This is a genomic window from Paenibacillus suaedae (assembly GCF_032337355.1).
Taxonomy (GTDB): domain Bacteria; phylum Bacillota; class Bacilli; order Paenibacillales; family Paenibacillaceae; genus Paenibacillus_B; species Paenibacillus_B suaedae.
In genome coordinates, this window is the sequence record NZ_JAVYAA010000004.1 from 288,357 (window position 1) to 403,699 (window position 115,343).

At 48.5% G+C, this 115,343-nt stretch carries 103 protein-coding genes (1 of these 103 only partly in view); 79 read left to right on the forward strand and 24 right to left on the reverse strand.

Features of this window, described 5'->3' with window-relative positions; genetic code table 11:
* The first annotated feature begins 13 nt into the window (after window positions 1-13).
* Window positions 14-796, forward strand: coding sequence for a sporulation protein (locus RQP50_RS18280; protein WP_072731023.1), 783 nt, complete (start codon window positions 14-16; stop codon window positions 794-796).
* 146 nt (window positions 797-942) lie between these two features.
* Here the strand turns inward: RQP50_RS18280 and RQP50_RS18285 are convergent, their stop codons facing one another.
* The 4 genes from RQP50_RS18285 to RQP50_RS18300 all read right to left on the reverse strand — a co-directional run bounded on the left by RQP50_RS18285 (window position 943) and on the right by RQP50_RS18300 (window position 4,489).
* A complete protein-coding gene (locus RQP50_RS18285) occupies window positions 943-1,227 on the reverse strand; it encodes a hypothetical protein (protein ID WP_021256227.1) in 285 nt (94 codons plus the stop codon).
* 191 nt (window positions 1,228-1,418) lie between these two features.
* On the reverse strand, window positions 1,419-2,024 hold the full coding sequence (locus RQP50_RS18290) for a TVP38/TMEM64 family protein (protein WP_315746295.1): 606 nt from the start codon (window positions 2,022-2,024) through the stop codon (window positions 1,419-1,421).
* A gap of 182 nt (window positions 2,025-2,206) precedes the next feature.
* Window positions 2,207-3,382: an MFS transporter gene (locus tag RQP50_RS18295; RefSeq protein ID WP_083545309.1), complete on the reverse strand. Its 1,176-nt coding sequence runs from the start codon at window positions 3,380-3,382 to the stop codon at window positions 2,207-2,209.
* A 78-nt stretch (window positions 3,383-3,460) separates the two neighbouring features.
* Window positions 3,461-4,489: a serine hydrolase domain-containing protein gene (locus RQP50_RS18300; RefSeq protein WP_072731024.1), complete on the reverse strand. Its 1,029-nt coding sequence runs from the start codon at window positions 4,487-4,489 to the stop codon at window positions 3,461-3,463.
* Between the two features lie 257 nt (window positions 4,490-4,746).
* On the opposite strand from RQP50_RS18300, the gene RQP50_RS18305 reads away from it, so the two are divergent.
* Together RQP50_RS18305 and map are read left to right on the forward strand one after the other, a co-directional pair.
* On the forward strand, window positions 4,747-4,935 hold the full coding sequence (locus tag RQP50_RS18305) for a hypothetical protein (protein ID WP_021256223.1): 189 nt from the start codon (window positions 4,747-4,749) through the stop codon (window positions 4,933-4,935).
* A 219-nt stretch (window positions 4,936-5,154) separates the two neighbouring features.
* Entirely contained in the window at window positions 5,155-5,949 is a 795-nt protein-coding gene (gene map / locus RQP50_RS18310; protein ID WP_315746296.1) for a type I methionyl aminopeptidase, read from the forward strand.
* A 138-nt stretch (window positions 5,950-6,087) separates the two neighbouring features.
* On the opposite strand, the gene RQP50_RS18315 is transcribed toward map, so the two are convergent.
* Window positions 6,088-6,846, reverse strand: a complete 759-nt coding sequence (locus RQP50_RS18315; protein WP_072731026.1) for a hypothetical protein — start codon at window positions 6,844-6,846, stop codon at window positions 6,088-6,090.
* 546 nt (window positions 6,847-7,392) lie between these two features.
* Between RQP50_RS18315 and coxB the strand changes: the two genes are divergently transcribed.
* From coxB to treC, 21 genes are all read left to right on the forward strand, one after another.
* Entirely contained in the window at window positions 7,393-8,466 is a 1,074-nt protein-coding gene (gene coxB, locus RQP50_RS18320; RefSeq protein ID WP_072731027.1) for a cytochrome c oxidase subunit II, read from the forward strand.
* Between the two features lie 64 nt (window positions 8,467-8,530).
* The gene (ctaD, locus tag RQP50_RS18325) at window positions 8,531-10,381 is read left to right on the forward strand and encodes a cytochrome c oxidase subunit I (RefSeq protein ID WP_268626619.1); all 1,851 of its coding nucleotides are present in this window, start codon (window positions 8,531-8,533) and stop codon (window positions 10,379-10,381) included.
* Window positions 10,378-10,998 (forward strand): cytochrome (ubi)quinol oxidase subunit III, encoded by a 621-nt coding sequence (locus RQP50_RS18330; protein ID WP_021256218.1) that lies wholly within the window; start codon window positions 10,378-10,380, stop codon window positions 10,996-10,998. The genes ctaD and RQP50_RS18330 overlap by 4 nt, the downstream gene beginning before the upstream one ends.
* A 4-nt stretch (window positions 10,999-11,002) precedes the next feature.
* The gene (locus tag RQP50_RS18335) at window positions 11,003-11,323 is read left to right on the forward strand and encodes a cytochrome C oxidase subunit IV family protein (RefSeq protein WP_021256217.1); all 321 of its coding nucleotides are present in this window, start codon (window positions 11,003-11,005) and stop codon (window positions 11,321-11,323) included.
* 117 nt (window positions 11,324-11,440) lie between these two features.
* Window positions 11,441-12,349, forward strand: coding sequence for a cytochrome c oxidase assembly factor CtaG (gene ctaG / locus RQP50_RS18340; RefSeq protein ID WP_315746297.1), 909 nt, complete (start codon window positions 11,441-11,443; stop codon window positions 12,347-12,349).
* An 87-nt stretch (window positions 12,350-12,436) separates the two neighbouring features.
* Window positions 12,437-12,901, forward strand: a complete 465-nt coding sequence (locus RQP50_RS18345) for a DUF420 domain-containing protein (protein ID WP_021256215.1) — start codon at window positions 12,437-12,439, stop codon at window positions 12,899-12,901.
* Window positions 12,902-13,249: 348 nt separating this feature from the next.
* On the forward strand, window positions 13,250-13,975 hold the full coding sequence (locus tag RQP50_RS18350) for a hypothetical protein (RefSeq protein ID WP_315746298.1): 726 nt from the start codon (window positions 13,250-13,252) through the stop codon (window positions 13,973-13,975).
* Between the two features lie 36 nt (window positions 13,976-14,011).
* Window positions 14,012-14,404, forward strand: coding sequence for a GntR family transcriptional regulator (locus RQP50_RS18355; RefSeq protein WP_315746299.1), 393 nt, complete (start codon window positions 14,012-14,014; stop codon window positions 14,402-14,404).
* 30 nt (window positions 14,405-14,434) lie between these two features.
* On the forward strand, window positions 14,435-15,340 hold the full coding sequence (locus RQP50_RS18360; protein WP_315746300.1) for an ABC transporter ATP-binding protein: 906 nt from the start codon (window positions 14,435-14,437) through the stop codon (window positions 15,338-15,340).
* The gene (locus tag RQP50_RS18365) at window positions 15,337-16,242 is read left to right on the forward strand and encodes an ABC transporter ATP-binding protein (protein ID WP_315746301.1); all 906 of its coding nucleotides are present in this window, start codon (window positions 15,337-15,339) and stop codon (window positions 16,240-16,242) included. The genes RQP50_RS18360 and RQP50_RS18365 overlap by 4 nt, the downstream gene beginning before the upstream one ends.
* Window positions 16,235-17,521, forward strand: coding sequence for an ABC transporter permease (locus RQP50_RS18370; RefSeq protein WP_315746302.1), 1,287 nt, complete (start codon window positions 16,235-16,237; stop codon window positions 17,519-17,521). Before RQP50_RS18365 ends, RQP50_RS18370 begins: the two co-directional genes overlap by 8 nt.
* A 260-nt stretch (window positions 17,522-17,781) precedes the next feature.
* The gene (locus RQP50_RS18375; protein WP_072731030.1) at window positions 17,782-18,084 is read left to right on the forward strand and encodes an urease subunit gamma; all 303 of its coding nucleotides are present in this window, start codon (window positions 17,782-17,784) and stop codon (window positions 18,082-18,084) included.
* A 25-nt stretch (window positions 18,085-18,109) separates the two neighbouring features.
* Window positions 18,110-18,433, forward strand: coding sequence for an urease subunit beta (locus RQP50_RS18380; protein WP_315746303.1), 324 nt, complete (start codon window positions 18,110-18,112; stop codon window positions 18,431-18,433).
* Window positions 18,430-20,142 carry an urease subunit alpha gene (ureC, locus tag RQP50_RS18385; protein ID WP_072731032.1) on the forward strand — a complete coding sequence of 571 codons (1,713 nt, stop codon included), beginning with the start codon at window positions 18,430-18,432 and terminating at the stop codon, window positions 20,140-20,142. The genes RQP50_RS18380 and ureC overlap by 4 nt, the downstream gene beginning before the upstream one ends.
* Before the next feature lie 46 nt (window positions 20,143-20,188).
* Entirely contained in the window at window positions 20,189-20,608 is a 420-nt protein-coding gene (ureE, locus tag RQP50_RS18390; protein WP_370510453.1) for an urease accessory protein UreE, read from the forward strand.
* The gene (locus RQP50_RS18395) at window positions 20,601-21,287 is read left to right on the forward strand and encodes an urease accessory protein UreF (RefSeq protein ID WP_072731034.1); all 687 of its coding nucleotides are present in this window, start codon (window positions 20,601-20,603) and stop codon (window positions 21,285-21,287) included. Before ureE ends, RQP50_RS18395 begins: the two co-directional genes overlap by 8 nt.
* A gap of 34 nt (window positions 21,288-21,321) precedes the next feature.
* On the forward strand, window positions 21,322-21,933 hold the full coding sequence (ureG, locus tag RQP50_RS18400) for an urease accessory protein UreG (RefSeq protein ID WP_072731035.1): 612 nt from the start codon (window positions 21,322-21,324) through the stop codon (window positions 21,931-21,933).
* A complete protein-coding gene (locus tag RQP50_RS18405) occupies window positions 21,934-22,758 on the forward strand; it encodes an urease accessory protein UreD (protein WP_072731036.1) in 825 nt (274 codons plus the stop codon).
* A 225-nt stretch (window positions 22,759-22,983) separates the two neighbouring features.
* The gene (gene treR / locus RQP50_RS18410) at window positions 22,984-23,700 is read left to right on the forward strand and encodes a trehalose operon repressor (RefSeq protein WP_072731037.1); all 717 of its coding nucleotides are present in this window, start codon (window positions 22,984-22,986) and stop codon (window positions 23,698-23,700) included.
* Window positions 23,701-24,044: 344 nt separating this feature from the next.
* Window positions 24,045-25,457, forward strand: coding sequence for a PTS system trehalose-specific EIIBC component (gene treP, locus RQP50_RS18415; RefSeq protein WP_072731038.1), 1,413 nt, complete (start codon window positions 24,045-24,047; stop codon window positions 25,455-25,457).
* A 78-nt stretch (window positions 25,458-25,535) separates the two neighbouring features.
* Window positions 25,536-27,236 (forward strand): alpha,alpha-phosphotrehalase, encoded by a 1,701-nt coding sequence (gene treC / locus RQP50_RS18420; RefSeq protein WP_315746304.1) that lies wholly within the window; start codon window positions 25,536-25,538, stop codon window positions 27,234-27,236.
* Between the two features lie 173 nt (window positions 27,237-27,409).
* On the opposite strand, the gene RQP50_RS18425 is transcribed toward treC, so the two are convergent.
* Entirely contained in the window at window positions 27,410-27,769 is a 360-nt protein-coding gene (locus RQP50_RS18425; protein WP_021256206.1) for a hypothetical protein, read from the reverse strand.
* Window positions 27,770-27,937: 168 nt separating this feature from the next.
* Between RQP50_RS18425 and RQP50_RS18430 the strand changes: the two genes are divergently transcribed.
* Window positions 27,938-28,741 (forward strand): DUF2935 domain-containing protein, encoded by an 804-nt coding sequence (locus tag RQP50_RS18430; protein ID WP_072731039.1) that lies wholly within the window; start codon window positions 27,938-27,940, stop codon window positions 28,739-28,741.
* Between the two features lie 119 nt (window positions 28,742-28,860).
* Entirely contained in the window at window positions 28,861-30,048 is a 1,188-nt protein-coding gene (locus tag RQP50_RS18435; protein WP_315746306.1) for a stalk domain-containing protein, read from the forward strand.
* Window positions 30,049-30,103: 55 nt separating this feature from the next.
* On the opposite strand, the gene RQP50_RS18440 is transcribed toward RQP50_RS18435, so the two are convergent.
* The gene (locus RQP50_RS18440) at window positions 30,104-30,979 is read right to left on the reverse strand and encodes an AraC family transcriptional regulator (RefSeq protein WP_315746307.1); all 876 of its coding nucleotides are present in this window, start codon (window positions 30,977-30,979) and stop codon (window positions 30,104-30,106) included.
* Window positions 30,980-31,237: 258 nt separating this feature from the next.
* Window positions 31,238-31,822, reverse strand: a complete 585-nt coding sequence (locus RQP50_RS18445) for a DUF6609 family protein (RefSeq protein ID WP_315746309.1) — start codon at window positions 31,820-31,822, stop codon at window positions 31,238-31,240.
* Between the two features lie 251 nt (window positions 31,823-32,073).
* On the opposite strand from RQP50_RS18445, the gene RQP50_RS18450 reads away from it, so the two are divergent.
* The 10 genes from RQP50_RS18450 to RQP50_RS18495 all read left to right on the forward strand — a co-directional run bounded on the left by RQP50_RS18450 (window position 32,074) and on the right by RQP50_RS18495 (window position 47,312).
* Entirely contained in the window at window positions 32,074-33,711 is a 1,638-nt protein-coding gene (locus RQP50_RS18450; RefSeq protein ID WP_072731043.1) for a spore germination protein, read from the forward strand.
* 25 nt (window positions 33,712-33,736) lie between these two features.
* Window positions 33,737-34,852, forward strand: a complete 1,116-nt coding sequence (locus RQP50_RS18455) for a GerAB/ArcD/ProY family transporter (protein WP_315746310.1) — start codon at window positions 33,737-33,739, stop codon at window positions 34,850-34,852.
* Window positions 34,836-36,155, forward strand: coding sequence for a Ger(x)C family spore germination protein (locus RQP50_RS18460; RefSeq protein ID WP_315746311.1), 1,320 nt, complete (start codon window positions 34,836-34,838; stop codon window positions 36,153-36,155). Before RQP50_RS18455 ends, RQP50_RS18460 begins: the two co-directional genes overlap by 17 nt.
* A gap of 149 nt (window positions 36,156-36,304) precedes the next feature.
* A complete protein-coding gene (locus RQP50_RS18465; protein ID WP_315746312.1) occupies window positions 36,305-37,360 on the forward strand; it encodes a PTS sugar transporter subunit IIC in 1,056 nt (351 codons plus the stop codon).
* 246 nt (window positions 37,361-37,606) lie between these two features.
* Window positions 37,607-39,235 (forward strand): SWIM zinc finger family protein, encoded by a 1,629-nt coding sequence (locus RQP50_RS18470; protein ID WP_072731046.1) that lies wholly within the window; start codon window positions 37,607-37,609, stop codon window positions 39,233-39,235.
* On the forward strand, window positions 39,232-42,258 hold the full coding sequence (locus RQP50_RS18475) for a DEAD/DEAH box helicase (protein ID WP_315746314.1): 3,027 nt from the start codon (window positions 39,232-39,234) through the stop codon (window positions 42,256-42,258). The genes RQP50_RS18470 and RQP50_RS18475 overlap by 4 nt, the downstream gene beginning before the upstream one ends.
* Before the next feature lie 88 nt (window positions 42,259-42,346).
* On the forward strand, window positions 42,347-43,021 hold the full coding sequence (locus tag RQP50_RS18480; protein WP_072731048.1) for an SOS response-associated peptidase: 675 nt from the start codon (window positions 42,347-42,349) through the stop codon (window positions 43,019-43,021).
* 273 nt (window positions 43,022-43,294) lie between these two features.
* Complete coding sequence (locus tag RQP50_RS18485) at window positions 43,295-44,233, forward strand: PD-(D/E)XK nuclease family protein (protein WP_072731049.1); 939 nt, start codon at window positions 43,295-43,297, stop codon at window positions 44,231-44,233.
* A 345-nt stretch (window positions 44,234-44,578) separates the two neighbouring features.
* The gene (locus RQP50_RS18490; protein WP_036592279.1) at window positions 44,579-45,019 is read left to right on the forward strand and encodes an ArsR/SmtB family transcription factor; all 441 of its coding nucleotides are present in this window, start codon (window positions 44,579-44,581) and stop codon (window positions 45,017-45,019) included.
* Complete coding sequence (locus tag RQP50_RS18495; protein WP_315746315.1) at window positions 44,991-47,312, forward strand: heavy metal translocating P-type ATPase; 2,322 nt, start codon at window positions 44,991-44,993, stop codon at window positions 47,310-47,312. Before RQP50_RS18490 ends, RQP50_RS18495 begins: the two co-directional genes overlap by 29 nt.
* A gap of 125 nt (window positions 47,313-47,437) precedes the next feature.
* Here the strand turns inward: RQP50_RS18495 and RQP50_RS18500 are convergent, their stop codons facing one another.
* Window positions 47,438-47,986: a GNAT family N-acetyltransferase gene (locus RQP50_RS18500; protein ID WP_072731051.1), complete on the reverse strand. Its 549-nt coding sequence runs from the start codon at window positions 47,984-47,986 to the stop codon at window positions 47,438-47,440.
* Between the two features lie 205 nt (window positions 47,987-48,191).
* Between RQP50_RS18500 and RQP50_RS18505 the strand changes: the two genes are divergently transcribed.
* Window positions 48,192-49,514 carry a cell wall-binding repeat-containing protein gene (locus RQP50_RS18505; protein WP_072731052.1) on the forward strand — a complete coding sequence of 441 codons (1,323 nt, stop codon included), beginning with the start codon at window positions 48,192-48,194 and terminating at the stop codon, window positions 49,512-49,514.
* Between the two features lie 161 nt (window positions 49,515-49,675).
* Here the strand turns inward: RQP50_RS18505 and RQP50_RS18510 are convergent, their stop codons facing one another.
* The gene (locus tag RQP50_RS18510; protein WP_072731053.1) at window positions 49,676-50,464 is read right to left on the reverse strand and encodes a class I SAM-dependent methyltransferase; all 789 of its coding nucleotides are present in this window, start codon (window positions 50,462-50,464) and stop codon (window positions 49,676-49,678) included.
* 248 nt (window positions 50,465-50,712) lie between these two features.
* Here RQP50_RS18510 and RQP50_RS18515 point away from each other — a divergent pair, with 248 nt between their 5' ends.
* The 4 genes from RQP50_RS18515 (at window position 50,713) to RQP50_RS18530 (ending at window position 55,248) form a co-directional block, all read left to right on the forward strand.
* The gene (locus RQP50_RS18515) at window positions 50,713-51,513 is read left to right on the forward strand and encodes a DsbA family protein (RefSeq protein ID WP_315746317.1); all 801 of its coding nucleotides are present in this window, start codon (window positions 50,713-50,715) and stop codon (window positions 51,511-51,513) included.
* A 78-nt stretch (window positions 51,514-51,591) separates the two neighbouring features.
* Entirely contained in the window at window positions 51,592-52,008 is a 417-nt protein-coding gene (locus RQP50_RS18520) for a disulfide oxidoreductase (RefSeq protein WP_072731054.1), read from the forward strand.
* 35 nt (window positions 52,009-52,043) lie between these two features.
* Complete coding sequence (locus tag RQP50_RS18525; protein WP_083189017.1) at window positions 52,044-53,318, forward strand: methyl-accepting chemotaxis protein; 1,275 nt, start codon at window positions 52,044-52,046, stop codon at window positions 53,316-53,318.
* Window positions 53,319-53,505: 187 nt separating this feature from the next.
* Complete coding sequence (locus RQP50_RS18530; protein WP_315746318.1) at window positions 53,506-55,248, forward strand: glycoside hydrolase family 35 protein; 1,743 nt, start codon at window positions 53,506-53,508, stop codon at window positions 55,246-55,248.
* A gap of 110 nt (window positions 55,249-55,358) precedes the next feature.
* Here RQP50_RS18530 and RQP50_RS18535 read toward each other — a convergent pair whose 3' ends face one another.
* A complete protein-coding gene (locus RQP50_RS18535) occupies window positions 55,359-56,426 on the reverse strand; it encodes an alpha/beta hydrolase (protein ID WP_072731055.1) in 1,068 nt (355 codons plus the stop codon).
* Between the two features lie 586 nt (window positions 56,427-57,012).
* On the opposite strand from RQP50_RS18535, the gene asnB reads away from it, so the two are divergent.
* Window positions 57,013-58,863 carry an asparagine synthase (glutamine-hydrolyzing) gene (gene asnB, locus RQP50_RS18540; protein WP_021256184.1) on the forward strand — a complete coding sequence of 617 codons (1,851 nt, stop codon included), beginning with the start codon at window positions 57,013-57,015 and terminating at the stop codon, window positions 58,861-58,863.
* 282 nt (window positions 58,864-59,145) lie between these two features.
* Window positions 59,146-60,228, forward strand: a complete 1,083-nt coding sequence (locus RQP50_RS18545) for a cohesin domain-containing protein (protein ID WP_315746319.1) — start codon at window positions 59,146-59,148, stop codon at window positions 60,226-60,228.
* Window positions 60,229-60,343: 115 nt separating this feature from the next.
* Here RQP50_RS18545 and RQP50_RS18550 read toward each other — a convergent pair whose 3' ends face one another.
* On the reverse strand, window positions 60,344-61,966 hold the full coding sequence (locus RQP50_RS18550) for an MDR family MFS transporter (RefSeq protein ID WP_315746320.1): 1,623 nt from the start codon (window positions 61,964-61,966) through the stop codon (window positions 60,344-60,346).
* A 236-nt stretch (window positions 61,967-62,202) separates the two neighbouring features.
* Here RQP50_RS18550 and RQP50_RS18555 point away from each other — a divergent pair, with 236 nt between their 5' ends.
* The 7 genes from RQP50_RS18555 (at window position 62,203) to RQP50_RS18585 (ending at window position 72,245) form a co-directional block, all read left to right on the forward strand.
* Complete coding sequence (locus RQP50_RS18555) at window positions 62,203-63,129, forward strand: TetR/AcrR family transcriptional regulator (protein WP_021256182.1); 927 nt, start codon at window positions 62,203-62,205, stop codon at window positions 63,127-63,129.
* Window positions 63,114-63,851 carry an energy-coupling factor transporter transmembrane component T family protein gene (locus tag RQP50_RS18560; RefSeq protein WP_315746321.1) on the forward strand — a complete coding sequence of 246 codons (738 nt, stop codon included), beginning with the start codon at window positions 63,114-63,116 and terminating at the stop codon, window positions 63,849-63,851. Before RQP50_RS18555 ends, RQP50_RS18560 begins: the two co-directional genes overlap by 16 nt.
* 143 nt (window positions 63,852-63,994) lie before the next feature.
* A complete protein-coding gene (locus tag RQP50_RS18565) occupies window positions 63,995-64,615 on the forward strand; it encodes an ECF transporter S component (RefSeq protein ID WP_251485876.1) in 621 nt (206 codons plus the stop codon).
* A 22-nt stretch (window positions 64,616-64,637) separates the two neighbouring features.
* On the forward strand, window positions 64,638-66,329 hold the full coding sequence (locus RQP50_RS18570) for an ABC transporter ATP-binding protein (RefSeq protein WP_315746322.1): 1,692 nt from the start codon (window positions 64,638-64,640) through the stop codon (window positions 66,327-66,329).
* A 54-nt stretch (window positions 66,330-66,383) separates the two neighbouring features.
* On the forward strand, window positions 66,384-67,919 hold the full coding sequence (locus RQP50_RS18575) for an MDR family MFS transporter (protein WP_315746324.1): 1,536 nt from the start codon (window positions 66,384-66,386) through the stop codon (window positions 67,917-67,919).
* Between the two features lie 237 nt (window positions 67,920-68,156).
* Entirely contained in the window at window positions 68,157-70,898 is a 2,742-nt protein-coding gene (locus RQP50_RS18580) for a putative bifunctional diguanylate cyclase/phosphodiesterase (RefSeq protein ID WP_315746325.1), read from the forward strand.
* A gap of 3 nt (window positions 70,899-70,901) precedes the next feature.
* Entirely contained in the window at window positions 70,902-72,245 is a 1,344-nt protein-coding gene (locus RQP50_RS18585) for an ABC transporter substrate-binding protein (RefSeq protein WP_315746326.1), read from the forward strand.
* 92 nt (window positions 72,246-72,337) lie between these two features.
* Here the strand turns inward: RQP50_RS18585 and RQP50_RS18590 are convergent, their stop codons facing one another.
* Window positions 72,338-72,811, reverse strand: coding sequence for a MarR family winged helix-turn-helix transcriptional regulator (locus RQP50_RS18590; RefSeq protein WP_021256175.1), 474 nt, complete (start codon window positions 72,809-72,811; stop codon window positions 72,338-72,340).
* 278 nt (window positions 72,812-73,089) lie between these two features.
* Here RQP50_RS18590 and RQP50_RS18595 point away from each other — a divergent pair, with 278 nt between their 5' ends.
* From RQP50_RS18595 to RQP50_RS18605, 3 genes are all read left to right on the forward strand, one after another.
* The gene (locus tag RQP50_RS18595) at window positions 73,090-73,788 is read left to right on the forward strand and encodes an ABC transporter ATP-binding protein (protein WP_251485894.1); all 699 of its coding nucleotides are present in this window, start codon (window positions 73,090-73,092) and stop codon (window positions 73,786-73,788) included.
* Entirely contained in the window at window positions 73,788-75,116 is a 1,329-nt protein-coding gene (locus RQP50_RS18600) for an ABC transporter permease (RefSeq protein ID WP_315746327.1), read from the forward strand. Before RQP50_RS18595 ends, RQP50_RS18600 begins: the two co-directional genes overlap by 1 nt.
* 107 nt (window positions 75,117-75,223) lie before the next feature.
* A complete protein-coding gene (locus RQP50_RS18605; protein ID WP_021256172.1) occupies window positions 75,224-75,643 on the forward strand; it encodes a hypothetical protein in 420 nt (139 codons plus the stop codon).
* Between the two features lie 45 nt (window positions 75,644-75,688).
* Here RQP50_RS18605 and RQP50_RS18610 read toward each other — a convergent pair whose 3' ends face one another.
* Window positions 75,689-76,963 (reverse strand): BaiN/RdsA family NAD(P)/FAD-dependent oxidoreductase, encoded by a 1,275-nt coding sequence (locus RQP50_RS18610; RefSeq protein ID WP_072731064.1) that lies wholly within the window; start codon window positions 76,961-76,963, stop codon window positions 75,689-75,691.
* 186 nt (window positions 76,964-77,149) lie between these two features.
* Between RQP50_RS18610 and RQP50_RS18615 the strand changes: the two genes are divergently transcribed.
* From RQP50_RS18615 to nadE, 5 genes are all read left to right on the forward strand, one after another.
* Window positions 77,150-78,940, forward strand: a complete 1,791-nt coding sequence (locus tag RQP50_RS18615) for a two-component system sensor histidine kinase NtrB (protein ID WP_315746328.1) — start codon at window positions 77,150-77,152, stop codon at window positions 78,938-78,940.
* Between the two features lie 43 nt (window positions 78,941-78,983).
* Window positions 78,984-79,745, forward strand: coding sequence for a hypothetical protein (locus RQP50_RS18620; protein WP_315746437.1), 762 nt, complete (start codon window positions 78,984-78,986; stop codon window positions 79,743-79,745).
* Between the two features lie 55 nt (window positions 79,746-79,800).
* Complete coding sequence (locus RQP50_RS18625) at window positions 79,801-79,911, forward strand: hypothetical protein (RefSeq protein ID WP_005543361.1); 111 nt, start codon at window positions 79,801-79,803, stop codon at window positions 79,909-79,911.
* A 199-nt stretch (window positions 79,912-80,110) separates the two neighbouring features.
* Complete coding sequence (locus RQP50_RS18630; protein WP_021256168.1) at window positions 80,111-80,545, forward strand: BrxA/BrxB family bacilliredoxin; 435 nt, start codon at window positions 80,111-80,113, stop codon at window positions 80,543-80,545.
* Window positions 80,546-80,632: 87 nt separating this feature from the next.
* Window positions 80,633-81,442 carry an ammonia-dependent NAD(+) synthetase gene (gene nadE, locus RQP50_RS18635; RefSeq protein WP_315746329.1) on the forward strand — a complete coding sequence of 270 codons (810 nt, stop codon included), beginning with the start codon at window positions 80,633-80,635 and terminating at the stop codon, window positions 81,440-81,442.
* A gap of 151 nt (window positions 81,443-81,593) precedes the next feature.
* On the opposite strand, the gene RQP50_RS18640 is transcribed toward nadE, so the two are convergent.
* On the reverse strand, window positions 81,594-82,016 hold the full coding sequence (locus tag RQP50_RS18640) for a hypothetical protein (RefSeq protein ID WP_315746330.1): 423 nt from the start codon (window positions 82,014-82,016) through the stop codon (window positions 81,594-81,596).
* 263 nt (window positions 82,017-82,279) lie between these two features.
* Between RQP50_RS18640 and RQP50_RS18645 the strand changes: the two genes are divergently transcribed.
* On the forward strand, window positions 82,280-84,550 hold the full coding sequence (locus tag RQP50_RS18645) for a fibronectin type III domain-containing protein (protein ID WP_315746331.1): 2,271 nt from the start codon (window positions 82,280-82,282) through the stop codon (window positions 84,548-84,550).
* Window positions 84,551-84,778: 228 nt separating this feature from the next.
* Here the strand turns inward: RQP50_RS18645 and RQP50_RS18650 are convergent, their stop codons facing one another.
* Window positions 84,779-86,146, reverse strand: a complete 1,368-nt coding sequence (locus tag RQP50_RS18650) for a Na+/H+ antiporter NhaC family protein (protein ID WP_072731070.1) — start codon at window positions 86,144-86,146, stop codon at window positions 84,779-84,781.
* Between the two features lie 116 nt (window positions 86,147-86,262).
* Window positions 86,263-87,147, reverse strand: a complete 885-nt coding sequence (locus RQP50_RS18655; RefSeq protein WP_315746332.1) for an alpha/beta hydrolase family protein — start codon at window positions 87,145-87,147, stop codon at window positions 86,263-86,265.
* A gap of 195 nt (window positions 87,148-87,342) precedes the next feature.
* Here RQP50_RS18655 and RQP50_RS18660 point away from each other — a divergent pair, with 195 nt between their 5' ends.
* The 6 genes from RQP50_RS18660 (at window position 87,343) to murB (ending at window position 93,253) form a co-directional block, all read left to right on the forward strand.
* Complete coding sequence (locus RQP50_RS18660; protein WP_021256162.1) at window positions 87,343-87,729, forward strand: GntR family transcriptional regulator; 387 nt, start codon at window positions 87,343-87,345, stop codon at window positions 87,727-87,729.
* Entirely contained in the window at window positions 87,726-88,607 is an 882-nt protein-coding gene (locus RQP50_RS18665; RefSeq protein WP_072731072.1) for an ABC transporter ATP-binding protein, read from the forward strand. Before RQP50_RS18660 ends, RQP50_RS18665 begins: the two co-directional genes overlap by 4 nt.
* Window positions 88,594-89,610, forward strand: a complete 1,017-nt coding sequence (locus RQP50_RS18670; RefSeq protein ID WP_315746333.1) for an acetoin ABC transporter permease — start codon at window positions 88,594-88,596, stop codon at window positions 89,608-89,610. Before RQP50_RS18665 ends, RQP50_RS18670 begins: the two co-directional genes overlap by 14 nt.
* A 98-nt stretch (window positions 89,611-89,708) precedes the next feature.
* Complete coding sequence (locus tag RQP50_RS18675; protein WP_072731074.1) at window positions 89,709-90,635, forward strand: ABC transporter ATP-binding protein; 927 nt, start codon at window positions 89,709-89,711, stop codon at window positions 90,633-90,635.
* Window positions 90,628-91,584, forward strand: coding sequence for an ABC transporter permease (locus RQP50_RS18680; RefSeq protein ID WP_315746334.1), 957 nt, complete (start codon window positions 90,628-90,630; stop codon window positions 91,582-91,584). The genes RQP50_RS18675 and RQP50_RS18680 overlap by 8 nt, the downstream gene beginning before the upstream one ends.
* Window positions 91,585-92,335: 751 nt before the next feature.
* Window positions 92,336-93,253: a UDP-N-acetylmuramate dehydrogenase gene (murB, locus tag RQP50_RS18685; RefSeq protein ID WP_021256157.1), complete on the forward strand. Its 918-nt coding sequence runs from the start codon at window positions 92,336-92,338 to the stop codon at window positions 93,251-93,253.
* Window positions 93,254-94,153: 900 nt separating this feature from the next.
* On the opposite strand, the gene bioA is transcribed toward murB, so the two are convergent.
* Complete coding sequence (bioA, locus tag RQP50_RS18690; protein WP_315746335.1) at window positions 94,154-95,539, reverse strand: adenosylmethionine--8-amino-7-oxononanoate transaminase; 1,386 nt, start codon at window positions 95,537-95,539, stop codon at window positions 94,154-94,156.
* A 446-nt stretch (window positions 95,540-95,985) separates the two neighbouring features.
* Here bioA and RQP50_RS18695 point away from each other — a divergent pair, with 446 nt between their 5' ends.
* The 5 genes from RQP50_RS18695 (at window position 95,986) to RQP50_RS18715 (ending at window position 99,595) form a co-directional block, all read left to right on the forward strand.
* Window positions 95,986-96,939 (forward strand): ABC transporter ATP-binding protein, encoded by a 954-nt coding sequence (locus RQP50_RS18695; RefSeq protein WP_174808792.1) that lies wholly within the window; start codon window positions 95,986-95,988, stop codon window positions 96,937-96,939.
* Entirely contained in the window at window positions 96,936-97,766 is an 831-nt protein-coding gene (locus RQP50_RS18700) for an ABC transporter permease (RefSeq protein ID WP_083545264.1), read from the forward strand. Before RQP50_RS18695 ends, RQP50_RS18700 begins: the two co-directional genes overlap by 4 nt.
* A 155-nt stretch (window positions 97,767-97,921) precedes the next feature.
* On the forward strand, window positions 97,922-98,323 hold the full coding sequence (gene acpS, locus RQP50_RS18705; protein ID WP_028533600.1) for a holo-ACP synthase: 402 nt from the start codon (window positions 97,922-97,924) through the stop codon (window positions 98,321-98,323).
* Between the two features lie 20 nt (window positions 98,324-98,343).
* Window positions 98,344-99,288, forward strand: coding sequence for a phosphotransferase enzyme family protein (locus tag RQP50_RS18710; protein WP_315746336.1), 945 nt, complete (start codon window positions 98,344-98,346; stop codon window positions 99,286-99,288).
* A 31-nt stretch (window positions 99,289-99,319) separates the two neighbouring features.
* A complete protein-coding gene (locus tag RQP50_RS18715; protein WP_315746337.1) occupies window positions 99,320-99,595 on the forward strand; it encodes a hypothetical protein in 276 nt (91 codons plus the stop codon).
* A 94-nt stretch (window positions 99,596-99,689) separates the two neighbouring features.
* Here the strand turns inward: RQP50_RS18715 and RQP50_RS18720 are convergent, their stop codons facing one another.
* Together RQP50_RS18720 and RQP50_RS18725 are read right to left on the reverse strand one after the other, a co-directional pair.
* Entirely contained in the window at window positions 99,690-99,965 is a 276-nt protein-coding gene (locus RQP50_RS18720; RefSeq protein ID WP_315746338.1) for a hypothetical protein, read from the reverse strand.
* A gap of 173 nt (window positions 99,966-100,138) precedes the next feature.
* Window positions 100,139-100,516 (reverse strand): c-type cytochrome, encoded by a 378-nt coding sequence (locus tag RQP50_RS18725; RefSeq protein ID WP_083189203.1) that lies wholly within the window; start codon window positions 100,514-100,516, stop codon window positions 100,139-100,141.
* Window positions 100,517-100,718: 202 nt separating this feature from the next.
* Here RQP50_RS18725 and mutY point away from each other — a divergent pair, with 202 nt between their 5' ends.
* The 4 genes from mutY (at window position 100,719) to RQP50_RS18745 (ending at window position 106,466) form a co-directional block, all read left to right on the forward strand.
* Window positions 100,719-101,813 carry an A/G-specific adenine glycosylase gene (mutY, locus tag RQP50_RS18730; RefSeq protein WP_021256148.1) on the forward strand — a complete coding sequence of 365 codons (1,095 nt, stop codon included), beginning with the start codon at window positions 100,719-100,721 and terminating at the stop codon, window positions 101,811-101,813.
* Window positions 101,814-102,057: 244 nt separating this feature from the next.
* The gene (locus tag RQP50_RS18735; RefSeq protein WP_315746339.1) at window positions 102,058-104,835 is read left to right on the forward strand and encodes an endo-beta-N-acetylglucosaminidase; all 2,778 of its coding nucleotides are present in this window, start codon (window positions 102,058-102,060) and stop codon (window positions 104,833-104,835) included.
* A 410-nt stretch (window positions 104,836-105,245) separates the two neighbouring features.
* Complete coding sequence (gene def, locus RQP50_RS18740; protein ID WP_028533606.1) at window positions 105,246-105,770, forward strand: peptide deformylase; 525 nt, start codon at window positions 105,246-105,248, stop codon at window positions 105,768-105,770.
* A gap of 180 nt (window positions 105,771-105,950) precedes the next feature.
* Entirely contained in the window at window positions 105,951-106,466 is a 516-nt protein-coding gene (locus RQP50_RS18745; protein ID WP_315746340.1) for a hypothetical protein, read from the forward strand.
* 217 nt (window positions 106,467-106,683) lie between these two features.
* On the opposite strand, the gene RQP50_RS18750 is transcribed toward RQP50_RS18745, so the two are convergent.
* The 3 genes from RQP50_RS18750 to RQP50_RS18760 are packed head-to-tail and all read right to left on the reverse strand — an operon-like array spanning window position 106,684 to window position 109,165.
* Window positions 106,684-107,898 (reverse strand): ROK family protein, encoded by a 1,215-nt coding sequence (locus RQP50_RS18750; RefSeq protein ID WP_315746341.1) that lies wholly within the window; start codon window positions 107,896-107,898, stop codon window positions 106,684-106,686.
* Window positions 107,891-108,427, reverse strand: a complete 537-nt coding sequence (locus tag RQP50_RS18755) for a chromate transporter (protein WP_315746342.1) — start codon at window positions 108,425-108,427, stop codon at window positions 107,891-107,893. Before RQP50_RS18755 ends, RQP50_RS18750 begins: the two co-directional genes overlap by 8 nt.
* A 57-nt stretch (window positions 108,428-108,484) precedes the next feature.
* Window positions 108,485-109,165 carry a chromate transporter gene (locus RQP50_RS18760; RefSeq protein WP_268626363.1) on the reverse strand — a complete coding sequence of 227 codons (681 nt, stop codon included), beginning with the start codon at window positions 109,163-109,165 and terminating at the stop codon, window positions 108,485-108,487.
* 368 nt (window positions 109,166-109,533) lie between these two features.
* Between RQP50_RS18760 and RQP50_RS18765 the strand changes: the two genes are divergently transcribed.
* Window positions 109,534-110,211: a TVP38/TMEM64 family protein gene (locus RQP50_RS18765; protein WP_142545341.1), complete on the forward strand. Its 678-nt coding sequence runs from the start codon at window positions 109,534-109,536 to the stop codon at window positions 110,209-110,211.
* 46 nt (window positions 110,212-110,257) lie between these two features.
* Window positions 110,258-111,190 (forward strand): cysteine synthase A, encoded by a 933-nt coding sequence (cysK, locus tag RQP50_RS18770; RefSeq protein WP_268626365.1) that lies wholly within the window; start codon window positions 110,258-110,260, stop codon window positions 111,188-111,190.
* 228 nt (window positions 111,191-111,418) lie between these two features.
* On the opposite strand, the gene RQP50_RS18775 is transcribed toward cysK, so the two are convergent.
* Entirely contained in the window at window positions 111,419-112,036 is a 618-nt protein-coding gene (locus tag RQP50_RS18775; protein WP_021256139.1) for a superoxide dismutase, read from the reverse strand.
* Window positions 112,037-112,551: 515 nt separating this feature from the next.
* Here RQP50_RS18775 and RQP50_RS18780 point away from each other — a divergent pair.
* From RQP50_RS18780 to queG, 3 genes are all read left to right on the forward strand, one after another.
* Window positions 112,552-112,989: a GNAT family N-acetyltransferase gene (locus tag RQP50_RS18780; protein WP_021256138.1), complete on the forward strand. Its 438-nt coding sequence runs from the start codon at window positions 112,552-112,554 to the stop codon at window positions 112,987-112,989.
* Between the two features lie 190 nt (window positions 112,990-113,179).
* Entirely contained in the window at window positions 113,180-113,740 is a 561-nt protein-coding gene (locus tag RQP50_RS18785; protein ID WP_315746345.1) for a DUF402 domain-containing protein, read from the forward strand.
* 182 nt (window positions 113,741-113,922) lie between these two features.
* A protein-coding gene (queG, locus tag RQP50_RS18790) for a tRNA epoxyqueuosine(34) reductase QueG (protein ID WP_275936818.1) crosses the window boundary here: on the forward strand, window positions 113,923-115,343 show its 5' portion. It continues 334 nt past the right edge of the window; 1,421 of the gene's 1,755 nt are visible here — the first part of the coding sequence; the start codon lies at window positions 113,923-113,925; the stop codon falls past the right edge of the window.

Consider the following 115,343-nt stretch of genomic DNA (forward strand, 5'->3'; position numbering starts at 1 on the left):
GAGGGACAAGGTAATGTCCATGTTCAACCGTTTCCTAGGGAGCATTGGTCTTGGCACGGCCCAGATCGATACGCTTCTGGAACGTGGAAGATATGCACCGGGCGAGGAATTACGTGGAATTGTGAAGCTGCGGGGAGGCCATATCCCACAGTATGTCGAGCGCCTTGAGCTTGTATTAATGACGGAGTATGCGCGCCAATTGGATGGTCGAAGCGAGCGCAGTTATTGTGAGCTTGAGCGCTATACAATCCGTGAATCCTTCACGCTAAGTACGAGTGAGACGAAGGATGAGTCATTCTCCATTGTATTGCCGAATCGGGTTCCACTTACGATTGATAACACCCCTGTATGGCTGATGATAGAGCTAGGCGTAGACCGTACTCGTAACATCGAGCCAAATGACCACGATCGAATCGAAATTATCCCTACGGTTGAGCAGAGCATTGTAATTGACGGTGTGAACCGACTTGGCTTCCGACTGCGGACTGCGGACTGTATTCATGCCCCACGAATCGGCGGTAAATTCCCATTCGTACAGCAATTCGAATTCATTCCTACCTCTTATTTTCGCGGAGAAGTTGAAGAAATGGAGCTCATCTTTTTGGCGGCAGAACACCAGACAGAACTGCTCGTCTATCTCAATGGACGTGCGCGTAATGTGCGGGGGATACTTGTGGATACGGATACGACAGTTGATCATTTCCTTCGCTTTCCGCTTACGAACCTCGAATGGCGCAGCATGGGGGCTGAAGGCTTCGCGGGTGAACTGGCGGAAATGATCCGACAGCACTTGTAATTGTTCCAGATGTGCAAGGTAAAATTGCCTCACGCTTCATCGATTGGCTATATGAATCGAATATACATAACGAAGGGAGAGATTCGGGGCTGTAGGCAGCTTTGAATCTCTCCCTATCATTTTAAGGAAGCATGAACATATGCGGCTTATTTGTCGCCACGGTCGGTATGCTTGCGTGGACTCGTTTGCTTGGATTGCTTCTGCCTTGTCTCATCTGATTTGGCAATAAGCCGCTGATCCGTCTCACCCGTGTGGTGATTGTCGAACAAATATTGCTGGAGCTCCCACTCCGACGCACCAAGCTGAGGATCAGATGGGAAGGTCTGACCGCGGTGCAATACTTCCTCGCGTCCCCATTCATTGGCATAGATGCCGTCCACTTCAACATGCTCCCTCGATATCGGATTCATCTTATGGTCATTTTCAGTCATGCAGGTCATGAGCTCCTTTCGTTTGCTGCGTGCAAGCGGCAAGCTTCAGGTGATGGATCATCACCTCATTGAATGCTCTTATTAAGGTGCCCTGCCTACTTGAAAATATCCTGTGATGAATACAAAGGAAAAGAATCAGTTATTTCAAAGAATGAGCGATTCGATTCCTTAGTAAATGATGTCTACAGCTTCTAGAGTTGATAATGAGCTTCGAGCTTCTTCCCGCCGAGCCAGAGCAGGAACAGAACAGCAACCGCAACTAGAATGCGCCATGGCTGATGGATAAAACCCTGCCAGTCGTGGCCGATGAAGGCCATGATAAATATGACGACCGACTTCCCGGCAAATACGGCACAAATGAATGTACGAAACGGGATCGTGCTAATTCCTGCTGCGATATTGATTAGCGCTGATGGTGTGAATGGGAAACAATATAAGATGAACAACGGTGTGAATCCTTTGGTCTCCAGCCATGAGAAGAATCGCTGCGATGAAGGCATGTTCTTCTGCAGGTAAGCGCTGAACCGGCCGCCGAACTTACGAGCCAGCCAGAATACAAGGCAAGCCCCAAGGCTTGCGCCAATCCAGGAATAGAGGAAGCCAAGCCCTAAGCCGTAAGCTGCTGCATTTGACATAACAAATACGATAAGCGGTAAGAAAGGCAGGATGGCCTCCACGAGCGGGAGCAATATGCCAGGTAACGGCCCCAAGTTCGAATATTGCTGCATCCAATGCTCGACTTGATTGATATCCAAATGTTTAAGCCAACTGATGGTGTTATGTATCCACTCCCACAAAACAAGTTCCCCCCGATGTTGAAACTACAGTTCCTTACGCTGTTGCTTAGTACATGTAACGTATGAGCGTTCTAATAGTTTCATTGTCTTGAATCTACTGCGGTTCATGAATTAGATAAAATAGAAACCTCATTACAATTTCCGGAACTCACCGGAACTCGCTGCATAATGGTTCGTTGAAGCTATTGCTCTGCAAACCAGCGTGATGGAAATAGCAAATACACGATGGAGACGATGCCGAACAATGCTGCGCTAATCCATACGACCATGCTGGCAGACGTAGCGCTCGCAATAAAGCCCCCGAGAACGGGGCCAATGAGGACGCCAATGCCCTCCACAGTGGATAACAGACTCCATCCCAGTCCCTTCTGACCAGATGGGACATAGAGGGCGAGCAGTGCATTCCACGCAGGAAGCACTGCGGAATATGACAGGCCAAGAACCACGGCAAGTCCGTAAGCCACCAACTTCGACGGGTGCAGTGACAATGAGGCTAGCGTTAAGGCGAATATGCCGAATCCAATCACAAGGAATGGCTTGCGGCTGCTCTTATCTGACCATTTGCCCATCGGGACTAGCCCAAGTACTGTACAGCCGCCCCCGAGGAGCAGAAGAAGTGAGTATTCTCTGTGCTCGGTGAATGATAAAGACTCTGCAACAAATGTGGGCAGAATCGGCACGAGCATGCTTGCTCCGAGTGTTTGCAGAATCATGCCGGGCAGCAGCGGCTTGATCGCCTTCAGCTTCTCGCGCAGTGCCTCCCACTGCTCGCGAAATGGAACGGAAATACGTTCGGCTTGCTTGCCGCCTGCGACGAAAAAGCTAAGCAGCCAAGCGACAGTGGACAAGGCAACAAGCAGCCAATAAGAGATTGCAGGCTTATAGTCTAGGATGAGGTTCAACACGACAGGGCCGGCGCCCATCCCAACCAGCCATATCATATAGAGGAAGCCCATTTGGGCGGCTCGTTGATCTTCTTTTACCTTCGTTAAGCAGACAATCCATACGGGAGATATTCCAACGCCATATAAGGCAGCTGCCAAGATGAACACCCATGGAATATTTCCGTAATGGAACAGAGCAATCCCTGTCAGTGAAATAAGCAATCCTATATTAATAATCAATCTGGCGGGGAAACGATCCAGCAAATATCCGATAGCTGTCTTAAGCAGCGTATCCGTCAAGTAATGTGCGGTAGTCGCGGCCCCGATAATGGCAAGGCTAATGTACAGTATGTTCTGGCCATAGATAGGGATGAATGAAACGAGCGCTGCTCCTCGCACAAATTCAACGAAGAATAAGATGACGGCTAGCAGCACGATGTCCCTTCCCATGCCTAATGCACGAATTTTTTTCACATACAACGCCCCTTTCCTGATTGTACCATTATATCGTGCGGCACAAGCCCTCGCCAGCAGCGATAGTCGGATTGAATATTAAGAAAATGTAGCAGCAGACAACAGCTGCTCTTCCATCCAACGCTTCGGATGTCTCCACCGGCATACATGTGGATTGCCAGCGAACACGGCAGTAAGGGAGCGCGACGGCACTACATATATCACTTGTCCGCCATGACCAACTGCACAAGCTGCCTCCTCGCTGCCTAATTGGTGGAGCCACCATTGGTAGCCGTAGGCGCCAAAAGCAGGCATGCCAGGTGAATAGGGGCGATGCGATTCCGTAATCCATGTAGAGGGTATGACGTGAAAGCGCTCGTCTGATCCTTCATTACCAGCAGGTTGGATGGAACCACCGTCTAGTATGAGCTGGCCGAATCGAAGCATATCTGGTCCAGTCAGCCAGAGTCCAACATGGCCTGCTGCATGCCCGTCAGGGGATAAGTCCCAGCGGTAATGATCGATGCCTATTGGAGATAGGAGATGCGCTCTTGCATATTCATCTGCACGTATCCCGGTGCAGGAAGTGAGCAGGATCGATAACAGATGGGAATCAATGCTCCGATATTGAAATTGTCCGAACCGTTCGGGATGGACGGGCAGTCGCAGCGCATACTTTACCCAGCTGCTGCTGTTATGGAAGCTGCGTATCCAGCGCTCTCCGAGTCGATTGCCTGTCTCCCATAGCAAGCCCGATGTCATTGTAAGCAAATGCTTGAAGGTAATGCGGTGCCACCAAGTATCTTTCTGGCGTTTGCCCACGATGTCTTGCGGCAAATAGTCAGCGATTGGTTCATGCAGCGAAGGCATGTCCCCGCGATGAACGGCAATGCCCACGAGTGTTGAAATGAAGCTTTTGGTAGCGGAACGCAGATCATAGAATTGCCCAGGTCTTACTCCTTCGGCATACACCTCAGCGATTACTTGTCCATGACGCGCACACGCGAAGTAATACATACGGGGGAACAATTTAGGCAGCGTATCCAATGCCTGCTGCAATTTAATGTGGTCAAATCCAGTCTGTTCTGCTGCGTCAGCTTGAATCGGACTCGAGGAATGCTGATTCATTGAGATTGCTCCTGTTTATTGTAGTAGTAATGGAATTTCAGCCTTACGACAGCATGATTACGCGTTGTATGTTAACTCTAATGTTGTTACTAGCATACCCAATGGAGAAATGATTAAGATATGTTGGTGTGATTTTGCAGCTCGGCTGAATATGATATACTAGAACTAAAAGGTTGCAAATTCCAGTAAGTGAAGCGATAGTCCAATTGGTTCTCCGTTGCGGGGCATGATCTACAACGCTTTGGGAGGGAATTTTCATGGCAACAAAAGGTCACAACGAAGTGAAAGAAAGCTTGTTGGAGATGACACGTATTTTCCGTCCGAAGAATCCTCGGAAATTCGTGAAGGAGTACATCCGGAAGTACCGGATTATGGGCGGCTATGAAGATGAATTAACTCAGCTTGTAGAATTGGAAATGTGCAAAATGGATTCCAGTGTGTCGTAACGTCATAACCGTCTCCGATCAGACATTACGAGGAACTGAAGTGCTAACCTGCGAATGTAAGGAATAACTGAGAATATGTACAGAGTAGGCGCGCCGGTAATCGGGGCGCCTTGTTTGCGTATGGATGAGTGAAATGAAGGGGTTCCAATAGTGCTTCTATAATAGATGATCCCGTGCATATACTTATCATTGGGACATGTAACGCTGGAGGAGTATGCAATGGAGAATACAAAGACTGCTGCGCAGCTAGAGCTGATGCAGAAGGCAGGATACTTGGCAGCCCGCTGCCATCGTGAAGTGGCGTTAAGGCTCGCACCTGGCGTTACAACGGTGGAAATTGACCAGTTCGTAGAGAACTGGTTATTGCAGCAGGGAGCAACTGCTGAGCAGAAAGGGTATTATGGATATCCGTATGCAACATGCGCATCAGTGAATCAGGTTGTATGCCATGGATTCCCGTCTGCAAAACCTCTTAAATCAGGTGACCTCGTTACGATAGATTTTGTGGTGAATTACAAAGGATGGCTCGCAGATATGGCATGGACCTATGGAATTGGCCACATACAACCTGAGGCCAAGCGTCTTATGCAACAGACACTTCATGCATTACGATATGCAGCGAAGTTGGCGACCCCTGGAAGGCCGGTTGGAGATATAGCGGCTGCGATCGGACGCATGGGGCGTGATGCGGGCTATGGAGTCGTAACTGCGCTTGTGGGGCATGGTATCGGGCAGTCTATTCATGAACCTCCTGAAATTCCGAATGATGGATGGCCTGGACGCGGGCCTAATTTGGAAGAAGGGATGGTCATAACGCTTGAACCGATATTTACGCTAGGTACATCTGGTGATGTGATTCTGGGTGCAGATGGATGGTCTGTTGCTACATGTGACGGTTCCTGGGGAGCGCACTTCGAGCATACCGTAGCGGTGACTGCAGATGGACCGCGTATTTTGACTTGTCTTCCATTTACATTAGGGGGAAGGAATAATTCGTCAGGGACATTAGGATAGGGCTGAACAACTATTTACCATAATTATATAGGTAGAAATATGAGGGAGTGATGCGGCTGCATCTCTCCCTAAAACTAGGTGCAAGTAACATCCCTCATTCTCATCGTCAGTTAGATCTGTTCAACGTCTCATGAGTTGTTAGTGCATTGTGCGGTGTATAAGCTTCATAATATCCGCCTCTGCGAATTGCAGAGAATCTCCAGGATAAGCGTGCATGACATAAGGAGTTAATCCGTTGAATAAGTCCATATTGGCGCTAATTCGAACATGCTTCACTCCAGAGGTCTGACTCCGAACTGTCTTGTCGATGGTATGAAGGAGCTCATCTGATAATTTGTCGCTCTGCTTCACTGTACGTACCGGACTATCCGATGTAATGAAGCGCGGGGGCCAGCGACTCGCCTCGCGTTCCATATGTCCAGCTGTATTTGGGGCGCCGATTCGGGATTGCTCATGCTTGCCTCCGCTGCCGATTGTACCTAGGCCTGTGCCATCAAGCGTGAGTGCGACATAAGCGGCATCCTTATGCTGCAAGACATAGGCTACACTGATTCCATCCAGATGTCCGACAGCATCGCTGACAGATTGATTGATGAACAGGGGACGCGGATTAGACAATGCCTGCGGCTGAGATGTGGAATGGGACTGCTTTGTGTTCTGTTTCGTACGATGGTTGCTTTCGGTGCCCATTTGGGGCAACGGGGTTCCAGAAGGTGCTGATTGCTCCTTAACCTTCCGATCTGCATAGTTCGCCTTCGTGTTGCCTCCCGGCGACCTTGACTTCTCAGCCTCCATTCCAGCACAGCCGGAAGAGACCAGCATGACAGCGGCGATTATAAATGTGACAATCCAGTGAACGTGATTTGCGTTGTTGTGAACATCATTTGACAACTCCATTCAACCTCCTTATTTACTTCCATTAGTGTTCAAAAATCAACATGCGAGTATGCGGAATATAGATTTTTGTGATCAAAACAGGCAGGAAACTGCCAGAAATTGAGTGGTTTCGACAAAGGCAAGCAGTCTCATTTTGTATTTTGTAACCGTTTACAAATACTGATATAAAGCCGTTTTTCAGAGTATTTGAACACTTTGTGAACTGACCGGGAAACATTGACAAATAAATATATGGAAATTATATTTAGGTAAGTGATTGTAGTAATTGACAGGATTACGACATCCGTGTTTAAACCGGGGCCTGCCTGAAGGCATTCGAACATGAGAATGACTTCCGAAGAAGGATTCTTACCGGTCTGAATTCGAATATGCATGCGCCTTCATTGCGCAATGGATTCTCTGCGCGATGAATGATTGGTTAATATTGGCTTATCTGGATGGACGGCAGCTTGTACTCACTTCTAAGCCATAGGGGCACTTGCATTGAGATTTCGACACAGCATGCGATGGGGTAATCAGCGAAAACGTACAAAGTGGGGTTGATCAATGATGAATCGGTGGCACGCAGTGAAGCGACTACTTCCACTGTTCGCCGGACTCGTCCTGCTCCTAAGTGCTTGCGGTCGTGCTGATATATCGGCTCTCAATCCGCAGGGGCCCATTGCAGACAAGCAGTTCGGATTAATGCAGTTGGCGATTACGATTATGACGCTAGTCGTTATTGTCGTTTTCGGTATTTCCATTTATGTCGTCCTTCGCTATCGCAGACGACCGGGACAGAACGAGATTCCGAAGCAAGTCGAAGGGAACCACAAGCTTGAAGTGATTTGGACGGTCATTCCGATCATCCTCCTCATTATTTTGGCAGTTCCAACGGTGAAGTATGTATTTGCCTTCGCTGAGGACTATAGCCAAGACAAAGATGCAATTAAGGTTAAGGTAACAGGTCATCAATATTGGTGGGAATTCGAATATCCTGAGTACGGGATTACAACAGCACAAGACATGATTGTTCCGAACGGGAAGAAGATTGCGCTTGAGTTGAAGACAGCTGATGTCCTTCACTCCTTCTGGCTTCCATCCATTGCGGGCAAGATGGATACGAACCCATCCGGCAACGTCAACAAGATGTACATTGAGACGTATGTGGAAGGCGTGTATCGAGGGAAGTGCGCTGAGCTATGCGGATACTCCCACGCATTTATGGAATTTAAGGTAAAGGCAGTCAGTGAAGCTACATTCACGGCTTGGGTGAATGAGATGAAGGCCGAACCAAAACCGTTCGTAGGTGACACACAAGTTGCTGAGAGCTTCAAGCAGAACTGCTTGTCTTGCCACGCTATCGATAATAAGCCGTCCATGGGACCTAACCTGAAAGGGATAGGCAGTCGTGAGGCTATAGCCGGCATCATGCTGAACCGTGAAACCGCTGATGAGGTGCTGGATCAGAAGAAGATCGAGGATCATCTCCGTCAATGGATTCAGGATCCGGAGAAGGTGAAGCCTGGCAATAAGATGCCAGCATTCAAAGATAAGTTGTCTGAGCAAGAACTCGATGGCATCGTGAAATACTTGGCAGATTACAAGCTTGATTCCTTGAAAGCAATCAATAAGCAGTAGATTTCAGCATCTTCTAGGGGAGGTAACGACCTTGGCTCACACGGTGAAGCGACATCGCGGCTTGATGGATTGGCTGACGACGGTCGACCATAAGAAGATCGGCATTCTGTACCTTATCGCCGGAGCACTTTTCTTCGGTATTGGCGGTATTGAGGCCATCTTGATCCGGATACAATTAATTCAGCCTATGAATGATTTCGTAGACGCAAAAACTTTTAATGAATTGATTACCATGCACGGCACAACGATGATTTTCCTCGGCGTAATGCCGATTATCTTTGCACTAATGAATGCCATTATCCCGCTACAGATTGGGGCTCGTGACGTTGCGTTCCCGTTCTTGAACGCACTCGGCTTCTGGACATTCTTCTTCGGCGGCTTGCTGCTGAACTTGAGCTGGCTGATGGGCGGTGTGCCTGATGCAGGCTGGACATCTTACGTACCGTTATCAAATACGGATTATAGCCCAACGCACGGTGTGGATTTCTACACCATCGGCTTGCAGATTTCTGGTTTGGGTACACTCATCGGGGGCATTAACTTCTTGGCAACGATTATTAACATGCGCGCGCCGGGAATGTCCTTCATGCGCATGCCGATGTTTACATGGGCGTCCTTTATTACGTCTGCATTAATTCTGTTCGCTTTCCCTGCAGTAACGGTAGGATTGATCCTGCTCATGTTCGACCGCTTGTTTGGCGGGAACTTCTTCTATGTACCGAATGGAGGAAGTGTGGTGCTCTGGCAGCACATCTTCTGGATCTTCGGTCACCCGGAAGTGTACATTCTGATTTTACCGGCATTCGGTATTATCTCCGATGTCATCAGTACGTTCTCTCGCAAGCGCCTATTCGGGTACAGCTCTATGGTATTCGCAACGATCCTGATCGGGTTCTTGGGCTTCATGGTATGGGCTCACCATATGTTCGCAGTCGGTCTTGGGCCAGTAGCGAATGCGCTGTTCTCGATTGCAACGATGCTTATCGCAGTACCAACCGGTATTAAAATATTTAACTGGCTATTCACGATGTGGGGCGGTTCGATTAAGTTCACCGCGGCCAATCTGTACGCAGTAGGTTTCATTCCAACATTTGTTATGGGTGGGGTTACAGGCGTCATGCTGGCATCTGCGCCTGCTGACTTCCAGTTCCATGATACGTACTTCGTCGTAGCGCACTTCCACTACGTTATTGTTGGTGGTTTGGTGCTTGGCTTGTTCGCAGGGCTCCATTTCTGGTGGCCGAAGATGTTCGGACGCATGCTTCGTGAAGGACTAGGCAAAGCTACCTTCTGGATGTTCTGGATTGGATTCCAATTGACATTCTTCGTTCAGCATTTCCTTGGTTTGATTGGAATGCAGCGTCGGGTCTTTACGTACTTGCCGAATCAAGGCTTCGACCTCATGAACTTGGTAAGTACGATCGGGGCAATCATGATGGGTATCGGGGTTCTTATGTTCTTGTACAACATTGCAATTACATCAAGAGATCCGAAGAACCTGGGCAACGATCCTTGGGAAGATGGACGTACGCTGGAATGGACAATTCCATCTCCACCGCCAGAGTACAACTTCAAGCAAACTCCGCTTGTGCGCGGCTATGATGCTTGGTGGAAAGAAAAGATGGAGGGCAACACGGAAATGCCGGCTGCAGAGCCGATTGGTTCCATTCATATGCCATCGCCATCTATTCTCCCGTTCATGATGTCTGTTGGCTTGTTCGTGGCAGGCTTCGGCTTCATGTTCGCGAAGGATGATTTCAATAATGCACTGCTGAACGGTTTGTTCAACAATCATATCGTTGCAGGTTTCGGCCTGCTGATTACATTCGGCTGTATGTTCCTGCGTTCGATTAAGGACGACCATGGATATCATATCGAACCGGAAGAGTTGGAGCAGAAGGGGGTTAAAGCATGAGTGCACATGCACATCACGCAGAAGGCGAATGGCCACATGAGCCGGAAAAAGCAACCCTAGAAGGCCGCAATAAGGTCGTCGGCTTCTGGTTGTTCCTTGGCGGAGAGGCAGTATTGTTCGGTACGCTGTTCGCAACATTCCTTGCGCTACGCAACCAAATCGGTGATGGTCCTGCCGCTTCCGAGCTGTTCAAGCTTCCAATGATTGCGGCTGCTACAATGATCTTGCTGACCAGCTCCTTGACGAGCGTGTTCGCTATTCAAGCGATGCATCGCAAAGAAGTCAAAGCCATGCTCAGCTGGCTCGCAGTAACGGTTGCATTGGGACTAGGATTCTTATGTCTTGAAATATACGAGTTCGTAGAATATGTGCATGAAGGTCACACGTTTACGACGAGTGCGTTCAGTTCATCCTTCTACACCCTGGTCGGCTTCCATGGCGCGCACGTTGCCTTTGGTGTCGTATGGATCACACTTGTTATTTTGCAAACAATGAAGAAGGGCTTGAATTTGGTTACAGCACCGAAGATTTACGTCTCCGCACTGTACTGGCACTTTATCGACGTTGTGTGGGTATTCATCTTCACAGTTGTATACCTCATGGGAAAGGTGGGTTAACCAAGTGACAACACACCAAGTAACATCAGACAACTCGAAGCGTCGACATAAGCATGAGGGCAAGCAGAAGCATATTATTGCATTCATCTTCTCTATTGTGCTTACGTTGATCGCATTTGCTACGGTAGGTTCAGCGGGTGAAGTAAACCCAACGTTCACGGTTATCATCCTTCTCGTCATGGCAGTCTTGCAGGTTGTCATTCAGATGGGGTATTGGATGCATATGAAAGATAAAGGACATATGATTCCGATACTGTTCATGATAGGTGGAGCCGTCATTGCTTTCACGGCCATCATAATGGCTGTGTATTGGGTATGGTGGTAAAGTCGGATAAGTGAGAAGAGGGGACGCGAAGAGCGTCGCCTCTTTTTCCGTAATAGGGCTAAATGTGGCGAAATGGTGGCGCCTCGGGTGTTGCAGGATGAGGAGGGCTGAACATTTATGTTCGGATTGACAGAGTACTTTAGTTTCTATGATGTGTGGAGTCCGTTGTTTCTTACAGCAACGGTGCTTATCAATGTGTTATATTTCGGGCTGACAGGGCCTTTTCGCAATCGATTCTCATCTTCTGAGCCAGTGCCTGCGTCGAAGAAGCTAATGTTTGTAATTGGGACAGGCTTGCTCTACCTAGCTCAAGGCGGACCTATTAATATGATGAGTCATATGATGTTCACCTTCCATATGGCGATGATGGCATTATCATACATTATTGTACCGCCGCTTCTATTATTAGCTATTCCGTCCTGGTTATGGCGATATCTATTGGATCGCAAGCCGCTGAAGCGATTGAAGCTGTTAACGAATCCGATTCTTAGCGCTGTTCTATTCAATACCTTGTTCTCTTTCTATCATGTGCCGGCAGTGCATGATTACGTCATGACTCATTATACGGAACATATTATTTACTACATTGTATTGTTCATTGCTGCTATGCTGATGTGGTGGCCGATCGTCGTTCCGGTACCAGAGTGGAACTCGCTGACAGATGTGAAGAAGATGGGCTATGTTTTTTTGAATGGCGTTCTAATTACTCCTGCCTGTGCATTAATCATCTTTGCAAGCGAGCCTCTCTATGCTACGTATGTGGACAAGGAAGCCTGGGTGCAGGCAATGGGCTATTGCATATCCGGGGATCCTGTAAAGATGCTCGCCGCATTTGATGGGCCTGTCTTCTTTAATTGGTTCACTCCGATTGAAGATCAACAGCTCGGAGGCATTTTAATGAAGCTGATTCAAGAAACGATGTATGGCTGTATTCTCTTCTACGTATTCGTCCACTGGTTCAGACGTGAAAGTAAAGATGATGACGATTTTGTGGACACCGCAGCAGAAGGGCAGTTGAATTCGTAAAAATGCTCTATAATGGGTAGCGTAAGCAGAAGCAGATGAGGTACTGGCTGCTTTGTTGCCGATGCATATGAGGAGGGCGTTTCATTCGTGGATCTGTACTTTATTATGCCAACTATAAGCACGACGTTCATCGTCGTCAGCGCAATTCTGGTCGCTATTGGTTGGGCTCAAATTATTAAGGGTAAGCGGGAGCAGCATAAGAAGACGATGCTGGCAGCGGCCGTAGCTGCGACAATCTTCTTCATTATTTATGCGTCTCGCACGGTTTTCGTTGGCAATACCGCATGGGGCGGCCCGGATGACCTTAAGGTATATTATCTGGTCTTCCTGTTGTTCCATATTGTGCTTGCAGCTGTAGCAGCCGTGTTCGGCTTGACGACACTGTATACAGGGTATAAAGGGAGTTATGCGAAGCACCGCAAACTGGGCAAGTTCACCTCTGTCATCTGGTTCATCACTGCAATTACAGGGGCAACCGTATATCTTTTGCTGTATATTTTGTATCCAGGTGGTCATACAAAGCCAGTAATAGATGCTATATTTGGTCTGTAATCAATCAATAGACGGCGGTCTATGAAGAGGATTTCCACGGATAGCTGGCTTGTTCGTGAGTGTAATATTTTGTTTTAGAAAAAGCTCGTTCTTTCTGCATTTTAGTGCAGAAAGAACGAGCTTTTTTGCGTGCTTAGATTCTTCATCATAGTAGGCTTTTAACGGTGCAAATAAAGATGAGTCTGGATAGGGTAATGTTTATTTTTCCTAATGATGAATTGACAGGGAAGTAGTCACTCATTATACTGTGTATAAAGATATATACAGTAAGCACAGTGATGAGCGAGCAAGCACACTTGATTTACCGATCTATAGTGTGAATCAGTTTGATATAAAGGGGGTCTTGAAGTGCGTAGACCATATAGAGAAGCGTGGATGCTTGTAAAGAGCGATCTTGTTCGATTCAAATGGGGCTTGTTGATGACGGTAGCGTTCAGTGTTTATATGGCCACGATGAGCGGTCTGGTGTTGCGAGAGTTATTTCGTGGCGACGAGGTCTTGACGAGAGCTTTCAAGGGGGTTGCGGATTTTGTGTTTCTTTTTACGATCCCGAATCTTGGCTTCTTTATCTCACGAAGATCGATGCGATATATGAAGGATGACTCGTATACGAAATGGATGAGGAAGCTGCGCATACTCCCAATCGATGCGAGAACCATAGTGTATTCACGTACGATGCAGATGTGTGTGGCTCTGTTGATTAATATGAGCATTGTTATCGTGGGGCACTACTTACTCAGTGAGACACTGAGAAGTCTTGGCTGGATCAGCATCTTATCCTATGTATTCATGCTGGTAGCGTACGCTGTTGCTGTTAATTGGTTGTATATCTCGTGTGAGCTGAGCATGAGCGGACGACGATATATGAGGTATACATTTATTCTACTAGGCGTTATAACCATGGTGTCCGTCCTGATAGCGGTAGCGGACGGAAGTATTTTACAGACTGTGGTAGACGTAGCGCGATCGTACCCTTGGATGGGTATCGTGTTGTCCATTGTTATCATCGTCAATTCGATAGTGATCGGAATGAATCGATTGCATAAGATCGTTCTGAAGCGAGATTGGATGTGAATAAGCACAGAACGAGTCAGGAGGTGATGAGGAGCGGTGTTTATACCGATTCAAATTAATACGAACAGTTCTGAACCGTTGTACGCCCAGATTAAACATCAGCTTCGCGCACTTATCCTGAGCGGACAGGTCGAAGAGGGGATGCTGCTACCATCCATACGTGAATTCGCGAATCAGCTCCAATGCAGCGTCATCACGGTAAGAAGGGTGTATCAAGACTTGGAGAACGAAGGGCTGCTGCGGACGAAGCAGGGCACGGGGACGTTTGTGACACCGGTTCAAGCGGCAGAACGCGACAGGTATCGGAAGGAAGCAATCGAGCAGGCACTTGAGCAAGCCGTTGAAGCTGCAATGCATGTGGATGTATCCACTGATGAACTCATGCTGATGCTTCAGGAAGTCATCCAGCGCAAGCACAGCGGGAGCTAGCATTTGGTGCGTACTAGGGGGGGAGAAGCATTGGACAATCAACATGTAATTGAGATGAAACAGGTAGTGAAGCAGCGTGACAACTTCCGCATTGGCCCGTTAAATCTATGCATACCACAAGGCTGTGTCACCGCGATCATAGGTACAAATGGGTCAGGCAAGACGACGATGCTCGGAATGAGCCTGGGGCTTGTTCATCCTGATGAAGGGACGATAACCGTGCTGCAGGAGAAGACAGAGCCAGAGCTAAGTACACTTGTGAAGGCGCGTATTGGCTACGTAGCGGAGAACTCCGATTCGGAGGTGGACGATATGACAGCGGAACAGCTTGTATCCTTTGTATCACAGTGGTATCCATCATGGGATTGGCAGCTCTACCATCAGCTTATGGCGAAGTATGAGCTGCCGCCGAAGCAGAAGCTGAGCAAGCTGTCGAAGGGAATGCGCCGTAAGCTGGATTTGATCGTTGCGATATGTCCGAAGCCAGAGCTGCTAGTGCTTGATGAACCGTCCTCCGGGTTCGATCCACTATCTTGGCGCATGATGATCAATGATTTGCATGCGTATTTAAAGGATGGGAAGCGGACCGTCTTAATCGCGACACATATCGTAGATGAGGTAAAGCGGTTGGCTGATTATATTCTGGTCATGCATAAGGGCAAGGTGCTTCATTTTACGGAAAAGGACGCCCTGTTCGATGCGTGGAAGGTGTTCGTCGTGGATGGCGAGGCAGCGGATTACGAAGGTGCACCAGGTCTGATGAAGGCTATGCAGGAGCGCTTCGGGGTAAGACTTATTGCGCATAATGCTACCGGTTTGGAGCGTTTTTTGCACGATGAAGGGATTGAGGTTGTTCAGACTCATGCATTGGAGCTGGATGACATATTAGCTTATATGATTGAGATGCATATTGAGGGGAGCGTATACGCGCAATGAATCCATTACAGTTGCAGCAAGTCGTGAAGCAGTACGGTGACAAGACAGCCGTGAATGGTCTTAGCTTTAAGGTAGAAGAAGGGGAAATCTACGGATTGCTTGGTGCGAATGGTGCGGGCAAGACGACGACAATGCGGATGGTTCTTGGTCTTATTTATCCAGATGGCGGATCTATTTCGTATCATGGCAAGCCGTATCATGAAGGGCTGACTCGTATTCTCGGGTATTTGCCGGAGGAACGGGGAATGTACCCGAAGGTGAAGATTAGCGAGCAGGTAGCGTACTTGGCGCAGCTGCGCGGGATGAAGCGTGCGGAAGCAGACAAGAACCTAAAGTATTGGCTGGAACGGTTCAATGTACCGGAAAACTACAACAAGAAAATTGAGGAGCTGTCTAAGGGGAATCAGCAGAAAATCGGCTTCATTGCAGCTATTGTTCACAAGCCGAAGCTGCTCATCTTGGACGAAGCGTTCAGCGGCTTGGATCCCGTTAACGTCGAATTGTTGAAGGAGACGGTTAAGGAGCTGCGCGATCAAGGCACGAGCATTCTTTTCTCTACGCACCGGATGGAGCATGTAGAAGAACTGTGCCAGAACCTGACGATTTTGCAAAAGGGTAATGCGGTGCTGCAAGGGTCGCTGCGTGAATTGAAATCTCAATATCCACGAGAGCATGTCATCCTGCGCACGAGTGGAGATGTGGATGGTTTGGATCGCATCGCAGGCGTCCAATCCGTTTCCCGAACAGGAGACGGTTATAAACTGCACATTACGAATGAAGTGGCCGCACAGGATATCCTGCAGCTTGCGATGGCACAATCGACAGTTCAGCAGTTCGAGCTGAAGGAGCCGACATTGAACGAGATCTTCATTAAAGCAGTTGGAGGCGAATCAAATGCATAACCTGGGGACGGTCATTCGATTCACATTGAAGACGAAGATGATGACGAAGTCGTTCATCATTACGACGATTATTTTAGCACTCATTATGTCAGTTGGGGTTAATATTCCGTATCTGATCTCGCAATTTTCGAGCAATGAGCCTACATCAATCGGTCTGGTACAGGGTGGAGAGTACGCGGACATTGTGAAATCATTTGAAGATCAATTGACGAAGCATGGCGGCAGCGACTTGAAACTTGTTCCGTCTGCTTCAGAAGAGGATCTCCGCAAGAAAGCGGAGTCCGGCGATCTGGAAGGATACTTGAAGTTCGAGCCAAAGAAGGACGAAGCGGGCAATGTGGAGAAGCAATCGTTCCCGCAGGTTGTGTTCCATGGCAAGGATGAGCTTGGACATGGCGATGAGGCGACGGTTACAGGTGCATTAAGTGCAGTGAAGACTGAATGGCTCGTGAAGGATTCACTTACCGAACAGCAGAAGGCAGAGCTGAGCAAGCCGGTTACGATTGATACACAGAAGATCGTGAAGGAAGGCGAGAAAGCGAAGGAAGAAAATCCGATACAAAAAACGATTTCGATTATCGTCGTTATGGTATTGATCATTCTGTTCTTCATGACGAATACGATGACAGGTAACATGATTGCATCCGAGGTTACGCAAGAGAAGAGCTCGCGTATTATGGAAATTCTCATTACGAGCGTATCGCCGCTCGCGCAAATGTTCGGGAAAATTATCGGCATGTTCATACTTGGGCTGATACAAATTATTGTGTTCTTCGTTGTGGTTATGATTAATCTGCTGCTGCCGCATAATTCAGCCCCACTGAAGGCACTCAACTTCGATATCTCGATGATTGATTGGACAGTGGTTGGTGGTGGATTGCTGCTCTATGTGCTTGGCTACTTCTTATATGCAACGCTGTTCGCAGCAGTAGGCTCGCTCGTTAGCCGGACTGAAGACTTGGCACAAGCGATTATGCCGATTACGATGCTATCGTTGGCGGCATTCTACATTGTAATGTTTAGCGTGTCGTCACCGAACACCTTGCTGGTAAAAGCGACATCCTTTGTTCCATTCTTCACACCGACCTCGATGCTGCTGCGGATTGGTACGGGAAATGCAGCATGGTGGGAATTCTGGGTGAGCATTGCGATCTTGATCGTATCCATCCTGTTCTTCGGCTGGCTCGCTGCGAAGATTTACCGCACGGGCGTACTGATGTACGGCAAGCGCCCATCGTGGAAGGAACTTCGCAAGGCGATGAAGGCGTACAAGATTTAAAGATGCGTGATTACTGTTGTGAGTAACAGCTATCATTGAGATAGATTTGGTTGCTAATTGATATATTTTTTGTGAATTTTTTATATATTTTAGGACCAGTAGAAGCGAAATTTCTTGTTTCTACTGGTTTTTTTATTATATTATATAGGTAAAAAATACCACTTTAATCTGATTGAGTCAGAGGGAAGGTGCATACCTAGGGATTGAGTTCATTCTCTTCAGTGCGAAACCGGTTTCGAAATTCGAAGGAGGCTCATACTATGCAATTGCTGCCCCGTGAGATCGATAAACTTCTCATCGTTGTTGCGGCTGATCTCGCCAAGCGAAGACGGGAAAGGGGTCTTAAGTTAAACCATCCTGAATCTGTTGCGCTGATTACTTATGAAGTTATTGAAGGGGCCCGGGACGGGAAAACAGTTGCGGAGCTTATGGAATATGGGGCGACGATTTTGTCCCGCGACGATGTGATGGACGGAATTCCTGAGATGATCGACGATATCCAGGTTGAAGCCACCTTTCCGGACGGCACGAAACTAGTAACTGTACATCATCCGATACGATAGATGAACTGCGTTGGGAGAGAGTCTGATGATACCTGGACAAATCTTTTTACAGAAGGAAGATATTATATGCAACGCCGGCAAAACCGTCTTGAGATGTACTGTCAAAAATACCGGCGACCGTCCTGTGCAGGTTGGATCGCATTTTCATTTCTATGAAGTTAATGAAGCTCTCATTTTTGACCGCAAGAGCGGATTTGGGAAGCGTTTGAATATTCCGGCGGGCGCCGCGGTTCGCTTTGAACCCGGGGATGAAAAAGAAGTGGAGCTGATTGATTATTCAGGGGAGCGCCGTGTGTATGGATTTAATAACAAGACGGATGGATCTGTGGGAGGCGGATGCGAATCATGAGCTTTAGAATGTCCAGAAGTCAATATTCGCAAATGTACGGACCGACAACGGGAGACTCGATCCGCTTAGCGGACACGGATATCATTATCCAAATTGAAAAGGACTTTACCTCTTATGGTGATGAGGTTGTTTTTGGCGGAGGAAAAGTGATCCGCGATGGCATGGGCCAGCATCCGCTTGCGACCCGCGGCGACGATATTCCGGATGTCGTGATTACGAACGCAATTATTTTGGATTATACCGGCATCTATAAAGCGGATATCGGAATCCGTGACGGAAGGATAGCGGGGATCGGCAAAGCGGGCAACCCTTTGATCATGGATCATGTGGATATCGTCATTGGCGCAGCGACGGAAATTATTGCAGGGGAGGGCAAGATCGTTACCGCCGGCGGCATCGATACGCATGTGCATTTTATTAATCCCGGACAGGTCGAGACGGCGCTGTCTTCAGGCCTAACGACGTTAATTGGCGGCGGAACAGGTCCAGCTGCGGGCTCAAAGGCAACCACAGTAACTCCTGGAGAGTGGAATATCCACCGCATGCTGCAGGCGGCCGAAGGGCTGCCGATTAACGTCGGGTTTACGGGAAAAGGACAAGCTGCGGCGGAAGAACCCCTTGCCGAGCAGGTACGGGCCGGAGCGATCGGGCTGAAGGTGCATGAGGACTGGGGAGCGACCGCCTCGGCGCTGGATCATGCATTAAGCGTGGCCGACAAGTTCGATGTGCAGGTTGCGGTTCATGCCGACACCTTGAATGAAGGTGGCTTTATGGAGAACACCATGGCAGCGATCAAAGGTCGGGTGATCCATATGTATCATACGGAAGGGGCCGGGGGAGGCCATGCTCCTGACCTGATTAAATCGGCCAGCTATATGAATGTGCTGCCTTCGTCCACCAATCCGACGCTGCCGTATACGATTAATACGATCGACGAGCATCTGGATATGTTGATGGTGTGCCACCACCTGAATCCGTCGATACCGGAGGATCTGGCTTTTGCGGATTCCCGCATTCGGCGCGAAACGATAGCCGCTGAAGACATTCTCCAGGATATGGGCGTATTTAGCATGGTCAGTTCAGACGCGCAGGCGATGGGCCGCATCGGTGAAGTCATTTTACGAACATGGCAGACCGCAGACAAAATGAAAAAACAGCGGGGCATGCTTCCGGGTGACCGTGAGCTTTCCGATAATAACCGCGCTAAACGTTATGTAGCTAAATATACGATCAACCCGGCCATTACGCACGGGATTTCCGAGTATGTCGGATCGGTTGAAGTCGGAAAAATCGCTGACCTTGTCATTTGGTCTCCGGCGTTTTTCGGCGTGAAGCCTGAAATGATCATCAAAAACGGGATGGTAGCCCAAAGCCTGATGGGGGATGCGAACGCATCCATTCCAACGCCGCAGCCGGTCATTTACCGTCCGATGTACGGACAATATGGGAAAGCACGTTCCCAAAGCTCCATCACTTTTATTTCGCAATCTGCTTTTGACAACAAAGTTCACGAACAGTTGGGGCTCGAAAAAATCGTTCTGCCTGTGCACGGTATCCGGACATTAACGAAAAAAGATATGAAGCTGAATTTTGAAACGCCTGAGATCACGGTTGATCCGCAAACGTATGAGGTTCGGGTTAATGGAGAGCTCATGACATGCGAACCGGTGGATAAAGTGCCGATGGGACAGCGTTATTTCTTATTTTGAGGTGAAGCTGATGATTATCGAGAAGGTAATTGCAAATATCGAACAAATGAACAAGGAAGAAGTCGGAAAGCGGCATATCGAGAAAGTATATTTGGAAAGCGGTGATCTCGTCAAACGGATTCAGCGCGTTACAACCGACCATGGCAATGAAATTGGGATCCGACTGTCAGAGCAGCGCGATTTAGTGGTCGGCGACGTGTTATATATGGACGACAAGAACATGATCATTGTGGATGTCCGCTCCGATGACTTAATTGCAATTCGTCCGCGCAGCCTGCAAGAAATGGGCCATATCGCACATCAATTAGGCAACCGGCATTTGCCTGCCCAATTCGAAGGTGACGAAATGCTTGTTCAATACGACTATCTTGTGGAGGAACTGCTGGTACAGTTGCACATTCCCTATGTACGGGAAAACCGGAAAGTAAAGCAGGCGTTTCGTCATATTGGCCACAGTCATGGATAAGCAAGCACTCGCTCTATTTCAGCTTTGCGATTCCAACTTTCCTACTGGAGCCTTTAGCCATTCCTTCGGACTTGAAACGTACATTCAGGAAGATCGGGTTAGGGATCAGGCCACATTTACCGAATGGCTCGATACCTATATTCATGAACAGCTTGTATACGCGGACGGGCTTGCGTCCCGTCTTGTCTTTGACGCGCTGCAGGCAGGGGATATGGAGACGATATGGAAGCTGGATCGGATGCTGTTTGTGCAAAATCTGCCCCGCGAGACAAGGGAAGGTACGCAAAAGATGGGAGACCGGATGTTAAACCTCGTGCAGTCTTTGTATGAGTCGCCTGTGTTCTCCAAGTATAGGGGGCGTATCCTTGAAAAGTTGAGTTTTGGGCATCCGGCCATCGTGTTTACGATGGTCGGACACAATCTCGGCGTTTCCGGGACGACGACCCTTTTGTATTATCTCTATTCAGTCGTCTCCAGCTTGGTCCAAAACGCGGTTCGCGCAATTCCATTAGGCCAAACGGCAGGGCAGAAGGTACTGAAGCAATGTCAGGATGGATTAATTCAAGCGGTAGAACAAATCGGCCGATTGGATGTGGAGGATTTTGGAGTCGTATCGCCCGGTCTGGAATTATCGCAAATGAAGCATGAGCGTGTCAATATTCGGATTTTCATGTCGTAGTGAATATTCCATAACAGAAGGAAGCGTGTGAATTATGGGGCCTATTAAAATCGGGATCGGTGGGCCGGTCGGAGCTGGAAAAACACTGCTCGTTGAAAAAATAACCCGTCATCTTGAAGGGGAAATCAGTATGGCTGTCGTCACAAATGATATTTATACAAAAGAAGACGCCAAATTTCTAATGGAGAACGGCGTTCTGCCCGTGGATCGGATAATCGGCGTTGAAACTGGAGGATGTCCGCACACGGCCATCCGCGAGGACGCTTCGATGAATTTTGCGGCCATCGACGAACTGATTGAGCGCCATCCGGATGTCGAGCTTATTTTTGTGGAAAGCGGTGGAGATAATCTCGCGGCCACTTTCAGTCCTGAATTGGTTGATTTTTCAATTTATATTATCGACGTGGCGCAAGGGGAGAAAATTCCGCGCAAGGGCGGACAGGGCATGATCAAATCGGATCTGTTCATTATCAACAAAACCGATCTGGCGCCTTATGTCGGGGCAAGCCTGGAAGTGATGGAAGCGGACACGAAGGTTTTCCGCGGGAATAAACCGTTTGTGTTCACCAATTTGAAGGATAACAAAGGATTGGATCAGGTCATCCATTGGATCAAAAGAAATGCGTTCTTGAAGGATCTGGAGTAAATGGAGGAATGGACGGGGGTTCTGCGGCTGAATGCTGAGGTGAGAAGCGGTAAAACCGTCGCCAGAAACGTGTATTTTCAAGGTGCATTTAAAGTGATGCGGCCAATCTATCACGATGATTCGGGGCAGGCGTGTTACTATATATTGAATCCGGGCGGAGGTTATCTGGACGGGGACCGTTATCTGATGCAGGTTTCATTGGAGGAAGGTGCCCGGCTCACTTTAACGACGCAATCTGCGACCAAAATCTACAAAACGCCGAAGAAACCCGCCTATCAAGAAGTTGAAATCCAGTTGAAGAATGGCAGCTATCTCGAATATATAACTGATCCGATCATCGGGTACGAACATGCACGGTATAAGCAAAAAACGGTCATTCGGATGGAAAAGGGAGCTAATCTGCTGTATTCCGAAATCGTCACCTCCGGATGGTCTCCCGATGGGCGGCAATTCAGTTATGACCTGCTGCAATTCATGAACGAGATTTATTTGGATGGCGTATTAGCGGTTCATGACCATATCAAATTGAATCCTAAGGCGCATCGTATGACTTCCCTTGGTCTTATGGAAGGTTATTCGCATCTCGGGTCGATGATGATGATCTCGGAACAGGTCGATCAGGATTTCTTGGATCGGCTTTACCATGAGATTGATGGAATTTCCGAGGATTGCCGAATCGGCTTATCCCTGCTTCCGGTGTCTGGGTTGATGGTGCGTGTACTTGCAAACTCGACTCAAACGATAGAAGCAATTTTTGCGTGTTGCCACCGGTTTATCAATCAGTCATTTTTCAATACGACCCCAAGTTTTCTCAGAAAATACTGAGCAGGTTTTGTTTGAACTTCTAAGCAATGTCATCAATGTTTTATAAACTGATACTCACACACTTCATCATTGTAGAGGCGCTGCACGGGCAGCGTCTTTTTCATTGGCTTTAGCGGTGCCTGCGCTGAGAGGCTTTCTTCTTTTTAACTGCTGAAGCAATCGTGATATGATAGAGGCAAGCAATGAAGGTTAGGACGGAAGCATTATTGGGGGTTAGTTGCTAATATGAGCACAAGTAAGCTATACATGACTATTTATGAAGAGATTAAGGGGAAGATTGCTTCAGGTGAGTACGCACCGGGAACAAAGCTTCCTTCGGAGCATGAATTTTGCGTTATCTATGACACAAGCCGGGGAACGATACGTAACGCGCTCGATCTGCTTGTCGAAGAAGGGCTTGTCAATCGCCATCCTGGCAAGGGTGTATATGTGCTAGACAATAATGCCATCGCGTTCTCATTCGGCGGATTGGTCAGCTTCAAGGAAGCAAGCGAGAGCAGCGGGCAGAAGTTCGAGACGACCGTACCTTATTTTGAGGAAATAACGATTACGGACAAGCTGCATGAGCGGACTAAGCTGCCATTGGGCGCAACAGCATATTGTCTGCATCGGGTGCGCGAGCTTGACGGAGAGCGCATTATTTTAGATATCAATTACTTTTTGAAAGAGAAGGTGGAGGGCCTAACGAAGGAAATTGCTGAGCGCTCGATATACGACTATATCGAACAGCAATTAGGCCACAAAATAGGCTTTGCCCAGCGCGTGATCCAGGTGGAGCCTGCGACGGCAAAGGATCGGGAACACTTGATCATGAAATCGTACGGCTTCGTTGTCGTTGTGAAGAACTATGTTTATATGCATGACGGCGAGCTGTTCGAGTATACGGAATCGCGCCATCATCCTGAACGATTTGTGTTTACTGATTTTGCGCGGAGACGCTGACAGGGTTCTAAGTAACTCCGGTAATGGTAAAAAGGATAATTTCAAGCGCTAAAGCAGTCTTAGCTATACGGAAGGACGTACGTTTAAATTTATTGGGAGAAGTGCGAGATCGAAACTCCGATTCAAATGATAAAACCGCCCGATTTTACGAATTTTATATTGGACGCAACCAAACTATAAGAAACAGCGGCAATCTTGGATGAGAAAAAGAAATCCTAGACTGGGCGCTGTTTTTTCACGTTCTCCAAACCAACTTGTCTATACAAGTGTTTACAAACCTGTCTATACAAGTTATAATGATCTCAACAAACGTGGAAGCGATTCCATTGGGGAGGTACATCGATATGGCAGTTGATCAACGTTCGGTTGAGCAGATTTTAGAAGCCATTGGTGGAAAAGAAAATATTTCTGCGGTTACGCATTGTGTGACGCGACTTCGCTTTGCTTTAAATGACGAAAGCATTGTTGATCAGCAAGCTTTGGAGAAGAATGAACTTGTCAAAGGATCATTTGCGACGAACGGGCAGTTCCAAGTCATTATCGGTCCAGGACTTGTACAGAAGGTGTACGAGAAGCTGCTTGAGATTAGCGGTGGGGAACGGGCGTCTACGCAGGACATCAAGAATGTGGCATCCAAGAAACTGAACCCATTGCAGCGTGCAGTGAAGGCGCTTGCAGATATCTTCATTCCGATTTTGCCTGCTATTATTACGGCAGGTCTATTGATGGGGATCAACAATATATTGACTGGCAAGGGCATCTTCTTCGCGGATCAAGCCTTCATTGATGTATATGCTCAGTGGAAGGGCTTCGCGGAGATGATCAATCTGATCGCCAATACCGCCTTCGTCTTCCTGCCGGGGCTGATCGGCTGGTCAGCGGTTAAAAAGTTCGGCGGCAGTGAACTGCTCGGGATTGTACTTGGTTTAATGCTTATCCATCCGGATTTGCTGAATGCTTGGGCATATGGGGATGCAGTTGCGAATGGTACGGTACCGCACTGGAACTTGTTTGGTTTTGAATTCGAGAAGATTGGCTATCAAGGGCAAGTGCTTCCTGTACTTGTATCTGCTTTCTGCTTGGCGAAGATCGAGGGCTTTCTGAACAAGCGTGTGCCGGATGGCTTCAAGCTGCTGTTGGTCGCTCCGACTACGCTGCTTCTTACCGGGTTTTTGTCCTTTATCGTGATTGGACCGTTGACCTTCACAATCGGCAACGCCATCACATCGGCTTTCGTTGGAATTTTCGAGCACGCGGCTGTACTGGGTGGACTTATTTACGGCGGCTTGTATGCGCTGCTTGTCGTAACAGGTATGCATCATACATTCCTGGCAGTCGACCTGCAGCTCATTGCAAGCACGGGCAGCACGTTCCTATGGCCGATTCTCGCCTTGTCCAACATTGCGCAGGGCTCGGCGGCGCTTGCGATGGTGTTCGTTACTAAGGACGAGAAGCTGAAAGGGATGTCCGTGACCTCGGCGATATCTGCTTACTTGGGCATTACCGAGCCTGCGATGTTCGGTGTGAATCTGCGGCTGCGGTACCCGTTCATCTCAGCGATGATCGGCTCTGCATTGGGCGCAGTCGTTATCTCAGCATTTCAGGTAAAGGCCGTGTCTATCGGCGTTGGCGGATTGCCAGGCTTCCTATCTATCTTCCCGCAGCAGTGGGTTCCATTCTTCCTCGGCATGGCGGTGGCGTTGATTGTACCGTTCGTCATTACGCTTATTGTCGGGAAGACGAAGCGTCAGGCATAATTAGGGCATTCATAACGCGATACACAGAGCGATTCCTATATCGTACTAAAAATAAGAACTACATGGTGGTGCAAGACAATGACACAACAATTGGAGCAGGAGTGGTGGAAGAAATCTGTCATCTATCAGATTTATCCGAAGAGCTTCAACGACACAAACGGTGACGGAATTGGGGATTTGCAGGGGATTATCGACAAGCTGGACTACTTGAAGGAGCTCGGAATCGATGTCATATGGTTGACGCCGATTTACGAATCTCCGCAGAGAGACAACGGCTATGATATTAGCGATTATTACCGTATCCAGCCGGAATACGGCACGATGGATACATTCGAGAAATTGTTACAGAAAGCGCACGACAAAGATATCCGCATCATTATGGACATCGTCGTTAACCACACCTCGACGGAGCACGTCTGGTTCAAGGAGGCTGCAAGCAGTACGGACAATCCGATTCGCAACTACTATATTTGGAAGGATGGCGTGAACGGAGGGGAGCCGAACAATTGGCAGTCTAAATTTGGCGGCAGCGCCTGGGCGTATGACGAGAAAACGGAGCAATATTATTTGCACTTATATGACGTTACCCAGGCTGATTTGAACTGGGAGAATCCAGTGCTGCGGGATAAAGTGTACGACATGATGCACTATTGGCTGAATAAGGGCGTTGATGGATTCCGGCTGGACGTTATCAATGTGATTTCCAAGGATCAGGACTATCCGAACGATACGCTGGCAACAGCTACGGCTGATGGACGCAAATATTACACAGACGGGCCGCGCATTCATGAGTTTCTGAAGGAGATGAATGCTCGTGTATTCTCGCAGTATCCGCACATGTTGACGGTTGGAGAAATGTCGTCGACGACGATGGAGAACTGCATCAAGTATACGCACCCGGATGAGCGCGAGCTGAGCATGGTGTTCAACTTCCACCATCTGAAGGTCGATTATCCGAATGGGGAGAAATGGGTTAAAGCCGACTTCGACTTCCTTCAGCTTAAGCGGATCATAAGCGAGTGGCAGGTTGGCATGAATACAGGCGGGGGCTGGAACGCCTTGTTCTGGTGCAACCACGATCAGCCGCGGGTAGTATCTCGCTTCGGCAATGACGGCGCCTATCGTGTGCAATCGGCGAAAATGCTCGCTACGACGCTGCACTTGATGCAGGGCACACCGTACGTGTATCAAGGGGAAGAGCTCGGCATGACGAATCCGCATTTCTCGCATATTAGCGAGTATCGGGACATCGAATCGATCAATGCGCATCGCCTGCTGCAGAAGCAGGGCGTTCCTGAAGCGGATATTATGGCTGCACTGCAGCAGAAGTCGCGCGACAATTCGCGCACGCCAATGCAGTGGGATGCTTCGCATCACGGAGGATTCACAACGGGTATCCCTTGGATCGGCTCGGCTCCGAATTATCAAGACATCAATGCCGAGGCGGCACTGCGCGATCCGGATTCGGTCTTCCACCATTATCGCCAATTGATTGCACTGCGCAAGCAGTATGACATTATCGTGCATGGTGACTACCGCCTGCTGCTGAAGGACGATCCGCGCATATTTGCTTACATGCGCACACACGGATCAGAACGATTGCTCGTCATCAGCAACTTCTATGGCGAGGAGGCGGAGTTCACGCTTCCAGTGGAAGTAGCACTACACGGTGAAGCGCATATCCTTATCAGCAATTATAAGGATACACCGAGTACGATCCAACAGCTTACACTCCGACCTTATGAGTCTGTGGCCTTTCTTATCGGGAATCATGACTAGAGAAAATAGAAGCAATGCTTGGCAGTCCTGCCGGGCATTGCTTTTTTTAATGGGAGAGACAGAGGGGGAAAAGAAAGCAGACAGCTTCTTCTGACATCTTCTAATGAAGACAGAATCTTGTCAGTCGGCTGTCTGCTTGCTGGCTTGAAAATTAGGTTGGTAACGGCCTATTTTTAATATCCTCTATATCCTGTTTGGGGAGTAGTGTTTACTTGTGAAACGTAATGTTGCGTATCGCTCACCTGTGGATACGTATGAGCCACATACCCCGCTGCATAACTGGTTGGTGCAGTATGTGATTGATGGGCGAGGCTGATAATTTGCTGCAATTGTTGTACAGCTGTTTGATGACCTTGAAGCGCAGTCTGAATCACATGGGCCGCATGCTGTTCAATTTTAGCAAGCTCCTGTAATCGTGCAGCATTTTGCTGCTCTTGATGCAATAGCTGCTGGTATTTTTGCGTTGCTGCATTGGTTTGTTGAATCAATTGTTGCGCTAGTTGTTCGATTTGCACGGTATTCGTATGTGTCATTGGGGTCAGACTCCTTTTTATCCATAGTTTCGTATGGTTTCATCTTCCTTATATTGTCTAGCTTGAATGTTATTTATGCACAATGACTCCAGATGCGGAGATACCTAAGTTATTAATTTTAATCCTCCTTCATAAACCTTTGTTAGAACGATAAAGGAGGTCATCCCGTTGAATCAACCAGCGTTGTTTGAGCATCGCTTCTGGCTGCAAATTTTAGGCGATCATGCAAGATTCATCTTCAATGCGCTCTCCCCCAAAGAAACGTCAGATATACAGACTGCACAACAATTTATTCAAGCGTTCGATCAGCTTCTGCATCAAGCACGAGAGCTGCAATCGGATACAGAGATCGGAACACTGAATCAGCAAGCCTACACGCTAACTATCAACCTGCGGCAATTTAAGCTAAGCATTCTTGAGCGCCTTTTGCTTGGGCGTGTTACAATTGCGTTCACTCCAACCTTTATCAATCACATGGTGAATGAACTTGAGGAATACTTACGTATTTTAACCAACCTATTGGAAGGAAAGCCGGTTCCCCAATTTGATGCACTGCACCACGATTTCCTTTGGTTGCCTGACGCAGCGGGTCATGCTGCATCTATTTCCAGCGATTTGGATTTTGTAGAAAAGCGATTGATTCAGAAAAGTAAGGATTTTGAAGATCATTTTCAACAGTTCTATTTAAAGAGTATTGAAATGGCAGGGTACATGCGGACACAGCTTCGGGATTTTCCAGCGTTCCGCAGATTTCATACTGACGTCGATATGGAGATGAATTTGTTCAGAGCCTTTTTGAAGGAACTGGAGGATCTAGAATTGTCAGCCGAAGTGCTTAGTCGCATTTCCCCGCTCATACCAGATCATATGATGAGGGAAGAGTGCTATTATTTAATGAAGCTAGCACAATTAGGCTTAGTACCCGATCCGGAATGCAATCCAGATCATCCGAGGATAGATGAGAAGGTGTAATACGCCGCTGCAAAGCGGTTTTTTTACGTTTCTCGAACTTCATTACGATTAGCTATGCGCAACTCTTTCGGCTACTGATTCGTCTAACCAAGTAACTAGATAATGTAGGAGGCGATTACATGAAAAAATGTATAGCTTTACTTATGTCTGTTATGCTGGCAATTGGTAGTGGATCGAGTGTTTTTGCTCAGGAGTCAGCTCCGTCAGCCCATACAAAGAATGAGACGCTTGATGTAGCCAAGATGTATCGTGTTTCCCATGAGCTTATTATGGATGTTAACAGCGGACAAGCCGTGTTGGATGGGAGAAACTTATCTCTAGATAAGCCAATCATGAAAAACGGGCGTGTTTTTGTGCCTTTGCGCACACTGCGTGCAATTGAAGCTGTTGACCTATTGATGCTTGACGCTTCTACCCAGCAAGTCCAGGTCATCATGAATAGCGAACTGAAGCCCCCCTTTGAACAGCTTTTCTTTCGGGTAGGCTCTGATAAGGTTTATATGGAAGACGGATCTGCCTTGCCTGGAGCAACCATTGCTAAGCCGTTCATAGCCAAAGGCGTCACTTACATACCGATTCAAGCTTTGACTTATTTGGGCATTAGCCCAGCTACAGCGAAACAGAAGGTAACACTGAAGTGGAGCAATAAAGTCATCGAACTTCTACAGCCAAAATGGGAAACGGACAAAGACAGCACAACCTTTACGATGCTTTATCAAAAGGATATGAACACACCATCAGTCGCGACCGCCTTGAGCGGAGGAGGTTGGGTAGGAGGCGATGATCATGCCAAGGTCTTGAAAAAAGACATTTTGCTTGATGGTCGGCATTATAATCGAATCGAGTTTACCCTACCGCTCCGCCCCGGACCAAATGCGTTGAAAATTACAGCCGTGTCAGGTGGAGAGAAGTCTCTGTCGGTTATGAGGAAAGTCTCGAATGAAAGTACGTCTCCTATTCGTTTATCCGATGAGGGGAAAAAGTACATCGCGTTCGATCAGTCTGCATCGGGTTATGTTCGCATTCCGCAGGGGGGTTCAATCGACATTGCTGGTCGGGTTGTTGCTGGGAACGAGAAGCTTGGAGCGCTTAGCTTCACCGTGCAGCAATATGTTGACGAGCAAGCTGTAGAATCTAATCCTTATAAGGACATCAAGGAAGGAAAGCTGCCTATCCAAGATCAAGGATTTACAGGATCGGTTAAGCTTCAGCATAAAGGATACTATCTGGTTACCCTCTATAGCGCCGACAATGTTCCGGCATTTGACCGCGGGGCTTGGGCAGAAATCGTTGTTGAAGTGTATTGATGATAATTGAAAAAAACCTTGATTCGGTTAACCTGCCGAATCAAGGGTTTTCTGCTTATTCTGCTTTTTCTTTTACGCCGATCCAGATTTCGCTGTATACCTGATGTGGGTCAGACATATCTCCGGTAAAGCAAATTTCAGGCACATCGATTAACTCATAGGAAGATGAAGGCAGCCACTCGGAGGCGATTTTTGCCCATGTCTGCTGTAGGGTATGAGGGTAGGAACCAACTGAGCTGAATATGGCCCATGTACAGGCTGGCACTTCAACTACTTCAAAGCCGTCAAAATCAGCATCAAGCGTCGTAATCGATCCGATGAGATGATCTAACTCGCCTTTTTCTTCATGACGTTCTTCGCCGAAATGGTAGGACGCATTAACCACAGTGGTGAAGTCAGTATTTCGATAGCTTTGGAGTTTTGTCCGCTGTTCTACGGTAATCGATTGAGCTAGCTTCAGAATGTCAGCATTCTCGCCCTCGAATACGATGGGCACGCGGCGCTTCACACCCACAAGCTTGAAGGCGTCTTTCCGTTCGATCCGATAATTCATGTCGATTCCTCCTCGTATAGTGAGCTGGAAGGTCATGCGTGGAAATACTTTCAGATGATTCAGACCTCTCACTTCCGAAGGAGCAATCCCAAGCCAATCCTTGAATGCTCTCGTAAATCCGTCTACTGAATGGTAGCCATACTTGATCGCGACATCAATTACCTTAACGTCACTCTTGTGTAATTCCTGACCAGCTTGAGACAGCCTGCGGTTGCGAACATACGTGTTCAGAGACATACCGGCCAAATATGAAAATAGTCTTCGAAAGTGATATTCCGAGGTTCCTGCAAGTCGAGCCACCTGGGCGTAATCGATGTCCTGATCCAAATTGTCTTCGATATAGGCCAAAGCAAGATTCATATCCTTCAGCATATCCATGTCATGCCCTCCTTTCCTCTTCATTGTATCGAGGTTGAATAATCGACATCCGACATTTCGCGTATGGAAATGGTCGTTACGTATGATTTAGGATATCCTCAATTATCGAATCATGAAAGCTTGGAATTCCAGCACCCGAAGCCGTTGCTCATAAATAAATCCCCGGCCAGTCAGCGGATGATCGGCCAGGGATGTTTTGCGAGTTCATCAATCTATGGACACCGGAATCATACATGGATCGGTGTGGTAGTAAAGAAGCTATGTAGCATTAGACGCAGATGTCTTGCGGCGTATGTTCATCGAAGATGGTTTGCTCCACAGCATTAAGTATAGACCGAACACAACCTTGATAACGAGGTCGATATAAGCGAGCATATGGAAGCTGATCGAATCGTCCATAATGCCGACAAGCGCATTGACGGATAAGAGTATTGCAATGATGATCATGGAACGTCCGTGTACCCATACCATCGGAACGAAGTGTATGCCGGTGGCGAGAAAAGCGCCAAGCCAGATCATGCGATAGTTTTCATCCTGGAAGTGCGGCCCGCCAATCAGAACCATCATTACGAGCATCGCGATGATTGATATAAGCGTCATTCGATTCTGGAATGCGGTAGGTGGACCGTAAGATAGCAGTCGATAGGCTTTTTTGTTGTTTAAAATTCCAAAAACTCCGATTGCATACCCGAAAGAAAACACCGGCATCAAAATAAGCTGTGTTCCCCCAGTGAGCAATCCCGCCAAGCTGACGATCCCAATCCAGATCATCCACGCGCCGCATACCCGTTTGTTAAGAAACTCGAGCTTTCCGGTTTCTGTTCCTATGGGTTGTTCTTGCATATGTTTCGTCTCCTTTATGTAACTTCTGAATACCGAATTTTATTATATAAATAATAAGTTCTAAAATATAGTTTTTCTACTTAGAACTAAACCTGATTTATGTTTGATGCTGCAAACAACATAGTTCGTACTGTTTTGCGTGAATAGGCTGCCAATGTCAAAATACCTGTTTTGCCATGGTAGGCCTCATCATATTCCACGAAATGCATACTCAGGAAAGAGCGGGGCATATTACGGGAAGGTGATGAAAAATGTGGCAGGCGATTGCGCCTTATATACCAAGCTGGCAAGCGTTCGCGCAAGCGGCGATTGCAGGCATTGTTCCTTTTGTATTATCGAAGATTATGTCTATCACGATGAAGGATGAAAATGATCAGGGGAATCGGAAAGCCGAGACGGCTTACGAGGGGTTTGTAGGCCATTTTGAGGAGGATCTCAATAAGGTCAAGGAAGATATCGGCCAGATGGAGGATGTGAACATACGATTGTTCCAGCTTGGCTATACGACACAGCGTGCAGCGCTTGTGTTCGTTGGAGGGATTTCGGATCGGGACTTCATTGATAAGCACCTGCTGAAATCCTTGATGGGCGAGCTTCGGCCACCATCTGAGGGGGAAGCAGTTGCTTCTCCTGATTATATGTATACGAAGGAATATTTGATCGAGCATATCCTCCCTGTCGGATCGATGAAGGAGAATCGAATTGTTAATGACTGTACGTACGATGTGTTGAAGGGCGATACGGCTTTGTTCATTGAAGGGCATATCGGAGCCATTATGTTCAATACGAGGAAGGTGAAGGTGCGCGGCGTGGACGAGCCGCCATCTGAGGTGCTCGTACGCGGACCAAGGCTTGGCTTCAATGAATGCCTCGTTGACAATATGACGCTGCTCAGGCAGCAAGGTGAGAACAAGAAGCTCACTTTCATTCATCGCCGTGTCGGAACCCGGGTACAACGTGAGATGGTTCTCGCATACATCGAGGATATAGCGGATAAGCAGCTCGTTACCGATGTGCTGGATCGCATTAGCAAGATCGATATCGATGATGTTCCGGATTCAAGCTATATCGAACAGCTGATTGAGGATAATTACTTATCTCCTTTTCCGCAGCTGCAAAGCACGGAACGGTTGGATCGAACCTTTTGTGCCTTGATGGAAGGACGGGTGGCGATTTTTCTTGAGGGAAGCCCGTATGCTGCGCTTGCACCGGCGACGTTCACCATGCTGCTTCAATCGCCGGAGGATTATTATGAACGATGGATGGCGGGGACGCTAGTTCGTTGTCTGCGGTATTTTGCGGCATTTGTATCAAATTTTGGCCCTTCCTTGTATATTTCCTTGATCTCATTCCATCAAGGTCTGATCCCAACGAAGCTGGCATTGTCCATTGCAGGCACCCGTGTTGGCGTTCCGTTCCCTGCAATCATCGAGGTACTCATTATGGAGGTGGCGCTGGAGATCTTGCGCGAAGCGGGTCTTCGCCTGCCGAAGCCGATTGGGCAGACGGTCGGTATTGTGGGCGGACTCGTTATCGGAGATGCCGCGGTTAGAGCGGGTATCGTCAGTCCATTCACGGTTATCGTTGTTGCAGTAACGGCGATATCCTCCTTCGCTATTCCGCAATACAGTGCAGGTATTTCTTTGCGCATTTTGCGGTTCATCGCGATATTTTTTGCATCGATCCTTGGCTTGTATGGTGTTGTTCTGTTCTTCTTAGTGCTATGCAGTCATCTCGTTAAGCTGAAGAGCTTCGGTGTGCCATATATGAGCCCTGCTGTGCCTTACCGTTTGTCAGATTGGAAAGACTTCATTTTGCGTGCCCCGCTAAGGCTGATGAAGAAGCGTCCCAAGATGCTGGACACACGTAATCCGACCCGTAAGGAGTAGCAGATAGAAGGAGCTGTAGAGAACCATGAGTCAACCAATTGGATCGAGTGAAAAAATTACGACACAGCAAGCGGCTGTATTTGTAGCCAATTATATACTGGGAGTGGGGATTCTAACGCTCCCCCGAGCAGCAGCGGAGAAGGTGAAGACACCAGATATATGGCTGAGCGTCATTCTCGGCGGCCTTGTTGCTATGATAGCAGGCATTATTGTAGCGAAGCTCAGTCAACAATTTCCAGGTAAGACATTTTATGAATACAGTCAGCTTATAGTAGGGAAATGGCTAGGGATCGTGCTGAATGTGTCGATCATTATTTATTTCATCGCGACATCCGGTAATATGGTGCGAGCCATGTCGGAAGTAATGAACTTGTATTTGCTTGAAGGTACTCCACGCTGGGTGGTGATTATCTCCTTCCTGTGGGTGGGCATATATATCATGGTCGGTGGGGTATCCGCAATTGCTCGCTTCTTCGAAATTGTATTTCCGCTGACGGTTCTGATTATTACGGGATTGGCTCTGCTAAGTTTTAAAATATTTGACGTAAATAATTTAAGGCCAGTGCTAGGACAAGGGATAGGCCCTGTATTGAATGGTGTGAAGACGACAGGACTTTCTTTCTCCGGCTTTGAAATATTGCTCGTACTGCAGGCATATATGTCAACACCGAAGAAGGCTGTTCGTGCAGTTGTAATTGGCATTCTCATTCCGATGCTTTTTTACGTGGTTACTGTAGTGATGACAGTTGGATCTTTATCCATTGCTGGTGTTGTCAGCCGCACCTGGCCTACGATCACGCTGTTCCGCAGCTTCGAATATCCGGGGATCTTATTTGAACGATATGAATCGTTGCTGCTGGTCATCTGGGTAATTCAGATTTTTACTACATATGCGATTACACATTATGCGGCTGCGCTTGGCATGGCACGAATGACAAATAAGAATATTCGTCCGATGCTGTACTTGCTTATTCCGGTTATCTATATTGCCTCCATGTCTCCCAGAAATATTAATGATCTCTTCTCTATGGGAGATCGAATAGGTGACGCAGCCATGGTGATGTTCGGGATATTACCTATTATTTTGTTAATGATTGTGAAGTTGAGAAGGAGAATGGCAAGCGATGAGAAGGAACAATAAGTGTCAGAACGTATCCAATCGTTGCTGCAATGTTGTCTTAGATGCTGCACAATCAGGTTGGTATTTGCGGGAGGATAAGTCAAGGAGATGCAAGCTGACAGCCATGCGCATTGCGGTCATCTCGCTTAGCATCCTGCTGCTCAGTGGGTGCTGGAGCCGAAGAGAAATAGAAGATTTGAACATTACAGTAGCTGCAGCGTTGGACATTGGCCACATAGCGTCAGAGGAGCAAGAATTTGAGAAAAAAGGTGCAGATTATCCGCGTAATCAGAGGATTACATTAACGTATCAAATGGCGAAGCCAGAGCAGTCTTCAGGGCAAGATGCATCAGGAAGCAAGAAAAAATATCGAAATGTGTCCCTGTCTGGGGATTCTTTATATCAGATTTCAAGAGAGACTTCCTTGAAGGAAACGAATCCAATATTCGGACAGCACTACAAAGCGCTTGTCATGGGTTCTGACTTGGCGCAGCAACTGAATTTGCGAGATGTACTGGACTTCTTTATGCGGGAGCAGGAATTTCGTCCTAGCTGCTTGGTTTATATTAGCCGGGGAACAGGGAAAGAGGTATTAGATGTAAATCTCACGGGAGACGTTCCAGCCTTTCGCTTGTTAGGGATATCTGATAATCACTATCGAACGAATCGTTTATTGAAGCCCTTGTCTCTCACCAACTTGCTGGAGAAGTTGAATTTGATGACCAGTTTCTTGATACAGAATGTCGTCACGGCCAAAGGGGAGCTGAAGCTGTCGGGAGCTTCCATTATATCAGGCAGTACAGGCAAGCAGCTTGGCTATCTTGACGAAGAGGATATGGAAGCGGTGAACTGGGTTCTGGGCGGTAGCAAGGGCGGTGTAGTAAAAAGTAAGGACATCATCACCAACCAAGTATCCGTATATGAAATTACCAACGTGAAAAGTCAAATTACACCGCATGTTGAAAATGGCCGCATTTCTTTCGATGTAAAAGTAAAGTCGGACGGTCGGTTAGGCGAGCAGATGATTAGCGATGGCAATGACTTTGACAATAAGTTTATTCGTCGCTTGGAAGAAGATGCTGAGAAGCAGATTAAAGAACTGGTGACCAAATTGCTGGATAAGCTGCAAAAGAAATACCACGCAGACGTGCTAGGGTTTAGCGATAAGCTGCGCATCGCATATCCTCGCCTGTGGGAGAAAGAGAAGAAGACATGGGATGAAACGTTCGCGACGACACCGATACGTTATGATGTCCAAGTAACGATTAGAGAATATGGAACGACGAATATGAGAGCGCGGCAAGTAGTAGGGCAGGAGGGTTAGTCGGGTTCTATCGATTCGTAGGTTGGGTATTATATACAGTGAAAATCCTGCTCTCCAATTGTTACAATGAATGAACATATAGTCTTTCGGATTCAAAATACATGTTTACACACATGATTTGCCGCAGCACGTGCATTGGGGGAGAGAAGATGCAAATCATTCAAGGAACAGCCTTGCTGCTGCTTGTCCTATCTTTATTTAGTTTGTTTAGCTTCAAAGCGCCTAACGGAATGAAGGCGATGGGAGCCTTAGCGAACGCTGCAGTTGCCAGCTTCTTGGTTGAAGCGTTTCAACGCTATGTTGGCGGTGATATGCTGCAGCTGGAATTTTTAAGAGAGGTAGGGGTGACAGCTGGTGGCATGGGAGGCGTGGCTGCTGCTGCACTAGTGTCACTGGCAATGGGAGTGTCGCCTGTGTATGCGCTTATGCTGGGTGTTGCGTGTGGCGGACAGGGGCTGCTTCCTGGCTTCATTGCGGGATACGTCGTCTCGTTCCTGGTTAAGGCATTCGAACGGAAGGTGCCGGCAGGACTTGATCTTATCGCCTGTATTGTGGTCGCAGCGCCACTGGTGCGTTATTTGGCGAAGTTCGTAAGTCCTATCGTAGATGCAACGCTGCTCAACATTGGCAGCATTATTTCGGCTACGGCTACCGATAATCCGATTATTATGGGCATCATTTTGGGCGGTGTGATAACAGTTGTTGCGACTGCACCACTTAGCTCGATGGCCTTAACGGCTATGCTCGGCTTAACAGGATTGCCGATGGCAATCGGAGCCTTGTCCGTAATGGGGTCATCATTTATGAACTTCGTGTTCTTCCACCGCATGAAGTTCGGTGATCGTCGTACAACACTTGCAGTCGCTATTGAACCTCTGACACAAGCTGATCTAATCTCAGCGAACCCAATCCCTGTGTATGTCACGAACTTCATTGGGGGGGCAGCCGCTGGGGTGGTCGTGGCGCTTTTCGGGCTGGTCAATGATGCGACAGGGACTGCAACACCGATTGCGGGACTTATGGTGATGTACGGTTTCAATGATCCAGTTATGGTTACGATTACGGCCGTGTTATGTGCATTAGCCGGAGCTGGAGCAGGATTCCTTGGCTCGATTCTATTCCGCCATTATCCGATTCGTACGGTGGCTGAGGTTCGTGGCACACATCCTATTCAGGCTGATTCAACCAGTGAATCAGCAATATAAATCGGGCAGAAGAAGGATCATGATAATCTGGGCATATCCCCAATCTACAAGGCATGCATATACGTTAATCAGGCGAGGGCGGAGCTTGCGGATCTGAGCGATTGAGAGTGTTTCCACATGGGAGACGCTCTTTTTCTTCTATATTCCCGTTTTTTTGTGTAAACTGAAAGGATACAGAATTTCGCGGATGCTTGCGATCGGACAGGTCTTGGAAGAGCATTGCCGCAGTAATGGAGGGTATTGACGTTGCAGCAACCGGACGTATCTGTGGACGACATCAACCGCTTAGCCGGTCAAATGAAGGAGCACTATTCGTACGCGACGCTGGAGCAGGGATGGCGCTATTACCGCAAGAATGCAGTATCCCATGTTCATGAGGACGCGGGAAAAGCTCGGGTAATCAGGGCTGAAGTGCATGAGACGGAACGCTATCATGTGAGCCTCCATATGAAACGTGTCGAGGCGAGTACTTGCACTTGCCGAACTGGGAATGAGTGCAAGCATAGGGCGGCGCTGTTCTTTCAATTATGCGAGGCAGCAGGGAAGAAGCCTGAACTGTACCTGTCTGATTTCCGTCAAGCCTTCATTGAGCTTGAGAGACAACGTACGGCTGCTCGCAAGCGTGAAAAACAGAAGGCCGAACGGGAACGCCGCGTTAGAGCGAGTCAGATGACCTTATCAGCAGATGCTTCCGCCAAGGACTGGCATCTCTTATTTCATAGAAAATACGCACGGCCGTTTACAGACTTCCAATCCTCTGTCGTGGATATTACCAAGTGGGTTAAGGAGCAGTTGTATCGTGACAGCGAAGCGATGGCTGAGCCGGTGCGGACGCTGCTGCGCATGCATGTGCAGTTGTTCTTGATTCAGCAATTGGCTGAGCGCTATGCGCAAGCTGCACGAGGCTACCATTCTCGCGATATATCCGCGGATGATGCTGTTCGTCCTTGTATGGAGGAGCTTACAGAATTAAGCCGCCGCTTCGCAGGCTCAAAGTTACCAAAGGCCTTTAAGGAGCATCTTCGCCACTTAGGTGTCGTGGCAGAGCAGGTGGCGCTATCTGAAGAGGAGTCCCCTGTAGATAGACTAGCTGCCTTTGCACTCGTGTGGTCGGGGGTATTGAACGATCCCGAAGAGCTGCAGCTTGAGCGTACACGGCTTAAGGAGAGGTTGAAGCCGTTATCCGAGCTTCGTCCCCGCCTGCGTGATTCAATTCGGGTCGCGCTTATCCATATTGAATCGTTGCTTGGCTGTGACGAGGATGCAATCGCTCATGTGCATTCGCTTACTTTCTATAATGAACCTGAGCGCTTTGTACAGTATGCTAACGATCGAATGCACAGTGGAGATCACGAGAAGCTGCTGATGTGGTTGAAGGCGCTGGCTCCGATGGTCAGCCAATCCCGCCAACGAGAGCATTTGGAACGGTATTGGATGTTGTGGAAACAGGCTTATGATGCACACGTAGGTATGCATCAAGAACTTGATTCGCTGTTGCTGGCACTGCTGCCTGGTATATACCCGTATCTGTCTTCTTTCCTCCTAGAGCAGGGAAGATATCGTGATTGGGCTGATATTCAGATCGCACGCCGCATATCGCCGGGGGAGGCAGATACGGCTGAATGGAGGCAAGTCGCTGCCGCGGCGCCAGACATGTTGCTGCCGTTATATCATCAGGCCATTGAACGGCATATTGAGGAACGCAATCGCGATCAATACAGGATAGCGGTTACCTTGCTGCATGAGCTGCGTTCGATGTATGAACGCAAGGGCTCTCTTTCGACGTGGGAGCGGTACATGGATAACTTGCTGGAACGGTATTCTCGGTTAAGAGCATTTCAAGAAGAGTTGAGAGGAGGGGCACTGCTGACATGATCGAACAATCGCCTTGGAACGTGGAATGCTTGAGACGAAGCGACGGTACATTCCTGGTATTTCATAGTGGAATGAGGCGGGACGTGCGAACACTGAAGCATCTGTTGTTCGGTTGGCATGCTCCTTCCTTCTACGGTACGATGCTCCCTGTAGAGGGAGAGGGGCGTATTGAAGGGATTGTTGTTACCGCGGCTGAAATGCTGGAGGTGATAGCGATGACGCCGCACGTAGGTTGGACAGAGTTGAAATCAGGAGACAGCTTCCGCATTCTAAGTGAGACGGCTAAGCTGTATATGGCTCTGCTGCAAGAGGGGCGATATGAGCCGTCTTACGACAAATGGAAAGCGGGTACATTCGGCTGGGAACTGCTGTTAAGCGAATCCGAGCAGAAGCAGCAGCGCGAATTGCTTCACCAAGCGCAACAGATCGAGCATCCCGAGCTTGTCCATTGGTTCGATGTGTTGATGACAGAACTGCTAACGGATAATCAGGAGCGAGACTCATTGCGCGCTGCCGCTCTGCGTGCACGCCCGGAACTGGAGGAGCTGCGCATTCCCCTGCAATCATCGCAGTGGACGGGGGAGCAAGATTGGCTCGAAATGATAGGCTGGACCCGAGATGAGACACCCTTCCGTGTTGTGCTTCGTATTGATGAGCCAGAACAGGAGCGGATGCCTTGGGCGCTTCGCATCTTGCTGCAGGACAAGATGGATCCGAATGCTCTAATTGGATGCGTATTGAGCGAGTATAGGATTGATGGCGAGATCAGGAGCCAAGTGAAGGCAGCTGCAGGAGATTTCCCGGAAGAATGGAAGCCATTCCTCCAAGAGAGGCTGATTCGAGATATCGGAAAGGTGCTGCAAATCGCCCCTTGGCTTGAGGATTCCGGGGTTAGCCGGAAGCTTCTATTGGAGCAGCCGGAACGCACCAGTATGCATGAGACAGAAACAGGTTTGAAAACAAAGCAAGAAGATCAAGAGGACACAGAGAACCGTTCTCTCCGATTGAAGACGAAGCTTAGCGAAGAGGATGCATGGCGCTTCTTAGCTGAGGGAAGCCTTCAGCTAGCAGAGGCTGGGTTCCGGGTCATTGTGCCTGCTTGGTGGCAGCGTGTGCGACAGATGAGAACTCGGCTAAAGGCGAGGGTCCCTTCTTCCGCAGGTTCCTTCTCCGCTTCTGCGATGGGATTGAATCAGATGATTCAGTTCGATTGGAGACTCGCGGTAGGTGACGTGAACTTAAGTGAAGCGGAATTCCGTCAGCTCATCGAACAAGATCGCAGGCTTGTTCAACTCCATGGCCAATGGATTCAATTGAATCCGGATGACGTGAAGGAAATTCGCCGCTTGATGAAGCAAGTCGATGGCGGTGGGATGACATTCGGCGAGGTGCTTGAGCATCATATGGCCATGGAACGGAAGCGTCTGGAGGAAGGGCTGCTGGATGAAGATGTTGAGCGTGACAATAGCCTACAGCTTGAACTGGAACTGAATGAGCAGTTGCAGCATTGGCTAGGCATGCTTCAGCATCATGAATCGATCCCACCTAGTGAGTTGCCGGTAGGATTGCAGGGAACACTGCGGAAGTATCAGGCTGATGGATACTCTTGGCTAATGTTCCTTCGTCAATTCGGCCTTGGCGCCTGTCTTGCGGATGATATGGGGCTTGGCAAGACGATACAATGGATAGCCTATGTTCTGAGAGTAAAGGAAATAGAACCGGCGTCGGGAGCTTCTCTATTGATATGTCCAACCTCGCTCATTGGGAACTGGCAGAGAGAGTTGGAACGATTTGCGCCGGATGTTCGAGTGTATTTGCATTATGGTGCTGACCGAATCCGGGATGAGCAATTTGCAGAGGAGATTCGCATGGCTGATGTGGTCATCACAACATACACGTTGGCCTTGATGGATCGTGAGCTACTATGGCCAATCATGTGGAACTCTTTATGCTTGGATGAGGCGCAAAACATTAAGAACCCTTATGCGAAGCAGTCTGCGGCCATTCGGAAGCTGCGCGCGAAACACCGGATTGCCTTGACCGGTACGCCAATGGAGAATCATTTGACGGAGCTGTGGTCGATCTTTGATTTCGTAAATCCAGGATATTTGGGCACGTTGGCACAATTCCGAAGAACGTACGTGAATCCGATTGAACGTGGTCGAGATGCAGAGTGGACGAAGCTTGTGCAGCGGCTTGTGCAGCCATTTCTGCTGCGCAGGCTGAAGCGGGATCCTGAGATTCAGCTTGACTTGCCGGATAAGAATGAATCGAAGGTCTACGTTCCTCTGACCGCGGAGCAAGCTTCGGTGTATGAGCAGACGCTGCAGACACTGTTCGATGATCTGGATCGACTCGATCCAATGGAACGAAGGGGCAGAGTGCTCACTGCGTTGACGAAGCTGAAGCAGGTATGCAATCATCCATCACTTGTGCTGCGAGACCGAGTATCTGGACGGGATTCCGCTCGTTCAGGCAAGCTGACACGCCTGCTAGAGATGCTGGATGAGCTGCAGTCGACGGGAGAGCGGAGTCTCATCTTCACACAGTATGCCGAGACGGGCAAGCTGCTGCAAGAGGTGCTGGAGCGAAACATGAAGGAGACCGTTCCGTTTCTGCATGGCAGCGTGCCGAAGGCAGAGCGGGATCGCATGGTTCAGCGCTTCCAGGACGAGTCACTTCCAGCAGAAGAACGTCCACGCATCTTCATTCTGTCGCTAAAGGCTGGTGGAACGGGACTGAATTTGACAGCTGCCAATCATGTGTTCCATTACGACCGCTGGTGGAACCCAGCGGTGGAGAATCAGGCTTCCGACCGGGCATACCGTATTGGGCAGACGCGGAATGTGCAGGTGTATAAGTTGATTGCACTCGGCACGTTGGAAGAGCGAATTGACGATATGATTGAGCAGAAGCAAACTTTGAATGAGCAGGTAATTGGCGGTGGAGAGAAGTGGATTACAGAGCTGTCCCCAACCGAATTGAGAGAGTTGTTCGCCTTAAGGCGGCATGTCATGGAGTAAGGAATTTGTCCTCATTCCTTTGCGCGGAGTTGTTTGCATAATTTTTCTAATTATACAGACAATAATGTCCATGAGGAGGATGATGGACATGTGCAGGAGACTTTCGATTTCCGCTGATCTATCAGAGATTGAACGGGCATTTGGCATTGAGCAGGTGCTCTACCCCTATCAACGGCGCTTCAACATTAGTCCGACGCAGACGGTGCCGGCTATTAGGGAGCTTGAGGGTAGACGTGTGTTGGATGAATACCGGTGGGGGATGGTACCCTTCTGGGGCAAGGATTCACTGAATGCTGATATTTATTCCATTCATACGAATTCAGCATACTGGAAGCTGACAGAGCGACAGCGGTGCATCATTCCGTGCAGCGGGCTCTATTATTGGCGGCAGGAAGGCAAAAAGAGTTACCCCGTTCATGTGGTGCTTCGCAAGCAAGGGATCTTCGGCGTAGCAGGATTGTACGAAGTATGGCGCGACGCACAAGGGAGAGTGCAGCAGACTTGTACGCTGCTAATGGCGCGTTCCAATGAGCTAATTGCGGAATTCGAGACACGTATGCCAGCTATATTGGATCCAGAGGAGGCCGATGCGTGGCTTCGCCCAGTCTCGATTGAGATTGAGGCGCTTGCCAGACAACTGAGGCCCTATGCTTCGGAACGGATGAGACTATACCCGGTAACTTCGCTGATTGAGAATGAGCAATATGATCATTTGGACTGCATTCAGGAATTGGATGTAAGGCTTGGCCGAGTTAAGGCCTGACAGCAGGGGGAAATAGGGTGTCTGCTGACGGTTCAGGATGCAGATGAACCATATCGCAAGAAACAACAAGGAACAATGCTCTTTGTGCAGCCTTGACTCGAACAATCGGGTCGAGGCTGTTTTGCTGTACTGCACTTATGGTCAAGTGGTTGCAGCTTGACATAGAGATACAGCAGGTATAGGATAACTTCTCCCTTTTATGTATGGTGAGCATGCTATAATAGCTTTTACAACTGAAGTTCGGTGAGTGAATTGGGGAGAGGGGAGATTTCCATGCAGCGTAAGCCTTACCCGGAATGGTCATGGTCGCCGTCGCGTCATGTGCTGTTCGAAGAGTGCAGACGCAAGTATTTCTATCATTATTATGCCTCGCACAATGGATGGTTTCGAGATGCGCAGCCATTGGCAAGGCAGGCCTATCAGCTGAAGCAAATGACCAACCTGCATCTTGTATTCGGAGATGCGATGCATAAGATGGCAGAGGCTGCATTGATGCAGATGAACCAATCCAGTCGGGTGATGGACGCTGAGGACATCGTTCGGCGAGTACGAAACTTGTTGAATCAGGCGTATACGGACTCGCTTGACGTGGAGGCATGGAGAGAACTTCCGAAGCAGCGCACAATGCTGCATGAAATGTACTATGGCAAACAACTGCCAGCCCGTACCATTGAAACGATTAAGGCTCGGATCCCGATACTGGCCGACCGTTTTCTGAACAGTCTCAGTGTGCAGCATTTTAGAGAAGATTCGGGTGTCCAGCTTATGGAACTGGAACGCTTAAATACAATATTGTTAGCAGATACGAAAGTATATGTGAAGCTGGATGTCATGTTCCGTCAGGATGATCAGTACATTATTGTAGATTGGAAGACGGGGCAGGAGGATGAGCGCAATAAGACGCAGCTGCGCCTGTATGGATTATATGTGCACCGGGTGTACGGGGTTCCCTATGAGAAGCTTGATATTCGTACAGAGTATCTACTCAGCGGCAGCTGTGTAGAAGATCATGTACATGAGGAAGAGATGGAAGAGTTAGAGCGCCACGTCATAGATAGCATGCTGCTCATGCGTGACTACTTGGAGGAGCCGCTCCGCAATCAGCCGTTCTCGATTGAAGCATTCGAGCCGACCGAAGAGACTAGACGTTGTTGTCGTTGCCCTTTCTTGGAGATATGCGAATACGGGAACCGAAATGAGGCCGTATCGTAGCCATATGAATATAGACGCTTCCATCTCCACCAGTATAGTGGTTTTGGAAGCGTCTTTGCATTTTTTGTGGAAGACGGACCTGTTTGCTACTGACGAATACGAATTGGGGCAGTCTGTGAGAGGGTTGAGGCTAGGTAGGAGCGTATTTTGGCAGAACATTAAAATAATCGTTTGAATTTATGAATGGAACTGTGTATACTACAACTACAGAAACATTCAAACATTCGTTTGATTATTGTAATGATTACGATTAAGCAGATAAAGCACCTTCAATGCAATCATTCGGAATTAACGTGCTTAATCTTCAAGGAAATTAACAACAATATAGGTAATGAGGTGAATGCAATGGTTGCACAACGTTCAACGGAAGATCTGGAGAACATTCAATCGCATACGCTCGATAAAGAAGATGTATGTGAAATTGTATGTTATGACGCTGTTAAAATTAATGCTTTAAAGGGTCGGGTTGAAGACAACGAGGTACAGGGCATGGCTCAAATGTTCAAGGCGTTATCTGATCCGACACGGATGAAAATGGCATGCTTGCTGGATGAAGGGGAAGAGTTGTGCGTATGCGACATGGCGATATTGACAGGCCAATCGATTGCGACAACTTCACATCACTTGCGAGTGATGAAGAATCTAGGCATCGCGAAATCACGCAAGGATGGTAAAAATGTGTTTTACACCTTGAGTGACCATCATATTCGGTTGCTCGTTCGAATGACACTAGAACACTTGAGAGAGGAGCATTGTCATGACGACGCGGAGCACAGAAAAGGCTGATGAACGAATTGCATATCGGGTGCAGGGATTGTCGTGCGGCAACTGCGCTAGGGAAATGGAAGGCGAGATTCGCCGGTTGAAGCATGGCGAGGATGCCACATTAAGCTATAACAGCGGTACACTCAAGATGAGCAAGGACATTGATGTGGCTGCCGTAAAACGGATATTGCGTACAGATGGCGCCAAGCTGGTCGAATCAGGCGGAGGAGCTGCCGCAAGCGCTGCAAGTGCTCCAGTCCAAGGTCACATACAATGCGCTTGTGACGGTCATGACCATGAGCATTCCCACGAGGGGCATAGCCATGCAGGACATTCGCACAGTCATTCCCATAGCCACTCAGGTGGCAAGGCGCATCAACATGACCATGGGCATGACCACGGAGCCGAGGGTCATGGACACGATCACAGTCATGGGGATATGAATCGAATGAAGTTGCTGCTGGGCATCTCAGGCTTGCTCTATGTTGCAACATTTATTTTAGATAGCTCGCTGCCAAGCGGCGTGCTGATAGGCATGTATCTGCTCGCGATGCTGCTTAGTGGATATGGCACCTTCATGAAGGGACTTCGCAATCTGCTGCGGCTGCGCTTCAATATGGACACTTTAATGACCGTGGCGCTTACCGGGGCAGTTGTTATCGGAGAATGGAAGGAAGCAACACTCGTTGCCATCTTGTTCGGATTGAATGAGATGCTGGAAGGCTACGGCATGGAGCGTGCTCGCCAGTCAATGGAAGCTCTGCTGGCGGTAGCTCCGAAGCAGGCAACTGTACTCCGCGAGGGGCAAAGTATTACCATTCCGATTGAACAGCTCGTTGCAGGAGACATTGTACTCGTTCGGCCGGGTGAGAAAATTCCTTCAGACGGTACGGTCGTTGAGGGGAACAGTGCTGTAAACGAAGCAGCCATCACTGGTGAATCGCTGCCGGTAGCCAAAGCGGCTAACGATGTTGTGTTCGGGGGCAGTGTGAACACGGACGGCATTTTGAAGGTTCGTATTGATAAAGCCTATGAAGATTCCTCATTGGCGAAGATTCTGCATCTTGTGCAGGAAGCTCAGGATACGAAGACGCCAACAGAGTTGTTCATCGATCGATTCGCTCGTATCTATACGCCAATTATCATGATTATTGCAGCACTAGTAATGCTTGTGCCTCCTCTTCTTATGGGTGGAGAGTGGTATAAATGGTTCTATCAAGGGCTTGCTGTTCTTATCGTCGGATGTCCATGTGCACTTATTCTTTCATCGCCAATTGCAATCGTCAGCGGAATTACACGCAACGCTCGCAACGGAATTCTGATCAAGGGCGGCGTCCATTTGGAGCAGCTCGGCAAGATTGAAGCACTGGCTTTTGACAAGACGGGTACGTTGACGAAGGGAGAACCTGCTGTACAAGATGAGGCAATTTATGATGAAGAACGCTTCTACCGCGTAGCTGGTTCTATTGAACAGGCTTCTCTTCATCCACTTGCGAAAGCTGTTATGCGTCATCTGGAGGCCAAGGGAAACACTTCCTTCGAAGAACCTACGCATAGTGAGACCATACCGGGAGAAGGCATACGGGCTGAAATCAACGGTGCTGTATACTGGGTAGGCAGCGAACGCGTCATTGATAAGCTGCAAGGCGGTTCTGCTGATCGCGTACAGCAGGCGCGAGAGGCTGCAGAGCAGATGAAATCACGTGGATTAACCTTGGTAGTGGTTGTGTCTGAACAAGATGGTGAGCCGCTGGGTGTGTTCGGATTGGCCGATGAGATTCGTGAAGAGAGTAAACGGACGATAGCAGCACTGCACGCAGCTGGGGTGAAGCATACGGTCATGCTGACTGGCGACCACGCTCAATCTGCGGAGCAAGTAGCGAAGAACGTAGGCGTGACAGACTGGTATGCGCAATTGTTGCCACAACAGAAGGTCGACAAGATTAAGGAGCTTGGCAAGAAGTATCCGGTCGCCATGGTGGGTGACGGCATTAACGATGCACCTGCACTTGCTTCGGCTAGTCTAGGTATTGCGATGGGCAAAGGAACGGACAGTGCCGTTGAGACGGCAGATATCGTCCTGATGCAAGATCATCTTGGCAAGCTGCCAAGCGCCATTCGAATCTCGCATAAGGTCAACCGTATCGTACGCTGGAATATCGGACTTGCGCTGGGACTGAAGATCATTGCCCTGCTGCTTACGATTCCAGGTTGGCTGACACTTTGGATTGCCATCCTTTCTGATATGGGAGCAACCATTGTTGTTACCTTGCTCGGTATGACGGTACTCCTTGGACGAGATCATGAGGAATAACGTGAGAACGTAAGAGATTGTCTCTATTGGGAAAAAGTAATCACCAGAAACCGCATATACCGCCTGTCTTCTCCATTTTCGGAGGGGCAGGCGGTTTTTGTAATTGAGGTTCTCTCTTACAAGCTTCAGGATGCGCGTGAGGCGAAATTTTTCTCAAATAGAAGATAGTTGTTGTCGGTTCTTCCTTGGTACACAAAGCCTGCCCCTCGATAGAATGATTCCAGTGCGGCAACACCAGCAAGGCAGTCGAGCCGGATGTTGTGCTTGTCTGGGAAATCAATACCGCTCTCGACCCAGGCCAATATGTCACGTCCGATCCCTTGACCCGCATAATGGCGGTTCACAGCCAGTCGGTGCACATATACAGCATCCTCCAATGAATCATTCCCCCACAGCATACGATCCCAAGGACTTGGCGTTGTTAACAGCATCACCATACCAGCAAGCTGCTCTTCCTGTTTAAACAGGAAGACATCGCCGTTCAGAATTGCGTTTGCAGTCTGGTGAGAGTCTTGTCCCTCAAGCAATGGATTCCATTGCGTAGAGCCTTGTTCGTGAAGCCATCGTGCAGTATTATGCAGCAGCGCCATTACGTCCTCCGTGTCAGCTGGAAGTGCGCGAACAACGCGGAGCCCGTTAGGCAATGACTGATTTTGAATCAATCCTTCATTCACAACAATCCCCCTCCATTTTTACGCCCTATGTCCATAATAGTTATTCGTGCTAAGGCGGTAATTATATTGAAGCTATTGTATCGCATCCACCTCGATTTTTGCACTGCTGATCCGGAACACGGAAGCAGAAGCATTTCTAGAGTAAGAATGGGATCAGTCGGGCATCCTTACAAGATATGGATGGAGCAACTGGAGGTATATGTTCATGAATGAGGCATGGATGCCAGCACGGCAGATGAATAACAGGGATACAAGACAGAATAGGGATGCTGTGATGGCTGCGCAGAATGGGAGCATGGGAAATCGAAAATATGTCATGCGAGCGATATGCTGGGGAGTACTATTCTCATGCTTGCTGCTAGCAGGATGTGGATCTACGATGACCGTCTCCTCGGGGGAAGCAGCGTTTTATGCTGGAGAGCCATTGGTTAGTGAACAGGCAGTGCATTCCCCTTGGATCGCAACGAAAAATATGACCCGAATCAATACCGATGATCATGTGAAGGCAGCTGTCACCATATCTCGTACAGTATGGCCTGGGCACATCGATGAGCAGCGACCGAATGGTGTCGTGCTCGTGCCTGATGAGCAGTGGGCGACTGCGATGGCTGCGGCTGATTTGATTCATTTCCCGAACAATGGCCCTCTTCTCTATATCAAGACAGATCGATTGCCAGAAGAGACACGAGCAGAATTGCTGCGCTTGAAGCCTAAGGGAGCTCCTGATAATAGAGGGGTTCAAGTTATCGTTGTAGGCAAGGTAGATGGGGCAGTTATAAATGAAGTCAAGAAGCTCGGATTCAAGATGGATGTTATTGCTGGGGATAAGCCGGCAGAAGTGGCAGCAGCGATTGATGAGTATTATGCTAGAGTGAGCAAGGAGCGGCCGATGTCGGTAATAATCGTCTCCTCAGATGAACCGGCTTATGCACTGCCTGCGGTCAATTGGATTGCACATATGCAGGAGCCTGTCTTGTATGTGAATAAGCAGGGAATTCCACAGGCTACGGCTGATGCGCTTGCCAAGCGCCGCAAGAAGGCGGTTATGTATATTCTTGGCTCGGAGAACATTATTCCACGGGAAGTGACCGATGAACTTGCGGTGTTCGGAAGGGTAGAGCGGATTGCTGCTGCGACGCCAGTTGAGCAGGCGATTGCCTTTGCGCAGTATAAGGACAAGAAAACAGGGTTCGGGTGGGGAATAACCACACCAGGCCACAATTTCTCCTTCGTGAAGGAAGGAAATGAGTGGCTGGCGATCGCACAAGCCCCTCTTGCGCATCTGGGCAAACATGCCCCGCTGCTCTGGGTACAGCGGGATCAGGTGCCAATGGCGGTGTATGACTATGTGCAGTCGATCAGACCCTATTACGAGCATAGTCCAGTAGAAGGGCCATATAATGCAGCCTGGTTAACAGGAGCGGAAATGTCCGTTGTCCCACGAATTCAAAGTGAGCTGGATGCTTTGCTCGAAATTCAAGCGAGGAGCGGGGCAGGACACGGATCTACGCATCATCACAGTTCGTGATTCAGAATAACGCAGCATGTAAGCTTCCTTCCCCGAAGCTGATTGTTTCGGAAGGAAGCTTGTTACATACGGAACGTTAACTGGATAACGTGCAGGTACACGTTGACATGCTATTCAAGGAGGTTGTTATCTTGCCCTCAGGTGTAACATGCTGGGTGATTTCAAGTTGGTTGAGACGGCTTACTAGCTACAATTCGGAGCCGCTTATAATCGCCAGTCCACACACCGTTATGATACAGAGTAGGTCGGCATTTCGCTTGAACCAGTTCCATAAATCGTGGAATATCCGCTGAAGATAAGGATGAAGTAAAATCATGCGTGAAGGCATGCAGCCAATGGAGCAGACCGTTCTCACCGTCAGTCAATAACGTGGGGCGTTCGAAGTGAATCGCAGAGGTGACTTGAAATCCGGCCTGCTCAAGAACAGTGCTGTATTCGCCAATAGTCGGATAATACCAGGGATGAAGCGGCTTCGGATCGATACTGAAGTGTTGCTCTAGAACCTCCTCGATGGCTCCAACAATAACTTCCACATTCCCTTTGCCTCCAAGCTCTGCGACGAAGCGCCCGCCAGGACGTAGAGCGGTGTAGATATGGCGTGCGGCTGCTTCAGGCTTCTTTACCCAGTGGAGGGCGGCGTTCGATAATGCGGCATCAAATGATCCTGCGTAATGTCCGGGGCATTCGGCGGTGATATCCATGGGGATGAAGGTGAGGGAGGGATATTTGTTACGTGCCTGCTCAATCATGTTGACGGATTGGTCGATTCCGACTACTCTTGCCCCTGCCTCTGCCATGTTAGCTGCCAAATCGCCCGTCCCGCATCCCACATCAAGAATTCTCTCTCCTGGCTGTGGCGAGAGCCATCCTACTACATCTGTGCCATACTGCGATACAAATTGAAGCTTGCTGTCATACAGTACAGGATTCCAATGATGATCGGTTGACATTAGCAACGCCTCCTCTTTTGTTACCTTCGATAGGATCGATTGATCCACTGCAATTAGTATGACAGATGGGATGTATATAGGTGAAATATATAATATCTATAAACTTTATAGTTATTAATTATTGAAAGGCTAGGTTGTTGCAAAGTGATGGCAATCTTTGATAAATAATCTTTCATTTTGCACAAAAGAAATGGAAAAATGGACAGCTTTCCATTACATTTAAGGAAGGTGAAAAAAAGTTAGAAGAGGTGAATAGATTGGGTAAATCTTCAAAATCCAAACGTGCGAAGCAGCCTGGTCAGACTAGACCTTCAACTTCAGCATCCACTGCTGGACAATCCCGGCCAACGTCAGCTTCACGCAGCAATAAAAAGCGCAATGACCGCATCTTCATGTTCATGATTCCTGTGGCCATTGTGGTTCTGCTCGGACTTATATTTGTATTGAACAAGCAAGGGGAGCAGATCAAGCAGGATGAGGTCTTGAACAGACCCGCCGTTCAGTTCGATCTGACTGGACAGCCGACACTTGGTTCTACAGAGGCGAAGGTGTCAATTGTCGAATTCGGTGATTATAAATGCCCTGCATGTAAGGACTGGGAAACAACGGTGTTCCCGCAGTTGAAGAAGGACTTTATCGATACGGGGAAAGTGCAGTTCACCTTCATCAATTACCCGTTCATCGGCAACTCTTATTTAGCGGCGAATGCAGCAGAGGAAGTGTTCCGTCAGAAGCCGGAAGCATTCTGGCCTTATCATGAGGCAATTTATCATGCGCAGGGCAAAGAGCAAGACAATTGGGTGACAACCCCATTGCTCGTAGACCTAGCCAAGCAGGTGTCGTCAGACATCGATGTAGCGAAGTTGGAAGATGCAATTGAGAAGCAGGCGCACAAAGACGCTATCGCGCAGGATTTGAAGTTAAAGGATCTTGCGAAGGTATCAGGTACGCCATCTGTGTATGTGAATGGCAAAGAGTTTACAGGTCAATGGGACAGCTACAGTGAATTGAAAGCGTTCATCGAGAACGTATTAAATGAAGCGAAATAGCATCTACAACGAGTATACAAGCGGTAAGTGATTCGTTCGTTAATAGTGTTATTCTTTTAAATCAGGAGGTAATGATATATGTCTGTAATCCGGCGTTATGCATTATATGTTGCTTGGATCATCTCCCTGATTGCAACTTGTGGAAGCTTGTATATGAGTGAAATATTGTTGTGGGAACCGTGCAAATTGTGTTGGGTTCAGCGGATATTTATGTATCCGCTCGTCCTTGTGCTGGGGATTGCCGCATACCGCAATGACCGCAGTATCGTTCGGTATACACTCCCGCTATCGATTATCGGCGGGTCAGTATCAACCTATCATTATTTGTTGCAGAAGGTACCGGGGATGGCAAGCTTAACTCCTTGCCGCTCTGGGGTTCCGTGTAATTACGATTATATGGAAGGCTGGATTACAATTCCGTTGTTGGCGTTTATCGCATTTCTACTCATCACGATTCTGCTGATCATCGCACGCAAAAACGAGCCAGAGGAATAAGGCGTAGGGTTGTCGACGAGGTGGGGGAGAAGGAAATGATGAAATTCGGATTGCAAATGAAAATGGTAGTTGGCATGCTGGTGGTGTCGGGCGTTACCTATGCGACAAGCGGATTTTTCATCTTCGTGCTGAAGCCGTACTTAGCACCGGGAATGAATGAACTGTTGTATGACGGCATCATCTTCATGCTCGGCATATTCTGGACCTGCTTGCTAGGTTGGCTTGCAGCACGCCTCATTGTGAAGCCGATTATTCAATTGACGAAGGCGGCAGACGAGGCGGCGCAGGGAAAGTTGAATGTGAGCCTACCGTCGTACCATTTCCATGATGAGGTCAATGTTCTGATTGCTTCTTTTGGCCAAATGGTACGCAATTTGCAGCATATGATTACGGAAATTAAAAGCAGTGTTGATATTACGACGCAAAATACTTCAACATTAAGCGGTGCCATGACTCAAGCCGCTCACCAGATCGAACAAATCTCCTGCGCGGCTGACGAGATGAATCGTGGAGCGGAGCAGCAGGCGATGTGGACTGCCTCAGCAGCTGAATCGGTGGAACAGATTCACGCCTCAGCTGCTGCCGTTCAGGAAAGAGCGGAAGAGACGGAGCGTATGACTCAAGATATGCTTGGAACGCTTGCAGACAGTGAGGAGATGTTGAAGTCGATCATTGATGGCATGCTGATGGCGGCTGAATCTGGACAGGCCTCGATAGACACGGTACAGCGGCTCAGCGAGCAGGCGGAACAGATTGGAGATATTTCGACTACGGTGCGAGAAATTGCTGATCAGACGCATTTGCTTGCCCTGAATGCTTCGATTGAAGCGGCTAGAGCAGGAGAGCATGGTGCTGGATTTGCCGTCATCGCATCCCAAGTTCGGAAGCTGGCGGAGCAGAGTGCTTCTGCGGTGAATAATATTAATGACCGCATCGTTCTGATGCAGTCTCAGGTGGAGCAGGCTGTTCGCTTGATTACGAAGCAAGTCGACATCGTAAGTGTTGAAGCGGCGAAGAAGGATGAAGCTGCAAATGCCCTGAGTGCTATCGCACATGTAACGAAGCAGGCTTCGAAGGCCGTTCATGATATTGCAAGTGAAGTAGAGCAGCAGACAGAGCGCTTCGCAACTACGCTGGAGCAGACACGGAGGATGGCTTCCATTGTCAATGAGATGGCGGAAGGCACTCGTCAGGTAGCGAGTGCGACACAAGAACAGACAGCTGTCATGGAAGAAATGGCTGCCTCCTCTGATGTGCTACGAGATCAAGCGACTCGTTTGCAGGCGCAGACATCGGCATTTAAGAATTAAAATAGGAAATCGCCTAATTAATGTCAATTGAACGTAGACTTGCATCAGCCAAATGGATGCAAGTCTTTTCTTGTGACATTTGTTCATAAACTGGTATGTAAAATACATGTTCATTTGCGGCGAAATTGATATGATGGAGATATAAGTGCTTCACAATAAACGGTATAAGGCAGGAGGAGAACAAATATTGACAACGCTTTCATATGAAGGTCAGCAATTTATGCTTCAAGGCAAGCCTACACTGCTTATTTCTGGTGCTGCTCATTATTTCCGCATTGTGCCTGAATACTGGACAGATCGGCTTCGCAAGGTGAAAGCGATGGGCTGCAACTGCGTAGAGACATATATTGCTTGGAACGTGCATGAGCCGCGAGAAGGTCAGTTCAACTTCAAAGGCATGGCCGACATTGCGGAGTTTGTCCGCATTGCAGAGCGCGAAGGTCTGTACGTTATTGTGCGCCCAAGCCCTTACATATGTGCGGAATGGGAGTTCGGGGGGCTGCCGGCTTGGCTGCTGAAGGAAGATATGCGGCTGCGCTGCAGTGATCCTAGATTCCTAGAGAAGGTATCCGCATACTATGATGCCCTTCTCCCGCAATTGAAGCCGTTGCTTGCGACAGCAGGGGGGCCAATTATTGCCGTGCAAATTGAAAACGAGTACGGCAGCTATGGCAATGATCAGGCTTACTTGCAAGCTTTGCGCGGCATGTTGGTAGAACGTGGCATCGATGTCCTATTATTCACTTCAGATGGTCCTAGTGATGATATGCTGCAGGGTGGGATGGCCGATGGCGTGCTCGCGACCGTCAACTTTGGTTCGAGACCGAAGGATGCGTTTGACAAGCTGAAACAGTATCAGTCAGATGCGCCGCTTATGTGTATGGAGTATTGGAACGGTTGGTTCGATCACTGGTTCGAAGAGCATCATACGCGCAGCGCAGAAGATGCAGCGCAGGTGCTGGATGAGATGCTGGGAATGGGCGCATCGGTGAACTTCTATATGCTGCACGGGGGTACGAACTTCGGATTTGGCAGTGGAGCTAATCACGGGGGACGCTTCGAGCCAACGGTAACCAGCTATGACTATGATAGTGCGATTAGTGAAGCAGGAGATATTACACCGAAGTATCGGTTATTCCGAGAAGTAATCGGTAAATATGTATCCCTGCCTGAAGGTGACCTGCCTGAGAATACGCCGAAGAGAGCGTATGGTGAAGTTCCGGTGAACCGAGCTGTGAAGCTGTTCGATACGCTTGCGTCTATGACGGATGTGAAGATGAGTATATGCCCGGAGCCAATGGAAATGTATGATCAGAATCATGGCTTTATCTTGTACTCCACTCAAGTGTCTGGTCCACGCACAGAATGCACGCTTACGATTCAGGATGTTCACGATCGTGCTCATGTATTCTTGGATCAGAAGCTAATCGGCATAGTGGAGCGCTGGGATCCCCAGAAGCTGGTGGTGACGATTCCAGAGGGTGGAGCGCGGCTTGATATTTTTGTAGAAAATATGGGGCGTGTCAACTATGGATCAGAGCTGTATGATCGCAAAGGGATTACGCATGGCGTTCGATTGAATGGGCAATTTCTGTTCCATTGGGAAGTGCGCAGTTTGGAGTTGGAGAATCTGAATGGCTTGCAATTCAGAACAGCTGATTCTGGGTTGGAGGGAGAGCAGCCGGCATTCTACGAGGCTACGCTATCGATTCAAGAGCAGCCGCAGGATACATTTCTTCGCTTGGATGGCTGGAAGAAGGGTGTAGTGTTCGTAAATGGCTTCAATCTTGGACGTTACTGGGAAGTTGGTCCGCAGCAGACACTCTATGTTCCAGCACCGATACTCCGCCAAGGAGAAAACCAAATTGTCGTATTTGAGCTGCACACACCGGGGGACAAGCTTACTTTTGAAGCGGTTCCGTCCTTATAATGCCATATGTAGATTGTCGGAAATAGAGCAGCCTTTCTTCTTCCGAGAAGGGCTGCTCACTTATTTTGCTTCACAACAAGGTTAATTATGCCTAAGTCGATCAAAGTTAATCAAATGACCGGAAGCATGTTGTCGGCTTCAGCAGGAATGAGATCAGGGATAAGATCGATTCCGGGTTCCAGTACGGAACTAGGTTCTTCTACCACTTCGACTGTATCTTGAACGGCATCGGACAATGGTTCTGCCACTTCTTCATGATTTGGAGATCCAACGGTTGTCTGTATGAACGTTGTTACTCCTTGCCGGTAGCGTTCTTGATCAACGGAATAAGCGGTACCATGCCCGGCTCCCTCAATGAGGATCAATGAAGATGTATCATGCTTCGCTTCATGCAGTTGCTCACTCATCCATGTCGGCACGAAACGATCCTCCTTGCCATGAATGAATAAGACGGGGAGGGGGCACGTCTTCATAATTCGTAATGGGCTTACTTGCTCCATGCGGAATCCAGCCTTTCGCAGAAGCAATCGATTAATGAGTGCCATAGTAGGCCATGCAGGCATTTGATTCAGCTTCGTTACTTGATAATGAATGAGCTGTGTCAAATCGGAGTAGGGGCAGTCAGCCACAATGAATTGCACCTGTGGCCTGCGGATTGCTGCGTATTCGAGCACGGTTCCCCCACCAAGCGATTGACCATGCAATCCAATGATGCAATCCTTCCCCTTCCGTTCAACAATCCAGTCCACCCACATTTGCACATCGTATTTTTCTTTGTAGCCAAAGGTTGTGTACTTGCCTTCACTCTGACCATGCCTGCGCTGATCAATAAGTAGTACATTAAAGCCTTGCTCGGTGAACATATCCATAAATTGAGCTGACCAAGGAAGAGCTCCTGTATAGCCGTGAACAATTAGCGCAATCCGGCGTGAATTCGGAAATTTCTCCATATAATAGCCGTGCAGCTTAATGCCATCATGGCTTCGGATAGTGACTTCTTCTTTGCGGCAAGCTTCAAATTGTTCACGAGTAAAGACCCCTTGCTGTTCAAGCATCTCCAGACAGCGCTCGTAGGTGGAACATTTGGAGCGCGTCATATAGTGAACAGCATAATGGGGAATGAGCCAAGCAGACAGTAACAAAAAGATAATAATGCCAAATGCAATCGGTGTCAGCATTGCTGTCAGACCTCCAATCACGTATACATTAGTCAAGCATGTTGTCCGCGGATACGGATTAGGATGTGCAGATTGATGTCGATTTAACCGGACTCCAAGCAACCGTCTCAAGTAATGCTTCCAGTACTGAAGCATTGACCAAATAGCTGAGGAAAGATTCGTGTCATGGCTGAACGGGTAATGGGCTTATCAATATAGACTATGACCATATAAACCTGTATGTGAAGTGGTATGAATTGCAAGAGCAGGATGGATTGGATTTCGGAGCCATTGTCCGTTACAATGGAACGGGGTAAGAGAAAGAACGAACTCGAGGGTCGAATAACATTCCGAAGTGGAATTATATACATAAGAAAGCTTGAACAATGCAGCAATACAAATGACTGCTAGCTGATTATTCGTACTTTCATGAACATTACACACAGAAATGCCGCTGATTTAGCTGCAAGCCTGTGTCACATTTCGTCAAAAACGTTTATAATGATTGCATAGACAAGCCCCGCCTCTGCGGGGTGTTGCCTTGTTCTGAGCGGGAACTGAGTACGTTCTACGCCATATGCAACGAGCGAAAGGATTTGGAACAATTATGTGTGGCATTGCTGGTATATATCATTTTCATGATCAACAACCTTCTGAACAAGTAGTACGCTCGATGATGGACTTAATCCACCATCGCGGACCGAATGACGCGAAGCTGTGGATTGGCGATCGTGTTGGACTAGGCTTCCGCCGTCTGTCCATTATCGACGTCGCAGTTGGAGCGCAGCCGCTCAGCAACGAGGATGATTCGATTTGGATTATTTTCAACGGGGAGATATACAATTATCAAGAGCTGCGTGAAGATTTGATCCATCGCGGGCACCAATTCAAGACACATACGGATACAGAAGTAATTATTCATCTGTACGAAGAGCATGGTTCGAAGTGTGTGCATCATCTTCGCGGTATGTTTGGCTTCGCCATCTGGGATCGCAACAAGCAGGAGCTGTTTATTGCGCGTGACCATTTCGGGATTAAGCCTGTATATTATTATCAAAATGACGAGATGTTCGTCTTTGGTTCGGAAATTAAAAGCTTGCTGGCGGTTCCAGGTGTTCAACGCCAAGTGAACATGAACAGCTTCTATAATTATTTAACATTCCAATACGTACCTGATCCGAACACGATGTATCAAGGGATTCATAAGCTGCCACCTGCGCACTCTATCACAATCCCGTTCGGCGGGAAGCCGATCATTGAGAAGTATTGGGATCCAATGTTCGAGCCTGTTGATCGTCCATTGACACAAATTATCGAGGAAATTCGCGATGTCATGCGCGACTCCGTAGAGCACCATCTTCATAGTGAAGTGGAACGCGGCTGTTTCCTCTCCAGTGGGATTGACTCGACGATTACATCTACTTTGATGCGTTCGATGGAACCGATTAAGACATTTAGTGTCGGCTTCGAAGGTGCGAACAATGAGACGATTATTGCTCGGGATACGGCTAGACAGCTGGATACGGAGCATTATGATCGCATGATTACACAGGAGATGTACTTCGACGCAGTACCGCGGGCGATCTGGCACTTGGACGAGCCAGTAGCGGATCCATCCGCGATTGCTTTGTATGAGGTTGCTCGCTTAGCGAAAGAGCATGTCACAGTCGTATTGTCAGGTGAGGGCGCGGATGAATTGTTCGGTGGATACCGCATATATCGCGAACCGCATTCCCTTCGTTATCTGTCATGGATGCCTGAAGGCATGCAGCGTGCGATGCACAAGATGGTGCAGTCCGTTCCGTTCAACTTCTATGGCAAGAACTACTTGCTTCGTGGAACGACGCCGCTTGAAGAACGATTCCTCGGCAACGCGAACATTATGACAGATGATGCGAAGGTAGAACTGCTGCGTGCGACACAGTCCGAGATTGCTGACTTCACGAAGCCGTTTGATATCGCACGCACCTATTATGACCGTACACGCCACCTGGATCCTGTATCGCGGATGCAGTATATCGATATGAATCTGTGGATGCCTGGCGACATCCTGATGAAGGCGGATAAGCTGACGATGGCGCATTCGCTTGAACTGCGCGTTCCGTTCTTGGATCGCAAAGTATTCGACGTGGCCCGCAGCATCCCAGCCCATTACCGCATTGCAGACGGTACGACGAAATATGCGCTTCGCAAAGCGATGCAGGGCATTATCCCAGATTCGGTATTGAACCGTCCGAAGCTTGGCTTCCCGGTACCAATGCGCGACTGGCTGCGCACGGAACGTGCAAACATCATGTGGGAAGAGCTGTCCGCAAGCGGTATTGACCACCTCGTCAATTTGACGGCTGTTGAAGATATGTTCCGCCGTCACAAGAATGGACAAGGAGACTACTCCCGCAAGATTTGGACATTGCATGTGTTCGCCCTCTGGCACCGCACATACATGAAACAGCAATAAAATAGTGGATTTAGATAAGCAGCTCCTGTTAAGCAGGGGCTGTTTTTTTGCGTCCAGTTGAAAACTGGGAAAATGCAGGATATTGTAATTCCGATTAGGCAGCATGCATCACATCTCATCTCATGAAACCAACTAATAAGCTCATTAATGAAGAACGCGATTATTATCGAAAAAGGGAGAATTTTGAACGTTAGCTGACAGGTTTAACAAAACTTGTTTGGGATTATTTTCATATCCCCATTACAATCAGAGTGAATCTATAAAAATTGGAGGTTATGAACCATGCGCAATAAGTTTGTCCCGTCTATAATCATGGGACTCGTATTCCTATTAGTATTTTCAGTCTCGACAGCATTTGGAGCAAGCAGCATAGGTGATCCATCCTATAATCCAGACTACGGCTGGAAGCGTTACACCCAGTATTCTTCCGAAATTATGTATAGCGGAAATTGGTGGAATAGTGGTAATGCGAAACAAACCAGCTCCAGAAGCGCTTCAGTAAAGTTCAACTTTGTCGGCAGCTCGGTTCGCCTCATCGCACAAAATTATGGATATGGCTCCTATGATATATCCGATAACATTACAGTTATTGTTGATAAAAAACCTTACACCACGATTTCAATGAGAAATATTCCTTCTGATTACTACAATCCACGTCTGGCTTATGAATTGACAGGATTATCGAATAGCGAGCACAGTATTGAATTTATCAACCAGACCGACAAGCTTATGTTCGTCAGCGCCGTGGATGTACCATCTGACGGGCAATTGCGCCCATACAATCCAGACGCCGTGTATACGCCGAAAGTTAGTGTAACTTCTGTGACGTATACAGTGTACTTGAATCAAACGTTTGACGTCCAAATTAAGCTGGATAATGTCAAAAATATTTATGCAGAAGATGTCAGCTTAACCTATGACAAAACGCGGTTCGAGCTCGTTGATGCATACGCTGATAATAAGCTGATGATCGTCCATCAGAAGGACTCCGATGTGCTCCGCTTCATTACAGCAAGTAAGGGGCGCTATAACGGTATTAATGGCAGCAGTGTATTGTTAAATTTGAAGTTCAGAGCTACTAATTTAGGACGCGGCAAGGTTGATGTTGTAAAAGCAGTTGTTGCGGATAACGGACAGAATGAAGTAAATGTAGCTCGCGAGAACATGAACTCTTGGACGTTCACGGTGGTAGGAAGCCCTGAGTTCAGCTTGAAGCATATCGGTAAGCTTGCCTATCACTATCAAGAGGACAAGTCGATATTGCCAAGCAATATTCAAAATGTCGTGGGCGACAACGGTCCAATCGAGCAGGTTGACCTGAAGCAACTGGTCAAATCAGTGTTGTCCAACCCTTTGTATAACTAGTATCCAAACGGCAACAAACGTTGTATCAAAATGCTAAAAAAGCAGCGAGCCTATTCCACGAAGGGAACGGCTTGCTGCTTTTCCTTTGTTGCATCTATTCGCCGGTTGGCGAGAATTAATTCGAAGAAGCTTGTGGCTGTGTCATTGTATCGTCAGAGCCCTCGCCTGGCTTGCGCTTCTGCATTGCCTCACGGGAAATGCGTCCGTTGCCGATCAGCAATGCAACGAAGATACCGACCACGATGAAGCCGAGACCTGTCAAGAAGACAGTGGAGAAGGAAGCAGACCAAGCATCCTTAATCGTATTCAACACGTTCACTTTCAAGTCCTCAGGAAGCTGTTTCAGCAAATCGCTGTTAATCAGCAACTGATACAGCGTATTGGAATCTGTACCGGTCTTGCTCAGAACAGTTTGCGTTCCTGGATCAGCACTAGCAGTTGCATTCGCAATATTTGTTGCAATGACGCTGTTCATAATAACGTTGAACAAGGTTGCCCCGATCGTCGATCCGATAGAACGGAAGAACGTCGTAGCGGAAGTGACTGTACCCAGCTTTTCGCGTGGAAATGCATTCTGTACAACCAGCGTAATAATTGGCATAACCATACCGATACCAAAGCCAAGTACAACCATGAACGAATAAGCTATCCAAGTTGATGTGCTGACACCCATTGTACTCATGAGCCAGAAACCGATGGACGTAATGATCATGCCCATCGTCATAACCGCACGATAACGCATGCGCAGAACCAGCTGTCCAGCCAAGATGCTTGCAATAATCAAGGCAATCATCATTGGTGTCATCGTAGAGCCTGCTTGTGTCGGTGTTACGCCAAGCACCCCTTGCATGAACATTGGCACGAACATAATGGCACCGAACATGCCAAGACCAACGAGGAAGCCGAGTGCTACAGATACGTTGAAGATACGGCTTTTGAAGAGTGACATATCAATAATTGGTTCTGCTGCTCTGCGCTCAACGAAGACAAACAGAACGAAGAGCACCAATGCACCAGCAAACACGAGAATGCTTGTTGGAGAATCCCATGCATACTTGTTATGGTCGAGCGACAGCCCAAGCAGCAATAAGACGATACCCGGGATAAGAGTGAAAATTCCGAGCCAGTCGATCGAGATTTTTTTGCTCTTGTCTCGAGGCTCATCAATTGATTTCATGCCAATAAAGATTAAGATCGTTGACAATAAACCGAACGGAACATTAATAAGGAAAATCCAGTGCCAGCTGATATTATCAACAATAAATCCGCCAAAGAACGGACCGATGACGGAACTAAGACCGAAGATGGCCCCGAATACCCCTTGCCACTTGGCGCGTTCCTGCGGACTGAACATCATTCCAATAATCGTCTGGGACATCGGCATCAGCATACCGCCGCCGATACCTTGGATCGCCCGGTAAATAATTAACTGCTCCATATTCACTGCCGTTGCGCATAAGCCTGAACCAACAACGAAGATAAGCCATCCAGTCAGGTAGATGAATCGGCTTCCGAACAAATCCGCTAATTTCCCGGCAAGCGGGATGACTGCTGTAGAGCAGATCATATAAGCGGTTGTTACCCAAGCGAAGATGGCAAACCCATTGAGATCCTTAATTATCGTTGGCATGGCCGTGCCGACGATCGTCTGTTCCAGGGAACTGAAGAACATCCCCATAATCAGACCGAATAGTACCATATTGCGGCGAGATGCCGTATGGTCTTTCACTGTGGCCATTTATTAATCACCTTTCTTTCATGCTCGTTTATATGTTGTGTGAACGACTGACCTTCGGGTCAAAAAATAGCATGTTGATACTATAATCCCGATTGACCGCGAAGTCAATTGTTTTGGAACTAAAATATTTTTCAACATATTATGTTTGTGGTATGGTAGGAATAACGTAACAAACGATGCTGACTAGGCGGTCAAAAAGGGCTGAACCGAAAGTCATGACATACGGAGGACGGAACATGGAAGAGAAAAAACGTCTCATCATGGAAACAGCGCTCTCGCTGTTCGCTGAAAAGGGTTATCATGAAACCTCGATTCAAGAAATTGCAGAACGTATCGGAATTGCCAAGGGCTCAGTCTATTCCTTCTTTCGTTCGAAGGAAGAAATATTGTTCACAATATTCGACCATTATCATCAGATGATGTATGAATTAGCGCGGGATACACTCGCTGACAATTTGCCGGCTCGCCAGAAGCTGAACAAGCTCATTCACATTTCTCTGGAGCAGTTCGGCAGATTCAAGTTGTTCCTTACCCTGCAGCGCAAGGAAGCACACCTATATAAGAAGCGGGAAATTCGAGATATGGTTTTCGATTTCCGTGCAAAGCGCTTCTTTACCTTCCGCCAAGTGGTAGCTGAAGTTTACGGTCAGGAAGCAGAGCCTTATTGGATGGACTTAGCGACAATTATTAGTGGTATGACCATTGAGTTCATGAGTTATGCGACATTTGACCGGAAAAATGTGGACTTCGATCAAGTGTGCACCTTTATTGTAAATGTTCTGGATGCGACTGCAGAGTCACTTGTTCGCAAGCATGCCGAGCCTGTACTTACCATGGCGCTTATGAATGATTTTATGCGTTCCGGACACGTAAGCATGTCCAACTCGCAGCAACAATTGCTGGATCAAGTGTGGCTGCTGAAGGATGCAGTGATGAGTGCGCCGTTCAGCTTGAAGCAGCGTGAGGAAGCGGAGCAAGCGTACACAGCTCTAGAGTCAGAGATATTAAGGGGAAGCGGCAAAACGGTTAATGCGAGAGCAATGGCATTGTTCCTCTGCTCGATGCCGGACGATCCAATTGAGCAGGCGGCCAAGCGTATTCTAACCTTGCTGGAGCACACTTGCGAGTCAGAAGGGGATGAACGAACATGCAAGCGTGGCTGAACAGAATTGATCCGATCACGAAGGGGATATGGCTGTTCGGCACCGGTCTTGCCGTTATGATTAGCATGAAGCTAAATTGGCAGCTTGGCTGGTTCTTATCCCTGCTTATCATCGGAGTGACAGGCGCGGGGTGGTCAGGTGCGCGATGGAGAACGGTGCTCATTCTGCTGCTTGGCTTCGCTCTGCCGCTCTTTCTATTCCAGTGCCTAGTCCTGCCGGGTACCAAGATTCGGCTTACGATTCTCGGATTGAATCTGACCGAGGAAGCGTGCCGTACTTCACTCACGCTGACGCTGCGTGCATTGACGCTGTTCCTGTCGTCATTGCTATACGCTACGACTACAGAGCCGCGTGATGTTGTCACGGCGTTGTCCCATCATCTAAGGCTGCCGAATCGCTTCGCGTTCGCCGTTGCCATCGCGCTGCGCTTCGTCCCTCTTCTCGCTGAAGAAGCGCGCAATATTCGTGAGGCACAGCGGATGCGTCAGCTTACCGCGCCGCAGGGGATTGGTGAGCGAATGCGTCTAGCGGGGCAATACGTCGCTGCGGTTACGTCCAGTGCGATGCGCCGCGTTCAAAATGTAGCGACAGCAATGGAAGTGAAGCAATTCGGGGCAAGCATTGCTCGAACGTCATGGAGAACTTTGCGTTTTACTGCGCTTGGGATCAGCTTTGCGACTGTGACTGTAGGAGCTATGACCGCGACAATTCTTTTGGGTTAATAAAAAACGCACACAATATTGATAGATTTGACTTGCATTTCCATGCCATCCCTTGTAACGTTAATGGTAGTTTATCTGTTGTGGGTTAACATATACCAGTATCACAACATTACATAAGTAGAAGAATTGGGGATGAGTCATCTATGAGAATGGGAAATGGAACAACTACAATGAACGAATCTCGTTTCTCGCTCCGTTCCCTTACACTAGCGGACTGGGTGCTGATGGCACTGCTTGCAGCTGCAAATGGTGTAATGACGACCGGGTTATCTTGGGTAAATAAGCTGCTGCACTCTGTTGGTGGTCCAATGCTAACATCAACGATCGTCGGCTTGTACATGATATATGGTCTGCTTGCGATATATGTTATCCGTAAGCCAGGGGCAGCGTTGGTAACATATTCGCTTGGCGCTTGTGTACAAATCTTAATGGGAAGCGCATATGGGGCTTGGTCTTGTATTGCTGCGGCATTATGCTATGCGGTTGTGATTGAACCGTTGTTTTATGTATTCCGTTACCGTCAATACAATTGGTTTACCATGCTGTTCGTAGGTACAGCAGCAGTACCGCTGTGGTTTGTGGTTTCGGCCTTTATGTTCGGTTATATCCACTATGAGATGTGGGTACTTATTGCAACCTTAATTATCCGCTGTATAAGCGGGATGCTGCTGTGCGGTGCTCTAACCAAGATGATTGGGGATCGGATTGCTTCTACAAGAGCAATGCGCCCATTCGCACTAGGAAGAGAGTCACGCGGGCAGTAGTATGGTAGGGGGCCAGTTTAATATGAGAATCCTACAATCTAAGGAGGTCATGCGCGCTGAGCGTGTGGCCTTTACTTATTTTGGCGAGTCTGAACCAGTATTGCAGCCATGCAGCTTCTGTATCAAGTCTGGATCTGTTGTGCTGCTGGCAGGGGGAAATGGGAGCGGCAAGACAACGCTCCTCAAGCTGATGGCCGGTGCAATGCAGTCGCATGAAGGCCAGCAGCAAGGTGAATTGAGCTGCGGCATGGTGAAGGATGGACAGGCGCCAATCAGGGGCTTCATCCTGCAGGAGGCTAAGGAGCAGTTTGTGATTGGTACGGTTGAGGATGAGTTAGCCTTCGCACCCGAGAATCTTGGCCTGCCGCGAGAGGTCATCCATAGTAGAGTAGAAGAGCAGCTTGATAAGGCTGATTTGCGTCAACTGCGCTTGCGTCAGGTTCAGCAGTTGTCAGGGGGCGAACAGCAACGTACAGCTGTTGCTTCTGTATTGACGATGGATCCGGATGTGCTGCTTATTGATGACGCGTGGAGTCAGATGGATAAGGAATCTCGACACCGTCTGTCAGAGCAGCTTCAAGCTTGGCATAGTCAGGGTAGGACGATAGTTTTAGCCGTATCGCGCTTAGACGAGCTGTCAGACGAGTGGCAGCATGGCTGGATACAAGATGCGCAGCTTCTTCTGTTGCATAACGGGAGAATGGTGTATGATGGAAAGATGCCTGTATATCCCGCAAGGGATGGTTTGAACGGTCTATCCCGTCCGAAGGACGAGCTTCGCTGCTTGGAGCTCTGTTATGAGGCCGGCATTATGCCTCCGAAGTGGGAAGGGAACGCTGAGACAACTGTTATGTCCATGCAGGTGCCAGTCGCTGTAAAACAGGGGAATGCTGGAGATGATGCTGCTGTACGAGCAGAGTGTGCTTGGGGCAAGAGTAGTAGAATAGGCGAAGAAGAGGTCATTCTGCACTTATCGAAGGTGAACTATCGGTATCATCCTATTGGTAGTCGTGATCAGAAGCGTCAGCAAACAGAGGACGCGCTTCATAACGTTACCTTCCAGCTTAAGGCAGGGCGATGTATGCTGCTGACGGGCAAGAACGGGTCGGGGAAGTCAACCTTGTTCCGCCTTATAACTGGCGGCTTGTCGAAGCGCTCCGGCAGCATGGAAGGTGAATGGTGGATCGCAGGCCAATTGGGGCAGAAGCTGCGATCCTGTGAAGTGGCAAGACTTATTGGATTCACAGCACAGCAGCCCGAATCGGGCTTCTTTGCAGCGTCCGTGCAAGAGGAACTGCGAGATGCTCTCCATGCAGCGAATCAGTGCGGGCGATTGCGCATAGAAGAACAGTCTTGGGAAGGCCACGCTGTCTACACGCATGAACAGGTGGAACGGGAAGTGGAATATCGCTTGCAGCAATATTGTCTATGGGAAGTGAAGCATCTGCATCCGCATGATATGCCAACTGGATTGAAGCGGCTGCTCAGTCTAGCAATTGCTTCCGCGCACGAACCTGAAGTCATTCTGCTGGACGAGCCAACAGCCTCCTTGGATGCGGTGCATGCAGCCTTCGTTCGCGATTGGTGTCTACGTCAAGCGGAGCAGGGACGCGCGTTGATTATTGCCACACATGATCGCATGTGGGAAGAGGTAGAGCACCCGCGATTGATGCATGCTAATATGGATCGAGGCTCATTGCACATCAATCTATAGTGAATCATGAGCTGCGGAAGCTGTACGAGATTTAGGAACGAAGGAAGGGTATTTATGGGGAACGAGGCTTCTATGCAAGCTGGACGAAGCCGGAAGCTTGTCACACTTGCACTGCTATTGTCGACCTTTCTGGCGGCAATCGAAGTAACAGTAGTAAGTACAGCAATGCCGAAGATTGTTGCGGATTTAGGCGGATTATCCTTGATTAGCTGGGTATATGCTGCTTATTTGCTTACGACGGCAATCTCAACGCCATTGTTCGGAAAGATGGCTGATTTATATGGCCGTAAGAACATATTTATTATCGGCTCCGCTCTGTTTGTAGGGGGATCGATGTTGTGCGGTCTATCGGGCACCATGACGCAGATGATTATATTCCGTGCTCTTCAAGGAATCGGAGCAGGCGCTGTAATGCCTGTTACCTTCACGATGGTAGCGGATATTTACACATACGAGGAACGGGCCAAGATTCAAGGCTTATTCAGCTCTATTTGGGGAATTGCTGGGTTGGTCGGGCCGTTAGTCGGCGGGTTCTTCGTCGATTCATTATCATGGCACTGGATATTCTACTTCAATGTGCCGTTCGGCATCGTGTCGGTATGGATGATCATGGTGTGTTTCCATGAGAAGGTGGAGCGCAAGGACAAGCCTGTCGACTATGCGGGGGCAGCGACATTCTCCATCGGGATGACCGCATTCTTGTTTGCGATTATTACAGGCGGACAGGGGATTGCGTGGAATTCTCCATGGATGTTCGCACTGTTTGGGACTGCGGCTGTGTTCCTTGTTCTTTTCTTCCGGATCGAAGGGAAGGCAAAGGAACCGATGGTGCCGCTCAAGTTGTTCCGGATTCGCGACATCGGGGTGTCGAACCTTGTCAGCTTCCTCGCAAGTGCGATCGTGATGGGGATCAGCTCCTATATGCCGCTCTGGACACAAGGTGTGCTGGGGCAAAATGCCTCCAGTTCAGGCCTGTCACTGACCCCAATGTCAATTGGCTGGCTGATTGGATCAATTGTAGGCGGCCGTATGCTGATTAAGATAGGGGCACGCGTGACATCGACGCTAGGGATGATATTGATCGTGATCGCTTCCATATGGCTGGCGACGATTTCGGATTCAACCCCGCTTATTTTGATCGTAATCATTATGTCATTGTCAGGCCTAGGTTTCGGCCTGTCGTTCACGGTATTTACCGTCATTGTCCAGTCTTCTGTCGATTGGAGCATGAGAGGTGCTTCAACAGCATTAAACACGTTCGTACGGTCGTTGGGGCAGATGCTTGGCATTGCCGCGTTCGGGACATTCTTAAATGCGAGCATTGCATCGATGGTATCGGATGCGGGGCCTGACGTATCCTCGCGTGTCTCGAATGAGGATCTGAGCAAGCTGTTGAATCCAGAAAGTGCAAGCTCGCTGTCGCCTGATTTAATGGGTACACTGCGCTCTTTCCTGGAGTCAGGGCTAGGGCAGGTCTTCCTGATAATGGCTATTATCGCGGTCGCATGCTTAGTAAGTATGTTGTTCATGCCTAAGTCGACAAATTCCGGGGGATCATCCGGTCAGGATAAAGCTTCTCCATCTCTTTAAAGACAGGTGCAATGATACTTCTTTACGTAACTTAACCTAAAACACTAGATAATCAGGTCGTTTTTCCGGCAGTAGGAACTGCTTGGAAGGGCGGCCTTTTTCTTATGGGGATTGTTTCTCTTGCAAATAAATCACTCTACATTATCCTGCACAAAAGTAGGAAATTTTGGATTTGTGTCGAAGTATTTCGAAATAAGAGAAATGTACTGCTTCCATCTGTAAAGGAGTCACTCTGCCATGTCACGTACGTTACACCCATTGGCTTCGCTGCGTACAAGTATGCTGTTCGTGATACTGACCGTTCTCACTGCAGTGTTCTCTGTAATTGGACTCGAATTTTCATACGGTGCGGAGTTCATGCTGTGCGGGGCCACTCTGCTCATTATGCTTGTTCTGTATGGTTCGCACTGGGCGGCAATTATGGCGCTTATAATTGGACTGGGATATTATTTTTCAGGCTACGGTTCGTTTATATTGCTGCTTATTGGATTGGAAATGATATTGGTTGGATATATGTATGAACGGAAAAGGGGGTTCCTGCTTCTCTGGGACAGTCTGTTCTGGTTCGGAATCGGAGCTCCGCTTGCAGCGGTTTTATTTTGCCTGCAGACCAACGAGTACAACGCAGAAGCACTACTTCAATATTTTATGTTCGCAATGAGCGGACTATTGAATGCCCTGATTGCTGATGTGGTCGTTACCTATATGCCATGGAAACGGCTGTTGCCTGATCTGCGAACGAAGTCCGTGTATCTCAATCAGCTTCTGATGCATCTCTCCGTCGCAATCGTGTTCATTCCGTTTCTGCTGAATATGCTGATTGATAGTCGCGATATGCAGCAGGACATCGAGCGGGATTCTTTAGCAAGAATTGAATTGCAAACCGCTCAAATTACAGACGCACTTCTGCAGATGGACAGAAAACAGCGCCAAGGGCTCAGTCTCGGGTCGATTATGGAGACAGGGAAGCTTCACGATAATTTAAAGCTCCATTCCCAGAATGGCTTATTGAAGTTGGCTGCATTCAATCATAAGGGCCAATTGGTCGCTTCGAGTGATGAGGTGTGGTTCGAAAGCAATGCAGTGTACATGGAAGATACTGTACCTAATAAGTCACCTGTTCACATGGCCGCTCATCATTCACAAATACGGATGGATGCTTACGGGGTGAAATCCTCTTTTTCCCGTATTCTGCCCCCTGACAGAAATTATGATTATGGAACAAGAAGGTGGAATGACGGTTATTATGTTTTGGAGGACAAGCTGACCGATCATCCGATCGCTAAGGTTGTTGGCTTTATTCCAATTTCCTATTTTCTACAAACGACGATTGACGTCTATTTGCGCAAGTTCCTAATGTTGTTCATGGTCTGCTTGTTGGCTACCGGGGTATCACTTGCGGTAAGCCGCTTCATTGTTCGCTCTCTTCGTGATTTGGAGGAGGCGACCGCGGGGATGCACCATAAATTGCTGGAGGACAAGACTGTCAAATGGCCTTGCATTCGAATCGGAGAGATTCGTCTACTTGCAATCAATTTCCGGGCAATGAGTGATCGGTTAACGGAAGTATTCAAGGAAATGCTGCGCATGAATGAGAAGCTGCTTGACCAGACGAAAATGCTAGAGCTGTCGGAAGAGAAGCTCCAGCATATTGCTTATTATGATACGCTGACCCAGCTTCCCAATCGGCATTATTTTACGATGAATGTAGAGCGGGCGCTGGAAGGTGCGGATAACAAGGTTAGTTCATTGGCGTTAATGTTCATAGATATAGATCGGTTCAAGCATATCAATGATTCGCTCGGCCACAATGTAGGAGATATGCTCCTTGTACAAGTTGCGCAGCGCTTGTCGGATTGTCTATCAAAACTGTCCGGCCGGCATTTGAGCTCTCGTTATGGCGGGGATGAGTTCATCATTATGCTCGAAGACAGCTCAAGAGAGGAAGTGAACGCGGTTGCTAAACGGATTTTGCAGCGGCTGCGTGAGAGCTTCCTTGTACAGGCTCATGAACTATTTGTCTCTGCCAGCATCGGCGTTTCCTTATATCCGGATAACGGATATGCATATACGGATCTGCTCAAGCAAGCAGATACAGCTATGTATGCTGCCAAGGACAGTGGTGGTCATTCAGTAGTCTTCTACGATGAACTGCAGCCGACCTTGCAGCCTGAACGCATGTTTATGGAGACACGTTTGTACAAAGCGCTAGAACGTAGAGAGCTGCTGCTTCACTATCAACCGATCGTAGATGCTTCGGGGAAAGTCACAGCCGCAGAGGTGCTGCTTCGCTGGCTTTCTGGTGATGAAGGGTTTATATCGCCGACACAGTTCATTCCGGTCGCGGAAGAGACTGGACTAATCGTTCCTATTGGGGAATGGGTACTTCGATCTGCATGCATGCAATACCGGATGTGGGCTGATGTAGGGATGCCTGCCTTCCAGCTGGCTGTGAATGTCTCGTTAAGGCAATTGCTTACGAATGACTTCGTCGCGACAATTGATCGAATTATTCGCGAGTGTGAGTTCAATCCGAGTGATTTGATTTTGGAGATAACGGAAGGATACGTTAACAAATCCACCGAGCAGATCAACGAGGTATTGCACAATCTTAAGAAACGAGGAGTTCAGATAGCGATCGATGATTTTGGAACGGGCTATTCCTCGCTGCACCGCCTAAAGACTTTGCCTGCTCATGTGCTTAAAATTGACCGTTCTTTTGTGCGGCATTTGTTTGCGGATAAAGTGAACACTGCAATTGTTCAAGCGGTGATCCGAATGGGAGACAGCATGAATCTTAAAGTGACAGCTGAAGGGGTTGAAACACCTCAGGAGATTGAACAATTGCTCACACTTGGTTGTAGGCAGTTCCAAGGCTATTATATTAGTCCCCCGCTGGCAGCCGATGAATTTGCTGCTAGGTTCCCTGACTTTTCAAGCAAGCTAAGAAGTAATTCAATTGCAGCATATGGAGGTTAATTTGTGAAAGGAAAGGGCTTGCCATTTCGAAGATTAATTGTATTCGCAATGATGATCATCATGCTATTTTCTTCAACCGGATGTGATGAGACTACGATCCCACCGCAATTGCAGGACGATGAGCGAGTCGTAGAGTCTAAGCCGCCTTCCGCCATAACCGTGTGGTGCTTCGAACAACAGTATGTAGACTATGCCAAGAAATTCGAAATCGAGCATCCAGGCGTGAAGGTAAATGTAAAGCGTTTTTCTTATAAAGACCATGTTGATGCTTATTTGGATGCCTTGGAGCAGGGGGATGCCCCGGATGTTATGGAGGTTGGCCATGAATTTCTAGGGGAATTTACGGGGATACAAGGGTTGATGGACTTAAATGCCGCGCCTTTTCTCGCGAGCACGCTGAAGCCGGATATTTCTCCTGACTTATGGGATACTGGACTATCCTTTGACAATAAGCGTCTTATCGCTCTCCCAATTACAACTTCGCCGCTTGTCACCTTCTATCGCAAGGACATTATGGAGCGATACGGATTTCCGTCAAACCCAGAAGAATTGGCTGTCTACATGGAGGATCCGGACCGCTGGCTGGCAATGGCGGAGAAGCTGAAGGAGCATGGCATTTATTTAATTCAGTGGGATCGGGAACCCATGCAGTGGTTTGAGTCCATGTTCCCGCTACTTAACAGCAGGCTGCAATTCAACCGGAATAATGCCATGATCGCGCAAGGCATGTTGTTGTCTCAGCGTGTTAATGTGCAGGGGCTGGATGCAAATGTCGGATTGTGGACGGATGCGGGGAATGAAGCGCTGCGGAATGGGAAGCTGGCAATGGTGTATCTTGGTTCCTGGGGAGAGCTGCAATTGGAGGAGTGGGTGCCGCATATGAAGGGATTGTGGAGAGCTACTCGCTTGCCAATGAAGTTGTACGGCTACTCGACAGGCGCATCGCTTATTATGTCTGAACAGGCCCAGAACAAGGAGCTGGCATGGTCGTTCATGAAGAGCGTGTTCTTTGGGGTGACCGATGATGCAACGGTTGCGGCGTATATGCCTTCTCGCAAAGTATTACTGGATAAAGCGCGCAGAAGCGAGTTTCTTGGGGGACAGCAGTCAGATCGATTATATATGGAGCTGGCTTCGAAGATGAAGGAGTTCCGTCCAACCCCGCTTGATAAGCTGGCTGTCGAATGGTATCGCAGTACGAGGCAGAAGGGGATCGAGAATAACTCTCCGCCTGGTGTAATACTCAATCAGATTGAGAAGCTCATTGAGCAGCAATTGCAGCAGGAGAGGCGCGTGTTATTGCGATATTCGCGTGCGACATTCAGAACGTTGGACTTGATGTCATGAAGAGAAATAACAAGGGCGGAAGAACATGTTCTTCCGCTCTGTGCGTTGATTCAGCCCTATTGGAAATTTAAGCGTATTAACTAATGGATTTGCTAGGAGCCCTTTTTCGTGACAAGGCTTAACTTCTCTGCTTGGATCCCGAGCTTCTTGAGCAATTGAATAGCCTCTTTTTTCTCCTCGAGTGTCAGTCCGCTCATGGCACGCTTAAGGAGTAGAGAATGCTTGGGGAACAGTCCCTGCATTTCTTCACGGCCTTTATCAGTCAACTCAGCGAAGATCACGCGACGATCCGTCGCACAAGGGTGGCGGCGCAGCATGCCGTTACGTTCGAGCTTATCAATGACATAGGTTACGTTTCCGCTCTGTAGAAGGAGCTTGGAACCGATTTGTTGAATGGGTTGAGGCCCTTTATGATAAAGCATTTCGAGTACGGAGAAGTCAGTCGGATTATATCCTTCTATTTTGCATCCAGCAGCTGAGTGATCCGTTACGCTCTTGAATGCCTTAGAGAAGACACGGAATAAATGCAAGGCAGCTTCGGTCTCATGATCGATTCGTTCAGACATACGAATCCCCCTCATTTCTTGATTTACTCTTTTATCGTATATCGAAGGAGATAGGAGATTAAATGTCTTTTGTCACACTTGTGAAACAATGAACAAAAAAATTTTGAATTATTTAAATTTAGAAAGGGCAATTCGGTAACATTTGGCTGAACCTGGCATTCAGTACATTGAAACTGCCCAGCTCTGTGCAAGAATAGATACGATAGAGTAAACTAAAAGTTAGAAGAACGGTTAGGTACAGCAGCTTGGCTATGCCTAAGATAAAGGGGGAGATCCGTATGGTTGTTCTTGATGCAAGCATACAATCTGCAGGATATGAGAAAGGCGAGTCTAAAATACATAATATCGAGTTTCAAGTAGAAGCGGGTCAATTAGTAGGGCTAATCGGTCCGAACGGTGCTGGGAAGAGCACGACAATCAAGTCCGTGCTGGGCATTATGCGAGATGTTGCTGGCAGCGTTCGGATTGGGGATGGCAATGGAACTTATGCATACGTGCCTGAACAGCCTGTCCTCTATGACTCCATGACATTATGGGAGCATTTAGAACTCGCTGCATCTGCATATGATCTGCCGCAGGAACAGTTTGTCGAGCAGGCGAATTATCTGCTCACCGAATTTCAAATGACAGAGGTGAAGCACCATTTCCCAACGAGCTTCTCGAAGGGGATGCAGCAGAAGCTGATGCTTATCATTGCCTTCATGCTCAAGCCGTCATTATACATCGTGGATGAGCCCTTCATTGGCTTGGATCCACGAGCAACGCGGAAGTTCCTCCGTATGCTTGAGGAGGAACGCAAGCGGGGAGCGGGCGTCCTCATGAGTACGCATGTACTCGACACGGCTGAGCGCGTCTGCGACAGCTTCATCCTGCTTCATCAGGGAAGCGTGGTTGCAAGAGGGACGTTTGATGAAGTGCGGCAAATAAGCGGGTTGCCGGATGGAACCCTATTCGATTGTTTCGAGGTGTTGACCTAATGGGGAGCGAGGGACAGGTTCGTCCATTGTCGACGATGAAGGTAACATCCCCGCAAACACTTGCCTTCCGCCGCTTCCAGACGAATATGGTGTATCAATGGCGGGCACTTCGTATCGCATTGGATTGGACGGTATGGTTGTATATTGTCGTACCGCTATTGCTCCTAGGAGTTAAGTTCTATTGGGGATGGTGGGTGGAACCCTTGGATGCTGCATGGTTGAAGCTGCCTATAGCGATCTGGCTGCTTCCCTTGCTGCTGCCTATCATAAGTGGATCACTTCGCACTTGGGTGGAAGGCGGGGATATTCTCTTCCTTCGTCAGCAGCCCTATTGGTGGAAGCCGCTTGTTCGATTCGGGTTAATTCAATATGCACTGCGAGGAACGATCATAACAGCCGTCATACTGTTACTGCTTGCTCCATGGCTCATACGCGGGTATTCGTTGCATAGTACGGATTTACTCGCGATTGGATTTGCCATTAGCTCCTTATCCTACTTAGCAGGATTAGTACGGAACTATAATTTGGCTGCTTTCTCAGGTTGGGCACGTTGGATGATCCGCTTTGTCACAGGGGTGGCAGCTCTTGGCTTGTATGGAGTTATTCTTTACTTGCTCGGTATTCATGTGAGTTGGGTGCTCGTCTATGGCTCGATTATATTGGTCAGCTGCTTCCCCCTTATTCGCTGGCGAAACCATGTTCAGCATACATTTGAGCATGATGTTGAACGGGAGGGCGAGCTCAAGATGCAATTAACGGCGATGCTGCTGTCGCAGAGCGTGGATAGAGCACAACGGCGCAAACGGACACGCCCAATGTTGTTCCCGAAGTCGGGCTACTTCATGAAGACGAATGAGTCAGGCCGCCTTATTGGAGCTATTGCGGTCAAGTCATTGCTTCGAAGCAGCACCCATCGCAAGTTTTATTTGCAGCTCCTCTTTATTGGAATGAGTGCTTCTTATATCACTTCACTGCATGGTCTGTTCATTCTTATAGGGCCGGTGCTAAGCGGTATTCTCGGATACTGGCTGAGCACGTATTGGAAGGAATTCATCGATGGTGATGTGGCGTCCATGTTCAGCTTCCGCTCAGAGAGTTTGCAGCAGGCCTCGGCGCATATGGCGCGTGTCTTATGTGCAGGGCCAGGCGTGCTGTGGGGGTTGTCTGCAGGTATTGCTGCAACACCTATTATGATTCCGCTATATGTAGCGGGAGGTGGTCTGATGGCTGCCTTCATCGGCAATACAATTGTTACGCTGCGTGGGTGGAAGCAGAAGAAGCAAATGGAGGAGAGACAAGAACAGTCACGTTTGTCCTCTACTGAATAAAGTATTCGGCAACTGCTCGTACAACCAATTGCAGGACAGATTGTGTGTATGTTCCTCCTGTCTGGCGGGTATATTAACGTAAGCTTATTCGAATAGGAGGAACGAGGATGCAAGATACGACTGCGATTCGGTTCCGATTCTCGGATCCTGCAGGTGCAAGATTGGCGTTCGATACGTTGGAGGAGCTAGGATATACGCCTGCTTACGACAGCGCTAGTGAGACAGAACTGCATATCCATGTAGACAAGCGAGATTTGACCTCTGCGCTTGAGATCGCAGAGGCGCACGGCGGCCAGCTTCTAGAAGAAGCGAGTATGACGGAGATGTCCGTTATGGATCAAGCCTATGGAATGAATTATATCCCTATCCCGGCCCATATGGTCAATGAGGATTGGGCAGATGATGACCGCTATGCGTCTGCTAGGCACAATCCGAGTCATGATGACTTGTCGCATCGTGATGAAGAAGCATACGGGATGTTTGATGATGAGACGACGAATCACTTCCCTGGCGGCATCCATATCTAATGATAGAAGGCAAACAGCCTGCTCTGTGAGCAGGCTGTTTGCTTGTTATGCTTGATGTAGGGTCTGCTGAGCAGCATGCATCCCTGCCGTATAGCCAGTTGCAAAGGCAGCTGTAATGTTATAGCCGCCCGTATAGCCATGAACATCCAATATTTCTCCGCAGAAATAGAGTCCACGCGCCTTTTTGGAATGCATCGTCTTCGGATCGATTTCCTTAAGATTCACACCGCCGCCTGTAACAAAGGCTTCCTCAAGCGATAACGTGCCGTTGACCTTCACAGGGAATGCCTTAATCAATTGGCACATCTCCTGCCATGGCTGCTTCGGAATATGGTCGTATGTGGTGCCTTCATCGATGCCAGACTGTTCAAGCAGAAGCGGGATTACTCGTTCAGGCAGCAGATGCTTCAGTACATTCTTAATAGCTTTCTTTGGTTCTTGGGCACAAATGCGAAGCGAATCTCGAACAAGCTCATCCAGTGACAGATCAGGCTTCATATCGATGGTGACCTGTACGGTCTGAAGGCCGGAACGCTTCAATTCCTTCACGACGAATTGGCTGCAGCGAAGTGCAGCAGGGCCGGACAGGCCAAAGTGGGTAAAGAGCAGGTCGCCTTGATGCTCAATGATCTTCTTCCCCTTGCTGTTCCATACCGCGATCCGAATATCGCGCAAGGACAATCCTTGAAGCAGCTTCTCACGAATAAAGTACGTATTCGAGGTTAGAGGCACTTCCGTCGGATACAGATCCGTAATGGAATGTCCGGCAGCCTCTGCCCAAGCATAGCCGTCTCCTGTTGAGCCCGTATGAGGAACAGACTTCCCGCCGGTAGCCAGTATGACCGCTGGGGCATACAATGCGGATCCATCTTTGAAGCGCACACCTTGGACGGAACCATCCTCGTACAGCAGATGTGCGACAGGCTGATTGACACGAATCGCTACTCCTAATCGGCGTACTTCTCCCAGAAGTGACTCAACGACCGTCTTCGCCTTGTCTGATACGGGGAACATACGGCCATTGTCCTCTTCCTTCAATGCAATACCGAGATTCTCGAAGAACTCGATTATATCCTGATTGTTAAAATGATTGAACGCGCTGTGCAGAAATCTCCCATTGCCAGGGATATGCTGAATCAGCTCGTCCAGTGGTTTATTGTTCGTTACATTGCAGCGTCCTCCGCCAGATATAGCAAGCTTGCGGCCAAGTCGGTCTCCCTTATCCACGAGAATTACCTTGGCTCCGTTGCGTGCAGCAGAGATGGATGCCATAAGTCCAGAGGGGCCGCCACCTACGACGATAACATCGGTTCGTTCCATTTTGTACTCCTTTGACAGGTCTTTGACAGGGTTAGGATACGCACTGCGCATCCGTTACTGATGCCTATTGTATCGTAAAAACTAAAACTTCGCTAAAACGTTCGGCGGTTCCATTGAAAAGCCCTCATTTTTATGCTTTAATCAAGCCAATCTTACCATTTTCTATCCTGACAAGAGGAGAACTGTATGTACGTAGCACTTAAGGAAGTCTTACTGCAAAGCCTTATTGCCTGCATACCAGCGATTGCCTATCAAGTCTGCTCCTTGAAGCCAGAGCGGGTGTCCCGCGCCCCTCTCGTCATAGGATTGTCTTCTGCTTTTTCTATGCTGTTATGCATCGTATTTTCCTTCTATACAGAAATGCCCCAGCCTTTTGATTTCCGAATTTTGCCATTTATGATAGGAGTAATGTATGGTGGATATCGGGTTGGGTTCCTCATGATTGGATTATATTTAGGTATGCTTGGTTTTTTCTATCACGATGGGCATCCCCAGAAGCTGTGGAGTGATGCACTCCTTTATATGATCCCGCTATTGTTTGCTTTTATTAATTCTTTCCGTCATTCCGGATTCCGCCAGCGTGTCGCTATTATTTTGTCCTTCTCCTTCGCGGGTATTGTTCTCTATTCCTTGGTTTATGGAGTGCTGCTGTGGAGGCATGAACGAGTTATTGATGGCAGTATGCTTCTATCGATGCTCATGCTAGGAGCAGCCTTTTTCTTAACCGCTTACTTAGCTGTGTACTATATGGAGGAGACGAGGGAGAAGCTATTCCTTGTACAAGGATATGAAATCGTCTCTACGAAATATCGTGAAGAAGCAGAGAAGCTGAATCTATTAATAGACACGACACCGCTCGGTGTCATCGCGGTTGATGCACAGACCAATATAACCGCTTTAAATGATATGATGCTGCGCAGTATGCAGAATGCAGCACCTCATGTGACAAAGGGAGACATTCTCGGCCGCCCTTTTCGCTGCCTGTTGACACAGGTAGGGGATATTCCAACTTTGTACGACGGCATGTATCGTGCACTCGCGGGAGAGAAGATGGAAGGCGTAGTAGTGAAATTGGACGAACGAGAGTATGTCGTTAGTACAAGTGCGATTCGAAGCGAGACTACTGGAGCGATAACAGGGGCTGTCGGCATGCTGCATGATATTACGGAGCTGTCGAAGCTGCGTGCAGAACTGGGCAAGATGGATCGCTTAAGCTTAGTCGGGCAGATGGCGGCAAGCATCACGCACGAAATTCGTAATCCAATGGCGGTTATTCGTGGGTTCATACAGCTGCTCCAAGAAAAGAGTCCCGCGCATTTGAAGGAATACTATCGAATCGTAATGGAAGAGATCGATAGAGCAAACAGTATCATTAACGACTTTCTCGCTTTAGCGCAAAATCGTATTATTGAGAAAGAACAGGTTCACCTTCATGACATTATTCATCAGTTATCACCGTTGCTTTGGGCTGATGCAAATATGAGAGGTCAAGAGATTGCGTTGAAGCTTGCAGAAAATGTGCCGATTTTCCCGGTCAATGTGAAGGAGATGAAGCAGCTTATTCTGAATCTGTCGCGCAACGCCATGGAGGCGATGGAAGCGATGGACACAGAAGCCGTGCTTACGCTCGAAACAAGATTTGTTGGAGGGCGAGTACAGCTGCGTATTCAAGATACAGGGCCTGGTATTCCCGCCGACATTGTGGAGCGGCTATTTGAGCCATTTTACACAACGAAATCAAAGGGGACGGGCCTTGGCTTGCCATTGTGCTTGAGTATTGTCGAACAGCATGATGGAACGATAGAGGTGCATACGGGGGAAGATGGAACGGTGTTTGAGGCAGCCTTTCGCCTAGAACAGACGAGCCAATCTCCGGTGCATGTCCCGACAGCTGCATGGGACTCTTCACTTGCACAGCATCCAGTACAACTAGGGAATATACAGCCGGATAAGGAGGAAGCATTGAACCAAGTCTAGTCTTTCGCTAATATGAAGCTTGGAGGTGGATAGGGTGAGCGTCATGCAGCTTGGCAATTTTACAATTCATTGGGGCCTGCTCGTTAGCCTGCTCTCCTTGCTTCTAGCAGCTGGGGCGGTGGCGCTCCGGGCACGCGCGGAAAGTGGAATCTCGCGCCGTTATGGAGATTGGGCAATGACGGTTATTCTAGTCGTCATACTCAATGAGAAGTTCGGATTTCTATGGGACACGCCCTCAATCCTGTGGCGGCAGCCGCGTTCGCTGCTGTACATGACAGGCACTTCCACAGAGGGGAACATCCTACTTGTGCTTGGCATTATTGTATGGACGACCTTATACATACGCAAGCATCAATTGTCTTATCCCGTGCTCATTGATCTATTGTCGCATAGTATGTTGACTTTCGTAACGGCATATGGATGGCTCTATACGCTTAATGGTGGACAGGCCCCGGGATTTACACCGCTGCTTCAGCTTAGTGGATTCCAGGTGGAGGGGATACCGCCGGCTGAGACGCTCGGTTGTATCGTTCTCCTGGCCTTGCTCTGGTCTCGTCAGAGAAGGCTCGGATCGCTTATTGACGCACAGATCGCCTTTGTTGTATGCGGTGTAGTCGGCATGCTTGGAAGTTATGCATATGGCAGTGGATCTACATGGATGTACTTAACAGTGGATCAGTGGATCTACAGTGTAATGCTAGCGGTAGGTTATATGGTAACCCGCAGTAGAGAGCGGGGAGTGGCGCATAAGAATACGCAGGCCGAGGCTGCCATGCCAGTAGAGCCTCCTGCATCACAAGGATAGGTCAGTTGCTGCCTGAGCATAATAGAACCGACTTTGTGAAAAGGAGGCCTATGCGATGAGCCAAGATTCAAAGGAACAGCGCAAGCAAGACAAGCAAAACAGCGCTGCAAATGATACCTGCGGAGTCGATAAGAAGTTAAATGGCCCGAATCGCCCTTCTACGTAGGAGGATGCGATCTTCGGTCATGGAGCTTCCTCAGTAATGAGGGCCTAACTGGTAGAAGTCAGCGAGCCGGAACCGTTATCGGTTTCGGCTTTCCCTTGCTTTACTTCACTACAAATGGTTACAATAGTAGCGACAGTGTCCGATGGTACTCATCCATCACTGACAACGGAATTATTTATAGAGTAGGAGTGAAGTACGGATGTCCATGTCTTTTGAGCAATATATGCGTGATATGGTTCAACCTATGCGTGACGAGTTAACTTCCATCGGCTGCGTTGAATTGCGAACACCAGAGGAAGTGGAAGAGAAACTGGCTACAGCGAAGGGAACAGCACTTGTTGTTGTCAATTCAGTATGCGGTTGTGCCGCTGGACTGTGCCGTCCAGGCGTACGCAAGTCATTAGAGAATGATGCTACACCTGACCACTTGTTCACCGTATTTGCTGGGCAAGATAAGGAAGCAACGGCGAAGGCTCGCGAATACTTCGCGCCATATCCGCCTTCTTCTCCATCGATCGCTTTGATGAAGGATGGCGAGCTGGTGCATTTCATCGAGCGTCATCAAGTAGAGAATCGTTCAGCAGAGGAGATTGCTGCTGATCTGACGGCTGCATACGATAAGTTCTGCCGCTAAGTTAACTATGCCCCGCATCTTGTGATGCGGGGATTTTCTATAGAATTGTAGGCCAAGCACGGATGCTTGTAGGAAGGGGACGAAATAATGAGTTTACAGCAAGAGATTATCAAGCGCTTCAACGTGCAGACACAGATCGAGCCAGATGCTGAGGTGCGCAAGCGGGTCGACTTCTTGAAGCAGTATGTGTTGAATACAGGAACGAAGGGGCTTCTGATCGCGATTAGCGGCGGGATTGACAGTGCGGTTGCGACGGGATTATGCAAGCAGGCGACGGATGAATTGACTGCGGAGACAGGCAAGGAGTATATGACGCTTGGCGTGTTCCAGCCTTATGGTACTCAGGCAGATATTTCTGACAGCTATGCAACCGCGCAAGCATTCAATCTGAAGCATACGGTAGAGACGAATATTGCTAAAGCGGTTGATGAAGCCGCCCAAGAGGTAGAAGCGGCGCTTAAGCAGCTGCCGGAAGCACGTTCCTTGAGTGTTCCAAATAAGGGAAACATGAAGGCTCGTACTCGGATGGTTGTGCAATACGCGCTTGCCTTTGATCTGAATTTGCTAGTTGTAGGTACTGATCACGCTTCTGAGGCGTTGACAGGCTTCTATACGAAGTGGGGAGACGGAGCAGTGGACATTACGCCATTGTCTTCTCTGAATAAGCGTCAAGTGCGCCAACTCGCGAAGCATATTGGTGTCCCTGCTAGCGTCATTGATAAGGCACCAACAGCAGGTCTGTGGGAAGGCCAAACCGATGAGAAGGAGCTTGGCATTACGTACGAGCATAATAGCGACTATCTCGAAGGTAAGAACATACCGGATGACGTGCGCGAGAAGATCGAGCGCCAATATCAGAAGACGGAACATAAGCGTTCCCCGATTCCCGGCATTTAACAGAACGAAAATAACAGGTACGCCGCTGAAAAGCAGTTACCTATGACAGAAGGCAAGCATCGCACTGGATGCTTGCCTTTTTGTATACATTGGACGCTTTCCGAACTACTCGGTATCATGCATGCCTGCTTTATTGCGCCTTCACTTTCGGTTATATCGCGCGAGGATGTGCATCATGGGATACGCCCTGACATAATATTCCTTTTAAGCGAGGGCGTGCGGCTTGCGGCTGTACTGCGCACTGTTCCTCAAACAGGCTGCCTAGTTTCAGGCAAGCTGTAGACAATGCAGATTCAGAGCCAGCGGCAACGAGCAACCCGCGGGATTCTAAATAGGCGATGACAACTTCATCTTCCTGAAGCTTGCGTTTCAAACGGAATGGAGATTCTGGATGATTAAGCTGCTGTTCTGTATATATGAAAATCGAATGTTCAGGATAAAGCGTATGCTCGATGAATGGGAGATGACATGTGATGACTTCTTGCTGAGTAAGTGACGCTAGGAGATGCTGGAGTGTAGAAATAGAGTGTTTGACATTGGCATTCGTGCGTAAGTCCGAATATAGAGTCGTCATAGGTATCCTCCTTTGCTGACTGTGTCTGCGTACAGCGTGAGTACGCTGCTGCGCTGAAGCATGTTATTCTGAGAATTACCCGTATTCTATCAGATTGAACCGAAAAAACAAGTGAACGGACTGTGACGGCTTATGCAATACGGTAATAATTCAGTAGCCCGTTTATTCCATAATATGTATAATATAAGTGGCTAGTTTTGTATTTTTCTGTTATCTATTCAATATCAAGGAACTCAATTCATTGAATGGGAAGAGGCGATGGAATGGCAAAGCAGCGTATTAAATTGGCGAATGGTTATCGCGTGTTGTCGGTATGGCTAGCGGTTATTATGCTGGCAGTCTCCAGCATGGGCTCTGCTCGTGCGGAGGAAGAACTGAACGTGTCCGCCAGTGCAGAGATTGTGGCTAAATGGGAATTTGTAAACCTAAAGAACGATCCAGGCATCTTCTATGCTGCGTCCGGTTTATCCAAAGATTCTGCTACGCTTATCCAAGAGGTCGGTGGGAGTTCCAGAACAGGATTTACATTCGATGAGAGCGAAAAGAGTATCCGTTATCAAGGTTGGGACAAGGGCAAAGGCAAGAAAGCTTGGCTAGCCTCCTTGTCGACGAAGGGACTGGAGCAAATTACAGTATCTTCGCAGCAGAAGTCCTCCAGTACTGGGCCTAGAGACTTCAAGCTCCAAATTAGCACGGATCTGTCCAGGTGGACGGACGTTGAAAAAGGCACACTTGTGCTAGGCACGGAATACAGTTCTGCCAGCTCGTTAAACGGTATTGCGCTGCCAAGCGGTGCAGCCGATCGGGAGCGATTATATATTCGTTGGGTCGTAAACTCTGATTCAAAAGTGTCAGACAGCGGCTCGATAAGCGATACCGGCTCAAGTCGAATCAAGGATATCGTTGTTCATGGCGTACCCAAAACGAACAGCTCACTCAAGGTGCCGCAGTTATTAAACATGACCTTCAATGGAGGTGCCAAGACAAGCCTGGCGTTTGCTTGGTATACGCCGAAGGAGGTATCTGGCACGAAGCTGCAGGTGGTGGAAGCCTCCGAAATGGGGAACGGCGCATTTCCGGAAGCTAAGGCGATTACATATATGGGAAGTTCCGACATTATCGAGACATTCATGGTAAAAGGCGATCGATCCTCCAAGAAAAAAACGAAATTTGCAAGCCATAAGGTCACGGCTGATAATCTCAAGCCGGGGACGTCATATCGTTATCGGGCAGGAAATGGGGATGCGGATGGATGGGGAGCTATCGGCTCATTTACTACGGATCAAGCAGACAATCGAGATTTTCATTTTATCGTAGGATCGGATTCGCAAGCCTCCAGCAAGTCCACATTCGAACTCTGGCAGGATACGTTCCGCAGAGCGATCGAGCATATCGGGGATCCGAAGTTCTTTATATTAACCGGGGATTTGGTCGACAATGGTGATTTGGAATCACAGTGGCAGTGGTTTCTGGGCCTCCCTCAGCAGGAACTTGCCCGAGTGCCGCTCGTGCCCGTGCTTGGCGGCCATGAGGTGAAAGATTACGATGGAGACGAAACTACGGAGAACAATAATTTCTACAACCATTTTAACTTGCCGAAGGATGTAGTGAAAGGTACTCACGACGGTTCCGTATATGCGTTCGAATATGGGGACGCGCTCTTCATGCAATTCAATTCCCAGTTTGAGGGCGGATTGAATAAAAAAGGAGAACTAGAGTGGGTGGATCCCGAATTCAACGCTCAATTGGACTGGATGAGAAATCAGGTTGCGAAGACTGATAAGAAATGGAAGTTCGTGTCGCTCCACAAAGGCCCTTACTCGGCAGGAGACAATGCGGGACAGTGGGAAGATGGCCGAATCCAGTTCTACAAAAAATACTTGGTACCCGTATTCGATGAGCTGGGAATTGATATTGTGTTCGAAGCCCATGACCATATGTATATGAGATCCTACCAAATGCTCAATGATAAGCCGATCAAAAACGTGGTGAAGGATAAAGAGGGAAATGTAGTCGATCCGAAAGGCTCCGTCTACCTCATGACAAACTCAGTAGGCGGGAAATTTTACGAAAAACATCCGGGGTATGACGATTATTTTGCAGTCATTGACGCACAGCCGTTCAAAAAGATGTTCACTGATGTTTCGATATCGAACGATGTTTTGAAATTCACGTCCTATACGGCGGCAAAGAACGAAGGGATTAAGAAATACGACGAGTACAGCATTAAAAGAACGGACGGCAAGCCTGGCAAAGTGGAGCAAGCCAACCTGAAGTTCGAGAGCAGAGATGCGATTCTGTCGTGGAGCCGTCCTGCCGTTGGAACGGAGCCTGTTAGAGGTTTCCGAATATATGAGCAGGATGATAAGGTGGGGAAAAATTGGAGTCTGTATGTCCCAGCCCTTCCAAGTCAATCCGAATATAGTTATGTGCTTAAGAACATGGATTCTAAGCAGAGCTATCGCTTCGTAATTAAGGCGGTAGGAGCAAGAAATAATTCGGATCCCGTTCAGGTTGCTCATGGCAAGCAGTAAGCTTGGTGAATTGCCGACATCGGGAAGCTTCGGAATTACAGCTTGAAAAACAAGAAGAGTGCGCATCAGCAGTAGTCTGGCTGCGTCACATATTCGATATAATACTGTATAGAACCAAATAAAGCAGAAATAAATAAACCGGTTCCTACTGCATAGTAGAACCGGTTTATTTATGTTGTTATCGCTTTTAGATGATTCACTTCGCATGATCTTAAATTGGAGTCTCGGTTATAATCCTTGCACCGTTGGAGCAGGTGCCGGTTTCAGCTTGCGTGTTCGTCTGTGGCCAATTACCCATGATACGAGCAGTGTCCAGATTGGAATAACCCAGAGGAAGACTGCGAATGGTGCATATTGATGAACGGGAATACCCAATATTGTGCCGCACAGTACCGCAAGCAGGTTCCAAGGAATAATAGCGGCAAAGACGAGCGCGCTGTCCGCAATCACCCTTGCAAGTTGTTCCTTCGGGAAACGCTCCGACCACAGCGGCATCACGCTCCGGCCTGCCATCATAATTGGCAGTGTCTGCGTACAGGATACAAGGGTTAATGATAATCCGAATAAACCGACACGGACGGTTGCTCCTGGCAGTGCGCTGTTGCGCCCAATAAAGGCAGCGATATACGGCTCCAGCGAACGAGTAGCCTCCAATATGCCATTAAAAGCACCCGCGATCATAATAAATAGGACAAGCTCAATCATATGCAGTACTCCCTTCGTATGAAGGGAAGGGAGCTCGGCATTTTCATATCCGAACAAGAAACCATTCACCCATTCGACTGGCGTCGCTCCTTGCAGCCATGTACCGATCACGAGCGCAACAATAATGGACATGGTAAAGGCGATGCGAGCCTGTAGTCGGAATACGATTGCGATAATCAAGACAGCAGCAGGAGCGAACAGCCAAGGACTGAAGGTGAAGTGGCTATCGAATGATTCCATGCGCAGTGCTTGTTCCGGTACAGTCCACCTCCCCTGTGTATCGAACCACATGAAGAATGCGGTCGCTGAAGCCAGTGCCAGCAGCGTGGTAGGCACGAGAGCTGGGTATTGGCGACCGACACTCGTCCCTGTAGAGTCCGCAACAAGACGATGCGTGCTGGAGAATGGCGATGTCCGGTCTCCGACAAATGCGCCGGAGACGAGTGCCCCTGCCATAAGCGGCAATGGAACGCCCGCAATCGCAGCTACCCCCATCATGGGAATGCCTACAGCGCTAAGTGTTCCAGTTGAAGTCCCGAGCAGCATGGAGAAGATCGTGGAGAACCAGAACGTGAGTGTTGTCATATAAGCAGGATCGATCCAAGACAACCCCTGTTCGATAAGATAAGGGATCGTTCCGCTTATGGTCCATGCGGGAATCATAAGTCCGACCATAATAAGTATCCAAGCTACCCCAAGTGTATGCTTGGCTCCATCCCTCATATAACGAAGCAGAGAAGTCCATGTATTGCCTTGGCGACGAGATAAGATGGTGAGAACGATGAAGCCGAGTGCAAACCCAATAAGAAGTGGAACATGAAGCAAGTAAGCTGCAGTTAGTCCTGCAATGGTAGTCATAATGACCGTAATCAGCTGTTGTTTCGATAACATGGCAATTAGGCAACTCCTGTCTTATACTCTAATGCTGCATCTATCATGCAAGCAATAATCATCACGATGGTTCAAGCAGATTACGTTCAGGTTGTACTGTCGTTCTTCGCTGGCAGTCAATGTGGGTGGTGATGAAGCCAGTCCGAGGTAGCCTCGATTGCAGCTTCAAGTGCTGGGGTCGTGCCTTGGAAGGGATGAACCGTATTAAAGGTGTGTCCGGCATTATCAATGGTTATCCATTTCGCTGCAGGATAGTTATCAATTAGCTGTGCCGATCCCTCGCGGAATCCAGGCAAATCATCGGAGCCTTGAACGAGAAGCAGGGGGAAATGAGCCTTCTCCATACGTTCAATCAATGCATATCTCTCCACATTAACCTCCAAATCCTCCAGCATAACTCGATCTAATGGCAATGCCTCTTTGGTGCGGGCATTAATAACGGCAGAACGCCCGGATTGCCTCATCTCCTCCTTCTGTTGTTCCGTGAACAAATCCATATTCGTAACACCATTCCACGAAATTACGCCATTTACCGCATCCGGGTGGTCGAGTGCATAGAGCAGACTGCTTGCGCCTCCACGGCTATGTCCTAGCAAGTAAATGGGTGTCTTCGGCAATACATCATATTCGATTCTTTCAGAAATTATCCACTGGCCAAATTTATCTGAACGTACCCAGTGGAAGAGACGATCTATATCTTCCTGCTCTCGCTGATAGGTGTTAACGGCAAATCGATCAGGTTCATCGAAGCGATCGAGCGAAGGGCCGACACCGTTATATGTGAAGTTGAAGGTTAGGGTCAGGAGTCCGCTGCGTTCAGCTAGCTGTTCACCGACATAAGGGAACATGCCCCAATCCTTGAATCCCTTGTAGCCGTGGGCTACAAGAAGCACACCTGTCTTTGGCTTTTCCTTTGAATTGAAGGTGCTGCCAGGGGTGAAGGCATCGCCTCGCAAAATGCGTTCTTGCCCTTCCCATGAGAGCGTAAATGAATGTCTCATTAATCCGACCCCCTTGGTCTGATAATATCCAGCCATATTGTAACACAGAATAAGAAAAATGGTGCATGGTATCCCAATAAATGTATTGACATATTTAGGTTTACAGGTGTACTATGTGTACTAGTTGAAGTAGTACACTTGTAAGCGAATCTATTTGAAGCTGCTACGTAATTGCAAATGTGAAAGGAGGCTGCCATGTTTCGATTACATGAACAGAGTGCTATGCCGATTTATGAGCAAATCGTCGAACAGATGAAGGCTCTAGTTGCGCAGGGAGCGCTGCAAAGCGGAGACAAGGTGCCGTCCGTAAGGGAGTTGTCGACAATGCTGTTAGTAAATCCAAATACAGTGAGCAAGTCTTATCAGGAATTAGAACGCCAAGGAGTAATTGTGACGGTTCGAGGCAAAGGAACATTCATTGCGGATACACCTGTCCCTCGCATGGCGAATGAACGAATGACGAAGCTGAAGGATGAATTGAACCGCATCGCCGTTGAAGCGAAACATCTGGGGCTGGAGCGGAAGGAATTTATAGAGATGGTGGAGCAAGCTTCGGAGGAATGGTGGAGGGATGAATCATGATGCGAGTGACGGATGTCCATAAAGCAATAGATGGGAAACCGATACTTCGCGGAGTAAGCTTTACGATCGAACCAGGGAAAATCATTGGACTCGTAGGACGGAATGGAGAGGGTAAGACCACCTTACTACGGACGTTGGTTGGGGTATACGACCCAGATCAGGGCAGTGTATCGTATGACAGCAAGGATATTCACACGCACACACATGCGGTATGCAAGCAGGATGTTGTATTCGTACCCGATGCTCCAACTGCGCTAGAAATGTACACGATTCGGGAATGTGCTGCGTGGTACGGAATGATCTATCCCAAATTCGATTTGTTCTTCTTTACGTCGGCGATGGAGCGGTTCAAGCTGCCGATGCACAAGCGAGTTCGCACCTTGTCCAAAGGGATGAAGATGCTGTTCAGTACGGCGCTTGGTCTTGCAACGAAGGCTGGGTTGATCCTATTCGACGAACCGACGAATGGCGTCGATGCCGTTGCTAAGAAACAGCTCCTCAGCTTAATTGTCGACTCGCTCCATGAGAACAACTCCATTGTCATCTCGTCACATATGCTCAGTGAGCTTGATCGGATTGCCGATTCTGTGGTTCTGCTGCGAGATGGGAGAACGGATGATATATGGGAACTGGAGCTTTTGCGCGAGCAGATGAAGAAGCTGCAGGTTGTATTTAACGGGGATAAATCTCCGATGTGGCTGCATCGGGAAGATGTGTTCGTTCTACAACAGGTCGGCCGTGTATATACGGTTATCCTAGAGTCGAATGAAGCAATGACAGAATTGCAAGAGCTGAAGCCGCTGCTCGTCGATGAGCTCCCATTGACACTAGAGGATTGGTTTATCGGGAAGGCGGGAGGTAACGATGATGAAGCATAAGCTGTTCGTAAAGGCGCTCTGGTGGAAGGAGTATCGTCAGACACGCGTACTGCTGTGGCTCATGCTGCTGGCGAGTTTTTTTCCTATCGTTTATACGCATATGTGGAAGTTGTGGTGGGCTTCTAAGTCGATGAGGGATACATTTGTTAAGAATGTTACCTATGTATATCAAGATGGCCGTGCAGGCGATAATCTGTATAACGATTATGGCGGTGGTTTGATTTTTATCATCCTTGGTAGTTTTATATTGTCTATTTGGCTATTAGGTCAGGAACGGCGAAATCAGGTGAATGAGCATATGTTTGCCCTGCCTTATCCAAGATGGATATTGTATTTGACCAAATGGATGATTGGTATTGTGTACATTGTGAGCACAATTGTTATTACACTAGGATTAGATTTCGTGGTGCTCGCATCCTCGCATGTAAGTGAATATGTCTCTATAGGGGAGATAGGTGTACGAGGACTCCATATGATTTTTGTAGCAGTATCCATATACACGCTTACCTTGTTCCTAGGATCCTTTACAGGAACATGGTCAATGCAGGCGTTGTTGTTTCTGCTTTGCATGACTCTATTTGATTTTCTGCGGTTTGTAATAGGAAAATTCGTTCATATATCCATGATCCCTGTGTCAGAATCCGCTCAATCTGTAATTGATATTGGCGTATGGGACAGATTTAATGTAGGGAATTGGGTCACGCATGAAGGGCCTGGATATTCGTATGGGTTTATAAGTATCGTTTCGATATTGTTATTACTCGCTGGCATGTGGCTGTACTCCCGCAATCGTACGGAGAATAACGGCAAACAGTTTGTATTCCCTGCTATAGAAAAGGCTTATATTGTGTTAGGTGTCATATTTGCAGCGCTGTACGGGGGAACTGTGGGTTATGACTTTTTTTCTCCGGGAAGGATTGGATATGTGTGCGGAGCAGGGGTTGGAGCTGTTCTTTGCTATCTGATTATTCGAACCTTGACACATATGCGCCCGCGTCGATAGAAATATAGATTTTGCTGCTGGTTGAGAGAGTCGTCCATATTTAATGTTCAGGGGATGTAGGTTCAGAGGGTTATTTTCTGTTGGGAGGTTCGGATTTTATGAGTTCAGAAGCAGTCCTTCAGCTTCGCAATGTAACCAAACAAATTGGCAAGCGCACGATTGTGGATCAGATGTCATTTGATGTTCCGGCGGGAGAAGTATTTGGATTTCTGGGTCCCAATGGGGCGGGCAAGACGACAACGATTCGGATGATTGTGGGATTAATTTCGATGACATCTGGTGAGATCTACGTGAAAGGAATTCCTGTGCACAAGCAGTTCGAGCAGGCAATGACCCATATTGGTGCGATAGTTGAAAATCCAGAGATGTATAAGTTTTTGACAGGGTATCAAAATCTCGTATATTACGGACGAAGACATTCGGGCATAACGAAAGAGCGGATTGACGAGGTCGTGAAGCTCGTTGGGTTGGAAAATCGCATTCATGAGAAAGTAAAGCGCTATTCACTGGGTATGCGGCAGCGGCTTGGTGTCGCTCAAGCGCTGTTGCACAAGCCTTCCGTATTAATTCTCGATGAGCCAACGAATGGGCTGGATCCAGCGGGGATCCGTGAGCTGCGAGATTATTTGCGCAACTTGGCGCATCAAGAAGGCATCAGTGTCGTCGTATCCTCTCATTTATTGTCCGAGATGGAGCTGATGTGTGATCGAGTTGCGATCATCCAGACTGGCAAGCTGATCGATGTTCGCTCGATGAGGCAATTGAAGGAGAAAACGGATACGCAGCATATCGTGATTGATGTCGACAACCCGAGGGCAGCTTGGGAGATGTTATCTGCAATGATGCCCGATCTTGATATGCATGTTGATGAAGGCCAGCTTCATATTTCGGCAGGGCGCAAGCGGGTGCCTGACCTGACAAGGGCGCTCGTGCATGCAGACATCGATGTGTACGGCATTCAAGCGGCGAATCTGTCATTGGAAGATCAATTTTTGGAGCTGACAGGAGGGGAGCGTATTGTCTAGCTATTACAAACTCATTCAGAACGAGAATATGAAGATATATCGGCGCCCTCGTACATGGATTATGATCGGAATACTTATGGCTGTTATTGTGCTGCTGACCGGTATTATGGAAATTGACAAAGACCCACGCAAGGGTGAGGGATGGCAGCAATATGTTGTCCAATCCAATGAACATTTGAAGCAACAGCTTACAGACAACAGTGGAAAAATTGGGCCAGACGCGAAGCAGGAGTTAACGAACCGGATCCAGCTCAATGAATACTACCTGGAGCATAATCGTAATCCGCATGCCTTGAACATATGGAGCATCGTGAATCTTTCTTCGAAGCTGATGCTGGTTGTTATTCTATTTACTGTTGTTATTGCAGCGGATATGTTCGCTGCCGAACATTCGTGGGGGACGATCAAGTTATTGCTCGTTGGGCCAGCCTCACGCACCCGCATATTACTGAGCAAGTATGCGGCTACCCTCCAATTTGCATTTGTTCTTACTGCAATCAATATTCTATTCTCCTTCTTGGTAGGAGGGGTTGTTGAGGGTTTTGGAGGTTTCTCACAGTCACTCATAGGTATCGGAGAAGACGGTACAATTGTAGAAAGTTCGAGGCTGCTTGCGCTGCTGAAGGATTATGGGTTCAGTATCATTGAGCTAGTTATGTTTGTGACATTGGCCTTTATGATATCGGCGGCATTCCGCAGCTCGTCTATGGCTATCGCATTTTCCCTGTGCTTTTTGCTCATTGGCGGAAATATGGCAGCGCTCTTCGCGCATTATAGCTGGGGGAAATATATACTGTTCGCCAATATCGACCTCCGTCCGTATTTCGAGGGAACACCACTCCGCCCGGATATGACGCTCGGCTTCTCGATTGCCGTGCTGATTGTTTACTTCCTTGCATTTCACGTTGTTTCTTGGCTTACCTTTACAAAGAGAGATGTAGCAGGATAATAGAGCTGGGCCGCCTACTTGGATAGGCGGCTTTTGTTGCTTCTGAGATTCACAGCTTCTGCACCTTCCGACTTCCTATTTCCCAGTAATGACCTTGGACCATGAATGAAGAAATGGACATTCGTTGAAAGCATACTTGTAACCGTACTATGCCACTGTATGGAACGAGCGTATTTCAATCACCAAGACAACTTCAATGATAAGGTCTCAAATCTTATTTATGCTTGCATGTTACGTAGTGATGAATCATCTACCCTTTTGGTTCTGTGTCTCTATTTATGTTTGCGTGTAACGCATTTGCGAATCATCTCTATCTTTGATTGAGCGGCATCAGCAGAGCATTAACGCCGTTTCGAATCAGTTGCATCTTGATTGCGTATCATCAGAACTTGTTCTTATTTGCATGTAACAGGCTTTTGCATCATTTGCAGCTTCACTATCAATGCGCCGCCCTCACTATTGTTGCCATTCGCCCATGTTCGTGCATATGTTGGAGTAGTGGCTCCACGTACTGATTATCTTCCATGAGACTAGGGGCATACATGCGGGCTTGGACAAGGGGTGACTTTTGCCATCTTAATTGTCTGAGAAAATTTGATATACTGGAATGTATGTAAGGTAACGTCCATACAACGATAGAGAGCTTCACATAGGCGAACACTCTCGTATTGGTATGGCTATAATGGATGTTAATGTGAAATGAATGTAATGGTAAGGTTGAATGAATAAGAATAAGTAAGGATGGAATAGCATGCATAACCTCTCAGAACGGTATCATGAATTATGTAAACGGATTGCGGAAGATTCGATAAAACAAGGTGAATGGCTCAAAGAACATACTTATACCCGAATGGGTGGCAAGGCCGATTTGTATGTAACGCCCGATAATTACGAAGGGCTGCAAGTTGTCATTGATTTCGCACGTCAGCATGAACTGCCGCTAACGATCCTTGGATTCGGCTCCAATCTAATCGTGAAGGATGGCGGAATTCGGGGAATTGTTGTCAATTTGAACAAGTTGAACAAAATCGAACGCCACGGAGATCAGATCATCGCGCAGAGCGGTGCGGCAATTATCGACGTATCGCGTGCCGCGCGGGAGCATCATTTGTCGGGACTTGAATTCGCTTGCGGCATACCGGGTTCTGTAGGTGGAGCATTGTACATGAATGCTGGTGCATACGGCGGAGAGATTGCGGATGTATTAGAAAGTACGCTGGTGCTTACGCCGGAAGGGGAGCTAGTTCGGCTTACCAAGGAGCAGCTTGAATTAGGATATCGACGCAGCAACATCGGTCCGAAAGGATATATGGTGCTGGAAGCAACGTTCTCACTTGTGCCGGGAGAATATGATGCAATTAAGGCGAAGATGGATGAACTCACATTTTTGCGTGAATCGAAGCAGCCGCTTGAATATCCATCTTGCGGCAGTGTCTTTAAACGACCTCCGGGGCATTACGCGGGACAGCTCATTCAAGAATCCGGTCTGCAGGGAACGCGTTTGGGTGGTGCTGAAGTATCCACGAAGCATGCAGGATTCATCGTTAACGTGGACAATGCGACTGCAGGCGAATATATCTCTCTTATTCGCCACGTACAAAAGACAGTTAACGAACGATTCGGCGTCGAGCTCGAGACTGAAGTTCGCATCATTGGCGAAGACGAATAATCACATCCTCTGATCTTGTAAATGGTTTGAGATAAACGGAGCAGCATACAATTCAGACTAGTTGCAAAAGTTATAGAGCCCTATGGAGGCCAGAACCTAATTCCAATATTGATGGAATTCCTCTGGTGTATCCACAGGGCTCTTGTTGTTTGTATTGCTTGTCTAGTGATAGCATTTGGGTGTGTGATTTGTCCTCTTACGGAGGAAAAAACACTGAAATGCCTTTCAAATGGTGGACACATTTTCGGAGGAGAGGTATATTCCTAGAAGCTATTTTTATCTATATATGGTGATATATGTTCGTATTTGTTTCTATATATAGAAATTCAGGTGTGGAGGACATACTATTGTCTTTGTCCACCTCTGTATAGACATTTCTCTTGTTTGTCCATTCACATTGTACAAAATAGTAGTACGTGCAGATAAGTGTGTTCAATTAGTTGCATTGATCTCACCAACGCCGTAAAATGCTGTCGGTCGAAGCCAAATGCCAAATGCCGAAGCAAAAACCTAGACCCGAGACCGGAACCGCGAGACCGAGACTAAGACCAAGATCGAGGCCAAGACCAAGACCAAGACCAAGGCCGAGACCGGGACCGAGACCGAGACCAAGACCAAGACCAAGGCCGAGACCGAGACCGAGACCGAGACCAAGACCAAGACCAAGACCAAGACCAAGACCAAGACCAAGACCAAGACTAAGACTAAGACTAAGCCTAAGCCCAAGACCAAGACCAAGACCAAGATCGAGACCAAGACCAAGACCAAGCCTAAGCCTAAGCCTAAGCCTAAGCCCAAGACCAAGACCGAATCCGAATCCCCAGCCTAAGCCAGAGTCATCTTTCTATGATTTCTTTCTTTTATGTTTAACTGGGCTTAATTTCTCCGCTGGTTCCCTGTTTACTCTAAGCACGCTGGCGCTTGCAGCAGCAGAACGCGGTGGAGCACCCGGATGGTGCGAGCGGCGATGTCATGCACATCGTCTGGCGTGGCGCATAGCGGCAGCCAGAAGTAGAGGGTGTCCCCGAGCGGGCGGAGGATGAGTCCATCCTCGAAGCCCGCCTCGTACATTTGCGCCCCGATGCGCTGCTCGGGAGCAAATGGTTTGCGGTGCTCGACATCCTCATATAGGTCGAACGCCGCAACGAACCCGAGCTGCCGCACATTTGCAACGTGTGGCAGCTCGGCAATGCCGCGCATCGCCGAACTGAGCGCGGCAATGGTGTCCTGCGCTCGTTCGAGTGTATGCTCCTCCTCGAACAGGCGCAGGGAAGCGAGGGCCACGGCGCACGCCACCGGATTGCCGGTAAAGCTGTGGCCGTGGAAGAATGTCTTCTGCGCCGCGTAATCATCGTAGAACGCGGTGTAGATGCTGTCGCGGCACAGTGTAGCCGCGAGCGGCATTATGCCTGCGGTCAGCCCCTTGCTGAGACACATGATGTCGGGGCTGACCCCGGCGTGCTCACAGGCGAACATCTTGCCCGTTCGCCCGAACCCCGTTGCGACCTCGTCCGCAATAAGATGGACATCGTACGCAGAGCACAGCTCGCGCAAGCCTTGCATATAAGCGGCAGGCGTCATGATCATGCCGCCAGCGCCCATCAGCATCGGCTCGACGAGGATGCCCGCGAGTGTATCACCCTCGCGTTCGAACAGCTCGCGCACCGGCGCTAGTGCCGCCTCCGCGACCTCCCGCTCGCCAATAGGGCCGGATATGCGAGCAGTGCGCATATCCGGCGCAGGCACGCGGTGGGCATGGAACAGAAGCGGCTTGAAAAGTGAATGGTAGAGCGGAACTCCGCCCACACTTACCGCGCCCAATGTATCACCATGATAGCTGCCTTCCAAATAAACGAACTTTGTCTTCGAAGGGCGGCCGATCTGCTGCCAGTATTGGAAGGACATCTTAATAGCCACTTCCACAGCAGTCGATCCATTGTCCGAATAGAATACCTTATTTAGCCCCTCGGGGCTAAGCTGGACAAGCTTCTCCGCCAGTTCTATCCCTGGGGCATGAGTTAAGCCGCTGAACATAATGTGATCGAACTGATCCAACTGCTCGGCAATCGCGGCCTTAATGCGTGGATGCCCATGTCCGTGAAGGTTGCACCACCAAGAAGACACGGTGTCGTAATAGCGACGCCCTTCTGCATCGTATACATACATGCCCTCCGCACGTTCAATTAACACATGATCACGATCGGCATACTCCTTCATTTGTGTAAAGGGATGCCAGACATACGAACGATCCTTATGTAGAAGAGATTCCCGTCTTTCTGTTTCCATCTCATTCCCAGCTCCTTTGTAAATGACGAACGCTCTGAATCTTTAATGTTAACCAATAATATTAAATAAAGGTTAACATTAAAGATTCAGCAGGGCAAGAACTTTACACGAGGAGGAGTGCAGCAATTTTCATCAATAGGAGAGCATTATCTGAAGAGAGATACGATCTGCAGGGAAACTTCATCAACAGGAGGTTATTGCTTATAGAGAGACACTAACTACAGGGAGACTTCGCCTACAGGAGAGCGTTGCCTAAAGAGAGACACTGTCTACAGTGAAACTCCACTTATTGAGGACATTGTCAGCAGGGAGAACGCCGTCTATAAGTACTCCGTCTACGGACGGAGCAGCTTATTCACCTGGAGAACGAATATAAGATCCATCGATGGTCGCTTGTTGCTACCAAACCCTATAGGTATCATTTACCATATAGGGAGGGGTGGAACGTGAATCCTGTTATTTATGAACTCGACCATGTGAGTCAAATGTATAAACGCGGCAAGGTGAAGGCGAATGTAGATATTTCGCTGCAAGTGCAAGAAGGTGAAATATTGGGGGTGCTTGGCCCCAATGGAGCGGGCAAATCAACCCTGATCAAGCAGATGATCGGACACCTGAAACCTACAGAAGGGAAGGTGCTATTCAAGGGTATGGATGTATCGCGCCATACGAAATATGTGGCACAGCAGGTTGCCTATTTCTCGCAGGATCCGCATGTTTTGTCTGTGTTGAAAGCACAAGAAGCGCTGGAGTTTACCGGGCGCCTGCGAGGAATGACAAAAGCGGACGCCGTAAGACAGTCAGCGGAGTTGCTGGAGATGGTGGGATTGTCCGACTTTCGCGATAAGCAGCTAAAGCATTTGTCTGGAGGGCAACGGCGGATGATTGGCATCGGGACTGCATTGATCGGCCGTCTTCCAGTCCTTATTTTCGACGAGCCAACAAATGAACTGGATCCCACGAACCGCCGACTCGTATGGAATTTAATTAAGGAACGCAATCGTGAAGGGGCGACCATTATCCTAGTTACGCACAACGTGCTTGAGGCAGAGCAGGTAGTGGATCGGGTTGCAGTGGTCAATCATGGACGCTTGCTAGTAATTGATGCGGTCGCCAAGCTGAAGCAGAAGGTCGATCAGCGGCTCAAATTCGAGCTGACCACGGAGTTTGGCCGCCGTGAGGCTGCCGAGCAGGCTTTGAGACAGTGGGGACAGCTTCATATTGATGGCGAGAACCGGCTTCGTTTGCTCGTAGACAAATCAGAAGCGAGCCTTGTGCTCGATTATATTGTTCGTTCTCCTCACTTGCCGATCGAGGAATACGCGGTAAAGCCGCCAAGTTTAGAGGATGTGTATTTCCATATTGATCGTCAAGCAGAGCAGGAGGTGCAGGATGTATGAAATCAGAAGCAGCAAGCAGATCTGATATCGTCAGCCAGTCTGCAGTCAAATCAGCAGTCCCATTCGCAGGTACAAGAGGAATTGGGCGGAAGTTGACAGAGTTTATAATCCTAACCCGAATTCAATACGCCAACATTCGAGACACATGGGTGTGGGTTCTGTTGATGTCAACAATGTTTCCATTTACAACCATGCTCTTCATGATTTCTTTTACTGACAATCCGAGTCATGAAGCATTGATCCGGGTCATTGCCGGCAACCTCATATTCGGTATTATCGTAACGGGGATGAACTCGATGGGGCAGGAGATATCGTGGCAGAAGCATCAAGGTCATTTTACGTACTACTTGTCATTGCCGATATCCAAGCTGAACTTCGTAATTGCCAATATGCTGAAAGGCTTAATGAGTGCCCTTCCGTCCTTTGTATTGCTTGCATCATTTGGGAAATGGGGATACGGCATTGATTTTCATATTACATGGGCGCTGCCGATTGTTGTGCTATTGTCCTTGACCAGTGTTGTTGGCGTCGGTGTGGGCATCGGGTTCTGGTCGCCGAATCATCAGCTGACAAATATGCTTGTGCAGGCGCTGATGATGTTCGTTACATTTCTGTCGCCCGTCATGGTTGATATGCATCAGCTGCCATCATTATTGCAGTGGGTGGCCTATATTTTTCCGACCACATATGCGGCAGAGGCGATGCGGGGAGTACTTTTGACAGGATGGACAACAGATGTCATGCTGAACAGCATCGTACTGCTGGGGTACAGCATAGTATCGATTCTTGTGATTCATTTCTTGGTGAAATGGCGTGTAGGCGAATAATTGATTCCGGAGCGTGTGTGGGCGCTGTCAGCCGTTATAGGTTGGGCAGCGCCTCTTGCATGTGATACAATTACCGCAAGATTAATTTCATGTATATATCTGGAAGCGTTGATCTGCAATTGATCGGCGAAGCCGCATGGAAGGAGAGGATCAGGATGATACATGGATTAGGGCATGACATCATCGAAATTGAGCGCGTCAACAAGCTGCTACATGATCATATCGGTGTACGATTTATCGCTCGTATACTAACAGAACGCGAACAGGCCGTATATGCGACCAAGGGAGGAAGGCAGGTCGAATTCGCCGCTGGCCGATTCGCTGCCAAGGAAGCGATCGTGAAGGCGTTTGGAACGGGAATCGGAGAAGTGATCTCCTTCCAAGACATCGAGATATTGCCGGATCAGCTCGGCAAGCCGATTGCCCGATTGAGCAAAGCTGCTTGGAAGCGGCTCGGCTTGTCCAGCAGCGAATATCGCATTCATCTTAGCATCTCGCACCAGCCGAGCATTGCGTCGGCACAGGCTATTGTAGAATGGCGTACGTCAGATACATAGTGGAATGGGGGAGTAAGATTATGGCGCCGGAAGAAGTGCTTCTGGAGGTATGTGACTACATCGGGTGCGACAGGTCGGAATTGCATATAATTGGTGGTTACGATCTTAATGTTTACGAGGCAGCTATTGTAGGGAGAAGTCCTGTCATTATAAAGTTATATGATCATGGAATTCATAATACGGCACATATTCAGTCTGAAGTGGAATGGGTGCAATATCTTCATGAATACGGTATTCCGGTTGCAGCACCGCTTTCTTTAAGAGGTCAACTTGTTCATTCCCTGCCAACTCACTTTTTTACGATATATGAGAAGATATTAGGCCAACGAATCCAGATCCATGATGAGCAAGTGTGGAATGAACGCTTATTCAAGGATTGGGGGGCAGCCCTTGCACAGATGCATGCAGCTTCAGAAGCTTACGATGGATCTCCTCTTGTCCGTCCGCATTGGAAGGAGCATGCACTGTACCAACAAGAGCATCATCAGCTTGATCCGACTGTGCGGAGCAAATGGGAGCAGTACTGCAAATGGTTGTCTGAACAGACGGTCACCCCTGCAGAGTATGGAATTGTTCACGGCGATCTTCATCAGGGCAATCTCCTGATTAAACAGAATACCCCAGTTATCATTGATTTCGGAGACAGCGAATACCATTGGTACGCATATGATGTGGCGATCGCCATCTATCATGCTGTCTCCACTGTGCAAGCTCCAGAAGAACGGCGAAACTTCGCCGAGCGCTTCCATGATGCAATGATGGAAGGTTACACAAGCCATCGCTCCACGAGGCTTATTACACCACGATTGAATGACTTCATCGATTTTCGACATGTATTTTCCTATGTGTATCACCATACCTTTGCAGACATTAGCAGGTTGACGGAACAGCAAGTAATCTCTATGCAAAATATGAAACAGTCCATCATCCAGCAAGATCATTTTTTAGGATTTTCACTTGTGTAGCAGGTAAGTGGGGAGTTCGGAGCGTGCATGTTTGATTCGCCATGTCCATGCACAGACCCTGGTTGTACGTCCGCCCTTATTTGCCAGTTCGAACGTTGAGGAAGTTCAGGCGTCGGGCAACCTTCAGCTAAGCTTTAGTGGCTATACAGAGGATGTGGTGAATGAAGGGTTTCGAAGCGGTTTGTTCACTCTTGGCGAGCGTAGGGAGTCGCGTGTTCCATTACTAAGCGAGGTAGGGGGATCGGCTGTCGACCATTGGTATGATAGGCAGCATGTGAGAGGGAGCGGAACCTTTTCACCAGGATAATAATGAACAGCGTAAATAGAAGATGGGGTTCCCGACAAGGGTACCCCATTTTTATGTAAGAGTCTGCTAAATAATGATAAGCATGGAGCGTTTATTAGGTCTCAAGAGCGTCTACATATTGCTTCGCTTCTACGAGCGACAAGCCAAGCACTTCTCTCGCCTTTTTGACTGCGGCTACTTTCTTGCCGTCGCGTACAAGCTGAAGCACCTCGTCTTGAACAGGATGTCGAGACAGGCCGTCTTCTTGGGCGATGTGGTCATAACTTACCTGCATTGCCTTGATGCGTGCCTCCATGGCACTTACCTTGTTGTACACAGATAAGCATACGAATAACGTGATGAGTGATATCGTGATAGATAGGTATTCCATTCGAACATCCCCTTTCGATACCTATATATCTATTATCTATTATAGCTGAAAGGATAGGCCTCTCAAAGCAAAATGGCTTATTGCCGTTCTTGCTTACTTTGAGGTGTTCGTATGTTGGCATGTACTCATCGAGCACTTATCTTATAGGGCTATCGGCCTCGAGGGGGAAGAGGCTACTTCTTGCTGGCGAGCCAGTCAGCAATTTTGTCGATTTCTTCTTTTTCCAGACGTCCGCCTTGGGCAGGCATGAGTTTGCCGCCATTTTCAATCGTATTCGCAATCTCTTCCTTCGTCAGCTTGCTGCCGATCTTTTGCAGGTTTGACTCTGGCCCCATCATCCCTTGCATTTCATTGCCGTGGCATTGCATGCAATTGTTTTTATACAGGGTGACAACTTCTTCTGGGCCTTCTAGTGCAGCTGATTTTTTGGCGTTTCCTGAGCTGCTCTCATTGCTGCTATTTGCTCCTCCGCCGCATCCGGCAAGCAGTCCTAGCAAGGCGATACCGGCGACAATTGGGATGAAGCGTGTGAACATTCGACGTTGTGGCACTGATGATGCCCTCCATTCTATTGGGACATTTCTATATGAATAGTATAGAAATTCCAGCACCTCTCTTGCAAGCGCTGGTGTGGATTGTTGGCAGAACGTTCACAACTGGTTCCCTTCATGTATAATGGGCAAGGAGACTGCGCTTATAGGATGAATACTAACTACTAGAGACAAATCAATAGACAAGAGACAGGAGGCCGTCATGGACGAGCAAAAGAGATATTTCAGCCGCGAGCTTCTGCTCTGGTATCGGGCGAATAAGAGGGATCTGCCTTGGCGGCGTCAATCGAATCCCTACTACACATGGGTATCCGAAATTATGCTGCAGCAGACGCGTGTGGAGACGGTAAAGCCGTATTTCGAACGCTTTATTGGGAAATTCCCTACCGTTGAGGCGCTGGCAGATGCACCTGAGGAAGAAGTGCTGAAGGCATGGGAAGGGCTCGGATACTATTCCCGGGCGCGTAATTTACAGACTGCAGCACGAGAAGTGAAGGAACAATACGGCGGACAAGTCCCTAATGACAAGGCGAAGGTGTCCGCGTTAAAAGGCATTGGACCATATACATCCGGTGCGATCATGAGCATTGCCTTCAATCGGCCGGAGCCGGCAGTGGATGGAAACGTAATGCGGGTGCTGTCGCGTTATTTCCGCCTGCATGATGATATCGCAAAGCCAGCAACGCGTGTTCATATGGAGCATTTGGCACAGGAACTTATTCCGGAGGGCTGCGCATCCGATTTCAATCAGGCACTAATGGAGCTCGGCGCGCTCGTGTGCACGCCAAAATCCCCGTCATGTCTGCTCTGCCCAGTTATGGAGCATTGTGAGGGACGCATGGCAGGAGAAGAGCTTATCCTGCCGATCAAGACAAAAGCGAAGCCGCCGAAACCGGAGCTTCGGTATGCGGCATTGATTGAGGGAACTGGAGAACATGAAGGCAAGGTGCTTGTCCGTCAACGTCCGGATACCGGCTTGCTGGCGAAGATGTGGGAGCTGCCGCATATTCTCGTACCGAAGCAGGTGGGCATCGTCGGGATGAGCGACGCTGAGTCGTATGCCATTCTGCATCATTCCTTGCAAGCGGAGGGGGTAGACGTTGCGCCCGTTGAACACTGGATGGATGCAGAGCATACGTTCAGCCATATTCATTGGCAAATGCGCGTGTACCGCTGTAATCTTCGCAATCTGCAGCCGAAGGACAATACCGTATACAAATGGGCAGGTCCAGAAGAGATGGAGGAGCTTGCCTTCCCGAATGTATTCGTGCGATTGTTAAAAATCCGCTTTCAGTAATCCATTTAGTTACTTTCGTGACATTTATTCTGGTGTAGATTTTAAAGATTTACTAGACAAATTAAAGGGTGCTTGCCGTTTAGGCGGAAGTTCCCTTTTTTTCTATTTCGTAAACGTTTACAATGGTCACGACAACATTGTGGAAGCGTTACCAAAGTTAGGAGAGACTTCGGATACGCTTGTTGAGGCATTGGATTTGTCTATACAACATCAAGAGAAAGTCGTCACTTTGGAGGGGATTCTAATGAAACGATTGAAACCGACTATACTTTCCCGAGGTCAGATAAAACGCAAGTTTGCCTTGATGCTCAGCACAGCGATGATTGCTGGATCGCTTGCCGGCTTCGCTGGCCAGGCAGAGGCTGCGCAGCCGCATTCCTCGTATTGGTACCCGGATACGCTATTGTCGTGGTCGGCACAGACAGACAAGGATGCGGCATTCAACCGCAGCTCCGTGAAGCTGGACACTTCTCGTGTACAAGGAGCGAAGGTGAACCCGAATGCGAAGTCAGACGCCAAGGTCATGGCGCTTGCTTCGATGTACAAAAGTACGAGCGGTGCACCATCGCAAGGCAATGACAGCTTCCATGGCTACGCGTTCAGCTACTGGCAGTATGTTGACAAGCTGATTATGTGGGGCGGATCTGCCGGGGAAGGCTTGATCGTTCCTCCAAGTGCGGACGTAATCGATGCAGCGCACAAGAATGGGGTACCGGTATACGGCACTGTCTTTCTACCACAAAAAGAGCACGGCGGTAAAATCGAATGGATGCGCGATCTGATCCAGCAGCGTGAGGACGGTACGTTCCCTGTTGCAGACAAACTCATTGAAGTCGCGAAATTCTATGGCTTCGACGGTTGGTTCATTAACCAGGAGACACAGGGCGGCACGCCGGAAGATGCGCAGAATATGCAGAAGTTTTTGAAATATTTGCAGAAGATCAAGCCTTCCAATATGGAAATCATCTGGTATGACTCCATGGTGAAGGATGGTCCTGTGAAATGGCAGGGCGGACTGACGGACAACAATAAGATGTTCTTCCAAGATGGGGAGGAGCGAGTAGCTGATAATATGTTCATCGACTTCCGCTGGCAGTTCAAGAAGGATGGCAAGTACGACTACGTAACGCCGTTCCAGAACTCGCCGAAGGCAGCTGAGCAATTGAAGCGGGATCGCCATGAGCTGTTCGCAGGTATGGATTTGGAAGGCGGCGGCGGTTATCAAGGGGAGTACAACTTCCCGGTATTGTTCCCGGAAGGACAGGACGCGGTGACATCGCTTGGCTTGTATCGCCCAGACTGGGCGTTCAATACAACCAAGACGAATGACGAATTCATGAAGAAGGAGCAGCTTCTGTGGGTAGGCGATAGCCTCGATCCGTCCAAGACGAAGGCGAACGATTGGGCATGGCGTGGCATTGCGCATGATATCGTAGATAAGACGGTCATTACGAAGTCTGACTTCGTGACCCATTTCAATACAGGCAACGGTACGCAGTTCAGTGTATTCGGCAAGAAGGTTCGTGATCGTGAATGGTTCAACCGCAGTCTGCAGGACGTTCTGCCGACATGGCGCTGGATGGTTGACGAGTCTGGACAGAAGATTGCACCAAGTTTCGACTTCTCGAACTCCTTCTATGGCGGCAGTTCCTTGAAGCTCCAAGGCAAGGTAGCAGAAGGAGCCTCTTCGAATGTGAAGCTATACAAGACCGATGTAGAGGCAACTGCTGACATGCAAATGACGCTGACGTACCAGTCGAATGCACCAGAAGCTGCTGATCTGAATATTGGTGTTGCATTCGAAGGAGCACCGGATACGTATACGTTCGTGAAGCCTTCTGATACGAAGGCGGCTGGCGCGAAGGGCGACTGGACACAGGCAACTTATGACTTGAGCCCATATGCAGGCAAGAAGATTGTTGGCATATCCGTTCAAGTGGAAGGCAAGGCCAATGACAATCTGTACTTGGCACACGTAGGGGAGCTTGCGATTCGCGACATGAATGAGAAGACGGCTCCAGTAGGTCAAGTATCGGATGTTCGTGTGATCGAAAACGATGTCCGTGACGGCATTTATGCAGACGCTCGCTTGACGTGGACAGCGCTGGGCGACGATGTGCAGTATTACCAAGTCTATCGTGTGAAGCCGGACGGTTCCCGTGAATTCATGGGCGCAACAGGCAACAACTATTACTATGTGTCTGAAATGAAGCGCGGCGGCGACATGGAGAAGACGACGCAACTAGCAGTCGTTCCGGTGAATCGTCACTATGAGGAAGGCCGCGCGGTAATGACTTCGTTTGACTGGCCTGAATATCCGTCCCCTAAGGCAGACTTCGAGGCGGATAAGACGTTCGTGGCGCCAGGTGAGGAAGTACAGCTGACAGATAAGTCTTCAGAAGTGACAACAGAATGGGAATGGAGCTTCCCAGGCGGAACGCCTGAGACAAGCAAGGAGCGCAATCCGAAGGTAAGCTTCGCGAAGGAAGGCACGTATGAAGTGAAGCTGACTGCGAAGAATGCAGTTGGTGAAGATGTAATGACGAAGTCGCAGCTCATTACGGTATCCAAGGAAGCAGCGTTCCGGGCAGAGGATCTGGCTAAGGGTGCGAAGACAGAAGCGTCCAGCTTCGTCAATGACAGTGAAGCGCCGCAGTTCGCTGTTGACGGCGAGATGCATACGAAATGGTGTGCAGTCGGCAATGAGAAGCACTGGCTGAAGGTGGATCTGGGCAAGGCGTATGATGTAACGCAGTTCATCGTACACCATGCAGAGGCTGGCGGTGAATCGGCTGCCTTCAATACACGGGAGTTCACGATTCAGCTCAGCATGGACGGCGAGAATTGGACGGATGCTGTGAAGGTGACGGACAACGAGAAGGGCACGTCCAAGCACGCGATTGCTAAGACCAAGGCTCGTTATGTTCGCCTTAACGTTGAGAAACCAACCCAAGGCGGAGATACAGCAGCTCGTATCTACGGCTTCGAGGTGCAAGGCATTAAGAATGTAGCTGCTGAATAATCGAAGATTCGAAGATGGATAAGAGGGTCTTCCCCTTAGGCGACGATGGTCGGCGAAGGGGAGGCCCTTTTTTATGGCCATAATGATTGTTGGGTGGACAACCTCTACTTCGATTGCTTCCGATGCTAGAGGAAGATAGAATAGGGAGAATTATTGGTTCATAGTGTGATGGAACAGGTATGCAACAGGGTGAAAAAATAATGACATTATATTTATGTTATATTGGATAGGGAAGACTCCAATGAAGATGACATGTACTTTAGGGATCGGCGTTAAATGAAGCGAGAAGCTTCCGACATAGAACATAGGAAATAATAGCGAGTAGACCGTGATTAAGATTTCAAGAATGTGTAAACCATCTGCCAGTAAGATGGTTGATAGCAATTACTAAAGAGAAAGGAGTGAGAGAGATGGCTGAACGCATCATTTTACCTTTTGGAGATCCGATATTGCGCAAGCGTTGCAAGCCAGTTACGGAGCTGAATGCGCGTACGATATCGCTGCTTAATGATTTGAAGGATACCCTGTATGCTGAGAAAGGAAGAGCAGGACTTGCGGCACCGCAAATAGGGATTTTGCGACGTGTTGTCGTCATGGATGTCGGAGAGGGCTTGATTGAATTGATTAACCCGGAGGTCATTGAGACGGCTGGCGAGCAGGAAGGGATGGAGGCTTGCTTGTCTTATCCTGGGTACTACGGTAGAGTGAAGCGGCATCAATATATTAAGATAACAACGATGAACCGGGATGGTGAGACGGTCACATTGGAGGCCGAGGATTTCTTTGCCCGCTGCATCCAGCATGAGATGGATCATTTGGATGGTGTGCTGTTCATTGACCGTGTAGAGGATGATTATCTTGTCCATGGAACGAATCATCAGCATATGCCGCTGTTTCATGCACTTCGACTGACATCTCCAGAACAGCGTACCTAAGGGTGGAAGCGGCAGTCATTTATCTCAGTATGTACCTGTGCCTCATAGACTTGAATACACGAAAGGTATTGGATGTTGGCAGAATCTTCTTTTTGTGAGGGGATAATTGGGGAAGTGTTCCGGCGCTTGGGGTCGAATGATAGGAGTAATCATTTAATCGATAAGTGGAGGTGCAGAGGGATGGAGGAGCTACATCAACGATTTCTGGAGCAGCAGCTTCCCCGTAGGTATACGAATCTTGCTGCCGAGAAAATGCTTGTGGAGAAGTACCGCGCGATTGAAATCCCAGCAGAGGTGCTGGCTGATTTGCAGCGCGATCCACTGGCGAATTTTGAACAGGTATTCAAGTGCTTCAAGATTGAGGATCGTGATGTTCTGAACCGGATATATAGTGATACGGAGAAGGGCATCCAAGAAGAGCATAAGGCCAGATATGAGGAGCGGGAAGCTGAAGATAGGCCCCTGGAACCATCGGAGAAGGAATGGATTCGGATTCGAAATGGGGAGCTGCTTCGAGTTGTACTCACTAGTGAAGATGGGGAGCATATGCTCGGATTTACCGTGCAGGGATTGTGTTATGCATTAGTTGATGATCTTATGATTATGAAGGGGATTCCTCAAGGGGAAGAATGTTCACTGAACAACGAGTATTATGTGCACTATCTTCAATTACTACAGTGGCAGGGTCATTTATAAGGCGATGACGAAAGGGGAGGTCGGTGCTCAGCACTGCCCTTTTTTTGTATAGGCGGTCTTCCACTTACACAATTCGGCATGTATGTACAGAAGTGTAAGAGAGTCCATGGAGTGAGCAATTATTATCGAATGAAGAGTGAGGTTCTGCAGTGAGCAGAACCTCTATTTGTTCGCCATCAGCATTCTGATTATATGGCCTAGCGTCTAGTGTCTGGCATTATGCAGTGGTAGTGATCTTGTCCAGTATCATGAAGGCGGCGCCGATCGCAAGCGCCTCGTCACCGTAGCTGCCCTTGCTGAACATGACCTGATATTGCGGATAATGATAGGTTTTGCGAATGGCTGTTTGTGTTGCGGTATAGAAAAATAAATCATTCGCGTTCATGAGCGGTCCGCCAAGCACCACTTTCTCTGGATGGAGAACGTTGAGTAGGTTGGCTAACCCAATGCCGAAATAAGTAGCAGCCTGCGTTACAATCTCGGTCGCTAGTGGATCACGCCGCCGCAGCGCCTCCATAATATGCGCATATGAAATGGTGGAGCTTGCCCCCGCGATCTGCTCAAGCAGACTGCGGCGACCCATTCGGACGAGTGCGTTCGCTTCGCGTTCTATGGCGTATACGGTGGCATATGACTCCAAGCAGCCGTAGTTGCCGTTCCCTGTACGTGGGGGAATGCCATCTGCCTGAATGATCATTTGCCCAAGTGAGCCCTCCATGTCGACAGCCCCATAGATAAGCTTGCCTTCGGACATCATCGCGGAACGGAGCCCAATGCCGACATGTACGTACAGCATATGCCGGACATCTCTTGTTCGATTGGCCCACGCTTCTGCCCGAATTGCGGTGTTCGCCCCATTATCGAGCATGACAGGCATGTTCAATTGTCGTTCCAAGTCATTGACGATCGAGACATTCTCCCAGCCTGGAGAAGGGAAGAAGCTAGGCTGCAAGATGACACCTTCGAATCGATCCAGCGGACCGACGGCGCCGATTCCAAGACCGAGTACCTTATCTGGGCTGAGCTTATGCTTGCCCGTCCAGTGCTTAATCTGCTTCGTTACTTCTGCCAACAAGTATTCCGGTGTCATGAGTGCAGTCATTTCCCATTCGCATGTACCGAGCTTATTTCCGGCCATGTCCAGCATGACGAGGCGGGAAGAGGTGCGGGAGATATCAAGGCCGAATGCATAGCCGTAATCAGGAACGACTCGGTAAAGAATCGGTCTGCGTCCGCCAGTCGAAGCGCCAAACCCGCATTCAGCGATGAGTCCAAGCGTAGTTAGCTCCTCCAATACACGAGTCAGTGTGCTGACCGTAAGCCCGCTGTATTGGAGCAAGTCCAGCTTCGAGATTTCATCGGTGCGTCGAATGAATTGAAAGATTTCCTTCGCTTTGGAGGAAGGAATGTGTTGATCCAATGATTTATCCATATATAACAATCCCCGCAATTCCTGACAATAGGATGACGGCTATCGGATGGAGCTTCAGCTTCATCAGCGCAAGCAGTGCACAGGCGAAGATTGCGACTGGAATGAATGATGATAATGTCCACTTCGCCGTGAGCCCAGAATGCATCGCCATGTTGACCGCCGCATAGGCGATCAGTGCGATTACGGCTGGCTTCATGCCGTCAAGTGCAGACTGCACCCACTGATTATCATACACGCGGTAGAAAATAGTGGCAATAAGCAGCATGATGATTGCAGATGGCAGGATAACTCCAAGCGATGCAGCAATACTGCCGATCAAGCCAGATGCAGTATACCCAACATATACGGCGCTGTTCATTGCAATAGGGCCTGGAGCCATGCCAGCGAGTGTGATTGCTTCCGTATACTGCTCTGCAGTCATCCAGTGATGAGACAATGCTTCGTGTTCAATAATCGGAAGCATCGCATATCCGCCTCCGAAGGAGACAAATCCTAGTTTAAAAAAAGTCCAAAAGAGTTCCCATAACATGGTGCATCCATCCTTCTTGTTCGATTATGGGAGGCTAACCATATCTATTCCATCAACCTAGACCGCTCTATTGTTGTGCTGCTTCGCTTGGCGGGAGCGGGTGGCGCTATTGCTTGTGCGCGGTGGCTTGGAACGGTCGTGTGGATGGTCGCCCATAAAGCTGCTGCGAGTGATCCAATTCAGTACGAGACCAGCGGCTGCTCCAATGGCTAACATGATAACGGGGTGGAGTGAAGTCCAGAACAGCAGTGCTAATGTGGTCAAGGTGATGGTCCATGTGAACACATTGGTTAAGGTGCGCGTGCCCAGACGCACGGCTGCATATACAATAAGTGCAACGATAGCAGGTTTAATACCGAACAATGCTGCCTGCACATACGGTTGATCACGTAGTCCGGCTGCCCCAGCGCATAATAACAGCATAATGGCAATAGTAGGCAAGGAGATGCCGATGACTGCTGCGGCGAGTCCGGATAGGCCGGCAATGCGATAGCCGACAAGTGCGGCGACATTGACACCTATTCCGCCAGGGGCGGCACCAGCTAGTGCAGTGATTTCCCCCATATCATCTGCTTCTAGCCATTTGCGCTTTTCGGCGATTTCCCGTTCGATGACAGGCAAGATTGCATAACCGCCGCCGAAGGTGGTCGGTCCAATCTGGCTAAAGGTCAGAAACAATTGAAGGAGAAGGGTGCGCTTCTTTATTCGCTGCGCAGGACGGAGAGCATTTTGATTCATGGTGATTATCATCCCTTCCGTTCAGTGGTATGGTAGCTTCAGTATAACGCACTTAATTTCATTTTGGAATAAACTTTTAACTAATCGATGTAAATGATCCGTAATATGAAGAAGTTGAATTGCGATTTATTGTATTTTAGAGGGAGTTTCATCTATATTGGAATCATGTTGGCGTGCATCTCGATTCGTTTACACGAAGAGGTGGCATGATTGAAGAAATTAAGAAGATTACAGGGACATAAGTGGGAGTCATTTCCCATTACTTATTGCGAAGGCAGTTGAAGAAGGTAGCAAAATGCCAGTGAGCTTGTGGCGGAGGGCTTCTATATATTAATATGGAATTATTAACGTAAGGAAGTAGGCAGCGTTTGCAACCGGAAGCGGAAGCCGATGCCAGAGGAGGTACATTGGATAAGCGAATATCTCTCGGGCTGTATGTTCTCGCTGCTGTACTCATCTTGGTGTACCATGAGAAGCTGCTTGCTCTACTGCGTCATATGGAGCCTGGTGCAGGAGCGCTCATTATTATGTTTCTTGCTGCTGTCGCTATATCCCTATTTCCTGTCATTCCATTCGGCCTAGTGGCGGGGATTATAGGGGCCACTTTTGGATTCTGGATCGGGGGCTGGATCAATGTGGCAGCTTCGACGGTAGGGGCTGCTTTGATGTTTCTTGCTGTTCGAAGCGGGATATCCGGGCAGGGAAGATCCTATATTGAGCGTGTCGGCTTACTTCGAAGCTTTAATCAATTAATGGAACGAAATGCATTCACTGCTGTGCTTATCGGACGGATGATTCCCATTGTCCCAGCTGTAGCGATTAATGCATATGCAGCCATGCTGTCTATCCCTCTACGCACCTTCATGGTGGCAACTGTATTAGGGAAGCTGCCGGTTATGTTCCTGTTCGCCTATGTCGGCGAGCAGTTGCTTCAAGACTGGACAAGGATTCCGGTCGTCTTGCTTCTATATGCCGTGTACGTGGCTGGCATTTATGGAATACATCGAGTCGTGGAGCGATGCCAATCAAGGCGTGGCCGCACGTAGCGACACAAGGAATTGCGATAATATCGTTATGGAGGAAAAGTTGAATATGTCCAACATTGCATCAAACATTACACAGCTCATTGGCAACACACCCCTAATGGAGCTGAACAACTACAGTCGCAAGCATGGCCTCGGAGCGAGGCTCGTTGCGAAGCTGGAAGCATTCAATCCTGGTGGAAGCGTCAAGGATCGTATCGGATATGCAATGCTTAAGGCAGCCGAGGAGCAAGGTGTCATCGACCGCAGCTCGGTCATTATTGAACCGACAAGCGGCAACACGGGGATTGCATTGGCGAGCGCTGCTGCAGCACTTGGTTATCGTATTATTATTACGTTGCCAGATACGTATAGTATGGAGCGCATTAAGATGATGAAGGCGCTTGGTGCGGAAATCGTGCTCACGCCTGGATCAGAAGGGATGCAGGGGGCGATTCGGAAGGCGGAGGAGCTTGCTGAGAGTATTCCAAACTCGTTCATCCCACAGCAGTTCCATAATAAGGCGAACCCAGAAATGCACCGGAATTCGACAGCACAGGAAATATGGCGCGATTCGGACGGAGAAGTGGATATCTTCGTGGCAGGGGTCGGCACTGGTGGGACAATTAGCGGTGTAGGCGGCGTATTGAAGGAGAATAAGCCATCGGTACGAATAACAGCAGTTGAACCTGCTGATTCACCTGTTCTGTCAGGAGGCAATCGCGGTCCGCACATGATTCAAGGTATCGGCGCTGGCTTTGTGCCGAGCACATTCGATCGCAGCATCGTTGATGAGATCATCCGGGTTACGAACGAAGAAGCATTCACTGCAGCACGCGAGCTTGCAAAGCAGGAGGGCTTCCTAGTTGGTATTTCCTCAGGCGCAGCCTTGGCAGCTGCAACACAGCTGGCGAAGCGCCCTTCGAATGCAGGCAAGATGATTGTTGTGCTGCTCCCGGATACAGGCGAGCGCTATCTGTCGACGCCGTTGTTCGAAGGCTAAGCGGCAGGCGCTGGAATACTTATTATATACGTGTCATGGTACAACGAAATAAGCATCAGCTGCAGGGAGGCACATGAATCTCTGTAAATAAGAAGCCCTGATCCTGTGCAAAGCAGGTCGGGGCTTTTTGCATATGAATAATGTGTTAACATCATAAGCGCTGCTAACAAAAACAGCCGTCCTCCGAGCAGAAAGCCTGCAAGAGGACGGCTGTTGCCAATGCATGAATTACTTGTTCAATGCATCTTCGTAGCGTTTTTCAACTGCTGACCAGTTCACAACATTCCAGAACGCGGAAACGTAGTCAGGGCGTTTGTTTTGATATTTCAAGTAGTATGCATGCTCCCATACATCCAAACCGAGGATAGGCGTCTTGCCTTCCATAATCGGGCTGTCTTGGTTAGGCAGGCTGTATACGGACAATTTGCCGTTAGCATCTACTGCAAGCCACGCCCAGCCGCTGCCGAAGCGTGTAGCTGCAGCTTTAGCGAAGTCTTCTTTGAACTTGTCGAAGCCGCCAAGCTCATTGTTGATTGCATCAGCCAATTTGCCGGAAGGCTGGCCGCCGCCGTTTGGTCCGATGATTTCCCAGAACAGGGAGTGGTTCGCATGGCCGCCGCCGTTGTTGCGTACAGCTGTGCGGATGCTCTCAGGAACAGCATCCAAGTTAGCGATAAGTTCATCCAGGGATTTATCTTGCAATTCTGGAGCAGATTCCAAAGCTGCATTCAAGTTCGTCACGTATGTGTTGTGGTGACGATCGTGGTGAATCATCATTGTTGTTTCATCGAAATGTGGTTCCAAAGCGTTGTTGGCATAAGGAAGAGCTGGTAATTGATGTGCCATTGTGTCATACCTCCTAATAATTATGTAGCATCTTATATACTTCTAACCTAATTAAACATGAAGCGAACGAATAAATCAACATAAATGTTGCGAAAGTCTGCATTGAAAGTAAAGCCTTCGCAATTCTTCACAAATAGATGAATAACAACCTGTCATTCAACGCTATCATATTACCCGAAAATGGTTCTTTTCAAACGAATGCTCCATTGGAGAACGATGGATCAGGGCTAGCAATGAATACGAATTCTTTACAATTTCTATAATCTTTTCTTGTATTGGGTAATGTAAACGCTTTAAATAAAGCGTTTACAAGAGAAAACGAGAGATTTTCCGATCTTTTTTATGGAAGTTGAAAGATAAAGAAGGATTTTCGCGATTTTTGTCGTATTTGTAAAGGTATTGCACAATCTATGTAGATAACCACAAGATACAGATTTAATGTAAAGGCGTAGAAAGGTGTTAGACAGAGAGACAACCGATCACGAAACCAAGCTCAGGATGAGGGAGAGTAAGTCATGAATGTTCGTTCCTTTCGTTTGTCGGATTATCTTCCGGCAACCCAGTTGTTGAAGGAATCACTGTCAGATGAATGTTGTGAGAAGACGCTGGAAGCATTCGCGCGTCAGTTATCGTTGGACGGAGAGCTGGTGCTCATCGCAGAACATGAGGCATCTAGTGGGGAGCAGGCTATTGTCGGACTTGTCATCGGAACCGTTGATCGTAACAACGGCTACTATTACCGCCTTGCCGTACACCCAGATTATCGCAATCAAGGAGTAGGCAAAGCACTGGTAGCGGGATTGGAACAGAAATTCCAACAACGCCGCGTCAAAAACATTATGATTGCTGTGGACGAGCATACAGAAGTCGTATTGCCATGGTTTGAGGCATTGGGGTACGGAGCGAAGGATATGCTGCGCTCCCTGTCGCAGCTGCGCATCGTTGCAGGGTAACGGCGCGCAATCCTGTATTGCAGATGTATTGCAAGGTCGCAATCGGCCTCATTCGGTAAGAGTGGCGATACACGATTTACTATAGCCAAACATTGTACAAGGAAGCATATCTTCTCAACCGTTGCATTCGGGGAAAAGATATGCTTTTCTATTAGTAAAGCGAATTGAACGCAAAGCCGAGGAATTTAGCATGAATCGTTATGAGGAAGCTCTTGTGAAAAGTTTCAAGCACGATGGTCACCTGCATCGGGTATGGCTCGAGAACTGGCTTGTGCCCTCCACGATGCGGCATCCTGATCATGTGAAGGAAGACATGTACGTCCTTATCAATAGTCAGACGCCGATTCGGGAGTCGGATGGGAAGCAGTGGGTCAGCAAGATTCCTGCTGTCACCTTCTTCATCCCGAAGCAGTGGTTCAACGTTGTTGCTCTTATCGAGGAATGCGGTGTTCGGTATTATTGTAATATAGCATCGCCTCCGTATCGGTGCGGCAATATTTTCACTTATATTGACTATGATTTGGATGTCATTCGCATGGCGGACGGGCAAGTTCAAGTAGTGGATCAAGATGAGTATGAGCACAATCGCTTAACCTATCATTATCCGGAGCTTGTTGAGCAGAAGGTGAAGCTAGGCCTGGATCAGGTGTTGGAGTACATTGAGCAGGGTCGTACTCCATTCCATGATGGCACGGTACGTTGGTATTACGAAGAGTGGAAGCGGTTGTTAAACGAACCTCATGAACAGTAAGCAAGTAGACATGAAATCGGTGAACGGCGCCTGTTCCAGAACTTAGTTCCTGGATGCATGGTGCCGTTTCCGATGTTGGCGGATTGTGGACAGGCTTTTTTTATTGAGTATTGGCGCATAGCGCATTAGCGAAATGAATGGAATATGAAAATACATCATGAGACGACAAGGAGGTGAATGGGATGCTTGATTCGAAGAAGCTGAATGGACAACAAAATCATGAAGAGCGGGCGGTATCTGATCAGGGTGCTTCCAAGGATCGGTGGCGCCAGTTGAAGCAGGATATTATAGAGGCCGCCCCGGCACTCGGAATTGATCAGGTCGGCTTTACAACGGCAGACCCATTCATTGAATTGAAGGCGAGGCTGCAGCATTCCATTGACCAAGGCTATGCCTCGGGATTCGAAGAGCCTGACTTGGACAAGCGTACTCGCCCCGAATTGTTGCTGGAGGATGCGCGCTCTATCATAGCCATTGCTGTGGCCTATCCTTCCAAGCTGGAGGAATCGCCGAAGTCGAAGGCAGGCTCCTATCGGGGAATGTTTGCGCGGACTGCATGGGGACTTGATTACCATCATGTTCTGCGTGATCGTCTCGCGAAGCTGGAGACTTTCTTGCGTGAGCGAGTGCCTGAACAGGAACTGCGGGTACGAAGTATGGTGGACACAGGAGAATTAAGTGATAGGGCCGTAGCAGAGCGTGCAGGTATTGGGTTCAGCGGCAAGAACTGCTCGATTATTTCGCCGCAGTGGGGATCGTGGATTTACTTGGGCGAAATGATTACGAATATTCCGTTCCCGTCTGACGAGCCTGTTACAGAAGACTGCGGCGAGTGCACGCGCTGTCTTGATGCTTGTCCGACAAGTGCCCTTGTCGGCCCTGGACAGTTGAATGCGAACCTGTGTATCTCCTTCCAGACGCAGTCGAAGGACATCTTGAGCCATGAGATGATGACCAAGATGGGGAATCGGCTGTATGGCTGCGACACATGCCAGATCGTTTGTCCCAAAAATAAAGGAATGAATTGGACGCACCAACCCGAAATGCAGCCTGATCCCGAGAAGGCGAAGCCTCTTCTCGTTCCAATGCTGCAATTATCGAATCGTGAATTTAAGGAGCAGTTCGGCTCATTGTCGGCTGCATGGCGCGGCAAGAAGCCGATCCAGCGCAATGCGATTGTGGCGCTTGGGAACTTCCGTGATCGAAGCGCGGTTGGGGAGTTGCGTGCCTTGCTGCGAGAAGATACGCGTTATGATATTCGTGCGACAGCCGCTTGGGCGCTTGGTCAGATTGGCGGTACTGATGCGAAGCAGGCGCTGCTGTCAGCCTTGAATCGTGAGAAGGAGGATGCCGTTGTGCAAGCGATAGATGATGCCCTGCAGCAGTTCGACAATCATGTGGAACCTATTTATGTGCAGGAGATGGAGTCGCCGATAGGGATGCTGACCGTTGCCTCATCGGCGACAGGACTATGTTCTATTGAATTCGGCAGTGTGTTGGATACCTCTGCGCGTCTGAACGCCTGGGCGCAGCGCACATATGGTCGGGCTGCCCTCCAGCGTCATCCGGAACGGCTGCAGGAGGCAATTCGCCAATTGGAGGA

What these genes read in the sequence shown, in the direction of transcription:
- RQP50_RS18700 (WP_083545264.1), top strand. Translation starts at nt 96,936, where the DNA reads ATGAAATCAGAAGCAGCAAGCAGATCTGATATCGTCAGCCAGTCTGCA.
- RQP50_RS18670 (WP_315746333.1), top strand. Translation starts at nt 88,594, where the DNA reads ATGATGAAGCATAAGCTGTTCGTAAAGGCGCTCTGGTGGAAGGAGTAT.
- RQP50_RS18665 (WP_072731072.1), top strand. Translation starts at nt 87,726, where the DNA reads ATGATGCGAGTGACGGATGTCCATAAAGCAATAGATGGGAAACCGATA.
- RQP50_RS18510 (WP_072731053.1), bottom strand. Translation starts at nt 50,464, where the DNA reads ATGTCAACCGATCATCATTGGAATCCTGTACTGTATGACAGCAAGCTT.
- RQP50_RS18520 (WP_072731054.1), top strand. Translation starts at nt 51,592, where the DNA reads ATGTCTGTAATCCGGCGTTATGCATTATATGTTGCTTGGATCATCTCC.
- RQP50_RS18650 (WP_072731070.1), bottom strand. Translation starts at nt 86,146, where the DNA reads ATGTTATCGAAACAACAGCTGATTACGGTCATTATGACTACCATTGCA.
- RQP50_RS18370 (WP_315746302.1), top strand. Translation starts at nt 16,235, where the DNA reads ATGCATAACCTGGGGACGGTCATTCGATTCACATTGAAGACGAAGATG.
- RQP50_RS18630 (WP_021256168.1), top strand. Translation starts at nt 80,111, where the DNA reads ATGTCCATGTCTTTTGAGCAATATATGCGTGATATGGTTCAACCTATG.
- RQP50_RS18610 (WP_072731064.1), bottom strand. Translation starts at nt 76,963, where the DNA reads ATGGAACGAACCGATGTTATCGTCGTAGGTGGCGGCCCCTCTGGACTT.
- RQP50_RS18425 (WP_021256206.1), bottom strand. Translation starts at nt 27,769, where the DNA reads ATGACACATACGAATACCGTGCAAATCGAACAACTAGCGCAACAATTG.
- RQP50_RS18595 (WP_251485894.1), top strand. Translation starts at nt 73,090, where the DNA reads ATGGTTGTTCTTGATGCAAGCATACAATCTGCAGGATATGAGAAAGGC.
- RQP50_RS18455 (WP_315746310.1), top strand. Translation starts at nt 33,737, where the DNA reads ATGAGTCAACCAATTGGATCGAGTGAAAAAATTACGACACAGCAAGCG.
- RQP50_RS18760 (WP_268626363.1), bottom strand. Translation starts at nt 109,165, where the DNA reads ATGAATCAAAATGCTCTCCGTCCTGCGCAGCGAATAAAGAAGCGCACC.
- def (WP_028533606.1), top strand. Translation starts at nt 105,246, where the DNA reads ATGGCTGAACGCATCATTTTACCTTTTGGAGATCCGATATTGCGCAAG.
- RQP50_RS18555 (WP_021256182.1), top strand. Translation starts at nt 62,203, where the DNA reads ATGGAAGAGAAAAAACGTCTCATCATGGAAACAGCGCTCTCGCTGTTC.
- RQP50_RS18460 (WP_315746311.1), top strand. Translation starts at nt 34,836, where the DNA reads ATGAGAAGGAACAATAAGTGTCAGAACGTATCCAATCGTTGCTGCAAT.
- coxB (WP_072731027.1), top strand. Translation starts at nt 7,393, where the DNA reads ATGATGAATCGGTGGCACGCAGTGAAGCGACTACTTCCACTGTTCGCC.
- RQP50_RS18745 (WP_315746340.1), top strand. Translation starts at nt 105,951, where the DNA reads ATGGAGGAGCTACATCAACGATTTCTGGAGCAGCAGCTTCCCCGTAGG.
- RQP50_RS18445 (WP_315746309.1), bottom strand. Translation starts at nt 31,822, where the DNA reads ATGCAAGAACAACCCATAGGAACAGAAACCGGAAAGCTCGAGTTTCTT.
- RQP50_RS18550 (WP_315746320.1), bottom strand. Translation starts at nt 61,966, where the DNA reads ATGGCCACAGTGAAAGACCATACGGCATCTCGCCGCAATATGGTACTA.
- RQP50_RS18570 (WP_315746322.1), top strand. Translation starts at nt 64,638, where the DNA reads ATGAGAATCCTACAATCTAAGGAGGTCATGCGCGCTGAGCGTGTGGCC.
- RQP50_RS18575 (WP_315746324.1), top strand. Translation starts at nt 66,384, where the DNA reads ATGGGGAACGAGGCTTCTATGCAAGCTGGACGAAGCCGGAAGCTTGTC.
- nadE (WP_315746329.1), top strand. Translation starts at nt 80,633, where the DNA reads ATGAGTTTACAGCAAGAGATTATCAAGCGCTTCAACGTGCAGACACAG.
- RQP50_RS18545 (WP_315746319.1), top strand. Translation starts at nt 59,146, where the DNA reads ATGCGCAATAAGTTTGTCCCGTCTATAATCATGGGACTCGTATTCCTA.
- RQP50_RS18375 (WP_072731030.1), top strand. Translation starts at nt 17,782, where the DNA reads ATGCAATTGCTGCCCCGTGAGATCGATAAACTTCTCATCGTTGTTGCG.
- ctaD (WP_268626619.1), top strand. Translation starts at nt 8,531, where the DNA reads ATGGATTGGCTGACGACGGTCGACCATAAGAAGATCGGCATTCTGTAC.
- RQP50_RS18535 (WP_072731055.1), bottom strand. Translation starts at nt 56,426, where the DNA reads ATGCTGACACCGATTGCATTTGGCATTATTATCTTTTTGTTACTGTCT.
- bioA (WP_315746335.1), bottom strand. Translation starts at nt 95,539, where the DNA reads ATGGAAACAGAAAGACGGGAATCTCTTCTACATAAGGATCGTTCGTAT.
- treC (WP_315746304.1), top strand. Translation starts at nt 25,536, where the DNA reads ATGACACAACAATTGGAGCAGGAGTGGTGGAAGAAATCTGTCATCTAT.
- treP (WP_072731038.1), top strand. Translation starts at nt 24,045, where the DNA reads ATGGCAGTTGATCAACGTTCGGTTGAGCAGATTTTAGAAGCCATTGGT.
- RQP50_RS18475 (WP_315746314.1), top strand. Translation starts at nt 39,232, where the DNA reads ATGATCGAACAATCGCCTTGGAACGTGGAATGCTTGAGACGAAGCGAC.
- RQP50_RS18655 (WP_315746332.1), bottom strand. Translation starts at nt 87,147, where the DNA reads ATGAGACATTCATTTACGCTCTCATGGGAAGGGCAAGAACGCATTTTG.
- cysK (WP_268626365.1), top strand. Translation starts at nt 110,258, where the DNA reads ATGTCCAACATTGCATCAAACATTACACAGCTCATTGGCAACACACCC.
- ctaG (WP_315746297.1), top strand. Translation starts at nt 11,441, where the DNA reads ATGTTCGGATTGACAGAGTACTTTAGTTTCTATGATGTGTGGAGTCCG.
- RQP50_RS18285 (WP_021256227.1), bottom strand. Translation starts at nt 1,227, where the DNA reads ATGACTGAAAATGACCATAAGATGAATCCGATATCGAGGGAGCATGTT.
- RQP50_RS18625 (WP_005543361.1), top strand. Translation starts at nt 79,801, where the DNA reads ATGAGCCAAGATTCAAAGGAACAGCGCAAGCAAGACAAGCAAAACAGC.
- RQP50_RS18600 (WP_315746327.1), top strand. Translation starts at nt 73,788, where the DNA reads ATGGGGAGCGAGGGACAGGTTCGTCCATTGTCGACGATGAAGGTAACA.
- RQP50_RS18675 (WP_072731074.1), top strand. Translation starts at nt 89,709, where the DNA reads ATGAGTTCAGAAGCAGTCCTTCAGCTTCGCAATGTAACCAAACAAATT.
- ureE (WP_370510453.1), top strand. Translation starts at nt 20,189, where the DNA reads ATGAACAAGGAAGAAGTCGGAAAGCGGCATATCGAGAAAGTATATTTG.
- RQP50_RS18580 (WP_315746325.1), top strand. Translation starts at nt 68,157, where the DNA reads ATGTCACGTACGTTACACCCATTGGCTTCGCTGCGTACAAGTATGCTG.
- RQP50_RS18755 (WP_315746342.1), bottom strand. Translation starts at nt 108,427, where the DNA reads ATGTTATGGGAACTCTTTTGGACTTTTTTTAAACTAGGATTTGTCTCC.
- RQP50_RS18735 (WP_315746339.1), top strand. Translation starts at nt 102,058, where the DNA reads ATGAAACGATTGAAACCGACTATACTTTCCCGAGGTCAGATAAAACGC.
- RQP50_RS18605 (WP_021256172.1), top strand. Translation starts at nt 75,224, where the DNA reads ATGCAAGATACGACTGCGATTCGGTTCCGATTCTCGGATCCTGCAGGT.
- ureC (WP_072731032.1), top strand. Translation starts at nt 18,430, where the DNA reads ATGAGCTTTAGAATGTCCAGAAGTCAATATTCGCAAATGTACGGACCG.
- RQP50_RS18615 (WP_315746328.1), top strand. Translation starts at nt 77,150, where the DNA reads ATGTACGTAGCACTTAAGGAAGTCTTACTGCAAAGCCTTATTGCCTGC.
- RQP50_RS18505 (WP_072731052.1), top strand. Translation starts at nt 48,192, where the DNA reads ATGAATGAGGCATGGATGCCAGCACGGCAGATGAATAACAGGGATACA.
- RQP50_RS18525 (WP_083189017.1), top strand. Translation starts at nt 52,044, where the DNA reads ATGATGAAATTCGGATTGCAAATGAAAATGGTAGTTGGCATGCTGGTG.
- RQP50_RS18490 (WP_036592279.1), top strand. Translation starts at nt 44,579, where the DNA reads ATGGTTGCACAACGTTCAACGGAAGATCTGGAGAACATTCAATCGCAT.
- RQP50_RS18780 (WP_021256138.1), top strand. Translation starts at nt 112,552, where the DNA reads ATGAATGTTCGTTCCTTTCGTTTGTCGGATTATCTTCCGGCAACCCAG.
- RQP50_RS18435 (WP_315746306.1), top strand. Translation starts at nt 28,861, where the DNA reads ATGAAAAAATGTATAGCTTTACTTATGTCTGTTATGCTGGCAATTGGT.
- RQP50_RS18330 (WP_021256218.1), top strand. Translation starts at nt 10,378, where the DNA reads ATGAGTGCACATGCACATCACGCAGAAGGCGAATGGCCACATGAGCCG.
- RQP50_RS18380 (WP_315746303.1), top strand. Translation starts at nt 18,110, where the DNA reads ATGATACCTGGACAAATCTTTTTACAGAAGGAAGATATTATATGCAAC.
- RQP50_RS18590 (WP_021256175.1), bottom strand. Translation starts at nt 72,811, where the DNA reads ATGTCTGAACGAATCGATCATGAGACCGAAGCTGCCTTGCATTTATTC.
- RQP50_RS18620 (WP_315746437.1), top strand. Translation starts at nt 78,984, where the DNA reads ATGCAGCTTGGCAATTTTACAATTCATTGGGGCCTGCTCGTTAGCCTG.
- RQP50_RS18440 (WP_315746307.1), bottom strand. Translation starts at nt 30,979, where the DNA reads ATGGATATGCTGAAGGATATGAATCTTGCTTTGGCCTATATCGAAGAC.
- RQP50_RS18450 (WP_072731043.1), top strand. Translation starts at nt 32,074, where the DNA reads ATGTGGCAGGCGATTGCGCCTTATATACCAAGCTGGCAAGCGTTCGCG.
- RQP50_RS18750 (WP_315746341.1), bottom strand. Translation starts at nt 107,898, where the DNA reads ATGGATAAATCATTGGATCAACACATTCCTTCCTCCAAAGCGAAGGAA.
- RQP50_RS18365 (WP_315746301.1), top strand. Translation starts at nt 15,337, where the DNA reads ATGAATCCATTACAGTTGCAGCAAGTCGTGAAGCAGTACGGTGACAAG.
- RQP50_RS18305 (WP_021256223.1), top strand. Translation starts at nt 4,747, where the DNA reads ATGGCAACAAAAGGTCACAACGAAGTGAAAGAAAGCTTGTTGGAGATG.
- RQP50_RS18300 (WP_072731024.1), bottom strand. Translation starts at nt 4,489, where the DNA reads ATGAATCAGCATTCCTCGAGTCCGATTCAAGCTGACGCAGCAGAACAG.
- RQP50_RS18640 (WP_315746330.1), bottom strand. Translation starts at nt 82,016, where the DNA reads ATGACGACTCTATATTCGGACTTACGCACGAATGCCAATGTCAAACAC.
- RQP50_RS18480 (WP_072731048.1), top strand. Translation starts at nt 42,347, where the DNA reads ATGTGCAGGAGACTTTCGATTTCCGCTGATCTATCAGAGATTGAACGG.
- acpS (WP_028533600.1), top strand. Translation starts at nt 97,922, where the DNA reads ATGATACATGGATTAGGGCATGACATCATCGAAATTGAGCGCGTCAAC.
- RQP50_RS18465 (WP_315746312.1), top strand. Translation starts at nt 36,305, where the DNA reads ATGCAAATCATTCAAGGAACAGCCTTGCTGCTGCTTGTCCTATCTTTA.
- RQP50_RS18560 (WP_315746321.1), top strand. Translation starts at nt 63,114, where the DNA reads ATGCAAGCGTGGCTGAACAGAATTGATCCGATCACGAAGGGGATATGG.
- RQP50_RS18710 (WP_315746336.1), top strand. Translation starts at nt 98,344, where the DNA reads ATGGCGCCGGAAGAAGTGCTTCTGGAGGTATGTGACTACATCGGGTGC.
- RQP50_RS18485 (WP_072731049.1), top strand. Translation starts at nt 43,295, where the DNA reads ATGCAGCGTAAGCCTTACCCGGAATGGTCATGGTCGCCGTCGCGTCAT.
- RQP50_RS18775 (WP_021256139.1), bottom strand. Translation starts at nt 112,036, where the DNA reads ATGGCACATCAATTACCAGCTCTTCCTTATGCCAACAACGCTTTGGAA.
- asnB (WP_021256184.1), top strand. Translation starts at nt 57,013, where the DNA reads ATGTGTGGCATTGCTGGTATATATCATTTTCATGATCAACAACCTTCT.
- RQP50_RS18280 (WP_072731023.1), top strand. Translation starts at nt 14, where the DNA reads ATGTCCATGTTCAACCGTTTCCTAGGGAGCATTGGTCTTGGCACGGCC.
- mutY (WP_021256148.1), top strand. Translation starts at nt 100,719, where the DNA reads ATGGACGAGCAAAAGAGATATTTCAGCCGCGAGCTTCTGCTCTGGTAT.
- RQP50_RS18660 (WP_021256162.1), top strand. Translation starts at nt 87,343, where the DNA reads ATGTTTCGATTACATGAACAGAGTGCTATGCCGATTTATGAGCAAATC.
- RQP50_RS18720 (WP_315746338.1), bottom strand. Translation starts at nt 99,965, where the DNA reads ATGGAATACCTATCTATCACGATATCACTCATCACGTTATTCGTATGC.
- RQP50_RS18645 (WP_315746331.1), top strand. Translation starts at nt 82,280, where the DNA reads ATGGCAAAGCAGCGTATTAAATTGGCGAATGGTTATCGCGTGTTGTCG.
- RQP50_RS18405 (WP_072731036.1), top strand. Translation starts at nt 21,934, where the DNA reads ATGGAGGAATGGACGGGGGTTCTGCGGCTGAATGCTGAGGTGAGAAGC.
- treR (WP_072731037.1), top strand. Translation starts at nt 22,984, where the DNA reads ATGAGCACAAGTAAGCTATACATGACTATTTATGAAGAGATTAAGGGG.
- RQP50_RS18395 (WP_072731034.1), top strand. Translation starts at nt 20,601, where the DNA reads ATGGATAAGCAAGCACTCGCTCTATTTCAGCTTTGCGATTCCAACTTT.
- ureG (WP_072731035.1), top strand. Translation starts at nt 21,322, where the DNA reads ATGGGGCCTATTAAAATCGGGATCGGTGGGCCGGTCGGAGCTGGAAAA.
- RQP50_RS18785 (WP_315746345.1), top strand. Translation starts at nt 113,180, where the DNA reads ATGAATCGTTATGAGGAAGCTCTTGTGAAAAGTTTCAAGCACGATGGT.
- map (WP_315746296.1), top strand. Translation starts at nt 5,155, where the DNA reads ATGGAGAATACAAAGACTGCTGCGCAGCTAGAGCTGATGCAGAAGGCA.
- RQP50_RS18495 (WP_315746315.1), top strand. Translation starts at nt 44,991, where the DNA reads ATGACGACGCGGAGCACAGAAAAGGCTGATGAACGAATTGCATATCGG.
- RQP50_RS18315 (WP_072731026.1), bottom strand. Translation starts at nt 6,846, where the DNA reads ATGGAGTTGTCAAATGATGTTCACAACAACGCAAATCACGTTCACTGG.
- RQP50_RS18565 (WP_251485876.1), top strand. Translation starts at nt 63,995, where the DNA reads ATGAGAATGGGAAATGGAACAACTACAATGAACGAATCTCGTTTCTCG.
- murB (WP_021256157.1), top strand. Translation starts at nt 92,336, where the DNA reads ATGCATAACCTCTCAGAACGGTATCATGAATTATGTAAACGGATTGCG.